Here is a 115343-nt window from a genome sequence, read left to right on the forward strand (position 1 = left end):
GTGAGCTGGGTTCAGAACGTCGCGAGACAGTTCGGTCCCTATCTGTTGTGGGCGTCGGAAGTTTGAGGGCACCTGACCCTAGTACGAGAGGACCGGGTTGGACATACCTCTAGTGTGCCTGTTGTGGCGCCAGCTGCATCGCAGGGTAGCTATGTATGGATGAGATAAGTGCTGAAAGCATCTAAGCACGAAACTTAGCCCAAGATGAGACTTCCTTTAAGGGTCGTTCTAGACCAGAACGTTGATAGGCTGCAGGTGTAAAGTCAGTAATGACAAAGCTGAGCAGTACTAATTACCCGTATGCTTCCTTCACACGATGACTAACAACATCCGCTTCAGCTGTGTTTTCTTCCTTTATGTCAAAATATAAACCCTGACCACGCCTCAGGGTAAAATCTTAATGGTGACTCTAGCGGTGGGGTCCACCTCTTCCCATTCCGAACAGAGAAGTTAAGCCCACCAGCGCAGATGGTACTGCAATTCCTGTGGGAGAGTATGTCGTCGCCTAAACCCCATGTCCCGGACTTGATCCGGGATCAAACCCCGGACTCGTTCCGGGGTTTTTTTATTTCTCCCCCCCTGCCCCGTTCTGTACCATAAACTTACCGTTATTTCGTTATCTTTGACCAACAATTTCAGGTGAATGTTATGCGTAAGGTAATATGCTTCAATGGCTTGCTGGTCTTTTACCTGCTGTCACTGCCAGCCTTTTCCCAGGTCCCCGATACCATCCCCCCTGTAACCGATTCAAGCTATGTAAGTTATTTCCTTCCTAAGGATTTTGCCTTCACTCCTCCATCCTACCAACCCATCGATACAACCCTTACCTATTTTCAGAAATACGATCCCGCCTGTTACACCGCTAACCTCTACGCTACCCTCGGAAATATCGGACTGGCCTCCCGCGACCTGTCCTTCTCCCCTGCCCCTTCCCTTCAGTTCCAACCCCTGCTCCCGGCATTCGACCTTTACCGCTTCCAGCATGAAAATACCCGGTTCTACTCATCCGTCAAACCCTACAGCGAACTGTTCTTTGTCATGGGGAAATACCGTGAACAATATTTTACGGGTGACATCAGCGAAAGAATAGCAAAACACTTCATCGTGGGAATGAAATTCCGTTTTCTGAATGCCTTCGGCGGATACCCACGTCAAAGATCAGATGATAAAAACGTGGTACTGAAAATAAATTACTTCACCAAAAACCAACGCTACGGAATCATCGCTGATTATATCCATAATAACCTTACCCTGCAGGAAAACGGTGGCATAGAATATGACTCGGTCTTTGAAGAAAAAATTGAGACCGACCCTAAAAGAATATCCGTCAACCTTACCTCATCACAAAATAAATGGAAAGAAAACAGCTTTCGCCTCTCTCACTATTTCAGCCTGACCAGGCCGGCTGATACCGTCACGGAAAATGTCAGAATCGCAAAAGTTTTCCAACCGGGAAGCATCGCGCACACCTTCAAGATTACAAAAACAATCCTGAATTACACCGATGATAAAGTTGATACACTTTTTTACCCCGCAGTTTACCTCGATAGTGCCAAAACTAATGATTCCCTTCAAATCAGTTCCATGGAAAACACATTCGCCTGGTCCAATTCACGAAACAGCTCCACCCCCGTCATCCTCACCCTCGGTGTCAGATACCAGTACAACAGGATCCGGTTTTTCTCCCACGACTCATCCCTTTTTTCCTCCGACCTGAACCACATTTTCTACAACGCCCATCTGACGCTCCGGCCCTTTAAAGGATTGGAAATGAACGGTGAGGCTGAACTATCACACGGCGACTATCATAAGGGAGATACACGGATAACAGCACAGGTGACGAAAACTTTCCGGCCCGGTGTGAAAGATTACCTGCTCAGCGGTACCATCTCATTCATCAACAGAACCCCCTCGTGGTACAACAGCTTTTTTGTGTCGAACTACTTCCGCTGGGATAACTCATTCGACAAGGAAAAGCTGCTGCATGCCGGTGTGACTGGCGTTCTTCCCTATGTTGACATTGCAGGAAATTACTACCATTATTCACGCTATGTCTATTTTGGATTGGATGCCCTTCCGGCCCAGACAGAAAAGAACCTGGATGTTATCCAGATAAAGGCCCACAGCCCCTTCCACCTTCGGAAAGTGACGCTGGATGCCTGGCTGACCTATCAATTCGTCTCGCAGAAGGAAATCATGCACCTGCCTGAACTCACAGCCGACCTGAGCGCCTATTTCAACCAAGACCTGTTCAAAGGAGCATTGAGCACACAGCTTGGATTTGACATGCATTACCGGAACAGCTACTATGGAAACGCTTACATGCCCTCCTCCCGGGTGTTTTATCTCCAGCAGGATAAAAAATTACCCCCGGTGCTCCTCCTGGATATCGTCTGGAAATTCAAGGTGAAGACAGCACGCTTCTTCCTGCTCTATCATCATCTGAACAGCCTCTTTGGCAAGCCTGATTATTATTTTACACCCCATTACCCGCTTCAGGACGCCCGGTTCAAATTCGGGGTAAGCTGGCGGTTCCAGGACTGAGGATATCTGATGAAACGATTAACCGATATTTGATTTGAGATTTGATTTGAGATTTGATTTGAGATTTGATTTGAGATTTGATTTGAGATTTGATTTGAGATTGAAATCAGAAATCAGATATCTGTTAATCGTTAATCATATATCACTTGAGTCCGCGTTGCTTCTTGATGTCCTGATAGGCCTGATTGAGTTTCTGGAACTTTTCCTTTGCCGCACGCTGAACATCCTCCCCCAGATGGCTGACTTTATCCGGATGATATTTAACGGCCAATCGCCGATAGGCCTTGTGAACCTCCTCATCACTTGCATCGGGCGAGATCTCAAGGATCTGGTAGGCACTGTCGGTTTCTTTGACGAACATGGCCTTGATCGACTGAAAATCCACTTCACTCACACCCAGGTAAGTGCAAATGGTCCGTATCACCTGAAGCTCCCGGGGGTGGCTCTGCCCATCGGCCAGTGCAATTCCAAAAAGATAGTGAACCAGCTGCAACCGGGAGGGATGATCCATATAATAGCGGATCTGGACCGACACTTCCTGAAGATTGATCGGGCTTTCTAAAAGGTCACGCAATAAAAGAACAAGCTGCTCGCCTTTTTCCGGGCCAAACTGTCGGTACAAAAAGGCCTTGACGTACTCCAGCTCCGATTTCAGTACCTTTTCATCAGCCTTCATGACTGCAGCTGAGAGCACCAGCAGGCTGACACCGAAATCACCTGGCTGAGTAGCATTCCCCGGGTATTCGTACTTCCCGGATTGCATGGCGTCGAACATCGAGCCCAGGACGAGTCCGAGGATAACACCAATGGGTCCCCCCAGAACCCACCCCAGCCCGCCCAGGATCCATTTACCGTATTTTGCCATAATAAAAAAGCTACACCCTGCATGTCACAAGCTTAGGGCTATCTATAATTTATCAAGTTGACAGTTTAACAATTTGACAGTACGCCACTACCCGTTCATTCGAATCCTCTCGGTGAGTGGCAATCCGTACTCTTCTTCCATCCTGATATTCATTTTTTCAAGACTATCTAAAATGGGCTTATAGATTTCAGGCACCACGGGTATATGAACACCTTTGGCTCTGATGCGCCCCTCCAGAATCATTTCCACACCACAGGCAGCAGGCAGGGCAACGGTTCTGGCCACAGAGGTAGCTGTGCGCAACGTACCAAAGTCCAGCATCCTGGATTTGATCACCTCCTGTTTACCATCCGGATAACTGGCCACAAAGGTATGCAACATCACGACCATGTCCCTTTCGTCCGGCTGGATCATCATCTTTGCGATCATCAGATCCGAAATGATTTCAAACGGGCTGTCCTCCCTGCGATTTACCGGCTCATCGGAGAATAATCCCAGCCATTCCAGCGCCCTGACCGGCAGGGAGTCCACAGCCGTATCTAACCGGGAGGCAATCTTGTTTCGAAGCTGGTCAAGGTCCGTTTCACCTGTTTGCCTGGCCAGGAATCCTGCATAGGTAAGCCCTTCGAGGTTCATCTTTTCATACGATAACAGGCCGAGCCGTTTCATGGCGTCGAGGATCCCGCACCAGCCCTGGTAACGGAACGTGCCGCGGAATATCGTTTTTACTTCAGGAATTCCATAAAGCTCGGCATAAGGTAAGGAATCCCTGTTGGGATAAACCTCCAGAAGACCAACTCCCGGGAAAGCTACTTGAAGTGGATTCTTGAAAAGGTCCTCGGTCGGAATGTACCTGACATTTCCGTTCAGCAGGTATTTCCCGTCATTGTTGCCCGCCATGACGACACCCTTGGGGGCCCAGGTAAATTTATACCTGAATGGATTCTCCTCCACCTCCGGAGCTACCAGTGCACCGCAGAAAGAATAAAATTCATCTACCTTCCCTTCCTTCGAGTGAATATGATCAATGATGCGCATCGCCGACATATGATCGATTCCCGGATCAAGTCCAAGTTCATTTAAAATGATGATCCCGGCTTTTCGGGCTTCCTCATCAAGAGCACGCATCTCCGGCTTTACGTAAGAGGTAGTCAGCATGTCACGCTTAAAATGTATGCACTTCCTGGCAACCATCAAGTGATGGATATAGGGAAGCAGGCTGACGGTGAGGTCGTGCTGCTGGATCAGGCGGTCCAGCTCCTGCTCACGATCCACTGTCCATTCAACTGAGTTTCCATTGGGATGCCCGGCGATGATCGCATCAGCCTTCGACTTTGTTCGTGTGGCAACCGTCACCATGTACCCTTTGTTCAACAGATGCGTCACGATGGGTTTGACAACCATTCCCGCCCCGAGTATCAATACCTTTTTCATAGAGTTCGTATTTGATGATTGTTAATTAGCTAAAAGCTTCAAGCTACAGGATTTAAAAGAAGCTTGCAGCTTGTAGCCCTGCCTTTCGGCGGGGTCTTCGCTTGGCTTCGACTTGCAGCTTGTAGCTTGCAAATTGCGGCTATTTAAGAAATTTCGAAATGTACGCATAATCCGGAGTCAGCTCCCCTTTGTGCAGGATCATTGCCCTCTTGATGGGCGCAGGCAGCTCAATGTCGTAAAAATCCAGGGAATAATCAGCCCGGGTGATCGCGTTCATGTACTTCCACAGTGCTTCGCTGAACATGATGGAAGACTCACGGGGCAGTTCGGTTGGCAGAATATCCACGGCCATCACCAGAAGGCCCTTCCCTTTGAATCCCATGGTGGGCTTCCTTTCGAACGGATCGTAAACAAAAACCGGATCTTCAACCTCTGTACCTTTATGCGTGCATTCAACCGATCCATTCACATCACAGGTAATATCACCGATGACTTTAAGCTTGGGTTCTTTTTCGGCATAAAGCTGTTCCAGGAAATCCCTGGTGACAATCCGGGGATACCGGTCATCCCAGTACATCCCGTTGACCAGGATGCTCAAATGGGGAATATAGCGTTCAAACTGGTTCCTGTACTTCTGTTTACCATGGATGTAATAATCCTGCAGCTCAAAATTGAAAACAGGGTCGATGGGCTCCACCAGATCCGATTCTTTAAAGACAACCTTGTACAGCACATTTTTGGGCAAGTTGGGTCTGTTGTGCAACTCAAGCAACTGTTCAGGAGTGATTTCTTTGATGGGTAACAGCGACGCAATTTCCTGGGCTCCTGCGGAAACGTTTCCGTATCCTGTAAACCCAATCACCAAAGGTTGCAATTCGTCAGGCAATCCCTGCTCAAGAATTTCCTGCCCCACCTCGGAAATGATCCACCGGGCTTCATCCAGCGAGTCGTAATGACGGGCCTGTTTGATCCTCATAAAAGGAGTTTTCAGCCCTGCTACGTTCAGCCTTTCCCCGAAAGACCATAATGAATTGATCATACCTGCCAGCCCAGCATAACGTCCGAAGAAAATCAACCTCTTGCCCATCTCATCCGTAATACGTTCATAATCAATAAGATTACAGTTCAGCTCCATCATACGTCGTAACATCGGCATATTATAGGGCTGTCCTTTGATCACATGGGCGAAAATCATATATGTTTTTCCGTGCTCAAATGCCTCCAATGGTATTTCCTTGATTCCCATGATGACTGGACACGCTTCCATGGTTTGAACGATGTGCGCACCGGCATGGGCAAATTCGTGATCCTTGAAGATCCGTTTCTCCGACGACTGTACCTGTATCTCCAGGTGATAATCCTGCATAAGTTGATGGATATGCAACGGTATCAGGGGAACCCGACGCTCATATTTGTATTTATCTTCGATCCGGATGCCAAGGATATCATTCATAATCAAACACTTTAGGTAAATGAAGACGATTTTTCAACAAGAGTACAAATTTACGAAATTTAAGGATAGAAATCCTGGTAGTGTTATTAATTTAACAATGCGTTGTTTTATTTGTATTTGCTCTTAGCAGTCGTCTTCAAAATTTTTATAACTTTGCACCTTTCTTTCTTTAAAACCTATAAATACTGTAAATCAATTATTTAAACATATATTTAACTTTATGAAAGAGCAAAAACAAAAACATGTGTACTTCTTCGGTAACAAACAAGCAGAAGGAAATGCCGGCATGAAAAGCCTTCTTGGCGGAAAAGGAGCCAACCTGGCGGAGATGAACCTGATCGGGATCCCGGTGCCCCCGGGATTTACAATTACGACGGAAGTATGCACCGCCTATAATGCACAGGGTGGACATAAAGTCACGGAACTCATTAAGGATGAGGTGACCGAAGCGGTGGGAAAGATCGAAAAAATCATGAAGAAAAAATTTGGCGACAATAAGAATCCGCTTCTTCTTTCCGTCCGCTCCGGTGCCAGGGCCTCCATGCCCGGCATGATGGATACGGTACTGAACCTGGGACTCAACGATGAAGCCATCGAAGGGTTGACGCTAAAAACAGGCAACGAACGGTTTGCGTGGGATTCCTACCGGAGGTTCGTGCAGATGTACGGAGATGTTGTCCTGGGAATGAAGCCTGTCTCCAAAGAAGATATCGATCCATTTGAAGAGATCATCGAAAAACTGAAGGAAGAAAAAAATATCATCACCGACATCGAGCTAACGACCAACGATCTGAAGGAATTGGTCAAACGGTTCAAAACAGCGGTTAAAAAAGTCACCGGAAAGGATTTTCCTGCCGATCCGTGGGAACAGCTCTGGGGGTCCATCCTGGCGGTTTTCAATAGCTGGATGAATGACAGAGCCATTGTCTACCGTAAGCTGAACAACATTCCCGACGATTGGGGAACAGCCGTCAACGTCCAGGCAATGGTTTTCGGAAATATGGGTGATAATTCGGCAACAGGGGTTGCCTTTACCCGTGATGCGGCCACCGGAGAAAATCTGTTTAACGGTGAGTACCTCATCAATGCCCAGGGAGAAGATGTTGTTGCCGGTACCAGGACGCCTCAGCAGATCACCAGGGAGGGCTCCAGAAGGTGGGCCAAATTGCAGAATGTTGCAGAGGAAGATCGTCATGCGCATTATCCTTCCCTGGAAGAAGCGATGCCAAAACTTTACAAGGAACTTTTCAAGATACAGAACGACCTGGAAAGGCATTATAAAGATATGCAGGATCTGGAGTTTACCATCCAGGATGGCAAGCTGTGGCTGCTGCAAACCCGCAACGGCAAGCGTACTGGCGCCGCCATGGTGAAAATCGCCATGGATATGCTCAAGGAGGGCCTGATCAACAAAAAAACAGCACTGTTGCGTATTGAACCCAATAGGCTGGATGAACTTCTTCACCCGGTCTTCGACGGGGAAGCGGAAAGCAAAGCCACTGTGATCTCCAGGGGCCTTCCCGCTTCACCGGGAGCTGCCTACGGCCGAATCGTTTTCAATGCCGATGACGCCGAAGCCTGGGTCAGGGAAGAACACGACGATAAGGAATTAAGCAAGGTGATCCTTGTCCGTATCGAAACCTCTCCCGAAGATCTGGCAGGCATGCACGTTGCACAGGGCATCCTTACAGCCAGGGGCGGAATGACCTCGCACGCGGCTGTGGTGGCACGCGGTATGGGAAAATGTTGCATATCAGGAGCCGGCTCGCTTAAGATCGATTATAAATCGAAAACGCTCACAGCAAATGGCAAGGTTTACCGCGAGGGAGACTGGATCTCACTGAACGGATCCAGGGGATTCGTGTACGAAGGAAAAATCAAGACCAAGCATCCCGAAATGCACGGAGATTTTGCACGCCTGATGGAACTTGCCGATAAATATACCCGCATGTATGTGCGCACCAATGCCGATACGCCCCATGACGCCCGCGTGGCCAGGAACTTTGGTGCCAGGGGAATCGGTCTGTGCCGTACCGAACATATGTTCTTTGAAGGCGAACGGATCAAGGCCATGCGCGAGATGATCCTCGCCAGTGACGAAAAGGGCCGCCGTGAGGCATTGGATAAATTACTGCCCATGCAGCGAAGCGACTTCGAAGGTATCTTCGAAGCCATGGATGGCTTGCCGGTAACGGTTCGGCTTCTGGATCCGCCCCTGCACGAATTCGTACCCAATGAGGAAGAAAACCAGCGGGAACTAGCCACGGAAATGGGCATCACCCTGGAGGAAATCAAAACAAAGGTCAATGATCTCCACGAAGTCAACCCGATGCTCGGCCACAGGGGATGCAGGCTGGGAAACACCTACCCCGAAATTTCGGAAATGCAGGCAAGGGCTGTCATCGAAGCTGCCCTGAATCTGAAGGCCAGGGGAATCAATGCCGTCCCGGAAATAATGATCCCGTTGACAGGTACCCTGACGGAAATGAAATTGCAGGAAGATATTGTACGTAAAACAGCCGAAACGATCTTTGCCGAGCGCAACGACCGGATCACTTACAAGGTGGGTACGATGATCGAAGTACCCAGGGCAGCCCTGGTCGCTGACAGAATTGCTGAATCAGCGGAGTTTTTCTCATTCGGAACCAACGACCTTACGCAGATGGGATTTGGTTATTCACGGGACGACAGCAATAAATTCCTGCCCGTGTACCTTGCTAAAGGCATCCTCAAAAACGATCCATTCCAGATCCTCGATCAGGAAGGAATCGGACAGCTGATGGAAATGGCCGTCAGAAAAGGCAGAAAAACACGACCTGATCTGAAAGTGGGTATCTGTGGTGAACATGGCGGTGAACCCAGTTCAGTGGAATTTTGCAATTCCGTAAAAATGAATTATGTCAGCTGCTCGCCTTTCCGGGTACCCATTGCCCGTATTGCCGCCGCCCAGGCTGAGCTGCACCGCAAAATGGCCAGGAAAGAAAAAAAATTGGCAAAAAAAACATCTGCGGGAATTTAATCATTTCATAACACCTATTAATCTTAATTTATTATCATGGTATTTCCAGAGGATCTGTTATTAGAATTACAAAAGGCTCTTGAGGCTCACCCGAACGTTCATTCCAATCCTGAAAGAAGCGAAATGATTCAGCACGCGGTGAACAACCGCGAAGCCGTCATCTCTGAAAACGGTGCACTCGCCACCTGGACACCGCGGGAATCCACCGGAAGAAGCCCCAAGGATACGGTCACGGTCAGACGGCCGGAAAGCGAAAAAAACATCGACTGGACCTCGGCAAATAACATTGCCATCACCCCCGAAACCTTTGATATGCTTTTTGAGGATGCCCTGTCTATCCTGGCACGAAAACCGCAAATCTATGTGACCGACAGGGTTGTGGGTGCCGACTCAACCTATGCACTGCCTGTCAGAGTGGCCACTTCTGACGCACTTCAAGCTCTTTTTTCCGATAATATGTTCCGGCCCGTACCTGCCGACATCAACCGGAGTATCTTTAAAGACAGGGGATTTTACCTGGTACAAATGCCATACGACAAGCTGGATTCAGCCCGGTACGAAGGAAGGCTACGCAAGATGCCCGATGGGAAGACCTCCGATATGGCAGTGGCCATGGATTTTGACCGCCATCTGGGTGTGATCATCGGTTCAGCTTACTGTGGCAGTTTGAAAAAATTGATCTTCACGGTCATGAACTACTACCTCCCCCTGGAAGGGATCCTTCCCCTGCATTGCTCAGCCAATGAAGGGAAAAATGGTGACTCGGCCTTGCTGCTGGGCCTCTCCGGAACGGGAAAAACATCCCTGTCGGCCGATCCTGAAAGGGCTCTGCTCGGTGATGATGAACACGGATGGGATGATCACGGAATTGCTAATTTTGAATATGGCTGTTATGCAAAAATGATCAATATCCATCCGGTAAAGGAAAAAGACATCTACGATGCTGTGATGCATAACGACCATTACCTGAACCACGGAGCGATCATCGAAAATGCCATGATCTATCCTGATGGCCGGCTGGACTATTTTGACGACCGGTTCACACCCAATTCCCGCGCCTCCTATCCGCTCCGCTATCTGCGAAACATCAAGGAATCTTCCACTGCGGGACATCCCCGGACCATCCTGTTCCTGACAGCGGATGCCTACGGAGTACTGCCGCCTGTAGCACGCCTGAACAAGGATCAGGCTATGCTCTGGTTCCTGATGGGCTACACCTCCAAACTGGCCGGTACCGAAACAGGGGTCACCGAACCACAGGCTACTTTTTCCCGTTTCTTTGGACAACCTTTCATGCCCCTCAATCCTGATATGTATGCTGATATGCTGGGAGAAAAAATGGAAAAATTCAATACCCAGGTCTATCTGATCAACACAGGCTGGAGTGGCGGGCCCTACGGAGTAGGACACCGGATCGACATCAACCTCACACGAAAAATGGTAGACGCCGCTCTTTCAGGAGATCTTGAAAATGTTATTTATGAGCAAGATAAGAACTTTCACTTGCAGGTTCCACTGAGCTGCCCTGGCGTGCCTTCAGCCATCCTCCTGCCCCGGAACACCTGGCAGGATAAAGACGCCTATGACAGTACAGCGAAAAAACTGGCCAGACAGTTCTGCGATCATTTCGACAAAGCCTATGGAGGCAAGGACATAAAAGAGTCCATCGTGAGGCAGTGTCCGGGGAAATAATGACAGTGCTTCTTGAGCATTGGACAGTATGGTCAATGCTGATTTCTTTCAGCTTATTTCTCCTTTCTCCTCTCTCCTCTCTCCTCTCTCCTCTCATCGTGGTGATACTTCTCGTTCCGAAGGATCGTCATCGCGCGGTAGAGCTGTTCGGTAAAGATCAGCCTCACCATCTGGTGGGTAAAGGTTAGCCTGGATAAGGAAAGCGAATCATTGGCCCGGTCGACTACAGCCTGATCGAAACCAAAAGGTCCCCCGGATACGAAAACACAATTCCTGATCCCTGAATTCATCAGCCTTTGCAGGTGAGAGGCCAGCTCAACGGAAGACAGCTGGGTTCCCGCTTCATCCAGAAGGATGACATGATCATCAGGCTGAAGATGACGCAGGATCAACCTGGCTTCATTTGACCTGACATCAGCGGATGCGCTGCTTTTAATCGTTCTCGGAACATCGAGGGTAATGGATTCAAACGAAATGTAATGCCGGAGTCTCTGCTCATAGAGACTCGTGCCTTCACTCAGGTACCTTTCACCTGTTTTTCCGACCATGATGAATGTTATTTTCATCGCTGAATGCTTAAGATTCCTTTTAATATATTCGCTTTAACGTTTAAATTTGTGGTTCACCCGGAGAAAAAGCATCTTTGGTTTAAAATTTGTTGCTTTTGGGGATTCATTTAAAATCTGGCCAGGTTATGAAAATCTATTCAATATTACTCATTATTTTCCTTTTCGGTATCCATTTGCATTCGCAACAGCCTGTGGAGGTGTCCGAACAGGTCGCACAGGCGGTCAGGCTGGGTAATGCTGAACTTCTTTCCACATTTTTCGGCGCCTCCGTCGATATCACGCTTATTAAGACAGAGGGCACCTACAGCAGAACCCAGGCCATGCTGATCATGAAAGATTTTTTCACCCGGTATCCCCCTTCCGGTTTTGAAATCAAGCATCAGGGCTCATCCGACAACGGATCGCAATACATGATCGGCAATTATACTTCAGGTAACGCTACCTACCGCACCTATATCCTGTTGAAAAAAGTTGCTGAGGCATTCATCATTCAGCAAATCCGGTTTGAAGAAGAATAAAGGGAATTTCCATGGAACTTGATACAACCATTAAGCTGGCGCTTCAGGAGGATATCGGGCCGGGTGATTACACCAGTTTGGCAACCGTTCCCGGAAAAGCCGACCGGAAGGTACACCTTTTAATTAAGGAATCCGGTATTCTGGCAGGCATTCCGATTGCCTTAAAGGTATTTGCCCAAGTCGATCCGGGCACCCGCGTGAATGTTTTCCTGGAAGATGGCACTCGGGTTCAAAAGGGTGACATTGCGTTCATTGCTGAAGGAAAAGCCATCTCCATGCTGACTTCTGAAAGGGTTGCGCTGAATTTCTTGCAGCGAATGAGCGGAATAGCAACCTACACACGCCAGATGGCCGATCGCATTGGTGATCTGCCAGCCCGGATCATGGACACCCGAAAAACGACCCCCCTCCTGCGTGAGATTGAAAAATATGCCGTCCGTGTGGGAGGAGGACTCAATCACCGCTTCGGACTGTACGACATGATCCTGATCAAGGACAACCACGTGGATTTTGCAGGAGGCATCGGAAAGGCCATCTCACTTGCAAGAAAATATCTGGAAACAAAACACCTTCAACTGAAGATCGAGATTGAAGTGAGGAATCAGTCTGAGCTCGCGGAAGTGCTGGAAGTGGGAGGCGTGAACCGCATTATGCTCGATAATTTCAGTCCTGCAGAACTGAGAAAGGCAGTTGAAAAGATAGGCAACCGATATGAGACCGAGGCCTCCGGAGGCATAACGCTGGAAAGTGTGCGTGATTATGCTGAAACCGGGGTGGACTTCATTTCGGTCGGCGCACTCACCCACCATATCCGCAGCCTGGATATGAGCCTGAAAGCGATAAAGGACTGAATCCCTGCAAACGATCACACCATGCCAACCGCCTCAAAAAAAACAATCGTAATCCTGGGTGCTGGTTCCATGGGGACAGCCCTGGGGCACATCCTGGCTGAAAAGGAAGAACTGAAGGTTATCCTGCTCACCATTGAGCCTGAAGTGGCCGACTCGATCAACAACTTGAATTCCAATCAGAAATACTTTCCCAATATCCGGCTGAGCAAGAATCTGAAGGCAACCCTTGGAGAGTATGTCTTCCGGGATGCAGATATCCTTTTCCTGGCCATTCCCTCCGTGGCCGTGATGGATTATATACTTCAAAATCGTAAATACCTGAACAACAGTACGATTCTTGTCAATCTAGCCAAAGGATTCGCCAACAATAACCAGGTGATCGCTGAAAACCTGATGGAACTGTTGCCCAATCCGGTCTGCTCAATGAAAGGTCCGGCCTTTGCCAGAGACATGATCGGAGGATCTCCCACCGGATTTACCCTGGCCAGCCACCATACGGAGCTCTGGCCGGTTTTCGGGGAACTGTTTTCAGAAACATCGGTTTATCTTGATTATACAAACGACCTCAGGGGTGTGGAAATACTGAGCATCCTGAAGAACATCTATGCGATCGTGCTCGGGATCGTGGATGCCCATTACAATTCGGCAAACCTTAGATTCTTGTTGCTTACGAGAGCATTCAACGAAATGCGTCATGTGCTGTTATTTTTCGGCGGGCAACAGGAAACACTCTTCAGGTATTGCGGTTACGGTGATTTCAGCCTGACCGCCCTGAATGACCTGAGCAGGAACCGCACCCTGGGATTGCTCATCGGAAAAGGATTCTTTACGGAAGACATTTCCAGCCGGGTGGTTCTGGAAGGACGTATGGCAGTGAATATTTTTTATGAAAAATTGCTGCGCGAAGGTGTCCCTGATGACAAAATACCTCTGATGAAACAATTGTACTACGTGCTGAACAATAACTTGCCCGTTCAGGAAATGATCCGGTCATTGCTGAGCAAGGATCTCAGTGATGCATATCCGGACGATTAAAGCCGGAGGTCTATCCCTGTAAATTTCTTCAGGTAGTAGACCACCCACTCGTTGATATCCTCCGATATTCTGCAGAAAATGATCAGCATCATAAATACGGTGCCGATGACCATGCTTCTGATCAGGATATCCACCATCAGGTTGGTCATGGAAGGTAAGAGCCGGCTGACCAGAAAGGCAATCCCACCGAAAAGAATGACCAGCAGGAATTTATGGTTGTACGGCATCATCCCGAACCTGTATCTTACAAAAACGATGATGGCGATGTTCACGATCACTTTGGTAAGGAGGAACGACAAGGCAGCGCCTGTGATTCCAAAAAGCGGAATGAATAAAAGGTTGAACCCGATGACCAGCACGGCCATCAACAGCAGGTAATACGTTCCGTATTTATAAAATCTGGAGTTGGAAACGATGACATAGCTGACACCGATGGCCATGTCGGTCAGAAAACCCGTACCAACCAGAAGGATGACCCATTTACCCGATATAAACTCAACCGGCAGGATACGGTAAATATTATCCAGATTTCCCTGGATGCCTGCAAGCAGGAGGAGACCGATGATCAATTGATTGAGACAACTTTTATACAACAGGCTGTTCAGGGCAGTCGTGTCATTGTTCTTCCACGCGTCAGCAACGATCGTGGAAGATATCTTTGTCAGGGAGCGGGATGGCATCGTGACAAGGATTCCGAAAAAATACGTGGTTGTATAGATCCCTGTTGCGCTTAAGCCCAACATACGGTCGATCATGATCCGATCAATGTTAAGCGTAAAAATGCCGCTGGCGCCGGCAATGACGCCAAACAGGCTTATGCCGGCCATTCCGGCAACCAATTTCCTGTTCAGGAAACCGGGTTCGGGTTTCAGGTGGAACTCCCCGGCTTTCAGAAGGTAAAAAAGGATGACCAGCATTGGGACAGCAAAGCAAAGAACGTACAGGTTCACAAACCGGTGAAAGCTGAACAGGGCATAGATGAAGAGGACCGTGAGAACAAGGATGAGCAACCGTTGCACAAATTCCTTGAGAACGATTCCAATGACCGCATTGTAAAGTACTTTGTAATAATGGTCCAGTGCATTGAAGAATACGGTGAAAAAGGTTAGTGGGATGATGTAGTCGATATAATCCACAAACAGGGCCGATTTGGCTGTACTGCTTTCAATCAGCATTCCCCGCACCGCAAGGTACAGGAGCAGTGAAATCAGAAAGCCAGCGGTTGTAACGGTAATCAACAGGAAAACGAATCCGTGATGATGGTTGTCCTTATCGCGGAAGTAAGTGAAATAGCGTGTAGTGGCACTGATAAAGCCAAGCGAGGAGAGCTGGGCAAAGATCATGGCATAAGAAAGAAGCAGTCCGAGTAACCCGATCTGGGCTGTAGTAAGAAACTTTGGGAACAGGACTGCGGTTGTGATGAATCCGAGCAGGACACCCAGATAAGTGAAAACAGTACCGATGATCGATTGTTTACGGATAATGCCCATGGGTCAAAGTTAAGACAAAATCAAAGATCAACTTATTCCATTGTCCCTTCTATAAGCCTGACCAGGGCCCGTTCACGGTCTGAAAGTGAGAAGTTCTCGATGATCCGCTGTCTGGCAGATGCTCCCAAAGCCTTTCGACGACCAGGGTCCATTGAAAGAATATTTTTGACTTTTTCCAGAATAGCCTGCTCATCCCGTTTGGGAACAACATAGCCAGAATCACCGATAATGGATGCAATTGCGCCAACATTGGATCCTATCGGGATGCATTCACATAACATGGCTTCACACAGCGCATTGGGAAATCCTTCCGATACAGATAGTTGTAAATAAAACTCACTCCCCGATAGCAACGCTTTGATACGGTCTGCCGATAGGAAATCATAGCACCGAACATTCTTCAGATCAGGAGGGATCTTTGTCTTCATATACGCAGAAATCCCTATAATGATGAATTCAGACTGCGGAAGATTTCCGGCAAGATGACAGACCAGATCCATACCCTTCAAAATAAACCTTGTTTCATTGGGTATGGTCCCAACCGTGATAAATGAATTTAGGTTACGGGACACGAAATGATCACGATTCCAGAATTCCGGATCAAAACCGTTATAAATGACCGTGTGCGGTGTGGTAAGTTTGGGGAAAAAATACCTGAATCCCTGTTTGGGGTAAGTCGTCTCGGTATCGTAAGAATAATCACTGAGAGCTAGCGAATGATCGACCGGCGCCAATCTTGTGCAAAGCTGATAGGACCATTTGATGAAAATTCTCAACAAAGGTTTGCGAAGGCTTCCGTAATTCAGTTCCGGAAAAGAAACACAATCTGTCCCGCCCGGTATGATATACACAGGCCGGTTGAAAAGCTTGCCGAAAAGGGAAGGGATCAGCGACCAGTATCCCCCGAACATGACGATGATGGCTTTGGCGGAATGCAGATAGCGAGTGATTTCCACTGCCTGCCGGAAAAATAGCAGAGGTATCCTGATTTTTGGTGACCAAGGATAAAGCAGCGGAATAACCGTATAGGATCTTAAAAGGAAATTGATATCCCGCTGAACAAAGGTCGGATTCCCCGGTGCAATGTAGATCAGTTTACCTTTGCTTTTCATTCAGCAATGCTATCTTATTGATAACCAATAAAATATTCTTAACAGGAATTTACGCCTGATGATATGGTTTTTTGCACAGGGAGAAATCCTTTCCAGTTCGTTCAGGCTGGTCAGGATGATTTCCACATAATCTGCTTCCCTGTTAAAAAGAGAATATGTTACATAGCTTTTGAGTATGAGCCCGTTCGTAAAGGCATTTCTTGTGATCAGATCCGCATGAACTTCCTGGTCGATGATCTGGAGCTTGTCGGGATGATATTTCCGAAAATACCTGACAATCAAAGGATGCGGGATATTGATAAAGATGACTGAATCGTCATGCATATGTCTTTTCAGTAGAGCAAACAGCTTCGGATGCTGTTCGACAGGGATGTGTTCCAGGACATCTGCGAGTACGACAAAATCAAATGTACCAGGATAAATGAAATCCTGCATGTCGCTTACCACAAATTCGACCTTGCTGGAATTCCCCAATCGTTTTCTGGCAATGGAAATGCTTTTCTCACTGATGTCGGCCGCAACAACCTTCCCTTGTTTCAAATAGCCGTGAACAAGGCCGGTAAGCGAGCCTATTCCACAGCCGACTTCCAGCAGGGTATGATTCCTTTTTAAGCCAGCCTTTATCAGCCTGCGGAAAAGATGATAATGCCTAAGGTTGGTCCCTTTATCTTCCTGACTGTCCGTATAACCATCATAAAAACCGGCAATCATTTCAGATGAAACAGGGATGCTGTTCGACGGCGGAAAATCACTTTCAATGTTCATTGTTCAATCTTTTAACCATTAGCCCGGTAAGGTATCGGCGTGTGTATTGTAATATTCTGGAATCATCGACCGATAATCCACCGCTAAGGAATTCACGGTAGAGCTGGTTAACGATCTTTTCCAGGGAAGGAATATCATGGGAATTGCAAATATGACCAGACTGGGCATCTTTGATGATCCCTGCTGCGTCTCCATCCTCCGGTCCAATGCACAGGATCGGACGCTTCGCCGCCAGGTATTCAAAAACCTTACCGGTGGCAATCAGTTTCGCATTCGGAGTGTCATTGATCACCAAAAGCAGCAGTTGCGACCGTTTCATCTCCTTCACCATGGCATCGTGGTTCAGGTATCCCATCCGGTTCAGGTTCTCCTCCAGCCCATACTCCCGGATGGAATCCATTACGTGAAAGTCCACCTGTCCCACCAGTTTGATCTCCAGGTCATTACCAAAAGGCTGGTTTTTGGTTTTTAACTCGGAGAGCGTTTTCCAGAGAGCAACCGGATCACGGCCTTTCCCAAGAGATCCGAAATGGGCAATACTGAATTTTGCGTCGGGCGTAACCTCCTCGGTTTTGAAATCATCCTCATCATAACCATTGGTGATCACAGTGTAGGGTCTGTTGACCAAACGCCTGAAGTCAATTTCCATCCCGGGGCTTATGACCGTGACCTGATCGGCTGTTTCAAGCACCTGTTTTTCCAAACGGTGATGTTTTTGATCAGCCCATCGCATCAACGGAAGTTCATGGTAAAAATCCACGCTGGTCCAGGGATCCCGGAAATCGGCCAGCCATGGTAAATGAACAGTCTTCTTTAATTTCAGTCCTATCAAATGAACCGACATGGGGGGACCGGTGGTCACCACCACATCCACCGGATGTTCTCTCAGATATCCGGTCAAAAACCTGACAGAAGGTTTGATCCAGAATTTCCGGGCATCCGGGATGAAAAAGTTGGCACGGATCCATAATAAAAATTTGTCCATCCGGCCTGCGGCCTTTTTTTCGCTCAGGAACCCTGCGCCCATGCGGTCTTCTTTCTTTCGGCCAGTCAGTTTCTTATAGATATCAAACGGTTCCCAGATTGGGCATCGAATGATATCCTGCCCTTCCGGAACATCTTTCTGCAGGGAAGCATCGTATTCAGGGTATTCCGGATTTTCAGGGACGAATACCACGGATTCCCAACCAAATGCACGCAGGTATTTGACAAACTTGAGCCATCGCTGTACCCCGCTACCTCCGCTGGGAGGCCAATAATACGTTATGATCAGCGCCTTTTTCAAACATTCCGGATTAAACAAATCCTCACCTGCTATTTCCCCTTCTTTGGCACATCCACCCGGATCATTCCTTTTCGGATTTCCAGGTAACCGACTGCAAGAAGCAAGAGAATGAGGACCAGTGAGCCGATCAGGGAAATTGTTTCACCCAGATAATAAGCTCTGGGTTCAAACATGAATTCAATGGTATGCTCTCCGGCCGGGACAATCATCCCCCGCAATACATAATCAGCACGGAAATAGGGGTATTCCGTGCCATTAATGTAAGCATTCCATCCTTTGGGATAATAAACTTCCGAAAAAACAGCCAGCTGGTCGGTCGTTGACTGGCTCTGATACGAGAGGTAATCAGGCTTGTGGGTTGTCAGCAGGATTGCTGCTGACGTGTCAGATCCGGGTGTGAAGCCATTCAGCCTTTCCGCATAGGTTCGGTTGACGATCACGGTTTGTGCCGGATCAAAATCTTCCATCCGTTGAATTTCTTCATCCGCATCATCCACCATTGTTACCTGCCGAACGAACCAGGCATTCCCCAGTGCGTTCGGATTCACCAGGGGTTCACTGTCCGGATTGTAAATGATATACCTGGTGTTGAGCATATTGATGGCTTTCATCTTATTCAGGGCAGTGTTCAGGGAGGTGAAGTCAGGTTGAGCAGAAAATACCTCTACCAGCTGTTCTCTTTCTTTTGCAATCCGGTAGTCGTATAATTCCTGGAACCTCCTGAGCTTGGCGGCGTGATAGCCTCCGATGTTCTTATGGAAAAACGATGTACGAGCCGACTTATCAAAATCCTCTGTCAGGTTCCATACACGGAATTGGCCGGACTGATCCTCAAGGATCTTCAGGTCGGCCGTTGTTGCCTGAAATGGTTTTTCAATGGCTGCTTTCCTGACAAAGTGGTCCGAATTGAAATAACGCTTATTGACTGTCCACATATCCACCAGGATCAGTAATCCGAGAGCCATGAGCAGGACAGGTTTTTTAATTTTCCCTGATAAGAAAAACCAGAGCAGGCCAAAAGTAAGGGCAATAAAAACCAGGGCACGGAGGACATCCATCCTCAGCATCCGCTGCCGGTCGTTGCGCAGGGCATCCATTAACCAGTCAGGTAATCCGTACTGGCTGTCACCCGGACCGGAAAAACTGAACAGCGAACCTGCGAACAACAGTAAAATCAATGAAAGTCCTGCCAGGCAAGCGAATGAAAAGTTCAGGATCTTTCTCAGCCTCACTTTATCCATCTGCCCGCTGATCATTCGCTGCAAGGCCAGGAAAGCCAGCAACGGGATGGTCAGTTCTGCGATCACCAGGGTCATCGAAACAGCGCGGAATTTATTATAAAGGGGCACGTGTTCAAGGAAAAAATCGGTCAGGGGCATGAAGTGGCGTCCCCAGGCCAGAAGGATGGAAAGCAGTGTAGCTGCTACGATCCACCATTTTACGGGTCCTTTGACGATAAAAAGACCGGTAATAAAAAGGAAAAGAACGATGGCCCCTGCATAGACAGGTCCGGAAGTGAAAGGTTGGTCACCCCAGTACAGGGGCAGCTGCCGGATGATCTGCTGGCTGTTGGGAATGTTGTTATCCGTAAGGATTCGATAGGTTTCCGAATTCTCCCCCAGGGAACCTGTGGAAGATCCTCCGTAAAGGTTTGGGAAAAGAAGAGTCAGGGTTTCGGTCCGGCCATAGCTCCAGGCGGTGACATAGCTTTTATCCAATCCGGATGTTTGATCGGCCTTATTGAACGAAAGCTCTGACTTGCTTCGTATGGAGTATTTGCTTTGTTCCATGGCTGTCCACAGGCGGGATGTGTTGACCCCAACTGCAAGGATAGCGGCCATGATCAGCACAGAGGAAGCTTTGACGAAATGGAGGTAGGTCTTTTCACGTACTGTTCTGACGATCTCAGCAAGAGCAAGAAATACGACAATAAGCATCAGATAATAGGTGATCTGTATGTGGTAGGCATAGATTTCCAGGCTGAGGAACAAGGCTGTCAGAACGCCTCCGAGAATGTATTTTCCTCGGAATGTCAAAATAATACCTGCCAGAACAGGAGCCATGTAACCAATGGCATGGGCTTTTGAATTGTGCCCTGCTCCCAGAATGATGAAAAAGTAGGACGAAAGGGCAAATGCGAGGGCACCCACGATACTCGTCCATTTATCCACCCGGAGGATCAGAAGAAGGATGAAAAAACCTAAAAAATAAAGAAAAACCAGACCGACAGGATGGGGCAATCCAAGCTGCAGGATCCGGTCGATGTGCGAAACCAGGATCGCTGGAAACTTTGTCGAAATCAAATAGGCCGGCATTCCGCCAAACATCGCATTCGTCCATAACGGCTCCTTGCCGGTGGCCTCCCGGTAGTCCACGATCTCCTTCGACATGCCGCGGAAATTGACCATATCGGTGGCCTGTATGGCCTTTCCTTCGAAGACGGGGAACATATAGGCAATCGTAAGGGCAGCAAAGATGCCAATAGCTATGAGGTACGGGTATACTTGCCGGAAGGTGATATTTTTCATAAGGTATTGGTGGTGAATGATGACGCGAATTTATAACATTTTTCGAGGTGGCTGATGTAAAAAAAAGAGGCTGTCCGGGATTGGGCAGCCTCTGAGATCATACTATCAACTGGAACTATAAAGTCATTAATCTATCTTTTATCGAGTCGTTCGTCTGATACCGTAAGTTTCTTCCTTCCTTTGGCCCTGCGCCTGGCCAGCACCTTGCGACCGTTATCGGTTGCCATTCGTTCCATGAAACCATGCTTGTTGCGTCTCTTGCGCTGCGATGGCTGAAATGTTCTCTTTGACATGATGCTTACTTTTTAAGGACTGCAAAATTAATATTTAATTCGATTGGAAACAATCTAAGGTAAAAAAATTAATTCGTGGTCATATACCCGGTGCTTCACACCTCGTGTTATTCATCGTTATTTCACTAAATAACAATCAATCACGCGAAGCACGAAGTGCTGAGCTAATGACCATTAATCACGCGAAGCACGAAGTGCTGAGCTAATGACCATTAATCACGCGAAGCACGCAGTGCTGAGCAAATGACTATGAATGACAACGTAGGCTTATTTCACCGGAACATTCTTCAACGTCTCGACCAAAAATTCCCAGAACTTCCCAACGGTTGCGATATTCACCTTTTCATCGGGCGAATGAGGATGGCGAATGGTGGGGCCAAAGGAAATCATGTCCCAGTGAGGATAGGCAGCTCCAAGGATGCCACACTCCAATCCGGCGTGGATCGCCATGATGGCCGGGACCTTTCCGAATTTTTTCTTATAGACGGCCAGCATTCCTTTTAAAATGGGAGAATCGGGATTGGGCTTCCAGCCCGGGTAACTGCCATCAAACCATACCTCAGCACCGGCCAGCTTGAACACGCTCTCAATGGCAAATCCCAGGTCTTCCTTGGCAGAATCGACCGAGCTCCGCATCAGGCATTGGATGTTGATCTGACCGTCAGAACATTTGATCGTTGCAAGGTTGCTGGAAGTCTCAACCACTCCGGGCATCGTATCGCTCATACGCACAACACCGTTCGGGCAGCCATAGACCGCACGGATGAATCGTTTCTGGGTTCTCCTGTCCATCACAAAAGCGGGAAGTTCCACCGGGATGGCTTCGATTTTCAGGGTCGGCTCGGTCACTGATAACTCATTCTTTACGGTCCGGAAAAACTCCTGGATACATTTTTCGAATTTCTTTTTGTTTCTTTCCGGAATGGTAAACACGGCGGAAGCATCACGGGGAATGGCATTGCGAAGGTTGCCTCCGTCAACGGATGTCAGCCTCATCTGATGTTTCTTCTCACAGTGCAGCAGGTACCGGAAAAGGATCTTGTTGGAGTTGCCCCTCCCCAGGTGAATGTCAATTCCGGAATGTCCCCCCTTCAATCCACCGATCAGCAGCTTATAGGCAATTCTGCCGGCAGGTACCTGTTCCTGCCTGAACTTCATGCGTATGTTGGCATTGGTCCCGCCTGCACACCCGACGTACAGCTCTCCTTCATCCTCCGAGTCCATGTTTAACAGGATATCACCCTTCAGAAGTCCAGGTTTCATTCCAAACGCCCCGGTCATACCCGTTTCTTCATCAATCGTGAAGAGGGCTTCCAGCGGTCCGTGATCAACGTCCTTTGACTCCAGGACTGCCATGGCAGCTGCTACGCCCATTCCGTTATCCGAACCAAGGGTGGTTCCCCGGGCTTTTACCCACTCCCCTTCAACATGCGGCTGAATGGGATCTGTCTCAAAATCAAACTCAAGATCGGTATTTTTCTGTGGCACCATATCCAGGTGACCCTGCAAAATCACACCCTTGCGGTTTTCCATTCCCGGGGTGGCCGGCTTCCTGATGATCACGTTGCCCACATCATCTACCCTGGTTTCCAATCCAAGACCCTTACCGAAATCCACCATGAACTGAATGACCTGATGCTCTTTCTTTGATGGGCGCGGAATCTGTGTCAGTGAATAAAAATGCTTCCAAACGTTCTTGGGTTCCAGATCCAAAATTTCTTTACTCATAAAATGATCTCCTTATAAAATTGTCATTTATTGTCATTTGCTCAGCACTTCGTGCTTCGCGTTATTCATTGCTAATGTTACTGCCAACCGCCAACTGGCTACCGGCTACTGGCTACCGGCTACTGGCTACTGATTCAGCATCACCGGCATGACCAGCATCAACAGATCCTCGACTTTGTTTTCATCATCAACCGGCAGGATAAGGCCAGCCCTGTTGGGGGCCGACATCTCAAGGCGAAGCTGCTCAGAGTCGACATTATTCACCATCTCCAGCAAAAACCGGGAGTTGAATCCGATTTCGATGGAATCCCCCTGGTAGCTGCAGCTCAGCCGTTCTTTTGCCTCATTCGAAAAGTCAATGTCCTCGGCAGACAGCACCAGTTCCTTACCGCTGATCTTGAGCCGGACCTGATGTGTGGATTGGTTTGCAAACAAAGCGATACGTTTGATGGAATTCAGGAAAGAAGACCGGTCGATGAGCAGTGTGTTGGGATTATCCCTGGGAATGACCGCCTCGTAATTGGGATACTTGCCTTCGATTAAGCGACAGACCAGGTTGACGTTTTCAAAACTGAAAAATGCATTGGTTTGGTTATACTCAATGGTGACCGGATATTCTTTATTGGCAAGAAGCGTCTTCAGCTGATTTAAAGGTTTTCTGGGCAGGATGAACGAAACGGTTTCCTCTGAGCGGGTATCCAGCCTCCTGTAACGTACCAGTTTATGTGCATCTGTGGCCACAAAGGTCAGATCATCGGGTGAAAGCTGGCAAAACACACCCGACATGACTGGACGCAACTCATCGCTGCCCGCAGCGAAAACTGTTTTGGTGATTGCCTTGGCGAGGGTGGAGCATTCAAGCGTAAGGGTAGTGGTGCTCTCTTTCACCGGGACTTTGGGAAACTCATCACTGTTGTGTCCCGTCAGTTTGTATTTACCCTCACCCGTTGAGATTTCCACACCAAAGGTCTCATCATTGATCGTGAACGTCAGAGGAAGATCGGAAAATGTTTTTAATATATCAATCAGGATCTTGGCCGGTATGGCAACCACACCGGGCTCTTCAGATTTCGTGGTCGGAATGGTCACGGTCATGGTCGTTTCCAGATCGGAAGCCGTGATCTCCAGCTGATCTTCTTTTAGCCTGAAAAGAAAATCATCCAGAATCGGAAGCGTATTGCTGGCATTCAGTACCCCGCTGATTGCCTGAAGATTTCTTAAAAGAGGAATACTCGATACGATGAACTTCATAATCTACACTGCTTTAATGATTAACTTTTGTAAAAATAGTATAAAATCTGAATCAAACATTTAAAAACGAAATATTTGCATATCAGCGATCAACTTGTCGATAAAATATTGATTTTTAACTTCTTAAGACTTCATAGGTTCCGTTTTCCCTGACCCTGATGATCATGGATGGTTTGAGTGTGTTGAGTTTGTCCCTGTTGAGGTTAACGACATGATCGACCTTATTGATCAGCTCTTTTGAAATATGACTGAACATCAGCGGAGTGGGTTCATCGGCAAAATTGGCCGAGGTTGATACGATCGGTTTGCCAAAAAAGCTGACCAGTTCCTTGCAGAAAGCATCTTTAACAATCCGGATAGCAACCGACTGATCGGCGGCAACGACATTTTTGGGCAGGTTCTTTGCCCCCGGATAAATGACGGTCAGCGGATAATCAATACTGGGCAGCAAATCCCAGATGATATCCGGTACTTTGTCGACATATTTTGCAAGCTTCTCCGGCTGATCAAGCAGGATGATGAAGCTTTTCTGAGCGGTTCTTTTTTTAAGCTGGCATATCTTCTCAACCGCCCGGTAGTTTGTCGCATCACACCCTATGCCCCATATCGTATCGGTAGGGTAAAGCATTGTACCGCCCGACCGGAGCACAGCGGTTGCTTTCAGGATCTCTTCCGTCATGAGCTGATTCTCTCCAGCAATTGGTTTATCTGTATCGTCATTGCGCATTTAAAATGTCTTTCAGGACAGGTTTGATGTCCGTGGATCCCGCAGGGTCTGCAGGTCAATCGCTCCCTGGTTTCGATCACGGAAGAATTTTCCGAAAGCGGCCCAAACCCGAAGGAGGGTACGGTCGAACAAAAAATGGCTGAAACCGGTGCATTTACCGCAGAGGCAAGGTGTTGCGGAGCTGAATCATTGACAAAATTCATCCTGGCCTCCTTCATCAAAACAGCTGTTTGTAGCAGGGTGAGTTTACCGGCAAGATTGATCACACGTGGATGGTGCGTCAGGCTGATGATCTGCCGGCACAGCTCCAGGTCCTGTGCAGATCCGATCAGATAGACGGTCAACCCGGCCGGAAGGGCATCGGTGAATTCAATCCACTTTTCAACCGGAAATTGTTTCGTATACCATAGGGAGGCTGGTGCTATACAAAGGTAATTCATATGGGCATACTGCTGAACGGCTGCCTGCTCTGTTGGGGCCGGGTAAAGGACCGGCCTTCGTAAAATGGGAATATTCAAATATTCAATCAAGGCAAGATTCCGGTCAACCTCGTGAATAAAATCACCATTCAGGGAAATCCTGTGCTTTGTACGATGGGCAAAGAAAAGTGAAAACGGATTCTTTGTAAAACCTGACGTATGATTGGCCCCTGATAAAGCAGTGATCAGGCCCGTTGATGCGAAACGCTGCACATTGATCACATGCCCGTATCTGTTTTGCCGGATGTTGTGGATCAGGCTCATCAGACGGTGGTATTTCCGGGTGGATTTGTCCCAAGGGATGATCCTGCGAAGGTAGGGATGTCCGGTAAACAGCTCTTCGTTGCCTTTCTTCAGCAGCAGGTCAATCCCGGCGCCGGGAAAAGAAGCATGAATGCTCTCCAAAACCGGGGTTACTAAAATGACATCCCCGATAGAAGCCGTCTGTATGACTAAAAATGACTCCACTCCTAATCAAAGATCAACAATGAATAACCAGCCACATCCACACCTACCCCTCTCCTATGCCTGCACCTTGAACTCCCTGAGAGCCTCGTTCAGGGAAATTTTCCGGTCGGTTGACTCTTTCCGTTTGCCAATGATCAGTGCACAGGAAACCTGGTATTCACCTGCCGGGAATTTTTTGGCATAGGATCCCGGTATGACTACAGACCGGGGAGGCACATAACCTTTCCATTCGGCAGGCTTTTCTCCGGTAACATCGATGATACGCGTTGACCGGGTTATGACCACATTGGCCCCAAGGACAGCTTCCCTCCCGATGCGTGCACCTTCGACGATAATGCACCGTGATCCGATGAAACAATCGTCTTCAATGACAACCGGTGCCTCCTGGATGGGCTCGAGAACCCCTCCGATGCCCACTCCCCCGCTCAGGTGCACATTACGGCCAATCTGTGCGCAGGATCCTACCGTGGCCCAGGTATCCACCATCGTCCCGCTGTCAATGTAAGCCCCGATATTGACATAGGAAGGCATCAGGATCACTCCGGGCGCGATGAAAGCTCCATACCGGGCAACAGCATGGGGAACCACCCTGACGCCAAGCGACGGGTATCCCTTCTTCAGACTGATCTTATCGTGAAACTCAAAAGGTCCGACTTCCGTGACCTCCATTTCCTGGATGGGGAAATAAAGGACCACTGCCTTTTTGATCCATTCATTGACCTTCCATACAGCCTCTCCGGTCGAATCACCCTCCGCGGGTTCTGCCACCCGGATCTCCCCACGGTCAAGTGACGCGATCACCTGGCGGATAGCCTGACGAACCCCCTCGTTCTGCAGTTCATCGCGGTGGACCCATACGCGTTCGATGATCGTTTTCAGTTCAGGTTCCATGCTTATTTTTTTCAAAAGTACTAAATTAATGAGGCTGCACCGCCGTTTGCCAAAAAATCGCTAACTTTGCATCCTGAAATCTCAATACGAACATGGCAAGAATTCTTGCGATCGATTATGGAAGGAAACGAACCGGCATCGCCGTGACCGACGAACTTCAGCTGATCGCCACGGGGCTGGCAACAGTGCCCTCCGCAGAGGTGACCTCTTTTCTTTCTGCCTATCTGCAAAAAGAAAAAGTGGAACGCCTGATCGTCGGGGAGCCCAGGCAAATGAACAATTTACCCTCTGAATCCGTTAAATATATTGAACCTTTTATCTGTTCTCTGAAAAAAAACTTCCCGGCAATACCGGTGGAGCGAATGGACGAAAGGTTTACCTCCAAACTTGCTTTCAGGGCAATGGCGGAGGCAGGTTTAAAAAAGAAGGACCGGCAGAATAAAGACCTGGTTGATAAGATCAGCGCGACGCTTATTCTTCAATCCTATCTTGAATCACGAAGTATGGTCAAACAAGATCCTTCAGCACCATGATGTTACCCATTGTTGCATACGGCCACCCGACATTGCGAAAGAAAGCGGTCGACATTGACCATTCCTATCCCGGGCTCGACGAACTTATTGAGTCGATGTTTCTGACCATGAAAGAGTCGAGCGGAGTGGGACTGGCCGCACCGCAGGTCAACCGTTCGATCCGCCTGTTCATTGTGGATGCCTCTCCGTATGCAAAGGATTACCCTGAAGTGGCAAATTTCAGGCAGATTTTCATCAATGCATTCATTCTGGAGGAAAACGGAAAGGAATGGTCATTCAATGAAGGATGCCTGAGCATTCCCGACATTCATGAAGATGTGACCCGCAAGTCAAGGATCAGGATTCGCTATGTTGATGAACAGTTCCGGGAACATGACGAAGTTTTTGATGGAGTGGCTGCCCGCATCATTCAACATGAATATGATCACCTGGAAGGAATTTTATTCGTTGACCGGATCAGTACACTCCGAAAAACACTTCTGCGACGAAAGCTGAATGACATTTCCAGGGGAGCGATCGAGGTTGATTACAAAATGATCTTTCCGCTTTTGAAAAAATCCTTGGCTGTCCGATAACAATGCATTGTCCTGATATACAGTAAAACCACACATTATGAATCGCCTTTGCGGCTTGAGTCTGATCCTGACTTTGCTGCTTCTGGGATCGGCCTGCTCCCAGAAGAATAAAATGGATAAACAAATTACTGCTCTTGAAAATGAAATCTTTTCGGATCAGGAGCAATCCGTTAACATGGAGAAGACAGCACAGCTTGTGGATGCCTATGTTGCCTTTGCGGATTCCTATCCCAGTGACACAGAAGCACCTGAGCACCTGTTCAACGCAGGGAACGTGGCCATGAACCTGCTGGATCCTGAAAAAGCCATCACACTCTTCGATCGGATCATGAAAAGTTATCCTGAGTTTGAAAAGATCCCCCATTGTCTGTTCCTGAAGGCCTTCATTTACGAAAACCAGCTCAATCAGCTGGGCAGCGCGGAAATGTTGTACCGGGAATTTTTACAGAAATATCCCGACCACGAGTTTACAGATGATGCTGAAATGTCGCTGAAAAATCTGGGAAAAACACCCGAGGAACTTCTTGAACAATTTCAGATGGCTGCCACAAAGGACGACACCCTGTGATCAGTTGAACTCCTCCTCCAAAAAGGTTTTCAACTGGGCCGGTGTAACCTTGGTAACGATCTCCCCGTTCACGCTGTAGGCGATCTCTCCTGTTTGCTCTGAAACGATCACGGCAACCGCGTCGGATATTTCGGTGATCCCGGCCGCAGCACGATGGCGCAGGCCATAATCCGGAGGAAAGTCCCTGTTTTTTGTAATGGGAAGGATGCACCGCGCCGCCTTAATGCGGTTTTTCGTAAGAATGACGGCTCCGTCGTGTAACGGGTTGTTCTTAAAAAAAATGTTCTGGATCAACGGTGCAGATAGGATGCCGTCGATAATGACACCATTTTCGGCAAAGGACTCCAGTTCGTTGAGCTTGGTACAGACAATCAATGCGCCTGTACTGGTAGTTCCCATCTCCATGCAGGCTTTGACGATCTTATCCACATCAAGGTTGTCACTCTTTTCATCGTGGAATAACCGCAGGAACATATTCCGGCGATCCTTCAGAAGGCGGGGTGAACCAATGATGATCAGGAACCTGCGTATCTCGGGCTGGAATACGACAATCAGCGCAATCACACCCACACTGATGAATGCACCCAGTATCTCCCCGAGTAAATCCATGTCCAGGGCTGCCACCAGCTTCCAGACCAGATAAATGGCAAGAAGGCCCAGGAAAATGTTAATGGCTGCACTCCCCTTGGCAATCCGATAAAATGCATAAAGCAACAGAGCCACCAGGATGACATCCATGACATCCAGCAAACGGATCTGGAAAAAACCGCTGAGAACTATGGGGAACAGGCATTCCATTTCGGGCGCAAAAGTACGGATTAATTCATTGTCGGCGGGAGGAAGAATGATTCCTATTAATGGTTATTAATGGTTATTAATTGATAATCAACGAATAAAAACGAATAACAATGAATAACCACGAATGACTACGAATGCCCCTCATTTGCCACATACTCCCGGCACAGCGCCACAACCTCGGCAGCCTCTTTGACATCGTGCACCCGGAGAATGTGGGCTCCCTTCAGGACAGCCATCGTGTTCAGGACGGTCGTACCGTTCAGGGCTTCGGAGGGCCTGGTACGCAATACTTTGTTGATCATGGATTTGCGCGACAGGCCAACCACGACCGGCCTGTTGAACGTCAGGAACCTATCAAGCCGGGCCAGCAGCTGGAAATTGTGTTCAACGGTCTTGCCAAATCCAAATCCGGGATCGACCATGATGTCACCCACTCCTTCACCTGTGGCTGCTGCGATGCGCTCCGTAAAAAACTGATAAACTTCCCTGACGACATCCTGGTACACCGGATTGTCCTGCATGGTAGCCGGATTACCCTGTATGTGCATCATCACATAGGGGACCCTCTCCCGGGAAACGAGCGGGATCATTCCCCTGTCGAACCTCCCTGCGGAAATGTCATTGATCATATCCGCACCCAGATCGATCGCCTTCCGGGCGACAACCGAGCGATAAGTATCCACCGACAAAAGGATCCCGGGGAACTTTTTCCTGATCTCGGCCAGTACGGGCATCAGGCGCCGCTCCTCCTCCGAAGCAGGGACTTCGGCTGCCCCGGGTCGCGTTGATACGGCACCCAGGTCAATGATTTCAGCTCCCTGCGTGATCATCTGCTCTACGCGGTCAAGGATCGCTGAGATGCCAGGATAGAACCCTCCATCATAAAACGAATCCGGGGTGATGTTAAGAATCCCCATGACCAGTGGATGATCAATTTTCAGAATCCCCCGCCGGCAATTTAGCTGATGTTTTGCGAAAAAAGCTGTACTTTTGCATCCCATTCTGTTTTCCATTGGCATTGCATTCGGATATGCTAAATTACAATAATGACCGATAAAACAGCCATACAATTTGACCAGGTCATCGGAAGCTGCCGAAATGTTTTCATCCAGAAGATGAAAGATTACGGCACTGCATGGAGAATATTGCGGACAACATCCCTCACCGACCAGATCTATATCAAAGCCGAACGGATCAGAAGCATCGACCGGAAAGGGTTGCAAAAAATCAAGGAAGGCATTGGATCCGAATTTACAGGGATCATCAATTATTCGTTGATGGCTCTGATGCAGCTGGAACTGGGTGAGGAGAAACATTTTGAGCTGGATGTGGATGATGCCGTTGCCCTTTATGACCTATATGCCCGGAAAGCCAAAAACCTGATGATGGACAAGAACCACGATTACGGAGAGGCCTGGCGAAACATGAGGATCAGTTCCCTGACGGATATCATCCTGATGAAGCTGATGAGAATCAAACAAATCGAGGACCACAGGGGGATGACCTTCGTGTCGGAAGGAGTCGATGCCAATTACTATGATATTATCAATTATGCGGCCTTCGCCTTGATCAAACTAAGGGAAGAAGAAGATAAGGTTGTTTAAAAAAATGAAGTGGATGGAATTCTTACGCCAGATCAGCCGGTTCCTCGTAGGAATCGTTTTTGTTTTCAGCGGATTTACAAAAGGAGTGGATCCCTGGGGTACTGTATTTCAATTTGAAGATTACATGATCGCCTATGGAACGGAATGGGCTGTACCGATGGCCTTGATCGGCACAGTGATCCTGTGTACGATAGAATTCACCATAGGTGTCGCGCTGCTGCTCAACTTTAAAATGAACATCACACGGTGGGCCCTGCTCATCATCATGGTATTCTTCACCATCGTTACCCTGATCGATGCACTCACAAACCTGGTCTCCGATTGCGGATGCTTTGGCGAAGCCATCATTCTGACCAACTGGCAGACCTTTTACAAAAATGTGGTGCTCATGGTCTTTACACTGATCATCTTTTTCACGCACCGTTATTCCCATTCTTCCTTTTACACTAAGGCACAGAGCACGATGGCTGTCATTACCCTCCTGGTTTTTAGCGGATTCACGGTCTATTCTTTTAACCGGTTGCCCCTGGTTGATTTCCTTGGCTGGGAAAAAGGCAAGGACCTGGTTCCGGATGATACCGGGAAACCTGTCGCCTACCTGATTTATAAAAATAAAACGACCGGAGAAGAAAAAAAGATGCTCTCGGGTGATCTGCCCTGGCAGGATTCGGTCTGGATGAGCCAGTGGGAATATGTGTCCACTGAAGTTGATGATACCGGAATTAAAAAAGCACACGGACTTCAGATTCTGGACTCAACCGGACTGGATGTGACGGAATTCTATTTAGAAAATCCTTCTTATCAGCTCATCCTGGTTTCCCATGATCTGGAAAAAGCAAACAAAAAAGCACTGGAAGGAATGGTCCGCTTCTGCGATGAAGCCACCCACGACAATTTATCCTTTATATTGCTGACAGGGAGCCTGCAGGAGGAGATCGAACGCTTCAGGGTACAGTCTGGCGCCCATTTTGAGATTTTCAATGCGGATGATATCATCTTGAAAATGATGATCCGGTCAAATCCCGGCTTGATCCTGTTAAAGGATGGGATCATCATTGATAAATGGCACTACCATAATTTTCCTGAGTACCGGGACATTAAAAATCTGTATTTGCAATAGGATGGTGTGCAGTAAGCGGTAAATGGAAATCAGAGCGGTATCCCTGCCAGGAAAATACCTAACCGATCAGTATGCTGAGGTTCATTTTAAGACGTTTATGGTATGGGTTTCTTGTCCTGCTCGGGGTGATAACCATCGTTTTCCTGTTGTTCAATGTACTTCCCGGTGATCCTGCACGGATGGTCCTGGGGCAGCGCTCCGATATTTCGACGGTTGAGGCGATCAGGAAGGACCTTGGGCTCGACAAACCCGTTTCGATACAGTACTTGAATTTTCTCAATGACCTGGCCCCTGTTTCAATTCATCATCAGGCTGATCCGTCCCATTACTGGTTTCTGGATGATGATAAATACGCTCCTTACATAAAATTAGTCAGCCTGGGAAGTGATTGGACCATGGTCGTGAAGCAACCCTACCTGCGGAGGTCATACCAGAGCAAACGGGAAGTTTCGGAAATGCTGGCGGAAGCATTCCCGAAAACCTTGCTCCTGGCCGTTGTCTCGATCACATTTGCCATGGTGGCAGGAATAGGGATCGGCATTTTTTGCGCCATCAAAAAAAACAGCCTGTTCGACAGGTCTGCTCTTATCCTGTCGGTTTTGGGTATGTCGCTGCCTTCTTTCTTTGCTGCGATCCTGATCGCGTGGGTCTTTGCCTTTGTACTTGCTGATTATACGGGTTTGAACATGTTCGGAAGCTTGTATTCTGTGGATGATTTCGGAGGAGGTGAATACCTGGATCTGAAAAACCTTATCCTTCCTGCCTTTACGCTGGGGATCAGGCCTCTGGCAGTGATCGTTGAACTGACACGCAGCTCGGTGCTGGAAGTACTTTCCCAGGATTATATCCGGACGGCACGAGCCAAGGGATTGTCCGGCACCCGTATCATCTGGCATCACGCACTGCGTAATGCGTTGAATCCGGTCGTTACTGCCGTAACCGGGTGGGTTGCTTCTTTGATGGCGGGTGCTGTGTTTGTGGAGTATGTATTTGACTGGAAAGGGATTGGAGTGATGATCGTTGATGCTTTGGAAAAATATGATTTCCCGGTTGTAATGGGTGCAGTCCTGTTTATTTCCGTCATTCTGGTTTTAATTAATATTTTTGCAGATATTTTATATGGATATCTGGATCCACGGGTCAAGTATCAATAAAAAAATCCATCAAAATGAGAGAAAGAATTGTTGCAGGAAACTGGAAAATGAACAAAACCTTCCAGGAAGCTGAAGAACTTTTATCCGAAATTTCTGACCTTCTCGCCGAACGTGAGGAACAGGATGTCAGAGTGATCATGTGCCCATCGCTGGTATTTCTGGAGCTGGCCATCGACGTCTCGTACGAAGGTCAGTTTGTGGTGGGAGCCCAGAATGTGAGCGAATATGAAAACGGGGCCTATACCGGAGAAATATCGTCCGAAATGCTGCGGTCCATGGATGTATCTTACTGCATCGTCGGACATTCAGAAAGACGGAAATATTTCAATGAATCCGACGAAATGATTAAAAACAAGGTGGACAGGCTGATCCAGAGCAACCTCTCCCCGATCTTCTGTTGCGGTGAACTCTTAGCGGAAAGAGAAGAAACCAAACATTTTGATGTGGTGAAGAACCAGTTGCAAAAATCCCTGTTTCACCTGTCAGCGGATGAATTCCGCAAAGTGATCATCGCCTATGAACCCGTTTGGGCAATAGGCACCGGGGTGAATGCCACACCTGCACAGGCGCAGGAAATGCATGCCCATATCCGCGAGTTGATTCAAAAACACTACAATAAAGAGATTGCTCAACGCACGGCCATAATCTATGGGGGAAGCTGCAATGCAGCAAATGCCAGGGAACTCTTTTCCAATCCCGACGTGGATGGAGGATTGATCGGCGGCGCATCCCTGAAAGCGAAAGAATTCGTTGCCATCGTAGCCTCCTTCGATTAAACAGTTCAGGATTCGTACCTGCTCATGGACATTTTTGCCATTTTTATATGGATTACATTGAAGTGACCTGCCATTTTCCTGTTTCACAGGAAACAACGGAAATTTTAACCTCCGTCCTGTCTGCCCTTGGTTTTGAAGGATTCCTGGAAGAAGAGGACCATCTGGTGGCTTACATCCCGAAACAGAACTTTACACCCGAATTGCTTGACCCCCTAAAGTTTCCGGGAGATCTTCCCTTTACTGTACGATTCTCCGTTCAGCACATTGCCGAACAAAACTGGAACCGGCAATGGGAATCCTCATACGAACCGGTTCTGATCATGAACACCTGCCAGGTCAGGGCACCGTTCCATCCATCCCTGCAGGGCACTACCTATGATATTGTCATTGAGCCCCGTATGTCATTTGGCACCGCTCATCACGATACAACAAAGCTGATGATCGAAGAACTGCTGCAGCTGGATCTCAAGGGGAAATGCGTACTTGACATGGGTTGCGGGACAGGCGTGCTGGCTATCCTGGCGGATAAAATGGGAGCTGCCCGGGTGATCGCCGTGGATAATGACGAATGGGCAATTTCAAATGCCACCGACAACCTGCGAAAAAATAATACCTCCTCCTGCAGCGTTTATCCCGGAGATGCTTCTGCTGCAGGTAAAGATGATTTTGATCTGATCCTCGCCAACATCAACAGGAATACGCTCCTGATGGATTTACCCCTTTATGCAAGGGGTTTGAGAAAAAATGGCCTGTTGATCCTGAGCGGATTTTACCCGGAGGATGCCACCCTCATCAACCAGGCAGCACAGGCCAGTGAACTGGAAATGAACCATATTCAGACAAAAGGAGACTGGGCACTGATTCAATACGTTAAAAAGTAATCCAATAGCCGTTACTGCCATGTTCTGGTTAAACTACACACGGATCCTTACCATTTCAATTCTTTTTCTGTTCGTATCGAAGGGATATTCACAGCCAGTCAAAGCGTTCACACCAGATTCTGCCCTGTTTCTGACCGAATTGAGCCAGTTTTTCGAGACCACTCCTTCATCGCATAAAAATGAAGTTAAGAAAATACTTGACAAACTAAAATTTGAATGGCAATTTGGATACTTCAGGGAACCCTACCGCACGAAAGTTTATTCAACGTCCAACCGGATGCTTCAGGAAAACATGAAACCTTATCCTGAATTTTATGAATTCCTGAGAACGATCCTGTATTTCTATGATTCAAGGCAATCCCCGGAGGCTTACGACTCTTTGCATGCCAGTTTTATTCCGTTGCTGGAGTTGACAAGTAAAAAGGCTTTTCAGGATTACCTTGTGAGCCTCAATAATTTCCTTTATCGGCAACATCTCTATTCATACCGGGGGATCCTGTGGAAATATGAAGGAGGGGATTTCGCTTTTCTTTATGATACGGTACCAAGGTTTTCCCTCCGGAATATCAAACTGACCTGTATTGCCAGCAGGGATAGCATTCAAATTGAAAACACAGGGGGATTGTATTATCCCCTGCAACAATACTGGATTGGAAGCCGGGGGAGCGTTTTCTGGGAACGGGCCGGATTCAGCAGGGATTCCATCTACGCAGAACTGGGGGATTATTCAATTGAGCTGAAAAATACGGGATACACGGCTGATTCAGTGTTTTTTATACATAAAGCTTATTTTAAACAACCGTTGCTGGGAAAATTTGAGGATAAAGTGTCTTCATTTGCCTCAAAAGACCGCGTAAACTTTCCTGTTTTTGAGTCCTATATACAACGTGTCCAGATCAATCATCTGTTCAGGGATATCAGTTTTGATGGTGCATTCCGGATGGAAGGGGCCAGCGTAATTGGTACGGGAACAGGGGAAGCGGATGCCACCATCTCGGTAAATTACCAGGCAAAGGAATTCATTGCCCTGAAATCCAAACGGTTCATAATCCACCGTGACAGGATCAACTCACAGCGTGCAGCCGCCTCGGTGTATTTCGAATCCGATTCAATCTATCATCCCGGTCTTCAGTTTAAGTACATCGACAATGAAAGGGAGCTTTCCCTTTTCCGGGGCACGGAAGGCCTTTCGCAAAGCCCATTCTATGACTCCTATCACGAAGTTGACATGTTCTTTGAAGCCCTGACCTGGAAGGTGGGGCAGCCCGTCATTGAGATGGAGAAAATGAAAGGGCTCAATCCAAAAAGCGAGGCCACATTCGAATCGAATAAATTTTTTACGGTAGAACGATTCGACAACATCATGGGTATTGATCTAAGACACCCGCTCATCCTGATCAAAAACTTCGTCAGAAATAATCCCGACAGATCCTTTTTTGTATCTGACCTGGCTGGCTACCTTCAAAAACCGGCTGATCAGGTAAGAGCCGTGGTCATTCAGCTGACAAACCAGGGATTCCTGAATTATGATGTTTTTACTGACCGTGCAACAGTCAAAGACAAATTGTATGATTACATCGATGCCAACCATGGCAAAACAGATTACGATGCCATCCAGTTCGAATCGATAGTCACGGATCAAAGCAATGCTACCCTGAACATCAAGACATTTGACCTTAAAATAAAAGGAGTGCCGCTTGTCAGTTTGAGCGACTCTCAGCAGGTTTACATCTATCCCGTAAACAACGAAATCCTGCTGCAGCAGAACCGTAATTTCGTCTTCACCGGGAGGGTCCATGCCGGATTGCTTGATTTCTATCCAAGAGAAAGCACCTTTGAATATGATTCGTTCAAATTGAATATGCCGGTGATCGATTCATTATGCCTGATGGTTCCGTCACATAAAAAAGACCCGGAGGGAAATTCCTCGCTGGTAAAAGTCAGATCGGTGATCAGGAACCTGAACGGTACCCTTTGGATCGACCATCCCACGAATAAATCCGGACTGAATGATTATCCTCACTACCCGTTCTTCACAAGTGAGGATGATTCCTATGTCTATTACAATGATCCGGATATACGGAATGGCAGTTACAGCGACAGCCTGTTCTATTATCAGGTATATCCCTTTACCTTCGACAGCCTGAACCAATTCACCACCGAAGGCATTCAGTTCAGAGGTAAATTGATCTCAGGAGACATACTTCCGGAAATTGAACACCCTATTTCCGTTCAGGAGGATTATTCACTGGGATTCGTCAACAAATCCCCTGACGAAGGGTATGCTGTCTATGAGGGCAAGGGTCTTTTTATGAACGACATCAAACTCAGCCACCTTGGACTGATGGGAAGTGGAACCTTAAAATACCTGACCTCGACAGCTACCTCCGACGATTTTACGTTCCTGCCCGACTCGGTGATCGGTCCTGTGAACGCATTCCGGATTGCAGAAACGAAAACGGGCGTGGAGTATCCCGACGTCGTGGCCGATAGCGGCTACTACCGGTGGCTGGCCAGCAAAGATTCATTGGTGGTGTCGTCGGTAAAAGATAAACCTTTCAGCGTTTATAACGAACAGGCAAAAATGAAAGGAACCCTGAAACTGACACCAGATCATTTATTCGGTGACGGAATTGTGGCTGTTAAGGACGGGGAGGTTGAATCCAGGAAGATCGTCTTCAACCACCACGTATTTTCTTCAGATACCACAAATTTTCGTTTACTCACTTTGGATAAAAACCAGATTGCCCTGTCAACCTACGTTTACAGTGCTCTTGTCGACATGAACGAACGTGTGGGGGAATTCAGTTCAACCGGTGGTACATCGCTCGTGGAATTACCTGCCAACAAATATATTTGTTACATGGATAAGTTCGAGTGGCTGATGGATGATGAGAAAATAACTCTTTACAATACGCTCTCAGTGGATACAGCGGAAATAGCCCAGCTCAGCTATTCCGAACTGATCGATGCTGACCTCAGGGGCTCTGAGTTCACCTCCATACACCCCAGGCAGGACTCCCTTGAATTCTTCTCATTGAAAGCACTTTACGATTTGAAAGAAAACATTCTGTATGCCCAGGATGTCAAATTAATAAAAGTTGCCGATGCAGCCATTTTCCCGGCCGACGGGAAAGTCACGATCCGTAAAAATGCAGAGATGGAACCCCTCGAAAATGCTGTGATCATTGCGGATACCATCAGGAGATCCCACGTGATCTACGATGCTACCGTATCGGTTCAATCCCGGAAGAATTACCGTGCATCCGGCAAATACGATTACATTGATGAACTGGGAAATGTTAACCAGATTCATTTCAACGACATCGCCACCGACAGCAATAACAGGACCTATGCGGTGGCCCAGATCCCCGATACGGTCAACTTCAGTCTGAGTCCCGCTTTCGACTTCAAAGGGAAAGCCAGGCTGGTCACTTCACGTGAACACCTGACATTTGACGGTGGATACAAAATAAAACAGGACTGTGATCCTTACCCGCCTTCCTGGGTCAGATTCTCCTCCGAGGTTGATCCAAACAACATCTCCCTGCCGGTGGAAGATACCCTTGAAGATGTCAACAACCGACGGATTTCATGTGCTCTTGTCTTATCGGCAGGCTATGATATCTATCCGGTGTTTTTCGGAAGGAAGGACAGAATGGATGAGACCGAAGTCCTGGCAGCCAGTGGCCTGATATCTTATGACAAACCATCCCAGGAATACAGGATTTTAAAAGGTGACAGCCTTGCAGGCCCGACAGGTAATGGAAATTACCTCAGCCTGAGCAACAAAACTTGTGTTCTTTATGGTGAAGGAGTCATTAACACAGGCTTGAACTATGAGGAAGTCAAGCTGACAACGTATGGTAGCGGAACTTACCTGATCATCCCCGATTCAGCCACATTCAACCTGTCGATGGCCCTGGATTTTTTCTTTTCTGAAGATTTACTGCGGCGCGTGATCGATAAATTGACCCTTTCAAACATGGCCGGGATCGACATTACAAAAGACACTTACAAAAAAGCCCTTACCTACATGGCAGGACAGGAAAAAGCAAATGAATTGCTGACAGAACTGTCGCTCTACGGTTCTCTCCGCAAGCTTCCTCCTGAATTACAACATACAATGGTGTTCGCCGACGTCCGGATGATTTGGAATCAGAGGACAAAATCCTATATTTCGAAAGGTCCCATCGGGGTGAGCAGCATCCTCGACCGCCCGATCAACAAGTACGCCGGTGGTGTGATCGAACTGGCCAAACGGCGCAATGGCGATGAACTGAATATTTACATTGAAACTGCTGAAAAGGAATGGTTCTTTTTCACTTATTCCAACCATATCCTGCAGTCCATTTCATCGGACGAATCGTACAATACGGCCCTGAGTGAGTTAAAGGAAGATAAAAGGATTCAAAACCTGGAAAATTCGAAAATCACGTATCAGTATATCATTTCAACCCGTCAAAAAATGATCGGGTTCATCAGCCGGATGCAGGCAGCAGAGAGTCAATGACCGGATGGTTAACTACGAACACAGCTGGCGGATAGATCGGATTTGATCGGATTATGGCGTATTTCAACATCATTGCCGCTCTTTCACTGGCCTACCTGATTGGCTCGATCCCAACTTCTGTTTGGGTTGGGAAGCTCTTTTACGGGATTGACATTCGTACGGTGGGCAGTGGAAATGCAGGGGCCACCAATGTGATCCGTGTTCTGGGCCTGAAAGCGGGCATCCCCGTATTGCTTTTTGATATTTTCAAAGGCTGGGCTGCAGTGCAGCTGATCCACCTCTTTCCTGTGGCTTTGCCTTCTGAGACCGGACTGGTTCTTTTCCAGATCTCTCTCGGGATCCTGGTTGTCCTGGGTCATGTATTTCCGGTTTTCGCCGGCTTCAGGGGAGGCAAGGGAGTGGCAACCCTGCTGGGGGTCGGAAGTGCACTGTTTCCGGCCGCTACAGGAATAGCCCTGGGTATTTTTATCCTGGTATTTCTATTGTTCCGTTATGTATCCCTTGCTTCCATCCTTGCCGCACTTCTCTTTCCCTTCATCCAGATCTTCCTGCTCAACCATCGGGAAGTCCTGCCCCTGACGATCCTGGCCATTGCTGTCGCTGTCTTCATTCCCATCACTCACCGAAAGAACATCCTTCGCCTTGTTCAGGGAAAGGAATCCAGGCTTCTGCTCAGAAAAGGAAAATGAACAAACGCTACGGGCAAACAAATTTATCCTACTTTTGTCAACTTCAAACTGAAAAAACAATGCATACAAAGGAACAGATAACGAATGCACTTCGTCATGTTCAGGATCCGGACCTGAAGAAAGACCTGGTCACGCTGAACATGATTGAAAATATTGAGATCCAGCAGGGTAAAGTAACCTTCACACTCGTTCTGACAACACCTGCCTGTCCGTTGAAAGGGAAAATGAAGCAGGATTGCATCGAGGCCATTCATCAGTATGTTGATCCTGAGCTTGAAGTCGTTGTAGAATTGACGTCACGGGTGACCAGCCGCCGCAAGGAAACGCAGGAGCTGCTCAAAGGGGTGAAAAATATCATCGCCATTGCTTCCGGGAAGGGAGGAGTCGGCAAGTCAACCATCGCGGCCAACCTGGCGGTTGCAATGGGTCAGACCGGTGCCCGGGTCGGGTTGCTGGATGCCGACATTTATGGTCCATCCATTCCGGTAATGTTTGGGTTACAGGCTGCACGGCCGGATGTTGTCCAGATCGGGGATAAACCCAAAATCATCCCCATTACCAGGCATGGCATCCAGGTGCTTTCCATCGGATTTTTCGTTGATGCTTCCCAGGCGCTGATCTGGCGGGGGCCTATGGCATCCAATGCTCTGATGCAATTATTCAAAGATGCCGAGTGGGGTGAACTGGATTATTTGATTGTGGATACGCCTCCCGGCACGGGTGACATCCATCTTACACTGGCCCAGCAGGTTCCCATGACCGGAGTTGCCATCGTGACCACACCCCAGGAGGTGGCTCTTGCGGATGCCCGCAAAGCAATCACCATGTTCCGGCAGGATCAGATCCGTGTGCCGGTGCTGGGACTGATCGAAAATATGTCGTGGTTCACCCCCGCTGAACTCCCCGGGAACAGATACTACCTCTTCGGTAAAGAAGGCGGTAAACGGCTGGCCGAAGAGTACGGCATCCCCTTGCTGGGTCAGGTACCGATCGTGCAGAGCATTTGCGAATCAGGCGACGAAGGCCTCCCGGTGGTTCTGGAAGATGATGCACCTGAATCATCCGCTTTCAGACAAATGACCGAAAACATTGCCCAGCAGATTGCCATCGGGAACGCGTAATTCCCCTCCCCCGTGAGGTTATGTACATTAATAATCCAACAATAAAGATCTCCGAATGGATATTTTTATACTTTTGCACCTCAAATCTTAAAAACATGGAAAAAAACCAGCCCAGTGAACTGGAAAAAAAGGTCAGGAATGTCATCGAGCAAATCCGTCCTTACCTGCAGGCCGATGGAGGTGATATTGAATTCATCAGCCTTTCGGAAGATAATGTCGTGAACGTAGAGCTCCACGGTGCCTGTGGTTCCTGTCCCTACAGCCGCCTGACACTGAAAAATGGCGTGGAAGAAGCTATGAAAAGAGCCGTCCCCGAAGTAAAATCCGTCGAATCCATCTGATTTCTCTCTCCTTTCTCCTTTCTCCTTTCTCCTCTCTCCTCTCTCCTTTCTCCTCTCTCCTCTCTCCTCTCTCCTCTCCCATTAGTCCAGGTACCTGGCCACAATAGGCATCCTCCTCCCCATGCCAAATGCTTTCGGAGAAATGCGCAGGACAGGAGGTGTCTGATGCCGTTTGTACTCACTCCTGTTCACAAGGCGAAGGACCTTTTTCACCACTCCTTCATCAAAACCCATGGCAATGATCTCCTGGGGTCCCTGGCGCATCTCGATGTACTGATAAAGGATCCTGTCGAGCACATCATAGTCAGGCAGGGAGTCTGAGTCCTTTTGGTCAGGCCTTAACTCAGCCGATGGTGGTTTGGTGATCGTGTGCCACGGAATGACCTCCTCTGAGCGGTTGATGTACCTGGCCAGTTCATACACTTGTGTTTTGTAGACATCCCCCAGAACGGAGATTCCCCCGCACATATCTCCATAGAGGGTACCATAGCCCACTGCCGCTTCGCTTTTATTGGACGTATTCAGCAAAATATAGCCGAATTTGTTGGCCAGGGCCATCAGAAGGACGGCCCGGATGCGCGCCTGGATGTTCTCTTCGGTGACATCCGCAGGAAGATTCTCAAAATCAGGGAGAAGCGTGGATTCAACACTCTTAAAGATCTCTTCGATGCTCAGGGTCTGGTACGGAACGCCTGTCTTTTTTGCCAGGTCAACTGCATCCCTGATGGAGTGCTCCGTCGAATAACGGGATGGCAGCAAGACAGCATGGACGTGCGCTTCACCCAGTGCCTCAGCGGCCAGCACCAGCGTAACGGCAGAGTCAATCCCCCCGGAAAGCCCGAGTATTGCATCCTGAAAGCCCTGCTTCCGGAAATAGGTCCGAATCCCCAGTACAAGCGCGTCGTTGATCAGCGCAACAGGGGTGGTATCCAGGTTCTGGGGGCCCAGGATCCCGCAATCAGCAGGATGAACGATCCTGTTGGACTTTTCAAAATGAAAGAACCTCAGGTCTTCCTGGAAATAGTTCAGCTCATCCACCACTTTTCCTTTGCCGTCCACCACCATGGATCCCCCGTCGAAGATCAGTTCCGTCTGGGCTCCGATGTGATTCACATGGAACACGGGAAGACCGAATGCGGAAGCATTCCGGATGAGCACCTCCCGGCGCAGGCTGGCCTGATGGTAATGAAATGGCGAAGCAGCAATGTTGACGATCAGGTCCGGTTTCTGCTGAATCAAAACCTCCATGGGGGAAGCCGTATACAAGGGAGTGTCGGTGATGTTCCACAGATCCTCACAGATGGTCAGGGCGATCCGGATACCCTTATACTCTATGACGTTGAAGTCCTTGTTCGGCTCAAAATAACGATACTCATCAAAAACGTCGTAGTTGGGAAGCAGGGATTTATGCGTCAAACTTAGTACCTTCCCGTCAGCCAGGAAGCATGCACTGTTGAACAGCCGTTTTCCTTTTGGATTAGGATTGACTGACGGGGCACCAACGATGGCAGCAATGCCCTGGCATTCCTGGGCAAGGGAATGTATGGCCAGGTCACATTCGTGTATGAAGTCGTCAAACTCCAGAAAATCCCTCGGAGGATATCCCGAAACAGCCAGTTCAGCAAAAAGGACCAGGTCAGCAGCCTCATTGCGCGACTGCCGGATAGCTTCCCTGATCTTTCGCACATTCGAGTCAAAATTCCCGATGTGATAGTCAAGCTGAGCTATCGAAATTTTCACCGGACTGAATTTATAAGTAGACCTAAAAGATCACCCCGAGATTCAACTGCAGGCCATTATAATGAGCCTTTTGATTCAGGGAGTTGTCAACAGCGTTAGTGCCCTTGAGAACGTTGGTGATGCCATATTTAAAAGACAACGAAACAAACAAGCATGTGGATTCATCAATGTAATATTCTCCACCTCCGCCAAAAAGAATGGATGTCCTGAATAGCTGGATATCATCAGTAATATCGTTATCAGTAGTTTCAACAGATTTGCCATTCTCAGGATCAAACAAATCATCGCTTTTTGCTCCCAGCCTGAATCCGGGTACCAGTCCCAGTTGACCAAAGAAAGCCCATTCGTCAAACTGATTGGTTTTCATTTTTATCGATAAGGGGATATCCAGATACTTAAGCTTATAATCCCTTGACATAGTTCCAATACTATCGTTTTGTTTATCATCATATTTCAAACCCCCGTAATTCCATTCCATATCAATACCCGTAGTGAAAAAATAATTCTCTGTCATCGTAATATCGCTAATAAAACCTACTCCAAAACCAAATTTTGATCCCAGACTCTCGTAACCTTTTGTATTAGGATTCAGCCATCCAAAACTTGGGGATAATTTAAGGCCCAGGCGAAAAGGTTTTGATTGGGCGAATGCACCTGTAATGAAAATTGAGCCCAAAAGCATCAAAATAACGGTAATTTTTTTCATGATGTTTATCATTTGATTCTGTATGCAAAAATACGAAAAGATAATGGTCATTGGTTATGTTGACAAAAAGAACAACAACTATAACATTTTATGGGATAAAATCGTTTGAATGACAGGATAATTCCTTCACAAATAACTATCTTTGTCAAACACGCTTAAGAATGCGGCCGATTAAAACAGCATTGATCATCCTTCTCGCTTTCCTAACCTTAGGATTATGTGGCCAGAACAGGGTGGATTTCGGTCTGAGGGCTGGCATTGCCACCTCAGAGATCTATACCGATCTGGATGATTATACCAGCGACAAGATCCTCGGTTACCAGGCCGGGGCTTTTTTCCGCATCTTCATTACAAAAAATATTCTGATCCAACCCGAAGCCTACTTCGTAAAAAAAGGTGGTGAACTCATTTATAACAACGACGATACCGAAGACAAGGTCAGTTTCGAAGTCAGCAGTCTCGATGTTCCCCTGCTCTTAGGGTTCAAGTTCCTCGATCTGGAGTTCACCAGGATCATCCTCTACGCAGGCCCGGTAATGTCGTTTGCGCAGGGTAAATCGCTTGAATTCATCGAAGATGGCAAACTGGATATTCAGAAAAGCACCGAATACCTCCTCCAAAATACAAACTGGGGATTCCAGGCGGGCGGATCCATTGACATATTAATCTTTACACTGGATCTTCGCTATGAATGGGGACTGAACGACATCTACCAGGGGGACGATCAGTTCCGGCAGAATGCATTTTTACTGGGAGTGGGAATCAGGTTGTTCTAAGTTGAATTTTTACATGGTTTCGATGGCACAAAGAACACTTTGGACAGGTATCCTTTATCTGATGATTTTCATTTCCTTTTCGTGTGGTTCTCAAAAAAATCCCTGGCAAAACACAGACATTGATCGAATTCCCGAACCCGCTGTGGCCATTTACCGCTATGAGGAAGCTCTTTTTTCAGCCGATACCACGCGGTTTGCCACGGAGATCGGTCATATGATGGATACCTATGCAGTTTTTCTGGGCAATGCTCCGCCCGATCCGGCGGGAATACATCAACTGCTCGAATACATCCGTGACCCTTTCATACAGGAACTGAACAGGATGATCCAATCGGCATATCCCGACTTGCAAGAGCAGGAAGTCCAGCTGAGCGAAGCCTTCAGGTATTACTCCTATTATTTTCCGGATCAGGCCGTACCAGAGGTTTACACCTATATCTCGGGGGTCGATTACCAGAATCCTGTCCTGTTCCAACCCCCTCATCTACTGATAGCCCTGGACATGTACCTCGGGGCAGATTATGAACCATACCGGCAGCTGGGGGTGCCGGCCTACCTGATCAGAAATTTTACCAGGGAATTCCTTGTCAGGGACTGTGTCAGTGAGCTGGCTGCCTTTCATATGAAAGACCATTACCCGGGTGATGATGTCCTTGCTAAGATGATCGTTGAAGGTAAAAAACTCTATTTTCTGGATGCAATCCTTCCTCTGGAAGAAGATTCCGTGAAGATCGGATATACGGATGAACAGCTCAAATGGTGTTTCGAAAATGAATCCAACCTCTGGAAATTTTTCATTGAGAACGCGGTTTTATACTCAACGGACATCCAGATCATCAACAAATTTTTCAGCGACGGCCCTTTTACAAGGGGCTTTCCAAACTCCCCTGCCCGTTTGGGTACCTGGCTGGGATGGCAAATCGTCCGCAGCTATATGGAAGGTCATCCCGGTTTGAAGCTTCAGGATCTGCTGGCTGAAAACGACGTCCGGAAGATCCTGACGGATTCAGGATACAAACCGGATAAAAATTAATTCAATATTTTCTCGAAAAAGGGTCACATTTCAGGGGATTTCCGGATTAACTGGTATCAAGGTTAATCCAAATGTTCAATGCTTGTTAAAACGTATGGAAGTGCCCTTTACGGGATTCATGCCATCACCATTACCATCGAAGTCAATATTGACCAGGGCATCAACTTTTTTATGGTGGGATTGCCCGACAGCGCAGTCAAGGAAAGCCACCAGCGCATCGAGGCAGCTCTGAAAAATATCGGCCGCAAGATCCCGGGCAAGAAAATCGTGATCAACATGGCCCCTGCCGACATCCGCAAGGAGGGGTCCTCCTATGATCTCACGATTGCCATCGGGATCCTGGCTGCCTCGGAACAGATCTGTCAGGAAAAAGTCGGGCAGTATGTCATCATGGGGGAATTGTCGCTTGATGGCAGCCTTCAACCCATCAAGGGAGCCCTGCCCATTGCCATTGAGGTACGGAAAAAGGGATTCAAAGGACTGATCATTCCAAAGATCAATGCCAGGGAAGCTGGCATTGTAAGCGATATCGAAGTTTACGGTGTGGAGAATATCCTGGAGGTCATTCAGTTCTTTAACGATGAAGTCCAGCTGACTCCCGTTAAAGTGAACACCAGGGAGGAATTTTATAAGAATCTGAACGATTATGAATTTGACTTTTCCGACGTCAAAGGGCAGGAGAACATCAAACGTGCGCTGGAGATCGCTGCGGCAGGAGGGCACAATATCATTCTGATCGGCCCTCCCGGTTCGGGCAAGACCATGCTGGCCAAACGGCTGCCCTCCATCCTGCCCCCGCTGAGCCTCAACGAAGCCCTTGAAACGACCAAGATCCACTCGGTGGCCGGAAAGCTCAGCAGTCATTCCTCTCTGATCACCACACGTCCCTACCGGTCGCCGCACCATTCCATCAGCGATGCCGGTCTGGTCGGTGGAGGCTCCTATCCCCAACCCGGGGAAATTTCACTGGCCCACAACGGCGTCCTGTTCCTGGATGAACTGCCCGAATTTAAACGATCCGCTCTGGAGGTGATGCGCCAGCCCATGGAAGAACGAGTGGTAACCATTTCAAGAGCCAGATTCACCGTGGAGTACCCCGCCAGCTTCATGCTGGTGGCCGCCATGAATCCATGCCCCTGCGGGTTCTATAACCACCCCGACAAAGAGTGTGTGTGTTCACCGGGAATGGTCCAGAAATACCTCAACAAGATCTCCGGTCCCCTGCTCGACCGGATTGACCTGCATGTGGAAGTCATTCCCGTTCCCTTCAAGGAACTGAACCAGGAACGTGTTTCGGAGATCAGTGAGACCATCCGGAACCGGGTCATCGCTGCCCGTGAGATGCAGGACAAAAGGTTCGAAAATGAAAAGGGAGTGTACTGCAACGCCCACATGTCGACCAAACTGACCCGAAAAATCTGCAGGGTGGGAGAAGCAGGCGAGGAACTGCTGAAAAACGCGATGCAGCGTCTCAACCTCTCGGCACGCGCTTACAACCGTATCCTGAAAGTGGCCCGCACCATCGCCGACCTGGAACAGAGCCAGGCCATTTCCACAGAACATTTGGCGGAAGCCATCCAGTACCGCAGCCTCGACAGGGAGAGCTGGGGGACGTGAGGGGAATCCATGACACTATTTGAAACGTCCTCCATATTAAATTGAATCCCAGTGACGTTTTTCATTTAAAATAGTATCTTTGAAATTCATTCCAAATTGTCCATCCCATGCAGGAAAAAGAGGAAGTTATCCGGCTGGATAACATAGTTCGGCATTTCAAAGTTGGAACGGAGATTGTGAAAGCGCTCCGGTCCATTACACTCACCATCTACCGTAACGAATTTGTGGCGCTGATGGGACCGTCAGGCTCAGGCAAATCCACCCTGATGAACCTCCTGGGTTGCCTGGATACCCCCACCAGCGGTCACTACTTCCTTAACGGGAATGATGTCAGTAAACTGAACGACAACGCACTTGCTGAGATACGAAACCGGGAGATCGGTTTCATCTTTCAAACATTCAATCTCCTGCCCCGCTCCACTGCACTCGAAAATGTGATGCTGCCGATGATCTATGCCGGCCTCAATAAATCAAAGCGGATGGAAAGGGCAAAGGAAGTCATTGAAGATGTTAAACTTACCGACAGGATGCTCCATAAGCCCAATGAACTTTCGGGCGGACAGCGGCAACGGGTTGCCATTGCCCGGGCCCTTGTCAACAATCCCTCCATCATTCTGGCCGACGAGCCCACAGGTAACCTCGACTCCAGGACATCCATCGAGATCATGGGAGTGCTCGAACACATCCATAGAGAAGGAAATACCATTATTGTCGTAACCCACGAGGAATCCATCGCCCGGCATGCCCACCGCATCATCCGGCTGATCGACGGACTGGTGGCCAGCGATGAGGTGAATAAGAACATCTTCACAATGGCTGACTATTCCAAGGAAGAGATGGCAGTTGAAGGATGAAAACGAACTGCTTACCCTAACCCAGATGTCAAAATGGCGGAGGAAATTAAAATTTATACAAAAACGGGTGATGCAGGGGAAACCTCCCTGATCGGAGGCAAAAGGGTGCCCAAGTTTGATCCCCGCATCGAAGCGTACGGTACCGTGGATGAACTGAACTCCTATCTGGGGCTTTTACGGGATCTCCATATCGACAAACATTCCAGGGAAATCCTCCTGGAAATCCAGGACAGGCTGTTCACCGCTGAATCGTTGCTGGCGGCCGAAGATCCGGCCGACTTCTCCCATGTGCCCCACCTTCATGAGGAGGATGTCGTACTGCTGGAAAAAGAAATGGATGCAATGAGCCGGGATCTGCCCCAACTGGTTTCTTTCATTCTTCCCGGCGGACATCCCGTTGTCTCGCACTGCCACATCGCACGGTGCATCTGCCGCCGCGCTGAACGCCTTGTAATCAAACTGGCTCAGGAAAAACCGGTCGATCAACTGGTCATAAAATACCTGAACCGCCTGTCGGATTATCTGTTCATCCTCAGCCGAAAATTCAGCAAAGACTTTAACGTAGTCGAAACTATCTGGAAAGCAAGGATTTAGGTGAATTATTTTTTTAAAATTAAGTTTATTTTGTTTTAAATACCATAAATAAAATAAAACTACTTTTGCAAAAAATTCTGAACCCTTAAATTCTCCGGAATATGTACTGGACCCTTGAACTCGCTTCAAAACTGGAAGATGCCCCCTGGCCAGCCACCAAGGATGAGCTGATCGACTGGTGCATCCGTTCAGGAGCTCCTCAGGAGGTAATCGAAAACCTGCAGGAACTCGAAGATGAAGGTGAGATTTATGAACGTATCGAGGATTTATGGCCCGATTATCCTACCAAAGAGGATTTCTTCTTCCATGAAGATGAATACTGAAAGGCTGATGGCGTAAAGGATCTGACCTCCTTTACGCCATCTCTTTTTGACCCGACCCTAAATTGTACTAACTTTGCAACCCATTTTCCAGTAGAATCCCTCTAAGAATGATCGTATGGTAAGTTTTCTGAACAAGATCCTCGGAAGTAAATCGCAACGGGATATCACCACCATTAATCCATTGCTTGCCCAGATCAAACCAGCCTATGAAAAAATCACCCTTCTTTCAAACGACGAATTAAGGGCCAAAACATACGAATTCAAGCAGAAGATCAAAAATGCCATCCAGGAAGAAGAAGACAAAATCGTACAGTTGAAAAATTCAATTGACGAAAATCCAGAGATGGATGTGGACGATAAGGAGAAAATTTATGAAAAAATCGATCTGCTGGAAAAATCAAGTTACGAAAAAACGCAGCAGGTCCTCGACCAAATCCTTCCTGAAGCATTTGCCGTAATGAAAGAGACGGCCAAACGGTTCAAAGACAATGCAACCGTGGAAGTCTCTGCCACGCAGATGGATCGTGACCTGGCCTCCAAAAAGGAAAACATCACCATCCACGGAGATACGGCCAGGTATCATAACAAATGGATGGCCGGAGGAAACATGATCACCTGGGATATGGTCCACTACGATGTGCAGCTGATCGGAGGGATCGTACTTCACCAGGGCAAGATTGCAGAAATGGCAACCGGGGAAGGGAAAACGCTCGTGGCCACCCTGCCCGTCTACTTGAATGCGTTGCCGGGAAAAGGAGTGCATATTGTCACCGTGAACGATTACCTGGCCAAACGCGACTCGGAATGGATGGGCTTGTTATATGAGTTCCACGGCCTGACAGTGGACTGCATCGACCGGCACGAGCCAAACTCCGTAGCGCGCCGCAACGCCTACCTGGCCGACATCACGTTCGGGACGAACAACGAATTTGGATTTGATTACCTCAGGGACAACATGACCGGAAATCCGGATGAACTGGTCCAGCGCCCGCATAATTATACCATTGTTGACGAGGTCGACTCTGTCCTGATCGATGATGCACGTACCCCTCTGATCATCTCCGGTCCGACACCCAAGGGGGATAAACAGGAATTTGATGAACTGAAACCGGATATTCTGAAACTTTATAACGCACAGCGTAACCTCGTTACAAAAATCCTGGCAGATGCCAAACAGCTGCTTCATTCCAATGCAACACCCGAAGACGAGAAGAAGGGCGGAGAGCTGATCTTCAGGGCCTTTCGGGGATTGCCCAAGAATAAAGCCCTGATCAAGTTCCTCAGCGAAGAAGGTATGCGCAGCCTCATGCAAAAAACTGAAAACTTCTACCTCCAGGAACAGGCAAAAAACATGCATATTATTGATGATGAACTGTATTTCGTCATCGACGAAAAGCATAATTCCATCGATCTTACCGAAAAGGGCATTGATCTTCTGACCGCTTACTATGACGATCCCACTTTTTTCATCATGCCTGATATTGGGGCCGAAATTGCCGAGCTGGAACGCTCCGACCTGTCGGATATGGAAAAAATGGAAAAAAAGAACACCCTCCTTCAGGATTTTACCATCAAGTCGGAGAGGATCCATACGGTCAATCAGCTTCTGAGAGCCTATGCCCTGTTCGAAATAGATGTGGAATACGTGATCATGGATAATAAGATCAAGATCGTTGATGAGCAAACCGGCCGTATCATGGAGGGCAGAAGATATTCCGACGGATTGCATCAGGCCATTGAAGCGAAGGAGAACGTCAAAGTGGAAGCTGCCACCCAGACCTATGCCACCATCACCCTGCAGAATTACTTCAGGATGTACAAAAAACTGGCCGGTATGACCGGAACCGCGGAAACCGAGGCAGGTGAGCTCTGGAGCATCTACAAACTGGATGTGGTGGTCATTCCCACCAATAAACCCGTGATCCGTGACGACAGAGAGGATCTGGTATACAAGACCAAGCGTGAAAAGTACAACGCGGTCATCGAAGAGATCATCAACCTGACCCAGCAGGGACGCCCGATCCTGGTGGGCACCACCTCCGTGGAGACCTCGGAGTTGCTTTCACGCATGCTCAACATGAAGCGTGTCCCGCACAATGTGTTGAATGCCAAACTGCATCAGAAGGAAGCCCAGATCGTTCTGGAAGCGGGTCAGGCGGGTACGGTGACCATTGCCACCAACATGGCAGGACGTGGAACCGACATCAAACTGGGTCCCGGTGTAAAAGACGCAGGCGGTCTGGCCATCATCGGCACCGAACGGCATGAATCACGGCGCGTTGACCGACAGCTCCGGGGACGCTCCGGCCGCCAGGGCGACCCGGGAAGCTCCCAGTTTTTCGTTTCCCTCGAAGATGACCTGATGCGAATGTTCGGCTCGGAACGGATCGCAAAAGTGATGGACAGGATCGGGATCAAGGAAGGAGAAGTCATCCAGCACTCCATGATCACCAAATCCATTGAACGCGCCCAGAAAAAAGTGGAGGAGAATAACTTTGGGATCAGAAAGCGATTGCTTGAATATGATGACGTGATGAACTCACAAAGGGAGGTGATCTACCGCAAACGCCGTCACGCGCTCTACGGGGAACGCCTGGCAGTGGATATCTCCAACATGATGTTTGACCTTAGTGAAAAGATCGTCAATGACTTTCAGGAACAGCGTGATTTTGATGGTTTTAAGATCGAACTGCTCAAAACACTCCAGGTTGACACTCCGGTCGATGAAAAAACATTCTATGCCCAGGATGGTAAATCCCTGACGGAAAAGATATTTGCACTGGTCTACAACCGATACAAATCCAAACGGGAATACATTGCGCAGCAGGCCTACCCGGTCATCAGGGAAGTATTCGAGACGAATTCCCAGTATGAAAATATCGCCATCCCCATTTCCGATGGGAGGAGGACGATGAACGTGATCGCCAACCTGAAGAAAGCCTACGAAAGCCAGGGCAAAGAAGTCGCCCTGTCCATCGACAAAGGCGTAACCCTGGCTACGATCGATGATGCGTGGAAAGAACACCTGCGCGAGATGGACGACCTCAAACAATCCGTCCAGGCAGCCACCTATGAGCAAAAGGATCCCTTGCTGATCTATAAATTTGAATCCTTCCAGCTTTTCAAGAACATGCTGGAAAAGATCAACCGCGACAGCATTGCCTTCATCATCAAAGCCAATTTGCCCGTCAGGGAATCCAGCCAGGTACGGGAAGCCCAGATACGGGGAAGAGGAAACCTGCGGAACCTGAAAGAAGAACGAACCGACCTGCTTTCACAATCTCACGCGGATACACAGCAAAAACAACGTCCCATGCCGGTCAAGGTGGAAAAAAAAGTCGGCCGCAATGATCCCTGCCCCTGTGGCAGCGGTAAAAAATACAAACATTGCCACGGAAGGTAGACGCTTATCTAATCCCATACAGCCATGAAATTGAACAGAATTTTGCTTAAACTCAGTGGTGAATCCCTCCAGGGGGATCATTCAGAGGCCATTGATACCGACCGGTTGAGTTTCTTTGCCAGGGAGATCAAATCATTGACCGAAAAGGGAGTTCAGGTAGCCATTGTCATTGGCGGAGGCAATATTTTCAGGGGTCTCAAAGGCACCAGCCAGGGTATTAACCGCGTACAGGGTGATACCATGGGTATGCTCGCAACGGTCATCAACAGCCTGGCGCTCCAGGAAGCGCTTGAGGATATCCATATCAGAACCTGCCTGCTGTCGGCCATTAAAATCGAGTCCATTGCGGAGAAGATCGCGAGCCGCCGTGCCATCCGTGCATTGGAAGACGGCCAGGTAGTGCTGCTGGCAGGGGGTACCGGCAATCCATTTTTCACGACCGACTCGGCTGCCGTTCTGCGGGCCCTGGAGATCAATGCGGATATCATCCTGAAAGGAACGCGGGTTGACGGCATCTACTCCGCTGATCCCGAGAAAGATCCGAACGCAGCAAAATATTCGGTCATCACCTTCGATGAAGCATTGGAGAAGGGACTGAAAATCATGGATCTCACCGCTTTTACCCTGTGCAGGGAGAATCACCTGCCCCTGATCGTTTTTAATTTCAATGTCCAGGGCAACCTGCTCCGGATCTGGATGGGCGAAAACATTGGCACCTTGGTTAAAATATAAAATTTTCCTATTTTTGCAATGAACCCCCTTAACCTTAAGCCATGAACGACGATTGCATCCTTTGCCTGGAAGAAGCCCGGGAAGCCATGCAGATGACGATCACACACCTGGAACGCGAACTGCACAAGATCAGAGCTGGCAAGGCTACACCGGATATGCTGGAAGGAGTGAAAATAGACTATTACGGTACCATCACACCATTAAATCAGGTTTCCAACATCACCACACCTGATCCAAAACAGATCATTGTGCAACCCTGGGATAAAAGCATATTGAATATCATCGAAAAAGCAATCCTTGCTGCAAACCTGGGATTCAATCCGGTCAACAATGGCGAGGTCCTCCGCATCATCGTCCCTGCCCTGACAGAAGAACGCCGCAGGGATCTGGCCAAACAGGTAAGGATCGAAGCTGAGAAAGCCAAGGTCTCTGCCCGGACTATCCGGCGGGAAGCCAACGAAGAAGCCAAAAAACTGAAAAATGAGGGTACCTCCGAAGACGACATCAATAAGCTGGAGGAAGAAGTTCAGGATATGACGAACAAGTTCATCCAAAAAATTGATAAGATCATCGAAATCAAAGAAAAAGAAATTATGACCGTGTAACGGTCCGCACGGATCAGATTCCTTTCGTTATGTTCTGAACCACCTCAAAATGACTGAGGAATTGTTTGGCCACAATCCGTAAGACAGTATATCCGGGAATGGCCAGGATCATCCCGATTACCCCCGCCAGACTGCCCGCCACCAGGATCACAATGAAAATCTCCAGCGGATGCGCCCGCACGCTCCGGGAATAGATCCAGGGCTGAAGCACCATATCATCAATGCCTTTGATGACCACAAACGTTCCGACCACCTTAAGCGCTATCGTGAACAACGCATTGTAATCACCCAGATTCACACTGGTCGAAACGGCAATCAGAACCCCAAGCAATCCTGCAATGAACGGACCCAGGTACGGAATGACATTCAGCAACCCTCCCAGGAAAGCAATCAAAAAAGCATTCCTGATCCCAAAAATCGTCAAAACCAGGCTTAACATGGAAATCATGAAGATCATCTCGATCATAAGCCCGATGAAATAACGCGAAAGCAATTCACGTATGGAAGTTAATGACTTGGAAGTCTTTTCCTTATACTTTGAGGGTGTCAGGAGCATGATACCATCAAAAAACAGGTGGTCGTCCTTCAAAAAGAAGAATGTCATGAAAATAATCGAAAAAACACCGATCAAAACCGTGCTGGTCAGACCCATGATGTCAGAAAATACATTGGTCATGGACTTAAAGCTGAAAACCGACTGAAACTGGCTGACCACCAGCGTTACAATGTTTTCATCGGGTGCGATGACCTTCAGCCGTACCAGCAGATCCTGAATTCTTGACAAAGGTTTTTCAAGGCTTACCTGCAGCTGTTCGTAATCAATGCTGGCAAGGACATCAAGCTGCTTAATGACAAGGGGTATGAAAAGATAGAAGAAAGTCACAATGACCAGGATGAGTGCGATCAATGTAAGGACGGTACTCAATACATGCGGCATCTTAAAATGCCCGATCGAAATTTTATCCAGCAGCCGAACCAGGGGATGCCCGATAAAGGAAAGAACGGCTGAGATCAGGATGAAGGTGAGCACATCTGAAAACCGCCAGAAAAGAAATACTACGATCCCTATCCCGAGCAGCGTGACAATCAGATTGAATACGCGGTTCATGCGGTAAAGGTAAAAAATAATTCCTTACCTGGAATTACCCAACAAAGGAAGGAGCATGGTGAATTTAAATGCAAAATTATCCAGTTCCTTGTCAAGGTGATAAGGTCCATACCTATAATGCACTCCAACGCCCAATGTAATCAAATTGCTGAAATTTAATAAGTTATTTACATTAAGACCCGACTCAAAAAATCCTTTTTCCATCGTCTGGACGTTGATGTGATGATGGTATTCCGGATCGCTTAACGATCCAAAACCAATGTTGGTAGTGAGTTCCAGTTCAGGTTCAAATCCTTTGGTTCTCAGCAGCAGCTTGCCAAAATTATGGGTAAAGTACAGAGCCACATAACGGTCGAGAACAAATTCACTCAGCCGCATGGTGGCAAAACTGTGGGGGGCGAATAATGTAAAGGTATGATAGCTTCCATTGCCGTTGTAAAGATCCGAGTAGGGAAGTGCAGTGTCAATATACCCTGCTTTAAGCATCAGGCCTGTCTCTCCCAGATAGCGTATGAAAAAGGATTTCTGAATTTTAAGATCATACCGGTTAAAGCCAAAATCACCTCCCAGCGTTCCTTCAAAGCCCCTGGCATAGGTAAACCACAGTACCGGCCAGCTGGTCCCCAGCGAGACCTTCGTCCTGGCATTCTTAAGAAACTTTTCCCTGTAGGCGTACCTGAAGCTGATCGCACCCTCGGTGAAGGTAAAGGAATCGGAAAACAGTGCCACATCACCATCCGGCTTGCCAAAATAATAGTCATATCCAGGTTCCTTATACGTTCTGCTAAAGGAAATAAAGGTTTTCAGATAGGAGAGCGACCTGAATCCAACGGAGCCTTCGAACCTTTCAAAACGGTCCATCCGCATGAGCAGGGGAGCCCTGTACTGATCATAGCTGAACTTCTGGAAGTCATCGAAATAGTGTGTGCCTCCCGCTTCGCTGACGTCATTCTGATAGCTGAACTTCAGTTCCACCTCGGCATTTCTGCAGGGGAATAGTGACAGATCGGTCCCATATTTTAAATGTTTATCCCTGAATCCGTACCCGATAAAGCCTCCTACGGAGAACGACCGGGATACTTTCTGATTGGTTTCAATGCCAACTCCGAGGTAAATGCTTTCATAATCGTTGTAGCGCATAAATCTTCGGATGTCAAAATCCATCCACTTCCACGGGATCTTTCCTGTCATAACGGTTTCCAACCCCTTTGCGATCTCATCAAAATGATATTCCCGGCCAATGCTGTCGATGAAAGAATAGGTATTGGATTCTCTTTGGCTGAGACTATCCGTACGGTAGACGGTAAGCAACTGGTCAGCCTTTGAATACGCATCCGGAAGTACTTCGATTTCGACGTTGCTGAATTCTTTTTTATCCAAGTCCGCATTGATCCTGATATCCTTAAGATAACTCTTGCCAACCCCGACAAGTGGATAGCCGGTAGAATCAGCAGAAACATTGACATTCCTGAGAACCAGGTCCGTGTTGAGCTGGACGGGAAACCAGTGCTGCCCTTCCTTGAGTTCGTATTTTTGCTGGATCCGGATGCTTATTCCGCGATCATCCCGGTGGGGTTCTGCAATCACGTTTTCAATGGCCCACTTATGCGTGTTGATATAAAGCAGGCCTTCAAGTCCATCAAAATTTGTATTCAAAAGAGGCCGGTAGTAGATGACGAAAGTTGTATCTATGCTGCTTGATTGAAAAAGTGTATCCTGAAGAACAAACAGGTAATTCCGCAGACTGCCCGGGCTGATGGGATTGATGTAGTTCTTGTCGGCAATCCTGATGACGTTATCGTAAAATGAGGTTGACTGCAGTTGCGAGAGAAGAAATACAACGATAGGATCCTTCAATCCGGATATCCTGGAGGCAATCACCCGCTCCTGATTATGATCCGGAAAAAGGTATTTACGCTCCGACACGGTTTCCATCAGAAAGAAATACTTATCCTGAAGAAATTTCCCGAGTTCACTGTCCGCTGTATCCAAAAGTGTTGTGTCTGCAAGATACAGTGAATCATTTTGAACCGTAAAATACATTTTATCATAGGATGTATACGAAAAAGAGGGGAGCTTTTCCGGGTCGTTCAAATCCCTGGCCTCGATCGCATTTGAAATGATCCGGTGAGCCGGGTTTATTCCGGGCTTGATTTCCACTTCACTGAGCTCGATAGAGGCAGGTTTCAGCCGGATCAGCAATCCTGCCGTTTTTTCTGTAACCTGGTACACCAGGGTCTCATAACCCATATAGCTGAGGGTCAGTGAGACAATGCGTTCAGGATAGGAGATGGAAAATTTACCGTCGATATCCGTTACCCCGCCATGTTTTCCCTCGTTTACGACCATATTGACAAAAGCCAGGGGATTCTTTGTTTCAGCATCAACCACTTTCCCGCTTACCCAATAAGTGTCTGCCTTTGAAACATAGGTAGCCAGGCAAAATGACAGCAATAAAAAAAGCCTACAATACCCCTTCAGACTGCTGGGGAGGATCTTCAGCTGGATTTGCGCCAGTGAATCCATAGGAATAAAAGACTTATCTCGACCAGGCACCTGGGGTGTTTTCATCAGAGCCGCTGCCATTCGTGCTTCCTTCACACTATTCCGTCTTGTTGTCCACCTGAAGCTTAAATCCGGTTCCGTGAACATTCTGGATCAGGATGGAGGGATCGTCTTTCAGGTATTTCCTTAACTTGGTGATGAAGACATCCATACTCCGGCCTATGAAATAATCATCATCGCCCCAGACACTTAAGAGGGCCTCTTCCCTTTTCAGGAGATTATTTTTGTGAAGACAGAGCATGCGGAGCAACAATGCCTCCTTACGGGTCAGAATCCTTTGGCTGTCACCGATTTGCAGGGTCATATTCCCGGGGTCGAATGTATAACGGCCTATTTGAAACAATTCCTCCTCCGGTTTTACGCCGCTTTCTTTTTGCAGGGCGCACCGTCTTAAAACTGCTTCGATACGCAAACTGAGCTCCTCACTGCTGAAAGGTTTCGTAATGTAATCATCACATCCGGTCTTAAACCCTTCAATCCTGTCATCCTTAAGCCCTTTGGCCGTAAGAAAAATGATCGGGACTGCCCTGTCCACCTGCCGGATATCCCTGGATAGTGCGAATCCATCCTTTTTTGGCATCATCACATCCAGGATGCAGAGATCCGGTTTCTTTTCAAGATAACTCCGGTATCCATCTTCCCCATCTATGGCAATGAAAACCTCATATCCAAGCATTTCAAGATAATCCTTTACAACCATCCGAAGGTTTGGATCATCTTCCACCAGTAAGATCCGCGTTATTTGCTTCCTGTTCTTCATCATCATCGGGATTAATGTGTTCACGATTGAATGGGAAAAAAAGATCGAACCGGCTCCCCCTGTTCAATTCACTTGTCACTCCAACTGCACCTCCGTGCGCCTCCACCATTGTCTTGACATAAAACAATCCTAACCCAAAGCCTTTGATGTCATGAATGTTTCCGGTAGGTACCCGGTAAAACCGGCGAAAAATATTGCGCTGGTTTTCAGGGCTGATCCCTGTGCCCTTATCGGCCACTGATATGACGATTCCCCTGTCCTTGTTGGCAGTCGTTATGGTCACATCCGGTGCTTCCGGAGAATATTTAATCGCATTATCCACCAGGTTATTGATGATGTTGATGAAGTGAACGCGATCAGCATAGACCATAGGTGCCCTGGCACTCAGGCAGGTTCGGAGTCTGCCTTGCCTTTCCTTTAAGATCAGGCTATAATTGGCCATCACCTCTTCCAGAACCTTATGGACATCCAATTTACGGTATTTCAACACATATTCCCCCTTATCGAGGGCAGCCACATTGAGTACCTGCTCTACCTGATGCTTCAAACGAAGATTTTCATCGAATATGATGGAAGCGTACCGCTTTGTTTTGTCAGGAGAATCGTGGACAGGTGGTTTTAATAACATCTCACTGGCCAGGGAGATCGTCGCGATGGGCGTCCTGAATTCATGGGTCATGTTGTTCACAAAATCCGTCTTCATCTGCGAAAGACGCCTCTGCTTAAAGATGGAGGCAATTGAAAAGAAAATGGCACCGGCCAGGATCAGAAGAAACAATACCGAAAGCACCAGCCAGATAAGGATCTGGCGAAGAATCATCGACTTTTTGCCTGGGAGAACCACCCCCAGCATGCAAGGATCCGTTTTGCAGAGGCATTCCAATGAAACAGCATTCGGCGACATCATGAGCTCCTCTTTGAATTCCTTGTGTGGTGAATATAACAAAACCTCTTTCTCCCGGTGGAACACCCCGTAAACATAATCCTCCGGTGTTTTCATCCATGATAATTCAGATTGGACGAGTGAATCCAGAATGGTCACATCCATAACCTCCATCAGTGTAACCGGCTCATTGAAGCAAAAAGTGCCATGCTGTAAAGCCTTGGCCATCATCAGATCATTCCGGCTGACCATGAGCTGTGTCACAACACTCCGAAGGGCTACATCCAGCCTGCCATCGAGCTGCTCTTCCTTCAGCCTGTATACATTTTTCATCCAGAACAATTGCGTAAGGATGATCCCTGCCAGGGAGAGGGATGCTAAAACAATGATAAGTTGTAAACCTTTCTTTTTCACGTAACAAATTTAGTCATATCCTCCTCCTGATGTTTCTTTTAACAATTCTTTAACAACTATGACCGGTCAACAGATACTTACCGATACTATTGTGCTTTATATTTGCCGTCGGAAATCTTAATATTCACAAACCATAAAACAAAATTCATTATGAAAAGATTAATTGTCGTGCTCACTCTGGTGGCTTTTGTAGGTGCTGCCGCATTTGGACAGACCAAATCTACTTCAAAAGTGGTCAGTAACGAGACTAAAATCGAAAAAGTTGCATTGGATCAGGATCCTGTCAAAGCAAAAGATGCAGATAAGACAAAAACTGAAAGCAAGACGACAGTGACAAATACCCAGAATGCCGCTGCTAAAACAGGTAATCCACAGAATAATCCTGCTAGCTACGGAACGAATAAAACGGCTGGGTGCGAACCCAGGCCCGGATGCCCGGCTACCCAGCAAGGCTGTTGCTCAAAAGCACAGGCCCCGCCTAAAAAGTAATGAAAAGAACCAGTAAAAACCCCGGCTTATCACCGGGGTTTTTTATTTTTGCACACTGGAGTTCTTGTTTGATTTTTAATGGTTACATTTCAAATACCGGCAGGCAGACTGGTGACCTGTGGCTGTACCCTGGTCGAAATCAAGGGTGCAAAGCTGACGTTCGCAGTCAGTGCTTCGGATGAGAAAGGAATGATCGGGAAAGGAATCCATACCAGGTATATCGTTGATCAGGAAGCCTTCTTAAAACAAGCGGGCCTCTGAGCCACCAAACAGATCCTCCATAATGAAGATCCCGAATCAACACAATGAACCATGCCGGAAGAACCTAAACTATCCCTTGTCGCCACGACCAGCTCCGGACTGGAAGAAGTCTTGGCCGAAGAACTCCGGTTGCTGGGAGCGGAAGAAGCCCAGGTTTTAAACCGGGCAGTAAGTTTTAAGGGACCGATGGAACTGGTTTATCGGGCAAATTACTGGTGCCGGACAGCCTTCCATATTCTCCGGTTCCTCGACTCCTTCCCGGTCAGAAAACAGCAGGATCTGTATGACCGGATACACGACCTGCACTGGGAGGAGTGGATGGATCCTGACAGGACACTTGCCGTGCACGCTGTGGCCAGCAACACCGTGTTTACCCATACACAATTTGCCGAACAACTTACAAAAGATGCGATTGTCGATAGATTTCGTTCACGCTGCGGCCGAAGACCCTCGGTGGATCTGGTTTCACCTTTTTTGCGCGTCCATATCCACCTTTCCGGAGAAAGTGGCCAGGTGCTCGTGGATAGCTCGGGCGACTCACTGCACAAAAGAGGATACCGGATGGCAACAGGTCCGGCACCCCTGAATGAGGTGCTGGCTGCCGGGATGATCTACCTTTCAGGATGGGACCGGACATCTCCTTTTTTTGACCCGATGTGCGGCTCGGGAACCCTTTTAATCGAAGCAGCGCTCCTGGCCAGGAACATTCCCGCAGGTCAGTTCAGGCAAAGTTACGCCTTCAGGAACTGGCCCGATCACAACGAAAAAGTCTGGGAACGGATTACCGCTGCTTCACCAGGGGATTCTGTGTCACCCCGAATCTCCATCCAGGGTGCTGACCTTTCAGCACACATGGTCCGGATCGCGGAACAAAACATCGCCCACGCGGGCCTTCAACAAGTGATCAGGGTATCCCGCCGGGATTTCCGCAAGTCAGATCCTCCTTCCGAAAAAGGAACAATGATCACGAATCCACCCTTCGGGCAACGGCTGGCGGTTGACAATCTGCAACTACAGTACAAACAGATCGGGGATATCCTGAAAAAGCGCTATGCAGGATGGTCAACCTGGCTTCTGGCTTCGGATAAACAGGCCCTTAAATTCCTGGGACTGAAACCATCCCGTAAGTTTACCATCTTTAACGGGCCACTTGAATGTAAATTTGTTAATTTTGAAGTGTTTGAGGGTAGCAGAAAAGATGCACTGAAAAAACAACCATAATTACAGACCATGGCACTCGCAAAATTGAACAAAATCGGAATCCTTACTTCCGGAGGCGACGCTCCGGGGATGAATGCCGCCATCAGGGCCGTTGTCAGAACGGGACTCTACAATGACCTCATAATCATAGGGATCATCAACGGGTATGAAGGACTGCTCAAAAAGCACTTCAAAGTGATGGACAGGAACTCGGTTTCCAACATTATCCAGAGGGGTGGAACCGTTTTGAAAACAGCACGCAGTGAGCAGTTCAAGACCGATGAAGGTATGGAACTCGCCTTTTCCAACCTGCAGGAAGAGCACATCGATGCACTGATCGTGATTGGGGGTGACGGTACCTTCACCGGAGCCCATATCTTTGGCCATAAATTTGACTTCCCGATCGTTGGATTGCCAGGCACCATTGATAACGACCTTTATGGCACCGATCTTACGATCGGGTACGACACAGCTGTGAATACGGTGGTACAGGCCGTTGATAAGATCAGGGACACCGCACAGTCCCACGACCGGTTATTTTTTGTCGAAGTTATGGGAAGGGATGCAGGATTTATAGCATTGAGAAGCGGGCTGGCTTCAGGCGCAGATAATATCCTGGTTCCTGAAACCAAAACAAACATCGATAACCTGATCCGGATGCTGAAATACGACTGGAAACGAAACAAAACATCCGGTATCATCATCGTAGCCGAAGGTGATGACCAGGGCGGAGCTTATGAAATTGCCAAAAAGGTGGAAGAAAAATTCAATGAGTTCGATACGCGCGTGACTATCCTCGGACATATCCAGCGGGGCGGATCTCCCACAGCTTATGACCGCGTGCTGGCCAGCCAGCTCGGTTATGAATCCGTCAATGCCTTGATCAACGGAGAGCGTGATATCATGATCGGTATGCAAAACAACCAGATCTCCTACACCCCCTTTGAAAAGGCCATCAAAAATGAGAAATCCATCAAGCATACCTACCTGGAAATAACCAGGATCCTTTCACTATAAGAACAGAAACCGCCGTATGCAAGCACAGGCTTCTGCTGAAATGAACACAGCCTCTCTGTTTGCAGAGGTCATTCTTCCTTTACCCGTTCCAGGTACCTTTACGTACAGAATACCTGACACACACCGTAATGAAGTTGATGTCGGACAACGTGTTGTGGTCCAGTTCGGCAGCAAAAAGATCTATTCGGCCATCATCAGTTCCCTTCATTCCATCACTCCGCCGTACGAAGCAAAGACCGTTCTGGATATCCTGGATACCGATCCTGTGGTGAATCTTTTCCAGCTTGACCTGTGGAACTGGATGGCCTCATACTATATGGCCTGCCTTGGGGATGTGATGAATGCCGCTCTGCCCGCCGGATTGAAACTTCAAAGTGAAACACGGGTCATCCTGCATCCGGAATTCCACCACCAGAAAATCCAGCTCAGCGATAAAGAAACCCTGATTGCTGAAGCATTGATGAACAGAACGGAACTGACTGTCACAGAGGTATCAAAGATCCTGGGACAGGTAAGGGTACTGCCGCTGATCAAGGACCTCATTGAAAAAAAAGTCCTGATCGTCAGGGAAGAACTGATCCAGCAGTATAAACCCAAAACTGAGACCTATGTGACACTTGCCGAGGATTATGCCTCGGATGAAAAACTGAATCAGCTTTTCGACGAACTCAACAAAAGAGCTTACAAACAACTGGAGATCCTGATCACCTATGTCAGGCTTTCAGCTTTTGGGAAAATACCCCGACAGGAGGTCAAACGGAACGACCTCCTCAAAGGAGCCAACGCATCGCTGGCCCAGTTCAATGCACTTGTTAAAAAAGGAGTGCTTAAAACCGATGAAAAAATCGTATCCCGTCTTCAAATAAATGACATTCAATTAAATACAGAGAGTGTCCACCTGACTGAACATCAGAACCAGGCTTTTATATCCCTCAAAAATCAGCTTTCAGAAAAAGACACTCTTCTGTTATTTGGGGTTACCTCCAGCGGGAAAACAGAGCTTTATGTCAAACTTATCCAGGAATATGTCGAGGCCGGCAAACAGGTTCTTTACCTTCTGCCTGAAATAGCCCTGACAACACAGATCATTCACCGCCTGAAGCGTTTCTTTGGCAATAAGGTCGGGGTGTATCACTCAAGGTATAATGATTTCGAACGGGTGGAGATCTGGAATAGTGTACTGGGAAACGGATTGTCACAGGCCGGATCCTACCAGATCATTCTCGGGGCACGGTCGGCATTGCTCCTTCCCTTTTCCAACCTGGGGCTGATCATCGTTGATGAAGAGCACGATACTTCCTTCAAACAACAGGATCCGGCGCCGCGATACAATGCCCGTGACTCCGCATTGTTCCTTGCGCGCCTTCATCATGCCAAAACCATCCTTGGATCGGCTACACCGGCCCTGGAAACCTACTTCCTCTGCTCAACAGGGAAATTTGGGCTGGTTACGCTGACTGAACGGTATGGAGGATTGCAACTTCCTGCCATTCAATTAGTCAATTTAAGAGAGGAAATGCGGATGAAGCGGATGAAATCCATCTTCGCCGAAACACTCCTGCAACAGATCAGGCTCGCGCTGAACAAGAAGGAACAAATCATCCTGTTCCAGAACCGCCGTGGATTCTCCCTCCGTATCGAATGCGACATCTGCAACTGGATGCCTGCCTGCAGGAATTGTGACGTTTCCCTGATCTACCATAAACAGGCCAACCAGCTTCGCTGCCATTATTGCGGCTATTCCATCCCCGTGCCCGAAAAGTGTCCGGAATGCCAATCAACCAAATTACTGATGAGGGGATTCGGAACAGAGAAGGTGGAAGAAGAACTGGCAGCCCTTCTTCCGGAGGCAACCATTGCCCGGATGGACCTGGATACCACCCGCTCAAGAAATGCGTACCACCAGATTATCCAGGATTTTGAGACGCGAAAGATCGATATCCTCGTTGGGACACAAATGGTTACGAAAGGGCTTGATTTTGAGAATGTCAGCCTGGTTGCAATCCTGAATGCTGATAACATGCTGAATTTTCCCGATTTCAGGTCCTTTGAACGGAGCTATCAGCTCATGTCGCAGGTTAGCGGCCGTGCAGGGAGAAAAAATAAACAGGGACTGGTGATCATTCAGACCCACAATCCCTCCCACCCGATCATTCGACAGGTGGTCAACAATGACTACACGGGAATGTATAACCTGCAGCTCATCGAACGAAAACGCTTTCACTATCCCCCCCACTTCAGGTTGATCCTGCTCCGGATCCGGCACCGGGATTTTCAGTTTTTAAATACGGTAGCAAGGGATTTTGCTGATATTCTTAAAAAAACCTATCCCGGCCAGGTACTTGGACCGGAATATCCCATGGTCGCAAGGATCAAGAATAAGTATATCAAGCAGGTCATGATCAAACTTGACAGGAATTCGGCCATAGCAGCCGATAAAAAGAAAATCGCCGGGGTTATCGGGAAATTTCTCTCACAGAATATGCACAAACAGGTCGATATCGTCGTGGATGTTGATCCCCTGTGACGGCTTGATCATCATTTGAGGGTGTCCCGCTGCATATCCGGCATCGTATCCGTCATTTTTTCCTCGAATATGTAAATATCTTCGTTGTCTTTTTTCATCAGGTACTTTTCCCGGGCGTACTTTTGGAGCTTATCGGTATCATTCATCAGTTCAAGGGTTGCTTTTTCATTGCTACGGATCTCCATCTCGTAGTATTCTTTCTGCTGTTGCAACTGTTTGAGCTTTCGGGAAAGTTTGAGCTGGGAAATGATGTTGTTCTGGTCAAAGAAAACCAGCCAGACCAGAAAAACCACACTTACGATGAAGTATTTATTTTTGAGAACATTCAGAATTTTTCTCCACATGGGGCTACGATTTTTACGATTTTGTGTCATCACAGACCCAGGCGATCACTGATATCGTTCATGGCTCCGATGGCCAGCGTGACGAACTCCTCCAGCGGGATACCTGCCTTTTCACATTCCAGGATGCTTTCCCGTCGGACGGAAGCAGCAAAGGCTTTTTCTTTCATACGTTTGATCACCGACCGGGGCTTCACGGCGGAGAGTTTCCGCTCAGGATAAACCAGCGTCGTGGCCACGATCAGTCCGGTTACCGTTTCGCCGGCAGCAAGCGCGTGTTCAAACTGCGTAGTCCGCTCCAGTCCGGTTGCTTCTTCATTATGCATCCGGATCACGTGTATGATTTCCGGGTCACAACCATGCGATTCAAGTATCCTGGCCGTTTCCAGGCCGTGCACTTTGGGATCGGCTTTGATGGCTTCCACATCCAGATCGTGAAGCAGGCCTGCCAGTCCCCATTTCTCCGCATCCTGATTTAAACGGGAAGCCAGGGCCCGCATAACGGCTTCCGAAGCATAACAATGGTTGAGTAACCTTTCATTTTTGATGTAGGAATGAAGTAAAGCAACAGCCTGATCCCGGTCCATAAGTCAAAGTGTTTTTAGTGAATGTCGAGTCCGTGCAGCATCCAAAGCGCATGCTGTAATGATTTCTGGATTTCTTCCATATATTCCGACACTGCTTTTACGCTGCCAGGCAGGGTATAGACCAGTGTACCACCCATGATCCCGGCCACTCCTCTCGACAGCAGCGCGCCCGGCTTGTCAGCTCCGTATTTTATCCGTATCAGCTCCATAATACCGGGTAAAACCTTGTCAAGCCTCGGAAGGATGACGTCCGGGGTAATATCTCTGGGTCCGATGCCCGTTCCTCCCGTGGTGATCAGGATGTCCACCCGCCCCCCCCGTGCTTCGGTAAGGATGTCCGCCAGGTCACCGGCATTGTCAGGGATGATCCGGTGCAGGATGTGGCAGGGTTTTTTATCGTGTTGAAAAAATCGTTCCATCCGTTCGATGATCGCAGGCCCGCTCCGGTCGGCATAGTCCCCCCGGCTTGCCCTGTCACTCAGGGTGACCACCCACACCTGATATTTGTGGGGCAGGTATTCGATCATCATTCCTGCACGTATCCTTCCTTCAGAGATTACACGTGTAAAGATCCCCTCTTTGGGCATCACGCAGTTTCCAACCTCCTGGAAGATGGCACAGCTCTTCCCGTGACATTCTTTTCCAATCTGGGTAATTTCAAGTTCTGCCTCCCCAATTTTGAAGCGATCCAGGGGCGACATTTCGTAAAGTATCTTACCGCGGGTAGTTATATTCTCGGCAAATTCACCTGGCCGGATATCGCGATCAATCATTTTCCGGAACTTATTGATGCTTTCTTCCCCCAGTAAACTTACCTGCCGGTTCCAGTCACCGGCGTGGGCATCATGTTCCACTCCCTTGAGACCAAGGGATATTTCATCCACAGGCACCTTGATGGTACCTTTCTTTTCTGAAATATTGACAGAAACCACTTCAAACAATTTTCTTTCCCTCATCTCCAGTTAAGCTTTAAGTGATTGTTAACGAATGTCTTCCTTTGTTTTTTCCATCAGTTGTACCTGAGTGATCACCATTTCCTTGTCCACTGCCTTACACATATCATAGATGGTCAGCAGGGCAATCTGAACCGCGTTGAGTGCCTCCATCTCCACGCCCGTCTTTCCGATGCACCTGACCTCGGATTCCACCCTTACGCCATTGTTTTCAAGTATTGCGTGGACATCGATTTTTGTCAATTGAAGGGGGTGGCACAGAGGAATCAATTCACTCGTCTTTTTAGCCCCCTGTATCCCGGCAACTTCTGCAACCGTCAGCACATCTCCCTTTTTAATGAGATTTTCCCGGATCAATCGGATGGTGGCATCCTGTAATTGAATGAAACCCCCGGCTCTGGCTGTCCGAAGCTGATCGGCTTTGCCTCCGACATCCACCATGTTGGCTTTGCCTTCCGAATCTGTATGCGATAATGCATTCATTGGCCTGATTCTCCTTTGGATAGAAATTTTTACATCGATGGTATTGATCCCCGGGCTTGCCCCGGGAATTTACCCACTTATCTCTCCCCTGCACGGGGGTGGGGTACATTGAACCATGTCAGCCTCCGATCGTATTAAACCGGCCGGAAAGGCTGTACGAACCCGATTCAGGTTTCCACTGAATGGCCATTTTCAGTGCTTGCTCCGGACCCAGTTCCCTGACATCGTATTCCAGATCACTGAACAGGCAGGGTCGTATCTTTCCGTTGGCCGTGAGCCGCAGGCGGTTGCACCGGCTGCAATGGCCACCCTCACCTCCCTCTACGACACTGAAATCTCCCGTGGCCAGGGTCATGCGCCGGATGAATCGCACCGTCAGGCCCATTTTCAGGCCATACTCCCTGACCGCCCTTGCATCCGGTTCATCCGACGAACGATCGACCACACAATTGATCTTGACAGGTGTCAGTCCTGCATTCATGGCAGCCTGGATACCGTCGAATACCCGTTGGATGTCACCACCTCTTGTCAAGTGCCTGTACCGGTCCGGATCCATCGTGTCGAGGCTGATATTGACCCGGTGTAATCCAGCATCTCTCAATGGAAGGGCAAATGCTTCCAGTAAAATTCCATTGGTCGTCAACGATAGATCAGTGATCTCTTTTAAGGCGGAAATCCAGCTGATGAGCGAAACAACACCCTTGCGCACCAGAGGCTCACCTCCCGTGATACGGATTTTATCGATTTCGTACTTCACGGCGACCTTGACAACCTCCATAATCTCCTCATAGGACAGAATATCCGTGTGCTTCAAAGGTATGATACCCTCCTCCGGCATGCAGTAAACGCACCGGAGATTGCACCTGTCCGTAACGGATATCCTTAAGTAGTTGATCTTCCTGTTAAATCTGTCGTACATGAACCACCTCCCCCTCTTTAATCCGGGTTGTTCCTATTTCAAGAGCCATGATCCCATCCGCATGAATGTAAGAATGGATATGTGCTGAGCCGTGATAATCCAAAAGGAACACTTTCCCTTCACGGATCATTACCGGTAGAAGCGATTTACGATCCGATCGCCTTCGTGAATAGGTTTCTCCCATGGTCATCTGGAACTCAGGGGATGGATAGGCATGCCCCATTGATTTGTACAGCAATGGTTTGACCAGAAGCTCAAAGATCACGAAGGATGAAACCGGATTTCCCGGCAAGCCAAAAACATAGCGGCCATCGGCCATTCCAAATACAGTGGGCCTGCCGGGCTGAATGGCTATAGACTTAAAGATCAAATTGAAATTCAGGTCCAGAAGAACATCCGGTACATGATCATATTCTCCCATGGAAACACCTCCGGTAAGCAAAACGATGTCCGAAGCATCTTTCGCATCCTGAAGGATCTTTTTTAATGCCTCCCGGTCATCCCGGGCAATGCCAAAATAGGTTCCCCGGATGCCCATTGCATTTAATTGCGCAAGCAACTGTGAGGCGTTGCTGTTGCGTATTTGTGACAATGCAGGAAGTTGGCCGGGTTCAACAAGCTCATCCCCTGTGGTGACGATTCCAACTCGGGGCTGCCTGTAAACAACCGGGTGAACATATCCCACCGACGCCATCACTGCAATCTCCTGTGGACGGATCAGTGAACCCGGCCGCAGAACGACATCGCCCCGATGAAGATCTTCTGCACGGAAACAGATATTCCCGGACGATTTTTCCCTGACGAACCGGATCTTACCGTGGGTTGTCACCTCAATATCTTCCACCATCATGACCATATCGGCTCCTTCCGGAACGATGGATCCTGTCATGATCTTTGAACATTGCCCCGGATGGATGGAAAATTTCGGAACTACCCCTGCCGGAATGGTCTCCATACACTCAAGCTCTCTACCAAGATCACTTCGCCGGCAGGCATAACCATCAACGGCAGATTTGTTGAAGGGAGGCATGTCGGTGTCGGATAACACTTCTTCAGCAAGGACCCGCCGAAGTGCATCCTGCAGCTGAATGCGTTCTGTGCCACACGCAAAGTGTGAACTCAGAACCAGATCATATGCTTCTTCAAACGATATCATGTTCAGGGTGTACTGTTGTTCTTGTCCAGGACCATTTTGTCAAAATACGCGTAGATCTCCACCTGTGCCCGGATCTTCTTCCGTGTGGCGTCCTTCCGGTAACGGTTGGGATGACGGGCGCTGATGATCCTTGCTTTGCAATTGTCCTTTAGCTGGATCCGGATCATGTTCATCAGCTCTTCCTGCAAATTTCCGTCAAACACCGGACAGGCAACCTCGATCCTGTGATCCAGGTTCCGCTGCATCCAGTCGGAAGAGGCAATGTAATACAGGGGCTTTCCGTCATTACAGAATATGTACACCCGGGAATGTTCAAGGAATTTATCCACAATGCTGAATGCCTCAATGTTGTCACTGATCCCGGGGATTCCGGGCACCAGCACACAGATACCCCTGACAATGATCTTTATGTTGACACCTGCCTTACTGGCAGCGTACAATCGCTCGATGAGTTTGTCATCCACAAGGCTGTTCAGCTTGAGGATGATCCAGGCGTCCTTGCCCAGGTTCTTATTTTTTATCTCATTGTTGATCAGTCGAATAAACTCTTTGCGCGTATCAAAGGGCGAAACAATGAGGTGCCTGAATTCAGGGGGTTTGTAACGGCTGTCCATCAACCGGAAAACGTTGTCCACGTCCTTTGCTATCTGCTGGTTGGAGGTTAAAAGGCTGTCATCTGCATAAACCCTGGCCGTTGATTCATTGTAGTTCCCCGTTGAGATATTGGCATATCCAATCTCTTTCTCCTCCTCGATCCGCTTGATCAGGATCAATTTGGCGTGCACCTTAAAGCCTGGAATGGTGGGGATCACACGGATCCCTTCTTCCTGAAGCCTGTTTGTCCAGTATATATTTGCCTCCTCATCGAAGCGCGCCTGCAATTCCATGAAGACGGTCACCGTCTTGTTGTTGCGGGCGGCATTGATCAACGCGTTCATGACATTGGAATTCTTGGCCACCCTGTAAAAAGTCATTTTGATCGCTACCACTTTGGGATCAATGGAGGCCTCCCGGAGCAGGTCAATGATGTACTGAAAGGACTGGTACGGAAAATGCAACATAAGATCCCTCTGGCGAAGTATGCCAAAAATACTATTGTTCAGGGGCAGGCCAGCGTGGGGCAGCGGAGGTGTGGCCGGATAGTACAGGTGAGGTGGGCCTATGTGCGGAAACGACATGAAGTCCTTGAAATTATGATACCTTCCTCCGCTCCTCAGGTTACCCTTTTCCGAGATCTTGAGCTTTTTGATCAGTTTCTTCAACAGGCGTTGCGGCAGGTTATCTTCATAGACAAAACGGACGGGAAATCCTTTCTTTCGCTGCTTGACACTTTCGCTTAAGAGCTCCAAAAAGCTTTTTGAAATGTCGTTGTCAATATCCAGCTCGGCATCCCGGGTGAATTTGATCGTATAGGCCTGGAAAGTATCATATCCGAAAAAGGAAAAAATATCGGAAAGGCAGTACCGGATGACATCATCCAGCAGAATGATGAATTCTCTTTTCCCTTCTTTAGGTAAGATGTGGAACCGGCCTAAAACATCTGTGGGAACCCGGATGATCGCCTGGTTTTCTTCCAGCGACTCATCCTTCCGCTTCATATCGGCCAGCAAGTACAATGAACTGTCCACCAGGGAGGTGCTGACGTTGATGTTGTTGATCATGATCGGAAGCAAAAGCGGGCGGATCTCCTCATTGAAATAATTCCTGACAGACCTGCCCTGCTCCGGAGTCAGCTGACTCTCATCGATCAGGTAAATGCCTTCCCCGGCCAGCTCCCTGACAAGTTCACTATAGACCCTGGTGAAGATCTTTTCCTGTTCATTGACAATTTCATCGATCTCCCTCAATAGTTCGGCAGGCTCGAAACTGATCTTTAAATTTTCGCTGCGGATGGTCAGCATCCTCCGCAATGTCCCCACGCGAACACGGAAGAATTCATCCCGGTTATTGGAAAAAATTCCCAGAAACTTAATTCTTTCAATCAGGGGTGTACTTGGATCAATCGCCTCCTGCAAGACTCGTTCGTTAAAATGCAGCCAGCTGATCTCCCTGTTGATCTTCAGGTCGTCGGCAGGATTCTTCATGGCAGCATTTTCGGGTAAATCACAAAATGCATAAATGGCTTCAACCCGGGGATGTCGTGCCATCGGTCGGTAAGGAATTCGATGCCGGCGACCGCCGAGGTGGGCAGCCAATCAAGTTGCTCCCCGAGCAGGAAGCTGGCAAACTGGGTCACTCCAGGATTGTGCCCTACGATCATGACCGCATTCACCTCATCGGGAAGGTCTTGAAGCCTTTGAAGGACCTGTTCCGTATCGATTGGATATAGTTCAGGCATTTTGGAGATCCTTTCCGCCGGGTAACCGATACCCTGCGCAATCAGCCGGGCCGTTTCACAGGCCCTGACCGCCGGGCTCGTCAGGATCAGGTCGACCTTTACCTTTCTTCCGTTCAGGTAGTTGATTACTTTGTATGTTTTCTGAACTCCTTTTTCAAGCAAGGGTCGATCCTCATCCGGAAGTTCCGGCTGATCCCACGATGACTTGGCATGCCTGACGATGTACAATGATTTTCCCATAGATTTTAATAGGCAAATAAAGGGAATCCCGACATCATCCTGTTCACCTTTTCCCGGATCGCATGGATCTTAGCTTCGTTTTCAGGATCAGAGATGACATCGTCGATATAGTCCACGATCACGGGCATATGTTCCTCTTTAAGGCCCCTGGTGGTAACGGCCGGGGTTCCGATCCGCAGTCCCGAAGTCTGGAAGGGCGATCGGTCATCAAATGGCACCATGTTCTTATTCACCGTAATATCGGCCTTGACCAGGGTGTTTTCAACCATCCGGCCCGTGACCTGGGGAAACTTTGTCCGGAGGTCGATCAGCATCAAATGGTTATCCGTCCCTCCTGAGATGACATGGTATCCCTTATCCGTAAAGGCCTTTGCCATGATCTGTGCATTTTTTCTCACCTTTTGGGCATATTCGCCAAAGGCAGGTGTCAGAGCTTCACCGAAGGCAACTGCCTTCGATGCAATGACATGCTCGAGCGGTCCTCCCTGCACACCCGGAAAAACAGCGGAATCAAGCAGTGATGACATTTTCCGGATCTCACCTTTTTTGGTCGTCTTACCCCACGGATTGTCGAAATCTTTCCCGATCATGATGATTCCGCCGCGGGGACCACGCAGGGTCTTGTGGGTGGTTGAGGTAACAATATGGCAGTATTGCAGGGGATCGTTCAACAGCTTCCTGGCAATCAGTCCGGCCGGGTGGGCAATGTCGGCCACCAGGATGGCTCCGACCTGGTCAGCAATCTCCCGCATCCGCTTGTAGTCCCAGTCGCGTGAATAGGCCGAAGCTCCGGCCATGATCAGCTTCGGCCTCTCGCGCAGAGCGGTTGTTTCCATCTGATCGTAGTCCACCGTACCCGTCTCGCGGCTTACTTCATACGCCACCGGCCTGTAAAGGATCCCGGATGAATTAACCGGGGAACCGTGCGACAGGTGTCCGCCGTGCGACAAGTCGAGCCCCATAAATGTATCGCCTGGGATAAGGCAGGCCAGAAAAACGGCCATGTTGGCCTGAGCGCCGGAATGGGGCTGCACATTGACCCACTCGGCCCCAAACAGCTCCTTTAGCCGGTCAATGGCAAGCTGTTCCGTTTCATCCACGTGCTGGCATCCCCCGTAATACCTGGCACGGGGATAACCTTCCGCATATTTGTTCGTCATCACCGATCCCATGGCTTCCAGCACCTGGTCGCTGACAAAATTCTCCGATGCGATCAGTTCGATGCCACTCAATTGCCGGTGCTTTTCATTCTCAATGATGGTAAATACTGCTGTGTCTCGTTCCATGATACCTGGTTTAAATCATCGGTTGCATTTATTCTTTATCAAGACACAAAATTAAGAATTAATCGCCATCTCCCTGTGAGTAGGCATGAAATATCCTCCTTGAATCCCAACCATTCAATAATCAGTCAATAATATCGTTAAGATTCCATGTATCTTTGCATGAATCAAGGTAAGAGGGCTTTTTCATGAACAAACCGTTCCGATCGATAGTGCCCATTCTTTTGCTGGTTCTCAGCTTCTCACAGGTGATTTCCCAACCTGTGCCAACCTTGCAATGTGTTTCGGTCATGGGCGAGTCCATCAGGATCACCTGGACGATCGACAACACTGCCTTTGAAAGCTATCGCCTGGAAAGATCTCTGGATGAAAATTTCATTAATCCAACGCTTTTTGCTCCGCATCACGATTCAACCTCTTTCTCTTACCAGGAAACATCTGCCATAACATCCACTATTTATTTTCGCCTGCAAACACAGGACAGCCAGGGTACATCCCCGTATTCAGATACGCTCAGAATTATGTTTCTTTCGGTTGATCCTCTAAATAATAACAACTCAGTTGCGGTGATCTCCTGGAATCCGGTGAAAAATGATGCTGCCGGACAGTACACTATCTATCGGCAGGCATCAGGTGAAAATATATGGCAGGCGATTGGTACTACCCTGGATACCAATTACCACGATGCGATTACATACCCTTATTGTTCAAAGACACTGACTCCTATACGTTATAAGATTGAATATGCGGATCCCGGTGCAAGCTGCAGTTCCTGGTCGTCAGCAGATAGCGCTGACCTTTATGATGGAATACCCCCTCCCATTGTTCAAATGGATTCAGTATCTGTCAGTTACAATGGTATTGTTGTCGTTTCCTGGCAACCTGCGGATATGCCGGACATCATGGCTTACATCATTTATCGTGACACGGTTCCCGGGGATTATGGTCCATACCATGCATGCGATACGATTTTAAAAGATACGATACACTTCGTGGATACTGCCCCCTATGCCCGGAACAAATCCATAGGTTACCGGATTACAGCCATAGACAGCTGCGGCAATGAGAGTCTCCTTGATAATTATAATCCATTGAACACAATTTACCTGGATACCATATCATGGAATTATTGCGATATCAGCATTGACCTTGAATGGAATTCGGCTGTATCTTCCCTGGTTCCTCCGGCAACGAATTACAAAGTTTATCAGATAGATACTACCACCTATGCATCGCAACCAGTAATGGAAACCCAGGAAACTCAAACAGTTTACGAGACGGGTTTCAAACCGGATACCACCTATTGCTTTTTTGTCAGGGCAGAAAATTCCAGCGGAAAATCCTCCACTTCCTGTATCCAGTGTTTTACGGCCAACCGTCCCGAGCAGCCCGATACACTGAACCTGCAGCTGGCCACGGTGGACACGCTTACCAACGACCAGATCGACGTTTCGGCATATGTGGACACCCTTCCGGATTCAACGACGTTTGTCCTGCTGAGAAGAACCGGCATCAATGATCCCTATGATACGATCAGGAAGGTTTTGGTGGACACGATTTCAATGAATCCGATCCACCTGACCGACACGACTGCACAGGTCGGTCAACATGCCTACTTCTATAAAACGGTCATACTGGATGGTTGCGGCAACGAGGCATGGTTTGACTCAAATGAAGACGATTTAATGGATACCATCGAGGTCCGGACGATCTACTTGCAGGGCACAACCGATGGCCAGGTGAACCATCTTTTCTGGAACCGCTACCAAGGCACATTGAGCGAGGTAACCACTTATCGGTTGATCAGGAAATTGGAGGGTGTGATCGATACCATCATCACTATTGGATCGGATACTCTTTATGACGACGCGGTTTACAGTCTGACAGCAGGCAGCGGCCGGTTCTCCTACCTGGTGGAAGCACGCATTATCCCGAAAGATGTTGAGCTTCCCGACACACTGTCGGGCTTTTCCAATGAAATTGGCCTGGCCCAGGTCACGGAAATCCGTATGCCCAATGCTTTCACTCCCAATAACGATGGTGAAAATGATTTCTTTACCCCTAAGAACAGTTTCCCTGACGAGCAGGCTTCCTTCCTTTTCCTGATCTATAACCGCTGGGGCCAAAAAGTCTATGAATCAATCTTAATCAGTGATGAAGGCTGGGATGGCAAGGTCAGCGGCATACCTGCCCCCGATGGCGTTTATGTCTATTTCATCCAGTACGTTTCCCCTGAAGGCGGGATCTTTCAAAAGAGAGGAACGGTCACGCTGCTCCGATGATAGATTGAACTCTTCCTGCAATGATATATTTACTGAAGTACAGCAAATAATCCCCTGTTTTTTTTAAATTTGCCAGAATTTTAAAAAGTTTCGTATGGCAATGTATCCTGATAAATTCACCGGGGAAGGCCTCACCTACGACGATGTACTTCTGGTACCACAATACTCTGAACTCATGCCCCGTGAGGTGGACGTTACTACACAGTTCACCCGAAAAATAAAAATCAATATCCCGATCGTTTCAGCTGCCATGGATACGGTCACCGGATCCAAACTGGCCATTGCCATGGCCCAGGAGGGAGGCATTGGTGTCCTTCATAAGAATATGACCATCGAGGAACAGGCGCTGGAAGTGAAAAAGGTGAAGCGGGCTGAAAGCGGCATGATCATCGATCCCATTACCCTGAATGATGACGCCCTGGTGGCTGATGCCATTTCCATCATGAAAGAACACCAGATCGGTGGCATTCCGGTAGTCAATAAAAGCAAACAACTGGTAGGGATCATAACCAACCGCGATCTTCGTTTTGAACGCAATATGTCAAGACCGGTCAGCGAGATCATGACCCAGCAGGATAAGCTGATCACCACCTCTGAAGTGGTCACCTTTGAGCAGGCAGCTGAAATCCTCCAGCAATACCGGATCGAAAAGCTGCCGGTGATCAATAAAGACCGAAAGCTGATCGGATTGATCACATACAAGGACATTTTAAAGATCAAGGCACGTCCCAATGCGTGCAAGGACAGCAAGGGACGGTTGCAGGTGGCTGCGGCTGTCGGCATCGCAACGGATACCCTCGAACGGGTCCGCGCTCTCTATGAACAGCACGTCGACGCCATCGTCATCGATACGGCCCATGCGCACTCAAAAGGGGTCATGGAAATGACCAGGAAGACCAAAAACCTCTTCCCCGACCTGGAGCTGATCGTTGGAAACATAGGCACTGCAGAAGCAGCCAGGGATCTGCAAAAACTTGGTGTTGGCGCCGTGAAAGTCGGCATAGGTCCGGGTTCCATCTGCACAACCCGTATCATTGCCGGTATCGGGATACCGCAGCTCACGGCTATCTGTGACGTTGCCAGGGCACTCAAAGGAAGCGGCATTCCCGTGATCGCCGACGGAGGGATCCGGTATACGGGCGATATCGTTAAAGCTATCGCTGCAGGAGCCCATTCCATCATGGCGGGTTCCATGTTTGCAGGAGTGGATGAATCACCCGGGGAGACCATCATCTTTGAGGGCAGAAAGTATAAAACCTACCGCGGCATGGGATCAATCGAAGCCATGCAGAAAGGTTCCAGGGACCGTTACTTCCAGGATATGGAGGACGATATCCAGAAACTGGTTCCTGAAGGTATTGTCGGCCGCGTTCCCTTTAAAGGGACCCTGTCAGAAGTGATCTACCAGATGGTCGGAGGCCTCCGGGCCGGCATGGGCTATACCGGTTCCAAAAATATAAAGGAATTACAACAGGCCAGGTTTATTAAGATCACAGCTTCAGGCATCGCCGAGAGTCATCCCCACGACATTACAATAACCCGGGAAGCTCCTAACTATAGCAGATAATCGTCACTGAATACTAACGATCATTACAATGAAAAGACAGCTCATGGAAAGTGTCAGGAAAATCACGCTGTTTGTGCTGCTTGCAGCCGCTACCGGCTCCCAGATCTGTGCACAGCCGCTGAACGATGATGTTCTGGTAACAATTGCGGAAGAACAGGTCACAAAAACTGAATTCCTCAATATTTACCTGAAAAACAATGTGAACAATGAAGTGATCGATAAAAAATCACTGGATGACTATCTCGGACTGTATATCAACTTCAAACTAAAAGTCAGGGAGGCCGAGGAACTGGGTATGGACACCGTCCGCTCCTTCCTTCAGGAACTGAACGGTTACCGGACCCAGCTTGCCCAACCCTACCTGACCGATGAATCCGCCACGGAGAAACTGATCCGGGAAGCTTATGACCGGATGCAATATGATATCCGTGCCAGCCACATCCTGGTCAGGATCAGCCAGGATGCCCTGCCCACGGATACACTTGCTGCTTACCAGAAGATCATGAATATCCGAAAAGAGCTTTTAAGTGGCAAGGATTTCGGTGAAATGGCAGTAAAAAACTCCGATGATCCTTCTTCCAAAGACCGGCCTGCTGCACCCAACCGGCCTCCAATGAAAGGAAATCATGGCGACCTTGGCTTTTTTACGGTATTTGATATGGTCTACCCTTTTGAAAGCGGAGCATATGCTATCGCCCCCGGAGAGATATCGGAACCGGTCAGAACCGATTTCGGATATCACCTGATCAAAGTTACCGACAAGCAGAAAGCCATGGGCAAGGTACTGGTCGCCCACATCCTGATCACCTTTCCGGCCAACCCGACTGCCGATGATTCACTGCGGCTGAAAAACAAAGCCTTCGAAGCCCATCGTGAGCTTATAGCGGGTAAAGACTTTGCAGAGGTCGCCAAAACTTACTCCGACGATAAAGGCACCTTTGACAAAGGAGGCATACTACCCTGGTTCGGGGTGAACCGGATGATCCCTGAATTTATTACTGAAGTATCCCGCCTTGAAAAAATGGACGATTTCACTGCCCCCTTCCTCACTTCCTATGGCTGGCACATCGTGAAACTGCTGGATAAAAAACCCATCGGTACGTTCGAGGAAAGAAATTCTGAGATCAAACAGAAAATAGCCAGGAACGACCGGGCCAGTAAAAGCAAGAAACAATTTGTCGCTAAAATGAAAAACCTGTATGGCTACCGCGAATATCCTGAGAACCTGACGGAATTCTATTCCGTTGTCACTGACTCACTGCTCCGGGGCTCCTGGGATCCTTCTCCTGCAAAAGGAATGAACAAGCCTTTGTTTGTCCTCGACGGAAATGAATACACACAGGAAGACTTTGCTTACTTTCTCGCAAAAAATCAAAAAGGTCTGTCGGCCGAACAATCTGTCATTCATTCAGTTAATAAAATCTTTCGCCAATATTCAGACGATATGATCATCCACTATGAGGATAGCCGCCTGGAAGAAAAATATCCTGAATTCAAAATGCTGATGAAAGAATACCGTGATGGCATCCTGCTGTTCGAACTTACCGATAAAAAAATATGGTCGAAAGCAATCCAGGACTCCCTTGGGCTGCAAAAATTCTATGAGTTGAACAAAGAGAACTATCGCTGGGATCAGCGTATTGATGCCACCATCTATACACTGACCTCACCCGACCAGGTCAAAACGGTCAGAAAACTTGCTAAAAAGAATACACCCAAAAATGATATCCTGAGCCAGATCAATCAGGATTCACTGATGATCCTGACCATTTTCAGCGATAAATACGAACGTGGGGACAATGAAGTTGCTGACAGGATTGAATGGAAGAAAGGTGTATCGGAGAATATCGTCACCAACGACACGACCAGTTTTGTTGTCATTCACGAGGTCCTCCCGCCCGGGTATAAACTTCTCAGTGAAGCCCGCGGGATCATTACGGCCGACTATCAGAGCTACCTTGAACAGGAATGGATTAAAGAATTACGTGCTAAATATCCCGTTGTAATCAACCATGCGGTACTGGAATCCATTAAATAATGAATCCTTCCTGAACTATCTTTCATTACTGCTGATCCTGCTTCTCCAGGGTTGCGGTTCGGGATTTTTCCGGACAAGCGAAGATGAAATGATAGCCAGGGTTTACAATACGTACCTGTATCGTTCTGATTTAGAGGGTATTGTCCCAAATGAGACCAGCCCCGGGGATAGTGCCATGATCGTTAAAAATTTCATCAACAAGTGGATCGAAGAGCAGTTGCTGATCCAGGCAGCAGAGGAATCCCTCAGCTCAGATCAGAAAAACTTCAAGGGCCAGCTGCAAAACTATCGCAATTCATTGCTTATTTACACCTATGAATCCTTCCTCATAAAACAATATATGGATACTGTGGTGAGTGACGAGGAAATATCCCGATATTACCAGGATAATAAACAAAACTTCGAATTGAAGGAAAATATCGTAAGGGTTCACTTTGTGATCCTGCAGGAAGTACCGCGAAAAAACAACCCAATTAAACGATTGCTGCTTTCGAATGATCCTGCCGACCTGAACGATCTGGCTTCTTTCTGTGATAAAAACGACTGTGATTATTACATACAGGACGAATGGATCCCGTTTTCTGAACTTGTTAAGAGCATTCCCCTTGAGACCTACAACCAGACGACCTATCTTCAGAACAATAAGTATGTTGAATTTAGCAATGGTTCCAGTTATTATTTCATCCGGTTTCTTGATTTCAAAATACAGGAAGGTGTTTCGCCCCTGAGCTTTGAAAAGGAAAATATTCGAAACATCATTATTAACAAAAGGAAGGCGGAGCTCATTGAAAAAACGCGAAGGAAAATGCTTCAGGAGGCTATGAATACCAACGGTTTTGAGATCTTTTAATCCATCCGCTGGTGATTCGAATACCCTTTATAAGAACAATATTTACCGGATGAATCAGTTATACAATCACAACACACCACGCTCCATGTTCAAGTTACCTGGCAGGATCATCCTGCTGATCCTGTTAATGACACCTTTTCTGCTGCCTGCCCAGGAAAAACTTATCGATGAAGTCGTGGGTGTGGTCGGGTCAAACGTGATCCTGCATTCCGACATTGAAACCCAGTACCTCCAGCTGAAAGCACAGGGAAGTATTCTGGGCGGTTCACAGGCCCGATGCCAAATCCTTGAAAGCCTTCTCTATCAGAAACTTCTTCTGAACCAGGCGGAACTTGACAGTGTGGAAATTTCCGACAGCAGAGTGGAATCAGCAATGGACCAGCGCTTGAGGTACTTCATCAATCAATTTGGTTCGCAGGAGAAACTGGAAGAATTTTATCAGAAATCAGTGCTGGAAATCAAGGAAGAAATGAGGGAACTGGTCAGAAACGAGATGAAAATCTCAGAAGTCCAGAGCAAAATAACTGAAAACCTCCAGGTCACCCCGTCTGATGTGAAGGAATTCTTGCGTTCAATCCCTGAAGACAGCATTCCACTGATCGGTGTGGAATATGAAATCGGCCAGATTGTGAAAAATCCCCCCATCACTGTCGAGGAACTCTCCAGAAGCTATGATAAGATCAAGGCACTGAGAGACAGGATCATGAAAGGTGAAAATTTTTTGACACTGGCCATTCTCTACTCTGAAGATCCTGGCTCCGCCAGCAAAGGCGGTGAATTGGGGATGTTCAACAGAGGTACAATGTATCCGGAATTCGAGGCTGCCGCCTTTAATCTCAATAATCCCGGAGACGTTTCGGAGGTCATCAAAACAGAAGCCGGCTATCATATCATCCAGCTGATTGAACGAAAAGGAGAATATATCAACGCGCGCCATATCCTGATCCAGCCGAAGGTATCACCGGAATCCATGGAAATGGCCCGCTCCAGACTTGACAGCATTGCCGGACTCATCCTCAGTGATTCCCTTAGCTTCGATGAAGCCGTTGTCAAATTCTCCGATGATCCAAACCGCATCAGCGGAGGACTCATCCTTAATCCGGAGACGAATAGCTCCCGTTTTGAGGCTGACCAGCTCGATCCAAGCCTGTTTTTTATTGTCGACCAACTGGAGGTGGGTGAGATCTCACAACCAGCCAGATTCCTTACCAATGAAAATAAAGAAGCATACCGGATCCTCTACCTGAAGGTTCGGACCGAACCTCATCGCGCTAACCTCACTGAGGATTACAATAAACTGCAGACCTGGGCGCTCGCCGACAAGCAGGACGGTCTGATCAGTGACTGGATCGATGAAAAAATCCAGGACACCTATATCAAGGTCAATGAAAAATACAGGGATTGTGTTTTCCTGAACAATTGGATCAAGTGATCCCTTGCACCTTAATTCCTTAACTTAATGATAAAAACAGAATCCATGCACTTTAAAAATGATGTTGAAGCCCTCGATGCTTTTGTGGAGAAATACCAGCAGCTGCGAAAAGAGATTGGCAAAGTGATCATTGGGCAGGAACAGGTGATCGATAACCTGATCATCTCCATTTTCAGTAAAGGACATGGCCTGCTTGTTGGCGTTCCTGGTTTAGCAAAAACACTGATGGTCAATACGATAGCAAAAGTTCTCGGCCTTTCTTACAGCAGGATACAATTTACACCCGACCTGATGCCTTCCGATATTATCGGGACTGAGATACTTGATGAAAATCGAAAATTCCGGTTCGTAAAGGGGCCTGTCTTTGCAAATATCATCCTTGCTGATGAAATCAACCGTACGCCGCCGAAAACGCAGTCAGCCCTGCTGGAGGCCATGCAGGAGAAAGCGGTCACCGTTGCAGGAACCTCGTATGCACTGCAGGAACCTTTCTTTGTGCTGGCCACCCAGAACCCGATCGAGCAGGAAGGCACCTATCCCTTGCCAGAGGCTCAGCTTGACCGGTTTATGTTCAATATCTGGCTGGATTATCCTTCATTCGATGAAGAAATTACCATTGTAAAAAATACGACTACCGAACAGACATCGATTCCTGAAGTCATCCTTGAACGGGAAGAAATCCTTTTCTTTCAGAACCTGATCCGTAAAATCCCTGTTCCGGATAATGTGTACCATTATGCTGTCAACCTGGCGTCAAGGACCCGGCCGAATACCAGGGATGCCCACCCCTGGGCCGACAGCTACCTCACCTGGGGGGCGGGACCAAGAGCCTCACAATACCTCATCATCGGGGCAAAATGTCACGCTGCGATCCATGGAAAATACTCCCCTGACATTGAAGACATTCAGGCGGTTGCCGCTGCAATCCTTCGCCATCGTATTGTCCCTAACTACAAAGCTGAAGCTGAAAGCATCAAGGTGAGCGACATTATCGCTGAATTCCTCAAGTAACCGTTTTTTACTTTCTGCCATGAAACGCTACCTCTATATTGGATTCGCTGTAATCGTACTGGTCATTTTTGCCCTATTGATGTTCACCCGTTCCAGCGACTCCTCCACGATGAAAATTACCGCCCCTGTAAAAACAGGTACCTTTGAAATCAACGTGACAACTACCGGTGAACTCGAGGCCAAAAGTTCGGAAAAGATATACGGACCCTCCGGATTGAGATCCCTGCGCATCTGGAATGTTGAAATTGAAGACATCATACCCGACGGCAGCCTTGTTGACAGCGGACAATATGTGGCAACCCTGAACAGGACGGAAATCAGCAACAATATCAAAGACCTGGAGAGTGAAGTGGAAAAACTTCAGTCGCAATACATCCAGACACGCCTTGATACCTCAATGGATCTGAGAAGTTCACGCAACGCGCTGATCAACCTGAAATATGACCTGGAGGCCAAACGCTTAAAGCTGGAACAGTCAAAATACGAGCCCCCGGCAACCATCCGGCAGTATGAAATCGATGTGGAAAAAGCCGAAAGGGATTACCAGGAAGCGATCAAAGGATACCAGCTTCAACTCGAAAAGTCCAGGGCGACCATGCAGGAGGTTGAAGTTTCACTTTCGCAGGAAAGACGTAATCTTGAACAGCTTACAGCTATCCGGGACGAATTTGTCATTAAAGCCCCCCAATCGGGAATGGTGATCTACCGACGCAACTTCGACGGCTCCAAGCAGGGAGTCGGCTCTACACTTAGTACCTGGGATAACATCGTGGCCACCCTTCCCGATCTTAGCCGCATGATATCCAAAACATATGTAAATGAAATAGATATAAGCAGGGTGAAAACCGGCCAAAGCGTGATCATCGGCATCGATGCTTTTCCGGAGAAAAAATATACGGGAGTGGTCACCGAAGTGGCCAATATCGGTGAGCAGCTCAGTAATTCAAATGCAAAGGTCTTCGAGGTGATCATCGAGGTCAATGAATCGGATTCGATCCTGCGGCCTGCCATGACGACAAAAAATACCATCATCACAGCCGTCATCGACAGTGTGCTTTTCATACCCCTTGAAGCACTTCAATCCAACGACAGCATCAGCTACGTTTTCACCACAAAGAACTACCGCCAGCAGGTGATAACGGGTGAGAGCAATGAGAACGAGATCATTATCCGGGCTGGTCTTGACAGCAATGCGGAAGTATTGCTGCTGGCACCTGAAAATCCGGACAGTTATAAATGGGCGATGCTGGATACTTCCATCGTGAGCCGGCTCCTGAAAGAGGATGAAACGAAAAAACTCAGCCGGGTGCGGAAAGGACCGGTGAGTGACTCCCTGCCTCCCGGATTCAACATTCCACAGGGCAGCAATCCCTCGCCCGGATTACAGCCCCGGCCGGGAGGCGGCGCCCCGCCCACCAGACCCCGGGGGCAACGTTAGTACTATATGCGTACTGAACGATATATCCATATCCTCAACATCGCTTTTGAGGCGATGGTTGCCAACCGGTTCCGGTCGATACTCACGGCACTGGGGATCATCTTTGGCGTGGCGGCGGTCATTTCAATGCTGGCCATCGGCTCCGGCGCCAAACAGGAGATCCTGGAACAGATCAAACTTGTCGGTGTCAACAACATCGTCATTACACCCGCATCTGCACTGGAAAGTACCAGTGCAGGCGAAGAAGATCAGGGTGACAAGGTCAAACAGAAATTTTCACCCGGCCTCACTCTCAAGGATGCTCTGAGCATTCAAACCATCGTCCCAACTGTAAGCCGTATCAGCCCGGAAGTTGTCTATGAAACATACATACTGAAAGATGGAAAACAAAAACAGGCCAGGCTGACCGGTGTCACACCCGACTTTTTTGAGATCTATAACCTCAACCTCAGCAAAGGGACCCTTTTTAATGAAAACCACCTGACCGGGGCTGCTCCGGTTTGCATCATAGGGCCTTCCATAAAAGCCAGATTCTTCGCCAAGGAAGATCCGGTCAATAAATACATCAAATGCGGTAATATATGGCTAAAAGTGATTGGCATCCTCGAAAACAGGATCGTCAGTGAGGGTTCTTCGGAAAACCTGGGCATCACGGATTATAACAATTCCATCTATGCTCCCATTCAAACCGTTCTGCTGAGATACCGGGACCGCTCTGTGGTATCTTCCAGTTCCCTGAGGTCAGGGACGTACTTCATGGGCGACGCAGTGGTGTCAGTTTCAAGTGGCGGAACCACCGGCGGAGAAGATAACCAACTCGATAAAATCGTGGTGCAGGTAAAAGAAAGCGATCAACTGATACCGACAACCAAAATACTGGAAAAGATGCTCTTTCGCCGCCACGCCAGTGTCAGTGATTTTGAGATACGTGTGCCCGAATTACTGTTAAAACAACAGCAACGCACCAAAGATATCTTTAACATCGTTTTGGGAGCCATTGCCAGCATCTCGCTGATCGTCGGAGGAATCGGCATCATGAACATCATGCTGGCCTCGGTGATGGAACGCACCAAGGAAATCGGCATCCGGATGGCAACCGGTGCAACACGAAGAGACATCATCATCCAGTTCCTGGCTGAAGCCATCATGATCAGCGTCACCGGTGGCCTGATCGGTATCATCCTGGGAATTGTACTTTCCAAAATCATCATGGAACTGACCGACATTCTGACGATCATCTCACCTGCTTCCATTTTTATCTCTTTCGGGGTCTCGGCAGCCGTCGGAATTCTCTTTGGCTATATGCCAGCCAGAAAAGCTGCCCGGCAAAATCCGGTGGAATCCTTACGATATGAATAGTGAACGTAATATAATCCTGGCATGATCAAAAGAATGCACATAAAGAGGACAGGATTCCTTGTTCTCTTTGGTTTATGGGGTTTGATGGCCTGGCCTCAGGAAAAAAAAATAAACCTCACCCTGGGGGAGGTCATTCGGATCGCACAGGTGCAATCACCCGATGCTCTCATCGCAAAACACAGGTTCAGAGGTAGCTACTGGGAGTTCAAAACGTATCAGGCAGGATATAAACCTTCTCTTCGTCTCAATGGAGTTCTGCCCGATTTCAGCCGGTCAATTGATGTGATCACCCAGTCCGATGGAAGTGAGGTGTTCCTGGAACGTCAAATAGCAAGAACATCGCTGAATATGTCCATCTCACAGAATATCCCGTTCACAGGCGGGCAGATCTATATGAGTTCAAGCCTTCAGCGAATCGATAACATAAGCGACTCCATTGAAACTTCCTATCTGACCTCTCCCCTGAACATAGGACTGCGTCAGCCCATTTTTGAGTTCAACCAGTTCCGGTGGGACAGAAAGATCGAACCAATCAAGTACGACGAAGCAAAACGAACCTATATTGAAGATCTGGAAGGAATTTCTGTTAAAGCGACCAACCTTTTCTTTCAATTGCTGCTTGCACAAATTAATCTGGATATTCAGCTGATCAACCAGGCCAACTACGATACCCTGTTCCAGATTGCCCGCGGTAGATTTAACATGGGTACCATTGCTGAAAATGAACTCCTTCAAATGGAACTGAACCTGCTGAATTCCAGTTCCAGCGTCGAGCAGGCACGTCTGGATCTGGAAATGCAGCTATTTGAGCTGAAATCATTTCTGCGCATCAAAGACGATGTTGCCATCGAACTGGTCCCGCCTTCGAATGTATCCGATTTCAAGATCGACTATGAATATGCCATCCGGGAAGCACGCTCCAACCGGTCGGACGCACTTGCCTTCAACCGGCGGCTGCTGGAAGCCGAATCCAGTGTCAACCAGGCCAGGATGGAAAACAGACTCAGTGCCGATCTGAATCTTGTCTTCGGTCTGACACAGACCGGAATCGATCTGTATGATGCTTACCATGATCCTCTGGACGAGCAGCAGATTTATCTGGGATTACAGATCCCCATACTCGACTGGGGCCTCGCCAAAGGAAAGATCAGGCTTGCGGAATCCAACCAGGAGCTGATCAAAACTTCCATCGAGCAGGAACAAATTGACTTCGAACAGGAAATTTTCCTGAAAGTGATGCAGTTCAATATGCAGAACCGCCAGCTGGCAATTGCAGCAAAAAGCGATACAGTCGCACGGAAAAGGTACGAAGTGACCAAACAGCGTTACCTCATTGGCACCATCGAAATCACTGAACTGAATATCGCCCAGACCGATACGGATACAAACCGGAAAGCCTATATCGCAGCTCTCCATTCCTACTGGAGCAATTATTATCAGATCCGCCTGCTGACCTTATTTGACTTCCATCAAAACAAACGCATCACCCTCGATATTAATCAGATACTATGATTTGATACCTTCTGTGTGCGCAAAGATGAAAATTCACTATTTTTACACAAGAATCGAAGTTTAGTTGTCCAACCAATAATTTTACAACTATGGCAGTCCTGGTGGGCAAAAAGGCCCCTTTATTTGAAGCAGATGCCGTGATCAACGGTGGTGAATTTGTCGAAAAATTTTCCCTTGACCAGTTTATCGGGAAAAAGTATGTTGTCTTTTTCTTTTACCCCCTGGATTTTACCTTTGTTTGTCCGACAGAACTTTTGGCTTTCCAGGAAAAACTGGAAGAATTTGAGGCAAGGAATGTGGCCGTTGTCGGCTGCTCAGTGGATTCAAAATATGCGCACTGGGCCTGGCTCAACACCGAACCAAGCCACGGGGGAATCAAGGGAGTCACCTTTCCGCTGGTTTCTGATCTGGCAAAAACCATCTCCCAGAACTTCGATGTTCTGGCTGGTGAATATGAATACAACACAGAAGATGATGAAATCGATTTCGAAGGGGATCCTGTTGCTTATCGGGGTCTGTTTCTGATCGACAAGCAGGGGGTTATCCGGCATCAGCTGGTCAATGACCTGCCCCTTGGCAGGAGCATCGGCGAAGCCCTTCGGATGGTGGATGCTTTGCAGTGCTATGAAGAACACGGTGAAGTCTGCCCCGCCAACTGGCACAAAGGGCAGGATACCCTTCAGGAATCTGCAGAAGGAGTCGCTGATTATTTAAGCAAACACTGATCCCGTTTGCCATTGGCCGTTGGTCGTTCGCTATTCACCGTTCACCATTTGCTTCGCCTTTTCCCAGAATACATCCATTTCTGCCAGTGTCATCTCGGCAAGATTCCTCCCCTCCTTCCGAATTTCCTCCTCAAGGTACTGAAACCGTCTGATGAACTTTTTATTGCTTTTCTCCAGGGCATCCTCCGGGTTGATGCGGAGAAAACGGGCATAATTTACCAGGGCGAACAAAAGATCTCCAAATTCGTCCTCAAGAAAATCTTTGCTGGAGCCACGCTCCATTTCTGCTTTCAGTTCCTCTTTTTCCTCGAGAACTTTTTCCCATACCTGATCGATCTGATCCCAATCGAACCCCACCCCTTTTGCCTTCTCCTGGATACGGTATGCCTTCACCAGGGCAGGAAGGGATCCCGGAACTCCCTCAAGCACTGACTTCCTGCCTTCGTTCAGTTTGATCTTCTCCCAGTTATTCTTAACGTCACCGGCATCCCTGACCTGGACATCACCGTAAATGTGCGGGTGCCGGATGATCAATTTTTGCGCGATATGCTCCAGAACATCTTTCATTGTGAAAGAACCGCTTTCGGATCCTAGCCTGGAATAAAATACGATGTGTAGCATCAAATCTCCAAGTTCATCCCGGATCTCATCCATGTTTTTATCCAAAATGGCATCCGAGAGCTCGTACGTTTCTTCGATGGTAAGGTGTCGTAAACTTTCAAAGGTCTGCTCCCTGTCCCACGGACAACCCTTCCGGAGGTCATTCATGATCTCCAGTAACCGTCCAAACGCCTTCAATGTTTTCTCCATGTTCATTTTTTTACAAAAGTAATCATTTAGGTGGTCAACGATCTTCGTAAATTTGTAATGGAATATTCACTCCTGTACTTGGATTTTGAATTTCCCTTATCGTGAACATATTATTAAATAAGGGTTTACGTTCGCGGTCCATTATCTTCATGCTGATCCTGATACTGGCCTTCATTGTTCTATCCCCGAATGTGTACGGTCAGTACAGCAAAACCGGAAACCGCTCAAAGCATGCCGCACATAAACTCTTTAGAAGCAACCTTTTGCTGTCAGGAAATGTTTACTATGGCTTTATCATAAATCACCACGTAGGGATGGAAATCTACAACAGCCATTTCCCCTCCCTTGAGCTTAGCCTGATCAAGGCAACCTATGGAAAAAAATACTGGGAACAACTCTACGGATATCCCTGGATAGGGATCGCTTACTGGTACTCAAACCTGGGAAGTTCTTCCTACCTGGGATCGGCACATGCCATTTTCCCCCATATAAACTTTGAGCTGTATTCCACCAAAAAACTCAATCTTGGATTTCGGTTAGGAGCCGGATTGGGCTACCTAACCAAAACATTCGACCGGCTGACGAACTATAAACACCTGGCCATAGGCACACACCTGAACTTTGCCGGAAATGTCATGTTCGATGTCCGGTACCAGGCCAATCCCCGTCTTTATTTAACCGGTGGCATCTCACTCACCCATTTTAGCAACGGATCCTTCAAATTGCCCAACTATGGATTAAACATTCCTTCCATCCATGCAGGGGTTGCCTATCAGCTCAACAAACCGAACAGGTACATTGAACGCCGGCTGTATGATCCAACAAAGCCCCTGGAGTTTGATTTACATCGGACACTCGAACTCGACTTCGTCGGAGTAATAGGATTTAAAAACCTGGATGCCATCTTCGGACAGAAATTTTTTGTCTATTCATTGTCTGGCAATGCAAGAAAAGAAATAAGCCTCAAAAGCAAACTCGGAATGGGATGGGATATCTCCTATGATGATTCCGATTATAAGATGCTTGAAAAAAAACAAATCCACATCAACAAGAAGTTCAGCCTGATCAAGACCGGAGTCAGTGCCTCCTATGGCCTTGCCGTGGGGAAACTGGCATTCGATTTTAATTTTGGAATGTACATTTACATGAACGATCTGGATAAGTCTGATGGGGCTTTTTATCATAAGATCGGCATTAAATATGATCTTACTGATAAGCTATTTGCCAATATTACGTTAAAAACACACTGGGGTAAAGCGGATTATATTGGATGGGGCATGGGTTACCGGTTTAAGCTGAAGTATTGAAACCTTGATTACCTGGAAGAAAATAGGCTGGTTGTTACCGCTGAGCTGGATGCTCATCGGTTGCGAAAAGTTCCCCGGGGAGGATTGTTTCAAGTCGACGGGTGAAAAGACCGTTGAACACCGTACCATTCAACCTTTTGAGCATATCAACCTTGAAGATAACATAAACCTCATCCTTACGCAGGGGGATGAGTTTTCCGCAATGGTCAAGGCTGGCGAAAACCTTATCGGATCCATCATCACAGTGGTAAACGACAATGTGCTTACGGTAAAAAATGAAAATAAATGTAACTGGATGAGGGATTTCAATGAAGAAATTGATGTTTACCTGACCGTCAACCATCTTTGCAGCATCACCTACCGTTCCTCCGGGCTGATCCTGAGCACCAATACCATTGTATCTGATTCCCTCAACATTGCCGTTTGGGATGGAACCGGAACCATTGACCTGGATATACAAACCCGGGTCAGTGCACTGAGCATCCATTACGGATCGGTGGACTACCGTATCAGAGGCAAATCCAACGTCTGCTATATCTATGCCGGAAGCTATGGTCCCTTCTTCTGTGAGGACCTGGAAACCACGTTCATGTTCATGAACAACTGCGGATCGAACGATTGTTATGTTTACTGCATTGGGGAGCTGGAAATCCAGATCTTGTATACGGGAAGCATTTATTATACCGGTAAAGACTATGCCCCGTTACCGGTTCTCTCTAAATCGGAAATCACAGGAAGCGGCAAACTGGTCAACCTTGATGACTGACAAAGAACACTGACTTCAACTTACCTGAACCAATGAAAATCAGACCAGGTTACTTGCTGAACAAATTTGCCCTTCTGATCATTGCAGCCATCCTGGTCATCGTTTCACTGAACATCAACAGTGGGAAAGATTACAGTTCAGGGATGATCATGTCGGATGGCAAAGGGTACTATGCCTGGCTCCCTGCAATTTTCATCTATCATGATCTGCATTTTCATTTTTTCGATCAGATCGAGAAAGAAAAATACTTTAGTCAGAACCATTATTATGATTACCGCATGACCATTGATGACAAGGTGATCAACAAGTATTATGCAGGGACAGCCCTGGCCATGCTGCCATTTTTCGGTATCGGCCATCTGATGTCTGCCATTACGGGTGAACCTCTGGATGGATATTCATCCCCCTACACCTCTGTTATCAATCTGGCAGCTATCTGTTATCTGACGTTCGGATTGTTGTTTTTGAGCAAACTCCTGAAAACGTATCAGATCCGCCAAAATTACAGAACACTCATTCTTTTTGCGATCGTTTTCGGTACGAATGTGTTTTATTACACGGTGGTGGAATTCGCCATGTCGCATGTTTATTCATTCGCTTTTGCCACCACATTCCTTTATTTCTCACGACAATACTTTCTAAGGCACACTGCCTCCGACCTTTTGATAGCTGGCTTTATGCTGGGGATGATCACCCTGATCAGACCTGTCAACGTCATCATCCTGCTGGTGGTTCCTTTTCTGGCAGGCTCGTGGAACATTTTCCAAAATGGAGTGAAAGAAGTCCGGCATCATTGGGCCGGCTTCTGCTTTTCCGTTCTCCTCTTCGTTACTGTGCTCTCTGTTCAGGCGATCATCTACCGGATACAGACTGGTCATCCGTGGATATATTCCTACGGGCAGGAAAAATTTTATTTCAACCATCCGCACATCCTGGCCATATTGTTCAGTTATAAAAAGGGCTTATTTCTGTACACCCCGCTGCTGTTCATCTCGCTGGCAGGATTATCTTTCCTCTGGAAACAGAATCGGTTCAGTGCCCTGTGGTTGTTTGGATTTCTTTTCCTGCTGACGTATGTCTTGTCATCCTGGTGGATGTGGTATTACGGCGGCAGTTTCTCCTCAAGGGTCTTTATTGAATATTTCGGTCTGTTTGCGGTTATGCTGGGTGTGACCCTGGAACGATTGACAAAAAAAACACCCCGCAAGATCTACATCACGCTCATTGTATTGTTGACCATTTTCTGCCAGATTCAAACCTACCAGTACCGGTACTACTTCATTCACTGGTCGGAGATGTCGAAGGAGAAATACTGGGAGGTATTCATGCGTGTCGACCTGCTGATCGACAAAGGTCAGTAAGCCCTGGCAAAAATGACCCTTTGGGTGGAAGGTTTTCCAGAATAGATGCACTTACCGTTCTCCGCCGGTGCATCGAATGGTATTGTCCGTATCGTTGCCTTGGTTTGCTCCTTGATGGCCAGTTCCGTTTCAGGAGTCCCGTCCCAGTGGGCAAGTATGAATCCGCCTTCGGAGTCGAGTCGTTCATTGAATTCTCCCCAGGTATCGATCCTGACGGTATTGTTCACTCTGAATGACAAAGCTTTCTGATAGAGATTGAGCTGTATTTGCTCCAGCAAATGTTCAATTTTGGTTTCGATGTCGGTCAGGCTGTACGTTTCTTTTTCCAGCGTGTCTCTTCTGGCCACTTCAACGGTATTGTTTTCCATGTCTCTGGGTCCGATGACCAGTCGGACAGGTACACCCTTGAATTCATATTCGGTAAATTTCCAGCCAGGTTTGAACGTATCCCGGTCGTCATATTTGACAGAAATGCCCTTTTTACGAAGCGTTTCCCTGATCTCATTTGCCCGTCTGGAGATGGCCTCAAGCTCTTCTGTTTTCCTGTATATGGGCACAATGACCACCTGTACCGGTGCAAGTCGCGGAGGGATGACAAGGCCGTGGTCATCCGAATGTGCCATGATCAGGGCTCCCATCAGGCGCGTCGAAACCCCCCAGGAGGTGGCCCAGACATACTCTTGCTTGTTTTCTTTGGTCAGGAATTTCACGTCGAATGCCTTGGCAAAATTCTGACCGAGGAAATGGGAAGTTCCGGTCTGCAAAGCTTTGCCATCCTGCATCAGGGCTTCGATGCAATAAGTATCCACCGCCCCGGCAAATCGTTCACTGGGTGACTTCCTCCCTTTTAGGACCGGTAAGGCCATCCATTTCTCCGCAAAATCAGCATAAATATCCAGGATCGTCCTTGCTTCAGCAATGGCTTCCTGTTCGGTGGCGTGGGCCGTGTGACCCTCCTGCCATAAAAACTCAGCGGTACGCAGAAACAGACGTGTCCGCATCTCCCAACGCACGACATTCGCCCACTGATTGATCAGGAGGGGCAGGTCCCTGTACGATTGAATCCAGTTGCGGTATGTATCCCAGATGATGGTCTCGGATGTCGGGCGGATGATCAGTTCTTCCTCCAGCTTTGCATCCTCGTCAACAATAATGCCACTGCCGTCCGGAGCATTCTTCAGCCGGTAATGGGTCACCACGGCACATTCCTTGGCAAATCCCTCCACGTGACTGGCTTCTTTGCTGAAAAATGACTTGGGAATAAATAATGGGAAATAGGCATTGACGTGCCCCGATTCCTTGAACATCGCATCCAGTGCGGCCTGCATCTTTTCCCAGATGGAGTAGCCATAAGGTTTGATGACCATGCAGCCTCGTACGGCAGAGTTCTCAGCAAGGCCTGCTTTGAGAACAAGATCATTGTACCATTGTGCATAATTATCTTCCCGCGTCGAAAAATCTTTGGCCATTGTTTAATTTGTGGTATAAATTTTGCTGATTTTCGAATTCAATTGTTAAAGCGTAAAATTACGAATTAATCATGAAAGCCCTGAAGACCATAAAAAATATCAACCAACTCAAGGAGGATCGAAAAATGAGAACCCTCACCAGTTTATTCATCGCAGCATTGGCTCTGTTTATAACGTCATGCTCCACAAGTTTTTACTCATCCGCACCCGTTTATGATGATGCTTACTACACTGCAAGAAGTGTACCTGTAGCAACAGAAACTGTCGTAGTTACTGACTATACGGATAATCCATCCTACACCGAGGAGGTGTACGGTGAAGGAGAATTCATCAATGAGGAGGATGTGTACGATCTGTACGAGCCTGCCTATGATGAAAGCTATTCATATACCGGTCCGGACGGGCAAAACTACATCACCAACAATTACTACGGTGATTATTATGATTATTCATACGCCTCCCGGATCCGCAGATTCAGTTATCCGTATTATGACAGTTATTATTCCAGCTATTATACATCACCCTGGTATTATGATCCCTGGTACTGGAACAGCGGATTGAGTTTCTCCATCGGATTTGGCTGGGGATGGGGCTCAATGGGATTTGGCTGGGGCTACCCCAGCTACTCCTGGGGCTATCCCTATCACGGATACGGATGGTATGATCCCTGGTACGGATATCCTTACTGGGGATACAACAGTTACTGGAATGGCTATTACGATGGTTACTGGAACGGTTACTATGATGGCAGTGGTTATTATTACGGTGGCGGCGGATATTATCCTGAATACGCTTCCGTTTATTATGGTCCGAGAAATTCACGCGAAGGATCGAACCTTCCGGGTGATGGCAGAAGAAGCGACGCTGAACTCAATGATCATCAGTCCGGTGACACCTATAAGAGAACAGGCACTGAAGCAAATCCGACCTTGTCGGGACGCGAAGGGGCCAACAGCCAGGCAAGAGGCAGTGAAGTTAAAACCAGCACCGTGAGTCCCAGGACAGGGGTTGATGTCAATAACGCTGCAAACCGGACAGGAAATGCAGTCAGCACAGATCCCAAAACCACGACCACAACAACCCGTCAGGCTCAGGATAAAAATACAGTCGATCTGACCAGGCCTTCCGGAACGCAAAGAAGTGCCGTAAATACGAACACTGATCCTGCTAAAAGGAGCAGCCAGCAAAACCCGGTGAATGCCAAACCAGCAGATACCAGAACCAATATGAATCCCGGTTCGGCACGGGGAACCACCACACAACCCAAGACCTACAGTTCTCCTGTCTATACCCGGCCCAAATCAAGCCAGGAGTATAAAGCCCCTGCATCAGGTACGGTAAGGCCATCCAACCAGCAAGGCACAAGACAAAGTACCTATAACAGGCCTGCTACCGTCACACCGCGCACTGGTTCGCCATCACAGGAAAGGTCCGTCCAGCAGGCGCCGGCACCCTCACGGTCTTCATCGACACGGACGTATTCTACTCCATCCAGAACGAGAAGTTATTCAACACCTTCACGGTCAGGATCACCCAGCTATTCGGCTCCGTCCCGGTCCAGTTCTCCCAGCTATTCGGCTCCGTCGAGATCAGGTTCGTCAGGCGGTTCCTCTTCATCCCATTCAGGGGGAAGTTCATCGTCGGGTTCATCCAGATCCGGAGGTTCTTCAAGCGGATCAAGCGGCCGCAGATAGCACTATAAATTCATTGACACTTTTAATATTGAACCGAAGATGAAAAAAATAATTCTCATCCAGGGATTTCTTGTCCTTGCCTGCTACTTATCACTCGCACAAAACCAGGTGGATGCCCTGCGATACTCCTTTACAACACCAGGCGGAACGGCACGGTTTACAGGTATGGCAGGAGCTTTTAATGCCGTTGGAGCTGACATCTCTACACTGAACACCAACCCGGCCGGAATCGGTTTCTTCAAGTCTTCTGAATTTACCCTGTCGGCCTCCGTCTTTTCATCGAAGACGAGCTCAACCTACCTGAACGAAACCAGATCCGACGACAACAGCAATTTTAACATCCCCAACGTCGGATTCGTTTACAGCATACCCATCAACGAAAACCAGGAAGGTTCCGGCTGGCGCAATGTACAATTTGGATTCAGCATGGTCCGCACCAGCAATTTCCATAACCGGATAACCTTCGGAGGCACGAATCCCGAAAATTCGCTACTGGACGCCTATGTGGACTGGTCAAATGGTCTGGATACTGATGAGCTGGGTCCCTTTGACACCGACCTGGCCTATCAGACCTACCTGATCGATCCGATTGCAGGAACCCTGGACTATACGAACAGGGCGCCTCTTTACCCGGATGGAAGCATTGCACCGGTCAATCAGCATAAAACGATTTTCACGGAGGGCTACATGAACGAAATTGACTTCTCCGTCGGCACAAATTACGACGACAAGCTTTATCTTGGAGTTTCCGTCGGTCTGCCCTATTTGCGGTATTACGAAGAAGCCTCGTATGAAGAAACAAATACGGTAGCCCCGGACGACACCAACACCTTTGACAGATTCACCAAATATGACTGGCTCGATACGCAGGGTAACGGTTATAATTTCAAGTTCGGACTGATCTACCGTCCCATCGATCTGATACGCATTGGTGTGGCTTATCACACACCAACCTGGTTCAATACGATGAATGATGAGTACAATTCATCCATGAATTCTTACCTGAATAACGGCGAAGATCACCATTACTCATCACCGCTGGGTGTGTACGATTATAAACTGGAAACTTCCTGGAGGGCAATCGGAAGCCTGGCATTGGTGTTTGGGCAACGTGGCCTGATCAACGTTGATTACGAGTATATGGACTATTCTGCCGCCAGACTCAGAGGCAAGAGCTATGATTATTACGACGAAAACCAGCAGATCAGTGCTGTTTATCGGCCTGTTTCCAACATCCGTGTGGGTGGTGAGCTGAGATTGCTCAGTCATCTGGCACTCAGGGGCGGCTATGGATTCTATGCAAGCCCCTATGATGATGACCTAAATGATGGCAAGCGGCAGATCATTGCCGCAGGAATTGGCTACAGATCGAACAGTTTCTTCATTGATTTCGGATACAACCATATCCGGTCAGCAGAAGATTATTACCTGTATGCATCCGAAACCACGCAGGCACCCCCTGCTGACATAGAGACCAGTCAGAACAATTACATTCTTACCATCGGAATGAAATACTAGGGACCGGATGAACTATTTGTTCAGTGCCTCAGCAATGCTGGAATCGACCAGGATCCTGCCGCAGTATTCACAGACAATGATCTTTTTATGCATGCGGATATCCAGTTGCCGCTGGGGCGGGATTTTACTGAAGCATCCTCCGCAGGCGTCACGTTCAATCTGAACTACTGCAAGTCCATTGCGGGCGTTTTTGCGGATTCTCTTATAAGCCCTTACCAACCTCTCCTCGATAAATTTCTGGTTATCGTTGGATTTTTCAACCAGGGTCTTTTCTTCTTTATCTGTCTCCGTTACAATATCTTCAAGTTCTTTCTGTTTTAACCGGAGATCACTCTGACGCTCATTGAAATTTTCCTGGGCTTCAGCTATTTCAGTCTGTTTTTGCTCTAGGCTAAGTCGGAATTCCTTGATACGCTTTTCGGCAAGCTGTATTTCCAGTGTCTGGTATTCAATCTCCTTGGAAAGAGAATCATACTCGCGGTTGTTTCGGACGTTTTGCTGTTGCTCCTCATACCGTTTGATCAGATTCTGACTTTCTTTTATCGTCAGTTGCTTATCTTTTATTGATTTCTCAAGGGAAGCCACCTCCTCGTTATAGTTTTCAATGCGGGTTTCCAACCCAATGATTTCATCTTCCAGGTCCTGCACCTCGAGTGGGAGTTCCCCGCGGATGATCCTGATCCGGTCGATTTGGGAATCAATCTGCTGCAGTGAATACAGGGCAATGAGTTTTTGTTCTACGCTGATTTCCGCCCCCTCAATGAGTGGCTGGCTGACACTGATGTTCATCTCTTCCTGATGAGGTGATTCATTCATCTCACTGATCGGTCCGGCTCCTTCTGCTGAAGGAAGTGGAGAGGTATCTTTCTTAGCCATAGGTATTCCTTTAGTGATAGTAAACCGCGTTTGTATTATTCTCGGTCATAAGGACTGCAAAAGTAGGGATTTTTTTTACAAGAATTGCAGCGATCAGTTCTTTTGCAAATTGTTCGCTTTCATAATGTCCAATATCTGCAAGTAAGATTTTCCGGCCCGCCTCAAAGAAATCGTGGTATTTGAGATCGGCCGTTATGAACACATCTGCTTTCCTTGCGATGGCCTCCCTGATCAGGAAGCTTCCCGAACCCCCACATATGGCCACCTTACTTACGTGCCTGCCCAACAGAGCAGAATGCCTTAGAACGACCGATCCTGAAATGGATTTCAGTAAATCGAGAAATTCTGCTTCGTCCAGGGGACTTTCCAAATCACCAATGACACCGGATCCCACTTTGGCATATTCATTTTCAAGAGGATACAGATCATAGGCAACCTCTTCATAAGGATGGGCGTTCAGTAAGGCCCTTACGATTTCATGCTCCAGATGAAGGGGATAGACCGTTTCAATCCGAAGTTCATTTTCAAAATGTGTTTTCCCTGTCTCCCCGACAAAAGGATGGCTTCCCTCACCGGCCCTGAAAGAACCTGTACCTTCCAGATTGTAACTGCAGGAATCGTAATTCCCGATGCAACCTGCTCCCGCATCAAACAGGGCCTGTCGGACCTGCTCCGCATGGTCAACCGGGCAGAAGGTCACAAGCTTACGAAGCAATCCTTTCCTTGGAACAAGAACCTGACTCGTTTTCAATCCGATCTTTTGACCAAGTGCCCAGCTGACTCCCTTGTCCATATTATCCAGGTTGGTATGAAGGGCATAAACGGCAATATCCTTCTTAATGGCCTGGATCACCAGACTCTCTGTACGACTGCCGGGAGTAAGCCTTTTGAGTCCTTTGAACACGAGCGGGTGATGAGCGATGATCAGGTCACAGTTTCTGCGAACTGCTTCATCGAAGACAGACTGCGTGACGTCGACACAGACCAGGGCTTTGGAAACATCCATTTGAGGATCGCCGACAATGAGTCCGGAGTTATCGTAATCCTCCTGCCACAAAGCCGGGACGGTTTCTTCCAGAATGCTGACAATTTGTGCTAATTTCATTTGCCGTATCCTTTTTTTTCAAATTTAGCGTTAATTTTCAATAACTTCTCATAAATTGCAATCCTGCATAAATTAATACGTACATTTATCAGGTGGGTTTTCTCAGAATCATACTCTATCCATTCGCGGTTGTATTCGGATTCATTTCCCGATTAAGAAACAGGTTGTTTGATCTTGGAATTCTACCTTCTGAATCATTTGACATACCTGTTATATCGGTTGGCAATCTCTGTATGGGGGGAACCGGAAAGACGCCGCATGTTGAATACCTGATTTGCCTGCTGAAGGATAAATACCATTTAGCAACCTTAAGCAGGGGGTACGGACGGAAAACCAGGGGATTCCGCCTGGCAGCAACCGGGAGCAGTGTCAAAGACATCGGTGATGAGCCAGTGCTTCTCAAGGGAAAATTCCCTGAGGTCATGGTAGCTGTTGACGAAAGCCGGCGACGTGGCGTGAGAAAGTTGATGGAGCTGGATCCGGTCCCGGACGTGATCCTGCTGGATGATGCCTACCAGCACAGGTATATTCAACCAGGTTTGAACATTTTGCTGACAGATTATTTTAACCTTTACACAAAAGATTACCTGATTCCTGCCGGTCGCCTGAGAGAGCCCAAATCCGGTGCGAAACGTGCTGATATAATTGTTGTTACAAAAACAGATCCCGTCTGGTCTCCCATAACCGAACGCTATTTACGGGAAGAACTCTGTCCGGAACCTGATCAAACAGTCTGTTACTCCTATCTTAAATATGGGGATCCCGTCGCGTTATCGGGTGAAAAGACGGATCTTTGCCTGCAGAAGAAAGGAAGTGTCCTGATGGTATCAGGGATTGCGAATCCATATCCCCTGGAAGTATACCTGAAGAGTCATTTCAATGAGTTTGAGCGATTGACCTTCAGGGATCATCACCAATTCACAGCAGGGGATGTAAAGAAGATCCGTTCTGTTTTTGTCAGCATGATGGGAAGGGAAAAGATCATCCTTACCACGGAAAAAGATGCGATACGGATGCGGGAAGCCAATATTGCAGATCTGCTGATGGATCTCCCGGTATACTATCTGCCAGTTCGGATTGAGTTTCATTCCGCTTCCTCACAAACCTTTGATTCACGTGTGTTGAACTATGTGGAAGAAAGTAAATAAAATTGCTGACGATATTAGGTTAAAGATCCCTTATGTACCGAAAGCAGGGATTATACTGGGTACAGGATTGAGCAGGATGGCGGATGAAATCCAGCAATCAACAGCATTATCCTATGGTGGTATTGAGGGATTCCCATTAACGAGCGTAGCAGGTCACACGGGCAGGCTGATTTTCGGGGAGCTGGGCAATAAAAAGGTTATGGTCATGCAAGGCCGTGTGCACTCCTATGAAGGGATTTCCATGCAGGACATGGTACTGCCCATCCGGGTGATGCACCGCCTGGGCATTGAACTGCTCATCCTGACCAATGCTTCGGGCGGAATAAATCCTTCACTGGAGATTGGTGACCTGATGGTTGTCAAGGACCAGATCAACCTTATGAACAGCAATCCCCTGATCGGGAAGCACGATCAACGTTTTGGCGACCGGTTCCCCGATATGAGCCAGGTGTTCGACCGAAACATCATCAGCAAGGTACAACGGATCGCCCTGAAGAACCATATACCCTTAAAATCAGGGATCCTGGCTGCAGTAACCGGTCCGACCTTTGAAACCAGGGCTGAATATGCCTATATACGTTACCTTGGTGCAGATGCAGTCGGGATGTCGATCATTCCTGAAGCGATTGCAGCCAGGCAGCTTAATTTGCCCTGTTGTGCGGTGACCATCATTTCGGACCTTGGTGTTCCGGATAAAATGACAAAGGTAAGTCACGAAGAAGTGCAGCAGGCGTCAGGAAAGTCAGCACCCTATTTGACGCTGCTGATCAAAAAATTACTGGAGGAATGGTAAGTGATCGGATTTACATTGAAAAAAATTACCAGAAATTTTGAATCATAAACATACGTTGCAGTGAACTCTCTGACCACAGATCAGTCAAAAGGGAAGATCTACTTTGTGTCTGACTTTCATTTTGGCATACCCGACTCAAGGAGCAGCCTTGAACGGGAAAGGAAATTAATACGCTGGCTGGATGAGATCAGGAAAGATGCAGTTGAAATCTACCTGATGGGAGATCTGTTTGATTTCTGGTATGAGTATAAAACGGTCATTCCAAAGGGTTTTACCCGGTTTCTGGGTAAGCTTGCAGAAATCACCGATGCCGGCATCCCGGTGCATTTGTTCAAGGGGAATCATGATATCTGGGCGTTTGATTACCTGAACAAGGAACTGCACATCACCCTTCACCGTAATCCGGAGATCAGGGTATTGAACGGAAAACGATTTTACCTGGCGCACGGCGATGGTCTCGGTCCTGGTGACCGTGGATACAAATTTCTGAAGAGAACGTTTGAGTGCCCCTTGAATCAGTGGCTGTACAGATGGCTGCATCCGGATATCGGTACGAGGCTGGGACTATTTTTTTCGAAAAGAAGCAAATATGCACAAATTGCCCGTGAAAAGAAAAAGGCAGAGGTGGTCAACATTCCAACGCAACGGCTCTATCAGCACAGTCAGCGGATCCTGGAATCGGAGCCCGGGATCGATTATTTCATTTTCGGGCATCATCACCTGCCCGTTCATTTAACCATCAATGACACGACTCATTTTTTCCTGATTGGTGACTGGATCACGAATTTCTCGTATGTCGTCTTCGACGGCCAGGAAGTGGAGCTTAAATACTTCAGCTGAGCATCAGAGGGAGAACCATTTTTCTACCAGATCGACGAGCCGGGCAGCATAACCGGCTTCATTATCATACCATGCCACGACTTTGACAAGGTCTCTTCTTTTCCCCAGGACAGCGGTCAGGTTTGCATCGAAAATGGCAGAATGCGTATTGCCGATGACATCCGCCGACACGATGGGATCAAATGTATATTGGAGGATTTTGCGCATTGGGCCCCGGGCTGCTTTTTTGAAGGCAGCATTGATATCCTGAACGCTGGCTGGCAGTTGAACGGTACAAGTCAGGTCGGTCAGGGAGCCGTTCACCACCGGAACCCTGATGCCGGCTCCACCCAGGTTTTCTTCCAGATGAGGAAAAATCCGGGATGAAGCTTTCGCTGCGCCTGTCGTCGTAGGGATGATGGAACAGGCCGCTGCCCTTCCACGACGGAAATCTTTATGCGGTCCGTCAATCAGATTCTGGTCGCGCGTATAAGAATGGATGGTAGTAATAAAAGCTTCGTCAATTCCCCAGTTGTCGTCAAGGATTTTGATCAGGGGGGCCACGCAGTTGGTCGTACAGGAGGAGTTGGAAATGATCGTGTCGTGAGGGCTCAAAATGTCGTCATTAATTCCCATTACGATGAATTTGACGTTGTCTTCGGGCCCTATCGAAGGTGCCGAAATGATCACCCTCCGGGCCCCTGCCTGGATATGCAGTTCTGCCAGCTGCTTTGTAGTGAACTCGCCCGTAGCTTCAATCACGACATCAATATCCAGCTCCTTCCACGGCAGGTTGTCGGGCTGAGGGAGTGAAAATGCGTGGATTTTTTTTCCATTTACAAGGAGACCATCTTTTTCTCCCCGGACCCGGCCCCGGAATTCACCCTGGATGGAATCGTATTTCACAAGGTGAGCAAGGTTTACTGCATCTGCCAGATCATTGACCGCAATCAGGTCAATTCGTTTACTTTTAAGCAATTCCCGGAATGTAATCCTGCCAATCCGCCCAAAACCATTGATAGCCAGCCTTATACGATCCATGATGCGCTTTTTGGAAATTTCAAAGGTACGCATTTCGGCTATTTGCTTTTAAATGTCGTCCGAATTTCTTAATTTTGACTGAAATCTGAAGTCACCGGATTTCATTCTGAAAAGTCAATAAACTATTCATCATCATTCATTTAATCACCATGACAAAACCAATGATCAAGGATTACATCCAGGTTAACAGAGACCGGTTTCTTGAAGAGTTGTTTGGGTTGATACGCATTCCGTCGATCAGCACCATTGCTTCGCATGCACCGGATATGCAAAAAGCAGCTGAATACTGGAAAGAAATCATTCTCAATGCCGGCGCCGATAAAGCCGAAATATTTCCCACGAGCGGAAATCCGATCGTTTATGCTGAAAAAATCATTGATCCGGCGTTACCAACCATTCTGGTCTATGCCCATATGGATGTGATGCCGGTTGATCCGTTGGAATTATGGAAAACAGATCCCTTTGAGCCGGTCATCAAGGATGGCAGGATCTATGCCAGGGGAGCGGATGACGACAAAGGCCAGTCGTTCATGCATGCCAAGGCCTTCGAGTACCTGAACAAAACCGGTCAATTACCGTGTAATGTGAAATTCATGATCGAGGGAGAAGAAGAAATCGGTTCGGTAAACATGGGCAATTTTTGTGATGACAACAGGGAAATGCTTAAGGCCGACATCATCCTGGTTTCCGATACCAGCATGATCGCGGAGGATATACCCTCCATTACGGTTGGATTGCGTGGACTGAGCTATATGGAGATCGAAGTGACCGGTCCGGACAGGGATCTGCACTCCGGGATTTTTGGTGGTGCGGTGGCCAATCCCGCGAACATACTAGCACAAATCATTGCTTCACTGCATGATTCGGATAACCGGATCACGATTCCCGGATTTTACGACGATGTGCTGGAGATCAGCCAGGCTGAGCGGCTGGAGATGGCAAAAGCACCCTTTGATCTGAAGGCTTACAAAGAGTCGCTGAAGATTGGGGAAATATGGGGGGAGAAAGGTTATTCCACGATGGAGCGCACGGGTATCAGGCCAACGCTGGATGTGAACGGCATGTGGAGCGGCTATACCGGTGAAGGAGCCAAGACTGTCCTGCCGGCCAAGGCCTGGGCAAAAATCTCCATGCGGCTGGTGCCCAATCAGGACCACCTGAAAATAAGCCGGTTGTTCGAACAACATATCAAAACAATCGCCCCGCCCTATGTCAATGTCAGCGTCAAAACGTTGCACGGGGGACAGGGTTATGTATCCCCCACCGACATGATCGCCTATCAGGCAGCTGAGAGGGCATATGCGGAAGCTTATGAAAAGAAACCTGTCCCGGTAAGAAGCGGGGGAAGCATACCGATCATTTCAACCTTTGAGCAAAAGCTTGGCCTGAAAAGCATTCTGATGGGATTTGGCCTTGAATCCGACGCCATACACTCCCCCAATGAGAATTATTCATTGCACCAGTTCTTCAAAGGCATCGAAACGATCACCTACTTTTATCAGCATTTTGCCGCGCTGGCAAAAAAAGCAGGGATGTCCCCGACAGCTTAGTGCTGAGAACGGTTTTTGAATTCCTCGATCCCTTTATCGAGAAAGTCGATAAATTCATCCACATCGAGGTCATAAGCTCTCGGGGGAACCAGTTTTTCCCCGTGATGATCCAGCAGGACATAAAACGGCTGAGCATTCACATTGAATTGGGTGATCTGAAAATCCGCAAATTTTTTACCTACGGTCTTTTTAATCTTACCATCGTAGGTGGAGGTTATCCATTCGTTCTCCGCTAATGGAGTCTTATCATCGACGTAAAGGGCAATGATGATAAATTGTTCTCTCAGTCGCTGAAGAACTTTGGGATTCGACCAGACATTGGCCTCCATCTCCCGGCAGTTGACACAACCGTGACCTGTGAAGTCGATGAATACAGGCTTATTGAGCTTCCTGGCACAGGCCATTCCCTGCTCATAGTCGAAATAGCCTTCGAGTCCGTGCGGAAGATGCAGAAAATCGCTGTACTTGGGCTTGTCACAGATCTCGGCCGGTTGCCGGATGCCTCCCGATGCATTCGTTCCGGAGCCAACGACCAGCTTGACATTTTCCCGAATGATGTTATTCAGGTCGAAATCATGGGTTGACTGCGGCGGAATATATCCTGACAGAGCTTTAAGAGGAGCACCAAACATCCCGGGTGTCATATAGACCACAAACGTGAAAGTAATGATTGCCAATATGATGCGTGTTACACTGATATACGGGAGGTCCGAATCGTGAGCAAATTTCAGTTTCCCCAGCAGGTAAAATCCCATCAGTGTAAAAATCACGATCCAGAAAGCCAGGTACACTTCCCTGTCAAGTATACCCCAATGATAGGTTTGATCGGCAATACTGAGAAACTTCAATCCCAGCGCCAGTTCAATGAAGCCAAGCACCACCTTGACTGCATTCAGCCATCCGCCTGATTTTGGCAGGTTGGCCAGCCAGGATGGGAAAAAAGCGAAAAGTGTGAAAGGGAGTGCAAATGCCAGGGCAAAACCAAACATACCCACGATCGGTTTGAGGATCTGTCCACCTGCTGACTCAACCAGGATTGCACCGACAAGTGGCCCGGTGCAGGAAAAAGAGACCAGCACCAGCGTGAGGGCCATGAAGAAAGCCCCGGAAATGCCACCTTTGTCGGCCCTTTGATCGGAACGGGTAACCAGCCGGCTGGGCAGGGTCAATTCAAAGGCTCCCAGGAAGGAGGCTGCGAAGACCAGGAAGACCAGGAAGAACAAGACGTTGGGGAGCCAGTGGGTGCTCAGGAAATTAGCAAAATTGGGTCCCAGTGTGATGGCCACGACGGTTCCAATCACTGTATAGATGGCGATGATGGAGAAACCATAAACGATCGCCTGGAATCTGGCCTTGCGTTTGCTTTCATTGTCGTGCATGAAAAACGTGACCGTCATCGGGATCATCGGGAATACACAGGGGGTAAGAATGGCGGCAAATCCCGCAAGCACGGAGATGAGAAAAAAATAGAACAGCGACCTCTTTTCCTTTGTACCTGCAGCAGAGTCTTCCAGGGTGCTTTGTGCCAGAGGTTGATCCGTCGAATCGGTTTCCGTAAGGGAAGCAAGGGTATCACCTGAAAGATCAAGGGTCGTCACAGGTGCAACCGGGACGCCCGATACCTTTTCACCACTGGGTGTGGAATCAACGGTGGATCCAACTGTTTTAGCCTCTTTGTTAAAAGTAAACTCAAATTCTTCATCGGCAGGCGGTAAACATTTTTCGTCATCACACGACATGAAGTTCACATAACCTTTCACGGTGACGGGATCCTTGGTCAGCAAACGGATTTTTTGACTGAAGGTCACCTCATCAGCAAAATACTTGAGGACCATTTCAAAGTTTGGGTCATACTCCTCAAGAGCGGCGGGCTCGGTAACCTTTCCCACCAGCTCATATCCTTTCACATCCTCAAAGGTAAAGGTGGTGGCCGGCGGGCTCATCGGAATATCCTGGGAGTAAAGGTGCCATTTGTTTTCAATTTCAGCCTTAAAAAGAAGCTCTGCCTCAGCAGGGCTGATCAACCGGCTGCTAAAACTCCAGCTGACAGGCTCATAGATCTGGGCCTGCAATTTTAAAAAACCGACCAAAAAAAACATGAACAGCAAGAGTCTGCCCATACGTATATCCTTGCTTAATAGTCTCATATATCCATATTTTGGGTGCAAAGGTAATGAAATGGTAATCATGGGCCCACAGAAAAAAGTTAGCCTGGATAAATTCTCCTGGCTGGAGGAGTCCTTACCGCTGCAATTCAATCCTTAAAGCCTGCTTTGTGCCGGAAGTGATGCGGAACCGGTGATCGATCCTGTGACCGACAAGCCAGATGATCTTTCCATCCGATTCAAGGATCCAGGCATTTTGCTTGTCGAACAGAGTGAATTTTTCGTCGATGAAGAAATCGCTCAATTTTTTCGGATGGTTCATCCCAAAAGGATGAAAATGATCTCCCTTTTTCCATTTTCTCAATAAAAGCGGAAACCTGATCAAGGCAAGATCAAGGTGGGCTACCCCGGGACGCTTATCAGGCTGAAAATCCTCTTTGACCTCTATTCTTTCAAAGCTCATGGATAAAGGAGCGTTCACACGGGAAACATCACTATCAATGTAAAATTCAACGGCAGATACGGGGGTGGAAACATCCAGGGGTTTAACGATCAGTTGGGTCCTGTCTTTAAGAAGGCAGTGGGTTGGTGACAGAAAGAACTTTCCTGACATTCCGGTCAGGGAGCTTCCGATTTTTTTAATGGTTGGATAATTGAATCCCAGAGGAGCCAAAAATTCAGTCAGGTAGGCCGTCACCGGGGATAACTTCAGAAGCCCGGCAATATTGATGAAAAGGTCATTCTCCTTACCGGAACATACCCCTTTCCCTTTTTGATGGATCTCATCCTTTACGATCATTCCCGCGTCCCTCAACCTTTCAATGGTCTGAGTCATTCCATTGCGAAAGTCCGGATTGATTGAATTCAGCACCGGGATTATTTCATGACGGATCTTGTTTCGCGTGTACTTGTCGGACAGGTTGGATGAATCCAGGCAAAACGGGATGGCACGAGCTTGCTGGAATCGTTCAATTTCCTGACGGGTCGCAAACATCAGCGGCCGGATGATCCGTCCCTGTTTTGAGCGGATACCCTGGAGCCCATTCAGCCCGGTTCCTCTTACAAGATTCAACAGCAGGGTTTCGATTTGGTCATCCAGGTGATGGGCGGTTGCCACATAATCGAAATTCTGCGTGTTCAGCAGTTCGTTGAACCACCGGTATCGGAGTTCCCTGGCAGCCATCTGAACCGAAACATAATTCTGCCTGGCAAAGAGTCCGGTCTGAAAACTTCTGGAGAAGAACTGTACGTCAAGTTTTGCTGCCAGTTCTTTCACAAACGATTCTTCCTTGTCTGATTCCTCTCCTCTCAGGCAAAAATTACAATGTGCGATGCCGAACTGGAATCCGGCCTGCCGGAATAACTCCACCATCACCACTGAGTCCATTCCCCCGCTGACCGTAAGCAGCACAGCCTGATGAGGTAAAAACAGGGATTCCCTTTCAATATAGTGTAGGAATGCAGCAAGCATAGTTGGCACAAAGATAAGGAAAGAAAGCCCCGGAGGGTAAAAGGCCACACGATCAGATCTGCCAGACGTTGCCGGCGTTGATCAATTCTTCCAGTGTTTTGATTTTGGATTCTTCCATACTTCGGATCACCTGCCGTTCCAGAGCCTGATCGTAGGGTTCGGAGGGGAACGACCGGATAACGCCAGTAGCTACGGGGAACTCAGGATAGGCCATCCTGGTCAGCATATAATGCAATGCGATGTCGGGTGTATAGGCATCGTGAACCAAAAGATCATTTTCCGTCATGCCATCTTCTCCCAGACGGACAACCTTCAGTCCCGATCCGTGCAGCACCAGACCCTTATCGCGGTTAACACCGAAGATCATCGGTTTGCCATGTTCCAGGTAGATTGTGCGGTCGTCCTTAACATCCTTTCCCGTAATTTCCTGATGGATCTTATTGTTAAAGATGACGCAGTTTTGCAGTATTTCAACCACGGAGGTCCCATCATGCCGGGCCGCTTTGATAAAGATATCGGTCATCTGTTTGGGTTCTGTATCAATAGCCCTGGCAAAAAAGGTACCCTGGGCTCCCATGGCCAGTTCACCGGGAATGAAGGGGGGCTCGATGGTCCCGTCAGGAGATGTTTTGGTTTTCAATCCCTTGGGAGATGTGGGAGAATATTGTCCTTTTGTTAGTCCGTAGATTTTATTATTAAAAATAAGGATATTGACGTCAATGTTGCGTCGCAGGATATGTATAAAATGGTTACCGCCGATCGCCATACTGTCTCCATCGCCGGTAACCATCCAGACACTCAGTTCCGGATTGGCAATTTTAATTCCCGTTGCGACCGCTGCAGCTCTGCCGTGAAGGCCGTGAAAGCCATAAGTGTTTATATAATAAGGGAAACGGGAAGAGCATCCGATGCCAGATACAAATACGATGTTTTCCTTTTTCATCCCGATTTCCGGCAGGGCATTTTGCACCGCAGACAGGATAGCGTAGTCGCCGCATCCTGCGCACCATTTAACCGGTTGGTCAAGTTTAAAATCGCTTCTGGTCAGTGCAGGCTGATCGGATTTGGTTTCAATACGCTGGTCCATTATTCTTTACCCTCCAGAATTTGATTGAATTTCTGTTTCAGCTCCTCGATCATAAATGGAAGACCCTGAATTTTATTATGTTTCAAATATTTAAACTGTGGAAAAAGTGCACTGAGGTACATTGCAAACTGACCCAGGTTCAGTTCACAGATGATGATTTTCTTGAATCCCGCAAATACGGTTTCGGTATTTCTTGGCAGGGGTTTGATGTAGTTAAACTGTGCGAGGCTGATACGTTTTCCCTGTTGCTGAAGTTCCTGGACCGCGCTGATCATGGCTCCATAGGTTCCTCCCCATCCCACGGCGAGCAGGTCGCCGGTAGGTTCACCCCATACTTTCAGTTCGGGGATGTAATTGGCCACTCTTTGAACTTTCTCTTCCCTGAGCCTGACCATTTTTTCATGGTTAAGTGGATCCTGGGATACAAAGCCGGTGACATCTTCCTTTTCAAGGCTGCCGATCCGGTGGCGAAGTCCTTCCTGTCCGGGGATGGCCCAGTAGCGGCTCAATTTATCAGGATTTCTCCGGTAGGGTTTATAATCCGGATCATTGTCAGCAACCAATGGGGGTACAATTGGAGGTAAACTGGCTATTTTGGGTATGCTCCAGAGTTCAGATCCGTTGGCCAGGTATCCGTCGGTGAGGAGGATCACCGGGGTCATGTGTTCGATGGCTATTTTACAGGCCATATACGCATAATCAAAGCAATCAGAAGGAGAGGAAGCTGCGACGACCACTGCAGGGCTTTCTCCGCACCTGCCGTACAATGCCTGTAAAAGGTCTCCCTGCTCTGTTTTGGTGGGTAAACCCGTAGCAGGTCCTCCCCGCTGAACATCGACCACTACCAGTGGCAGTTCGGTAATGACAGCCAATCCAAGAGCTTCACTCTTCAATGCAAGCCCGGGGCCGGAAGTGGTCGTAACGCCAAGATGACCTGTGAAGCTGGCTCCGATGGCCGAGTTGATCCCTGCAATTTCATCTTCTGCCTGAAAGACCTTGACGCCCAATTGTTTTCTTTTCGCAAGCTCCTGAAGGATCTCCGAAGCAGGGGTGATCGGGTAGGATCCCAGGAACAAATGCCTGCCTGAACGTTCAGAGGCGGCTATGAAACCCCAGGCTACCGCAGTATTGCCGGTTATATTCCGGAATTTGCCTTTCCTTTCCCGGTCGTGAATGATCTGAAAACGGGAATCGAGTGTTTCAAGGGTTTCAGCAAAATGATAGCCTGCCCTCAAAACTTTCTTGTTGGCGTCAGCCAGGATGGTTTTGCTCTTAAACCGTTCTTCCAGAAACTTCTCACCATACTCCAGGCTGCGGTCAAAAAGCCAGTAAAGTATTCCAACAGCAAACTGGTTCTTTGTTTTTTCGGCTGTCTTGCTATCCAGACCCAGTTCTTTCACCGTGGCAAAATTCAAATACGTTATGGGGGCCTTTACGACGTTATAGCCGTCGAGTGTTCCGTCTTCCAGCGGATCGGATGTAAATCCTGCTTTCTGGTAGTTCTTTTCATCGAAATTGTCGCTGTCAATGATAATCGTTGCACCTGGTTTCACCCACTTCAGGTTGGTTTTAAGGGCTGCAGGATTCATGGCCACCAGTACATCGGCCAGGTCACCGGGGGTTTTGATGTCTTTGCTTCCGATGCGCACCTGAAATCCTGAAACACCGGCGACGGTTCCCTGGGGCGCCCTGATCTCGGAAGGATAATCAGGAAATGTTGAAATATCATTCCCAACAAATGCAGAGGTGTCAGAAAACTGAGTTCCACTCATTTGCATACCGTCACCGGAATCACCGGCAAACTTGACCACTGCATCTTCCAACTCAATGATTTTACGCTTTTTAATGCCCATCTTGTTATTTTTATAACAGCTGCAAAGGTAAAGACAATATTCCATCCAACTTAACTTTCAGCATTTTTTTAATCCTTACAATGGCTTGAACCACCCTGGTCACCATCAGAACTTGCCGTAACATTGAATTATTATTGATTGTTTAGACCAAAACTAAATTTTCGAAACCTGTATCCTGTAACAGAAAAAAAAATACTTTTGTACCATCAATTTCAATTGATGCACTTTAATTATTAACCAAAACCTCTTTAACCATGGCTTATAAGATCTCTGATGATTGTACAGCTTGCGGCACTTGCATTGATGAATGTCCGGTTGAAGCCATTTCCGCAGGTGATATTTATGTGATTGATCCTGACGTATGCACCGACTGTGGCACCTGTGCTGATGTTTGTCCTGTAGAAGCAATCCATCCTGAATAATCATCGAAAGAGTATAGATTGAAATCTGAACTTTCTGGTTCAACAGGAAAGTCCACATCCTAAGGATGTGGACTTTTTTTTTATATCAGCCATCCCCGACCATCCCGGGGCGGCACAGTAAATACTTCGTCATAAATTCATACATTTGCTGCACAACATCATTACACCTCTGACTAAATGGATACCTATTCCTATTTATCCAACAGTGATCTGGCACAGCTCGAAGAATTGTATTTAACCTATAAGGCCAATCCTGATTCCGTTGATTTCGGATGGAGAAAATTCTTTGAAGGATATGAATTTGCAGGCGGCTCTTTTTTGACAAATCAGGATAAAATTATTTCCTCCAAAGAGTTCAGTGTAATCACCCTCATTAACGAATACCGTAAAAGGGGGCATTTGTTCACCCAAACCAATCCTGTAAGATCACGCCGCACCTATTCCCCTACCCTTTCCTTTGAAAATTTTGGACTTAGCACTGAGGATCTTGAGCAGACATTTGAAGCCGGCGTTGAGATCGGGATCGGAAAAGCCAGGTTACAAGATATCATTTCCTTCCTGGAGCAGACCTACTGCCAGTCAATTGGCGCTGAATATTTTTACATCAGGAATAGTGAAATGATGAACTGGCTCAAAACGAAAATGGAATCAAGCCGCAACACACCCCACTTTTCCAGAGAACAAAAAATTCAGATCCTCCAGAAACTGACCGAGGCGGTAAGCTTCGAAAAATTTGTTCATAAAAAATTTCCCGGTCAGAAACGTTTTTCCCTGGAAGGAGGAGAGTCCCTTATTCCGGCATTGGATATTTTGATTGAAAAGGGAGCCAGTCTTGGCGTTGAGGAATTAGTGATCGGAATGCCTCACCGTGGCAGGTTGAATGTTCTTACCAATATCCTTGGAAAATCCCATCAGGTAGTTTTCAGTGAATTTGAGGGGATTGCCTATGAGGATGAGGCCTTGCTGGGGGATGTCAAATATCACCTGGGATTCACAGCTCATCGAAGCACAAGGGGTGGGCAAAAAGTCAGGCTGACCCTGACACCCAACCCTTCTCACCTGGAAGCCGTGAATCCGGTGGTGGAAGGAATTGTCAGGTCGAAAATTGATCATCAGTTTCACGGGGATGAAACGAAAATTGTTCCTGTCCTGATCCACGGAGATGCCTCCATTGCCGGTCAGGGTGTGGTCTACGAGGTCATTCAGATGTCGGGACTGGAAGCGTACAAAACCGGTGGGACGATTCATTTGATTGTAAACAATCAGCTTGGTTTTACAACAAACTACCTGGATGCAAGAACCAGCATCTACTGCACAGATGTAGCCAAAACCATTCAGTCTCCCATTTTTCACGTAAATGGAGATGATGCGGAGGCCGTGGCGTTCACTGTTGAGCTCGCAATGGAATTCAGGAACAGATTTCAGAAGGATGTTTTCATCGATCTTTTGGGATACCGTAAATATGGACATAATGAGGGAGACGAGCCAAGGTTCACGCAGCCCATCCTTTACAGGATCATTGAAAAACATCCGGATCCACGTCAGATCTATATGAAAAAATTGCTGGAACAGGGAATGATCGATCTGCAAAAGGCTGAACGGATGGAGAGCGATTTTAATGACCAGCTGGAAGTATCCCTTGCAAGGTCAAAAGAGATTGAGCGGGCCCATATTACATCTTTTCTTGAAGATGACTGGGCTGCATTCAGGAAGGCCACAGCGGATGATTTCAACCACTCCCCTGAAACATCTGTTCAACAGGACCTGATCCACTCTGTTACGCGAAAGATCACCTCTTTACCACCGGAAAAGCAATTTTTCAGAAAAACGGTCAAAATGCAGGAGGACAGGCGCGAGATGGTGCTGACCCACGGCAGGTTCGACTGGGCGATGGCGGAACTGCTGGCTTATGGAACCCTGTTATCAGAAGGGATCCACATCCGGTTTTCAGGACAGGACTCCCAGCGGGGGACTTTTTCACATCGCCACGCGGTCCTGACCATTGAGGACTCCGAGGAAAAGTATACGCCTCTTTGCCATCTGGACAAAGACCAGGGAAGATTCGAAATCTACAACTCTCATTTGTCGGAATACGGGGTTCTCGGTTTCGAGTACGGCTATGCACTGGCTTCCCCGAATGCCCTTATCCTTTGGGAGGCTCAGTTTGGTGATTTCAGCAACGGAGCCCAGATCATTTTTGATCAGTACCTGAGCAGTGCGGAAGATAAATGGAATGTGATGAATCATCTGGTGATGCTGTTACCCCACGGATACGAGGGGCAGGGCCCTGAGCATTCATCGGGGCGTCTGGAGCGCTTCCTGAACCTGTGTGCCGAACAAAACATGCAGATTGCCAACTGTTCAACACCCGCCAATTTTTTCCATATCCTTCGCAGGCAGCTTAAAAGGCCGTTTCGGAAACCGCTGGTCGTTTTTACGCCAAAAAGCCTGCTGAGGCATCCACGTTGTGTTTCCTCCCTTTCAGATCTTACGACAGGTGGCTTTCAGGAGGTAATCGATGATGATTCGGCTGTGGCAGATGATATTGATAAGATTGCCTTCTGCAGTGGCAAGGTGTATTATGACCTGCTGGAAGAGAAGGAAAAGATTGACGCCAGGAATATAGCCCTGGTCCGCATTGAGCAACTTTATCCCCTGCCACTTGACCTGATCCGGCAGGCGATTCAAAAATACTCCAAAGCCCGGCGGTTGATCTGGGTACAGGAAGAACCGGTGAACATGGGGGCCTGGAATTACATCCATGAGCGCCTGCTTCAGGAAGGCATCACCCTGAAAGTGATTGCCCGGCCGGCCAGCGGCAGCCCGGCAACAGGCTCATCCAGGTTTCACCAGGTCCAGCAACGTAAAATTGTCACCAAGACCTTTGACCAGTGTGACTGTCACCGGTTAAAGGAAGAATGCCGGATGGTCTGCATCGGAAATAAATGGCGGCAGTTTGAGCAAGAATGGATGGAGGTCAATCAGAAAAAATAAAAAAATAATCCACTACGCCAAGATGACCATTGAAATCAAAGTTCCCTCTCCGGGCGAATCCATTGTCCAGGTTCAGCTAGCCAGCTGGCTGAAGAGCGATGGGGATCATGTACAAAAAGACACTGAACTTGCCGAGATTGACTCTGATAAGGCAACATTGAGCATTACTGCGGAGCAGGAAGGCGTTCTCCATATCCTGGCCCCTGAAGGGGCAACCGTTGACATCGGAACCGTCATCGGAACCATTACGACAACGGCCTCGGCCGGGAGCGGAGGAGATTCCGGCGGATCAGAAAAGATCCCTGAACCGCCTTCGCATGAAGAAAAGGCAGAACAACCTCCCGTCCGTGTATCGCCTCTGGCCAGGAAAGTCATGGAAGAGAACCAGATCACTCCGCAGGAAATGGTCGGTCGCTATGGCAGCTACCGTATTAGCCGTAAGGAAGTAGAAAAGTTTGAACAGACTCGCGCATCTGTAGCCACCAAGCCGGAGGAGGCCGCTGATACGCCTTCCGGGCGTTCAGAAAGGGAAATTGAGCGACAAAAAATGTCCACACTCCGGCTCAAGCTCTCCCAGAGGCTGGTTGCCGTAAAGAACCAGACAGCCATGCTGACCACCTTCAATGAGGTTGACATGAGCATGATCATGAAAATCCGAAATCAATACAAAGACGCATTCAAGCAGAAATTCGGCGTTTCACTGGGATTCATGTCGTTTTTCACAAAGGCAGTAACAGAAGCACTTCGCCTCTACCCGGCTGTCAATGCCCAGATTGATGACGAATATATTGTCTATCATCACTTTATCGACATTGGAATTGCGGTGAGCGCTCCAAAAGGTCTGGTTGTGCCTGTACTTCGAAATACGGAAAGCATGACGCTTGCGGATATCGAAATTCGCATCAAAGAACTGGCCGAAAGAGCCCGGACAAATAAAATCACACTGGAGGAGATGACAGGAGGTACGTTCACCATCACCAATGGAGGTGTTTTTGGATCGCTTATGTCCACTCCCATTCTGAATCCTCCTCAAAGTGCCATTCTGGGCATGCATAAAATAATGGACCGGCCGGTGGCCATTGAAGGTAAAGTCGAAATCCGCCCCATGATGTTCATTGCCCTTTCCTATGACCATCGCATCATTGATGGACGTGAATCCGTCGGTTTTTTGGTGAAGGTCAGGGAAATGCTGGAGGATCCCATCAAACTCCTGTACGCCGGGGGTGATCCGTTCAAAGTATTATTGAATCTTTAAGTCCGATGAGAAAAAAAATTGATTTTCTGGTCATAGGCTCAGGCATTGCCGGACTGAGTTATGCACTCAAAGTGGCCGATCACGGCAGTGTATGCCTTGTCACGAAGA

96 protein-coding genes and 2 rRNA genes (1 of these 98 running past the window's edge) are annotated in these 115343 nt (G+C 48.0%); 57 read left to right on the forward strand and 41 right to left on the reverse strand.

Annotated features, from left to right (window positions below; all coding sequences use genetic code 11):
* From PKI34_01220 to PKI34_01230, 3 genes are all read left to right on the forward strand, one after another.
* A 23S ribosomal RNA gene (locus tag PKI34_01220) occupies positions 1-313 on the forward strand; the annotation flags it as partial.
* A gap of 86 nt (positions 314-399) precedes the next feature.
* Positions 400-510 (forward strand): 5S ribosomal RNA (gene rrf / locus PKI34_01225).
* A gap of 138 nt (positions 511-648) precedes the next feature.
* Entirely contained in the window at positions 649-2544 is a 1896-nt protein-coding gene (locus PKI34_01230) for a hypothetical protein (protein ID HNS16425.1), read from the forward strand.
* A gap of 142 nt (positions 2545-2686) precedes the next feature.
* Here PKI34_01230 and PKI34_01235 read toward each other — a convergent pair whose 3' ends face one another.
* The 3 genes from PKI34_01235 to PKI34_01245 all read right to left on the reverse strand — a co-directional run bounded on the left by PKI34_01235 (position 2687) and on the right by PKI34_01245 (position 6296).
* Positions 2687-3409: a TerB family tellurite resistance protein gene (locus PKI34_01235; protein ID HNS16426.1), complete on the reverse strand. Its 723-nt coding sequence runs from the start codon at positions 3407-3409 to the stop codon at positions 2687-2689.
* An 87-nt stretch (positions 3410-3496) separates the two neighbouring features.
* A complete protein-coding gene (locus tag PKI34_01240; GenBank protein HNS16427.1) occupies positions 3497-4843 on the reverse strand; it encodes a saccharopine dehydrogenase C-terminal domain-containing protein in 1347 nt (448 codons plus the stop codon).
* A gap of 139 nt (positions 4844-4982) precedes the next feature.
* Positions 4983-6296 carry a bifunctional lysine ketoglutarate reductase /saccharopine dehydrogenase family protein gene (locus tag PKI34_01245; protein HNS16428.1) on the reverse strand — a complete coding sequence of 438 codons (1314 nt, stop codon included), beginning with the start codon at positions 6294-6296 and terminating at the stop codon, positions 4983-4985.
* Between the two features lie 220 nt (positions 6297-6516).
* On the opposite strand from PKI34_01245, the gene ppdK reads away from it, so the two are divergent.
* Positions 6517-9315 (forward strand): pyruvate, phosphate dikinase, encoded by a 2799-nt coding sequence (gene ppdK / locus PKI34_01250; GenBank protein ID HNS16429.1) that lies wholly within the window; start codon positions 6517-6519, stop codon positions 9313-9315.
* A 36-nt stretch (positions 9316-9351) separates the two neighbouring features.
* Positions 9352-11007: a phosphoenolpyruvate carboxykinase (ATP) gene (locus PKI34_01255; protein ID HNS16430.1), complete on the forward strand. Its 1656-nt coding sequence runs from the start codon at positions 9352-9354 to the stop codon at positions 11005-11007.
* 53 nt (positions 11008-11060) lie between these two features.
* Here the strand turns inward: PKI34_01255 and PKI34_01260 are convergent, their stop codons facing one another.
* A complete protein-coding gene (locus PKI34_01260; protein HNS16431.1) occupies positions 11061-11573 on the reverse strand; it encodes a 23S rRNA (pseudouridine(1915)-N(3))-methyltransferase RlmH in 513 nt (170 codons plus the stop codon).
* A 128-nt stretch (positions 11574-11701) separates the two neighbouring features.
* Here PKI34_01260 and PKI34_01265 point away from each other — a divergent pair, with 128 nt between their 5' ends.
* From PKI34_01265 to PKI34_01275, 3 genes are read left to right on the forward strand one after another with little or no spacing between them, the layout of a single operon-like run.
* Positions 11702-12094 (forward strand): DUF4783 domain-containing protein, encoded by a 393-nt coding sequence (locus PKI34_01265; protein HNS16432.1) that lies wholly within the window; start codon positions 11702-11704, stop codon positions 12092-12094.
* 11 nt (positions 12095-12105) lie between these two features.
* Positions 12106-12945, forward strand: a complete 840-nt coding sequence (gene nadC, locus PKI34_01270) for a carboxylating nicotinate-nucleotide diphosphorylase (GenBank protein ID HNS16433.1) — start codon at positions 12106-12108, stop codon at positions 12943-12945.
* Positions 12946-12966: 21 nt separating this feature from the next.
* Positions 12967-13980, forward strand: coding sequence for a 2-dehydropantoate 2-reductase N-terminal domain-containing protein (locus tag PKI34_01275; GenBank protein HNS16434.1), 1014 nt, complete (start codon positions 12967-12969; stop codon positions 13978-13980).
* Here PKI34_01275 and PKI34_01280 read toward each other — a convergent pair.
* The 11 genes from PKI34_01280 to PKI34_01330 form a co-directional block, all read right to left on the reverse strand.
* Positions 13977-15470 (reverse strand): oligosaccharide flippase family protein, encoded by a 1494-nt coding sequence (locus PKI34_01280; protein HNS16435.1) that lies wholly within the window; start codon positions 15468-15470, stop codon positions 13977-13979. The two genes, PKI34_01275 and PKI34_01280, sit on opposite strands and share 4 nt — an antisense overlap.
* 32 nt (positions 15471-15502) lie before the next feature.
* Positions 15503-16582: a glycosyltransferase family 4 protein gene (locus tag PKI34_01285; GenBank protein HNS16436.1), complete on the reverse strand. Its 1080-nt coding sequence runs from the start codon at positions 16580-16582 to the stop codon at positions 15503-15505.
* Positions 16583-16591: 9 nt separating this feature from the next.
* On the reverse strand, positions 16592-17347 hold the full coding sequence (locus PKI34_01290; protein HNS16437.1) for a class I SAM-dependent methyltransferase: 756 nt from the start codon (positions 17345-17347) through the stop codon (positions 16592-16594).
* The gene (locus tag PKI34_01295) at positions 17337-18632 is read right to left on the reverse strand and encodes a glycosyltransferase family 4 protein (protein ID HNS16438.1); all 1296 of its coding nucleotides are present in this window, start codon (positions 18630-18632) and stop codon (positions 17337-17339) included. The genes PKI34_01290 and PKI34_01295 overlap by 11 nt, the downstream gene beginning before the upstream one ends.
* 29 nt (positions 18633-18661) lie before the next feature.
* Complete coding sequence (locus PKI34_01300) at positions 18662-21160, reverse strand: hypothetical protein (GenBank protein ID HNS16439.1); 2499 nt, start codon at positions 21158-21160, stop codon at positions 18662-18664.
* A gap of 131 nt (positions 21161-21291) precedes the next feature.
* Positions 21292-21453: a 50S ribosomal protein L34 gene (gene rpmH, locus PKI34_01305; GenBank protein HNS16440.1), complete on the reverse strand. Its 162-nt coding sequence runs from the start codon at positions 21451-21453 to the stop codon at positions 21292-21294.
* A gap of 267 nt (positions 21454-21720) precedes the next feature.
* A complete protein-coding gene (locus PKI34_01310; protein ID HNS16441.1) occupies positions 21721-23181 on the reverse strand; it encodes an aminoacyl-histidine dipeptidase in 1461 nt (486 codons plus the stop codon).
* Between the two features lie 126 nt (positions 23182-23307).
* Positions 23308-24432 carry a DNA polymerase III subunit beta gene (dnaN, locus tag PKI34_01315; GenBank protein HNS16442.1) on the reverse strand — a complete coding sequence of 375 codons (1125 nt, stop codon included), beginning with the start codon at positions 24430-24432 and terminating at the stop codon, positions 23308-23310.
* Positions 24433-24547: 115 nt separating this feature from the next.
* Complete coding sequence (locus tag PKI34_01320) at positions 24548-25159, reverse strand: L-threonylcarbamoyladenylate synthase (GenBank protein ID HNS16443.1); 612 nt, start codon at positions 25157-25159, stop codon at positions 24548-24550.
* The gene (locus PKI34_01325; GenBank protein HNS16444.1) at positions 25108-26106 is read right to left on the reverse strand and encodes a glycosyltransferase family 9 protein; all 999 of its coding nucleotides are present in this window, start codon (positions 26104-26106) and stop codon (positions 25108-25110) included. The genes PKI34_01320 and PKI34_01325 overlap by 52 nt, the downstream gene beginning before the upstream one ends.
* A 54-nt stretch (positions 26107-26160) precedes the next feature.
* Positions 26161-26997: a 2,3,4,5-tetrahydropyridine-2,6-dicarboxylate N-succinyltransferase gene (locus PKI34_01330; GenBank protein ID HNS16445.1), complete on the reverse strand. Its 837-nt coding sequence runs from the start codon at positions 26995-26997 to the stop codon at positions 26161-26163.
* Between the two features lie 92 nt (positions 26998-27089).
* On the opposite strand from PKI34_01330, the gene ruvX reads away from it, so the two are divergent.
* From ruvX to PKI34_01345, 3 genes are read left to right on the forward strand one after another with little or no spacing between them, the layout of a single operon-like run.
* Positions 27090-27530, forward strand: a complete 441-nt coding sequence (gene ruvX, locus PKI34_01335) for a Holliday junction resolvase RuvX (protein ID HNS16446.1) — start codon at positions 27090-27092, stop codon at positions 27528-27530.
* Positions 27527-28105: a peptide deformylase gene (gene def, locus PKI34_01340; protein ID HNS16447.1), complete on the forward strand. Its 579-nt coding sequence runs from the start codon at positions 27527-27529 to the stop codon at positions 28103-28105. Before ruvX ends, def begins: the two co-directional genes overlap by 4 nt.
* 37 nt (positions 28106-28142) lie before the next feature.
* The gene (locus tag PKI34_01345; protein ID HNS16448.1) at positions 28143-28673 is read left to right on the forward strand and encodes a tetratricopeptide repeat protein; all 531 of its coding nucleotides are present in this window, start codon (positions 28143-28145) and stop codon (positions 28671-28673) included.
* On the opposite strand, the gene cdaA is transcribed toward PKI34_01345, so the two are convergent.
* Positions 28674-29471: a diadenylate cyclase CdaA gene (gene cdaA, locus PKI34_01350; protein HNS16449.1), complete on the reverse strand. Its 798-nt coding sequence runs from the start codon at positions 29469-29471 to the stop codon at positions 28674-28676. It abuts the gene before it with no gap.
* Between the two features lie 128 nt (positions 29472-29599).
* Complete coding sequence (gene folP / locus PKI34_01355; protein ID HNS16450.1) at positions 29600-30388, reverse strand: dihydropteroate synthase; 789 nt, start codon at positions 30386-30388, stop codon at positions 29600-29602.
* A gap of 129 nt (positions 30389-30517) precedes the next feature.
* Between folP and PKI34_01360 the strand changes: the two genes are divergently transcribed.
* The 9 genes from PKI34_01360 (at position 30518) to PKI34_01400 (ending at position 41670) form a co-directional block, all read left to right on the forward strand.
* The gene (locus PKI34_01360) at positions 30518-31075 is read left to right on the forward strand and encodes a DUF1599 domain-containing protein (protein HNS16451.1); all 558 of its coding nucleotides are present in this window, start codon (positions 30518-30520) and stop codon (positions 31073-31075) included.
* Between the two features lie 13 nt (positions 31076-31088).
* The gene (locus tag PKI34_01365; protein ID HNS16452.1) at positions 31089-32195 is read left to right on the forward strand and encodes a DoxX family protein; all 1107 of its coding nucleotides are present in this window, start codon (positions 31089-31091) and stop codon (positions 32193-32195) included.
* A gap of 71 nt (positions 32196-32266) precedes the next feature.
* A complete protein-coding gene (locus tag PKI34_01370) occupies positions 32267-33349 on the forward strand; it encodes an ABC transporter permease (protein HNS16453.1) in 1083 nt (360 codons plus the stop codon).
* 14 nt (positions 33350-33363) lie between these two features.
* Positions 33364-34125 carry a triose-phosphate isomerase gene (gene tpiA, locus PKI34_01375; GenBank protein HNS16454.1) on the forward strand — a complete coding sequence of 254 codons (762 nt, stop codon included), beginning with the start codon at positions 33364-33366 and terminating at the stop codon, positions 34123-34125.
* A 47-nt stretch (positions 34126-34172) separates the two neighbouring features.
* A complete protein-coding gene (gene prmA, locus PKI34_01380; GenBank protein ID HNS16455.1) occupies positions 34173-35006 on the forward strand; it encodes a 50S ribosomal protein L11 methyltransferase in 834 nt (277 codons plus the stop codon).
* Positions 35007-35025: 19 nt separating this feature from the next.
* On the forward strand, positions 35026-39519 hold the full coding sequence (locus PKI34_01385) for a hypothetical protein (protein HNS16456.1): 4494 nt from the start codon (positions 35026-35028) through the stop codon (positions 39517-39519).
* Positions 39520-39572: 53 nt separating this feature from the next.
* Positions 39573-40208: a glycerol-3-phosphate 1-O-acyltransferase PlsY gene (plsY, locus tag PKI34_01390; protein HNS16457.1), complete on the forward strand. Its 636-nt coding sequence runs from the start codon at positions 39573-39575 to the stop codon at positions 40206-40208.
* A 59-nt stretch (positions 40209-40267) separates the two neighbouring features.
* On the forward strand, positions 40268-41329 hold the full coding sequence (locus tag PKI34_01395; protein HNS16458.1) for an Mrp/NBP35 family ATP-binding protein: 1062 nt from the start codon (positions 40268-40270) through the stop codon (positions 41327-41329).
* Positions 41330-41424: 95 nt separating this feature from the next.
* Complete coding sequence (locus PKI34_01400) at positions 41425-41670, forward strand: NifU family protein (GenBank protein HNS16459.1); 246 nt, start codon at positions 41425-41427, stop codon at positions 41668-41670.
* A gap of 81 nt (positions 41671-41751) precedes the next feature.
* Here PKI34_01400 and PKI34_01405 read toward each other — a convergent pair whose 3' ends face one another.
* Complete coding sequence (locus PKI34_01405) at positions 41752-43410, reverse strand: NAD+ synthase (protein ID HNS16460.1); 1659 nt, start codon at positions 43408-43410, stop codon at positions 41752-41754.
* Between the two features lie 22 nt (positions 43411-43432).
* Positions 43433-44116, reverse strand: a complete 684-nt coding sequence (locus tag PKI34_01410) for a porin family protein (GenBank protein HNS16461.1) — start codon at positions 44114-44116, stop codon at positions 43433-43435.
* Between the two features lie 161 nt (positions 44117-44277).
* On the opposite strand from PKI34_01410, the gene PKI34_01415 reads away from it, so the two are divergent.
* The 9 genes from PKI34_01415 to frr all read left to right on the forward strand — a co-directional run bounded on the left by PKI34_01415 (position 44278) and on the right by frr (position 54053).
* On the forward strand, positions 44278-44892 hold the full coding sequence (locus PKI34_01415) for a porin family protein (GenBank protein ID HNS16462.1): 615 nt from the start codon (positions 44278-44280) through the stop codon (positions 44890-44892).
* Between the two features lie 22 nt (positions 44893-44914).
* Complete coding sequence (locus PKI34_01420; GenBank protein ID HNS16463.1) at positions 44915-45925, forward strand: hypothetical protein; 1011 nt, start codon at positions 44915-44917, stop codon at positions 45923-45925.
* A 78-nt stretch (positions 45926-46003) separates the two neighbouring features.
* Positions 46004-47542, forward strand: coding sequence for a YifB family Mg chelatase-like AAA ATPase (locus tag PKI34_01425; protein HNS16464.1), 1539 nt, complete (start codon positions 46004-46006; stop codon positions 47540-47542).
* 107 nt (positions 47543-47649) lie between these two features.
* Positions 47650-48396: an ABC transporter ATP-binding protein gene (locus PKI34_01430; protein HNS16465.1), complete on the forward strand. Its 747-nt coding sequence runs from the start codon at positions 47650-47652 to the stop codon at positions 48394-48396.
* Positions 48397-48429: 33 nt separating this feature from the next.
* Positions 48430-48990: a cob(I)yrinic acid a,c-diamide adenosyltransferase gene (locus PKI34_01435; protein HNS16466.1), complete on the forward strand. Its 561-nt coding sequence runs from the start codon at positions 48430-48432 to the stop codon at positions 48988-48990.
* A 101-nt stretch (positions 48991-49091) separates the two neighbouring features.
* A complete protein-coding gene (locus tag PKI34_01440; GenBank protein ID HNS16467.1) occupies positions 49092-49313 on the forward strand; it encodes a DUF2795 domain-containing protein in 222 nt (73 codons plus the stop codon).
* 115 nt (positions 49314-49428) lie between these two features.
* Positions 49429-52716, forward strand: coding sequence for a preprotein translocase subunit SecA (gene secA / locus PKI34_01445; GenBank protein ID HNS16468.1), 3288 nt, complete (start codon positions 49429-49431; stop codon positions 52714-52716).
* Positions 52717-52740: 24 nt separating this feature from the next.
* A complete protein-coding gene (gene pyrH / locus PKI34_01450; GenBank protein ID HNS16469.1) occupies positions 52741-53448 on the forward strand; it encodes a UMP kinase in 708 nt (235 codons plus the stop codon).
* 41 nt (positions 53449-53489) lie between these two features.
* Complete coding sequence (gene frr, locus PKI34_01455; protein ID HNS16470.1) at positions 53490-54053, forward strand: ribosome recycling factor; 564 nt, start codon at positions 53490-53492, stop codon at positions 54051-54053.
* A gap of 13 nt (positions 54054-54066) precedes the next feature.
* On the opposite strand, the gene PKI34_01460 is transcribed toward frr, so the two are convergent.
* The 4 genes from PKI34_01460 to PKI34_01475 all read right to left on the reverse strand — a co-directional run bounded on the left by PKI34_01460 (position 54067) and on the right by PKI34_01475 (position 59783).
* Positions 54067-55161 carry an AI-2E family transporter gene (locus tag PKI34_01460; protein ID HNS16471.1) on the reverse strand — a complete coding sequence of 365 codons (1095 nt, stop codon included), beginning with the start codon at positions 55159-55161 and terminating at the stop codon, positions 54067-54069.
* Positions 55162-55185: 24 nt separating this feature from the next.
* Positions 55186-57687, reverse strand: coding sequence for a DUF5686 family protein (locus PKI34_01465; GenBank protein HNS16472.1), 2502 nt, complete (start codon positions 57685-57687; stop codon positions 55186-55188).
* A gap of 76 nt (positions 57688-57763) precedes the next feature.
* Complete coding sequence (locus PKI34_01470) at positions 57764-58486, reverse strand: response regulator transcription factor (protein HNS16473.1); 723 nt, start codon at positions 58484-58486, stop codon at positions 57764-57766.
* Positions 58440-59783 carry a HAMP domain-containing sensor histidine kinase gene (locus PKI34_01475; GenBank protein ID HNS16474.1) on the reverse strand — a complete coding sequence of 448 codons (1344 nt, stop codon included), beginning with the start codon at positions 59781-59783 and terminating at the stop codon, positions 58440-58442. Before PKI34_01475 ends, PKI34_01470 begins: the two co-directional genes overlap by 47 nt.
* Before the next feature lie 150 nt (positions 59784-59933).
* Here PKI34_01475 and PKI34_01480 point away from each other — a divergent pair, with 150 nt between their 5' ends.
* The 5 genes from PKI34_01480 to priA all read left to right on the forward strand — a co-directional run bounded on the left by PKI34_01480 (position 59934) and on the right by priA (position 65277).
* The gene (locus tag PKI34_01480; protein ID HNS16475.1) at positions 59934-60272 is read left to right on the forward strand and encodes a hypothetical protein; all 339 of its coding nucleotides are present in this window, start codon (positions 59934-59936) and stop codon (positions 60270-60272) included.
* A 78-nt stretch (positions 60273-60350) separates the two neighbouring features.
* Positions 60351-60533, forward strand: coding sequence for a hypothetical protein (locus PKI34_01485; protein HNS16476.1), 183 nt, complete (start codon positions 60351-60353; stop codon positions 60531-60533).
* Positions 60534-60584: 51 nt separating this feature from the next.
* On the forward strand, positions 60585-61754 hold the full coding sequence (locus PKI34_01490) for a THUMP domain-containing protein (GenBank protein HNS16477.1): 1170 nt from the start codon (positions 60585-60587) through the stop codon (positions 61752-61754).
* A gap of 9 nt (positions 61755-61763) precedes the next feature.
* On the forward strand, positions 61764-62750 hold the full coding sequence (gene pfkA, locus PKI34_01495) for a 6-phosphofructokinase (GenBank protein ID HNS16478.1): 987 nt from the start codon (positions 61764-61766) through the stop codon (positions 62748-62750).
* A 16-nt stretch (positions 62751-62766) separates the two neighbouring features.
* Complete coding sequence (gene priA, locus PKI34_01500; GenBank protein HNS16479.1) at positions 62767-65277, forward strand: primosomal protein N'; 2511 nt, start codon at positions 62767-62769, stop codon at positions 65275-65277.
* Between the two features lie 11 nt (positions 65278-65288).
* Here the strand turns inward: priA and PKI34_01505 are convergent, their stop codons facing one another.
* From PKI34_01505 to glyA, 9 genes are all read right to left on the reverse strand, one after another.
* On the reverse strand, positions 65289-65621 hold the full coding sequence (locus tag PKI34_01505; protein HNS16480.1) for a septum formation initiator family protein: 333 nt from the start codon (positions 65619-65621) through the stop codon (positions 65289-65291).
* Between the two features lie 29 nt (positions 65622-65650).
* Positions 65651-66205: an HDIG domain-containing protein gene (locus PKI34_01510; protein HNS16481.1), complete on the reverse strand. Its 555-nt coding sequence runs from the start codon at positions 66203-66205 to the stop codon at positions 65651-65653.
* Between the two features lie 14 nt (positions 66206-66219).
* The gene (locus PKI34_01515; protein ID HNS16482.1) at positions 66220-67161 is read right to left on the reverse strand and encodes a molybdopterin-binding protein; all 942 of its coding nucleotides are present in this window, start codon (positions 67159-67161) and stop codon (positions 66220-66222) included.
* Between the two features lie 24 nt (positions 67162-67185).
* Positions 67186-67641: a cyclic pyranopterin monophosphate synthase MoaC gene (gene moaC / locus PKI34_01520; GenBank protein HNS16483.1), complete on the reverse strand. Its 456-nt coding sequence runs from the start codon at positions 67639-67641 to the stop codon at positions 67186-67188.
* A 118-nt stretch (positions 67642-67759) separates the two neighbouring features.
* Positions 67760-68560, reverse strand: a complete 801-nt coding sequence (locus PKI34_01525) for a radical SAM protein (protein ID HNS16484.1) — start codon at positions 68558-68560, stop codon at positions 67760-67762.
* Positions 68544-69716, reverse strand: coding sequence for a molybdopterin molybdotransferase MoeA (locus PKI34_01530; protein HNS16485.1), 1173 nt, complete (start codon positions 69714-69716; stop codon positions 68544-68546). The genes PKI34_01525 and PKI34_01530 overlap by 17 nt, the downstream gene beginning before the upstream one ends.
* A 2-nt stretch (positions 69717-69718) precedes the next feature.
* Entirely contained in the window at positions 69719-71863 is a 2145-nt protein-coding gene (ppk1, locus tag PKI34_01535; GenBank protein HNS16486.1) for a polyphosphate kinase 1, read from the reverse strand.
* Entirely contained in the window at positions 71797-72294 is a 498-nt protein-coding gene (gene sixA / locus PKI34_01540) for a phosphohistidine phosphatase SixA (GenBank protein ID HNS16487.1), read from the reverse strand. Before sixA ends, ppk1 begins: the two co-directional genes overlap by 67 nt.
* 5 nt (positions 72295-72299) lie before the next feature.
* A complete protein-coding gene (glyA, locus tag PKI34_01545; GenBank protein HNS16488.1) occupies positions 72300-73580 on the reverse strand; it encodes a serine hydroxymethyltransferase in 1281 nt (426 codons plus the stop codon).
* Positions 73581-73765: 185 nt separating this feature from the next.
* Here glyA and PKI34_01550 point away from each other — a divergent pair, with 185 nt between their 5' ends.
* The 10 genes from PKI34_01550 to PKI34_01595 all read left to right on the forward strand — a co-directional run bounded on the left by PKI34_01550 (position 73766) and on the right by PKI34_01595 (position 87791).
* Positions 73766-75859: a gliding motility-associated C-terminal domain-containing protein gene (locus PKI34_01550; GenBank protein HNS16489.1), complete on the forward strand. Its 2094-nt coding sequence runs from the start codon at positions 73766-73768 to the stop codon at positions 75857-75859.
* 94 nt (positions 75860-75953) lie between these two features.
* Positions 75954-77426 (forward strand): IMP dehydrogenase, encoded by a 1473-nt coding sequence (guaB, locus tag PKI34_01555; GenBank protein HNS16490.1) that lies wholly within the window; start codon positions 75954-75956, stop codon positions 77424-77426.
* Between the two features lie 28 nt (positions 77427-77454).
* On the forward strand, positions 77455-79464 hold the full coding sequence (locus PKI34_01560; protein HNS16491.1) for a peptidylprolyl isomerase: 2010 nt from the start codon (positions 77455-77457) through the stop codon (positions 79462-79464).
* Positions 79439-80314 carry a hypothetical protein gene (locus tag PKI34_01565; GenBank protein HNS16492.1) on the forward strand — a complete coding sequence of 292 codons (876 nt, stop codon included), beginning with the start codon at positions 79439-79441 and terminating at the stop codon, positions 80312-80314. The genes PKI34_01560 and PKI34_01565 overlap by 26 nt, the downstream gene beginning before the upstream one ends.
* 49 nt (positions 80315-80363) lie before the next feature.
* Entirely contained in the window at positions 80364-81746 is a 1383-nt protein-coding gene (locus PKI34_01570; GenBank protein ID HNS16493.1) for a peptidylprolyl isomerase, read from the forward strand.
* Between the two features lie 27 nt (positions 81747-81773).
* Positions 81774-82757 carry a MoxR family ATPase gene (locus PKI34_01575; protein HNS16494.1) on the forward strand — a complete coding sequence of 328 codons (984 nt, stop codon included), beginning with the start codon at positions 81774-81776 and terminating at the stop codon, positions 82755-82757.
* Positions 82758-82776: 19 nt separating this feature from the next.
* Positions 82777-84195, forward strand: coding sequence for an efflux RND transporter periplasmic adaptor subunit (locus PKI34_01580; protein HNS16495.1), 1419 nt, complete (start codon positions 82777-82779; stop codon positions 84193-84195).
* 6 nt (positions 84196-84201) lie between these two features.
* Positions 84202-85554, forward strand: a complete 1353-nt coding sequence (locus PKI34_01585) for an ABC transporter permease (GenBank protein HNS16496.1) — start codon at positions 84202-84204, stop codon at positions 85552-85554.
* 33 nt (positions 85555-85587) lie between these two features.
* On the forward strand, positions 85588-87066 hold the full coding sequence (locus tag PKI34_01590; protein HNS16497.1) for a TolC family protein: 1479 nt from the start codon (positions 85588-85590) through the stop codon (positions 87064-87066).
* Between the two features lie 89 nt (positions 87067-87155).
* Positions 87156-87791: a peroxiredoxin gene (locus tag PKI34_01595; GenBank protein ID HNS16498.1), complete on the forward strand. Its 636-nt coding sequence runs from the start codon at positions 87156-87158 to the stop codon at positions 87789-87791.
* 30 nt (positions 87792-87821) lie between these two features.
* On the opposite strand, the gene mazG is transcribed toward PKI34_01595, so the two are convergent.
* Positions 87822-88607 (reverse strand): nucleoside triphosphate pyrophosphohydrolase, encoded by a 786-nt coding sequence (gene mazG / locus PKI34_01600; protein HNS16499.1) that lies wholly within the window; start codon positions 88605-88607, stop codon positions 87822-87824.
* 95 nt (positions 88608-88702) lie between these two features.
* On the opposite strand from mazG, the gene PKI34_01605 reads away from it, so the two are divergent.
* The 3 genes from PKI34_01605 to PKI34_01615 are packed head-to-tail and all read left to right on the forward strand — an operon-like array spanning position 88703 to position 92035.
* A complete protein-coding gene (locus PKI34_01605) occupies positions 88703-89908 on the forward strand; it encodes an acyloxyacyl hydrolase (protein ID HNS16500.1) in 1206 nt (401 codons plus the stop codon).
* Between the two features lie 4 nt (positions 89909-89912).
* Positions 89913-90674 (forward strand): DUF2807 domain-containing protein, encoded by a 762-nt coding sequence (locus PKI34_01610; protein ID HNS16501.1) that lies wholly within the window; start codon positions 89913-89915, stop codon positions 90672-90674.
* Positions 90675-90706: 32 nt separating this feature from the next.
* A complete protein-coding gene (locus PKI34_01615) occupies positions 90707-92035 on the forward strand; it encodes a hypothetical protein (protein HNS16502.1) in 1329 nt (442 codons plus the stop codon).
* Here the strand turns inward: PKI34_01615 and proS are convergent.
* The gene (gene proS, locus PKI34_01620) at positions 92029-93504 is read right to left on the reverse strand and encodes a proline--tRNA ligase (protein ID HNS16503.1); all 1476 of its coding nucleotides are present in this window, start codon (positions 93502-93504) and stop codon (positions 92029-92031) included. The genes PKI34_01615 and proS overlap by 7 nt on opposite strands.
* A 71-nt stretch (positions 93505-93575) precedes the next feature.
* On the opposite strand from proS, the gene PKI34_01625 reads away from it, so the two are divergent.
* Both PKI34_01625 and PKI34_01630 read left to right on the forward strand, forming a co-directional pair.
* Positions 93576-95198, forward strand: a complete 1623-nt coding sequence (locus PKI34_01625) for a hypothetical protein (protein HNS16504.1) — start codon at positions 93576-93578, stop codon at positions 95196-95198.
* A 39-nt stretch (positions 95199-95237) separates the two neighbouring features.
* The gene (locus PKI34_01630; GenBank protein HNS16505.1) at positions 95238-96716 is read left to right on the forward strand and encodes an outer membrane protein transport protein; all 1479 of its coding nucleotides are present in this window, start codon (positions 95238-95240) and stop codon (positions 96714-96716) included.
* A 12-nt stretch (positions 96717-96728) separates the two neighbouring features.
* Here the strand turns inward: PKI34_01630 and PKI34_01635 are convergent, their stop codons facing one another.
* Positions 96729-97505, reverse strand: a complete 777-nt coding sequence (locus PKI34_01635) for a C4-type zinc ribbon domain-containing protein (GenBank protein HNS16506.1) — start codon at positions 97503-97505, stop codon at positions 96729-96731.
* Positions 97506-97602: 97 nt separating this feature from the next.
* Entirely contained in the window at positions 97603-98697 is a 1095-nt protein-coding gene (locus tag PKI34_01640; GenBank protein ID HNS16507.1) for a Nif3-like dinuclear metal center hexameric protein, read from the reverse strand.
* 92 nt (positions 98698-98789) lie between these two features.
* Here PKI34_01640 and lpxK point away from each other — a divergent pair, with 92 nt between their 5' ends.
* From lpxK to PKI34_01655, 3 genes are read left to right on the forward strand one after another with little or no spacing between them, the layout of a single operon-like run.
* A complete protein-coding gene (gene lpxK / locus PKI34_01645) occupies positions 98790-99845 on the forward strand; it encodes a tetraacyldisaccharide 4'-kinase (protein HNS16508.1) in 1056 nt (351 codons plus the stop codon).
* Positions 99826-100638 (forward strand): purine-nucleoside phosphorylase, encoded by an 813-nt coding sequence (locus tag PKI34_01650; GenBank protein HNS16509.1) that lies wholly within the window; start codon positions 99826-99828, stop codon positions 100636-100638. Before lpxK ends, PKI34_01650 begins: the two co-directional genes overlap by 20 nt.
* A 60-nt stretch (positions 100639-100698) precedes the next feature.
* Complete coding sequence (locus PKI34_01655) at positions 100699-101478, forward strand: UDP-2,3-diacylglucosamine diphosphatase (protein ID HNS16510.1); 780 nt, start codon at positions 100699-100701, stop codon at positions 101476-101478.
* Between the two features lie 3 nt (positions 101479-101481).
* Here the strand turns inward: PKI34_01655 and gap are convergent, their stop codons facing one another.
* Positions 101482-102498: a type I glyceraldehyde-3-phosphate dehydrogenase gene (gene gap / locus PKI34_01660; protein ID HNS16511.1), complete on the reverse strand. Its 1017-nt coding sequence runs from the start codon at positions 102496-102498 to the stop codon at positions 101482-101484.
* 149 nt (positions 102499-102647) lie between these two features.
* Here gap and PKI34_01665 point away from each other — a divergent pair, with 149 nt between their 5' ends.
* Positions 102648-104048, forward strand: coding sequence for a dipeptidase (locus tag PKI34_01665; protein ID HNS16512.1), 1401 nt, complete (start codon positions 102648-102650; stop codon positions 104046-104048).
* Here PKI34_01665 and PKI34_01670 read toward each other — a convergent pair.
* The 4 genes from PKI34_01670 to PKI34_01685 form a co-directional block, all read right to left on the reverse strand.
* Positions 104045-106195 (reverse strand): cytochrome c biogenesis protein CcdA, encoded by a 2151-nt coding sequence (locus PKI34_01670; GenBank protein ID HNS16513.1) that lies wholly within the window; start codon positions 106193-106195, stop codon positions 104045-104047. The genes PKI34_01665 and PKI34_01670 overlap by 4 nt on opposite strands.
* A gap of 94 nt (positions 106196-106289) precedes the next feature.
* Complete coding sequence (gene tilS / locus PKI34_01675; protein ID HNS16514.1) at positions 106290-107624, reverse strand: tRNA lysidine(34) synthetase TilS; 1335 nt, start codon at positions 107622-107624, stop codon at positions 106290-106292.
* 52 nt (positions 107625-107676) lie between these two features.
* Complete coding sequence (locus tag PKI34_01680) at positions 107677-108711, reverse strand: 2-oxoacid:ferredoxin oxidoreductase subunit beta (protein HNS16515.1); 1035 nt, start codon at positions 108709-108711, stop codon at positions 107677-107679.
* Positions 108711-110564 (reverse strand): 2-oxoacid:acceptor oxidoreductase subunit alpha, encoded by a 1854-nt coding sequence (locus PKI34_01685; protein ID HNS16516.1) that lies wholly within the window; start codon positions 110562-110564, stop codon positions 108711-108713. Before PKI34_01685 ends, PKI34_01680 begins: the two co-directional genes overlap by 1 nt.
* Before the next feature lie 254 nt (positions 110565-110818).
* On the opposite strand from PKI34_01685, the gene PKI34_01690 reads away from it, so the two are divergent.
* From PKI34_01690 to nadB, 4 genes are all read left to right on the forward strand, one after another.
* A complete protein-coding gene (locus PKI34_01690) occupies positions 110819-110986 on the forward strand; it encodes a 4Fe-4S binding protein (protein HNS16517.1) in 168 nt (55 codons plus the stop codon).
* Between the two features lie 177 nt (positions 110987-111163).
* Positions 111164-113980: a 2-oxoglutarate dehydrogenase E1 component gene (locus PKI34_01695; protein ID HNS16518.1), complete on the forward strand. Its 2817-nt coding sequence runs from the start codon at positions 111164-111166 to the stop codon at positions 113978-113980.
* Between the two features lie 22 nt (positions 113981-114002).
* Complete coding sequence (gene odhB, locus PKI34_01700) at positions 114003-115235, forward strand: 2-oxoglutarate dehydrogenase complex dihydrolipoyllysine-residue succinyltransferase (protein ID HNS16519.1); 1233 nt, start codon at positions 114003-114005, stop codon at positions 115233-115235.
* A 5-nt stretch (positions 115236-115240) separates the two neighbouring features.
* A protein-coding gene (gene nadB / locus PKI34_01705) for an L-aspartate oxidase (protein HNS16520.1) crosses the window boundary here: on the forward strand, positions 115241-115343 show its start. Its footprint extends 1496 nt past the window's final position; the window shows 103 of its 1599 coding nt (coding positions 1-103); the start codon lies at positions 115241-115243; its stop codon lies off the right edge, out of view.

The sequence above is a fragment of the Bacteroidales bacterium genome (genome assembly GCA_035342335.1).
Lineage (GTDB): Bacteria > Bacteroidota > Bacteroidia > Bacteroidales > JAGONC01 > JAGONC01.

Bases quoted from the DNA above. Each gene is read 5' to 3' on its own strand.
- PKI34_01230 (HNS16425.1), top strand. From the start codon at position 649: ATGCGTAAGGTAATATGCTTCAATGGCTTGCTGGTCTTTTACCTGCTG.
- PKI34_01235 (HNS16426.1), bottom strand. From the start codon at position 3,409: ATGGCAAAATACGGTAAATGGATCCTGGGCGGGCTGGGGTGGGTTCTG.
- PKI34_01240 (HNS16427.1), bottom strand. From the start codon at position 4,843: ATGAAAAAGGTATTGATACTCGGGGCGGGAATGGTTGTCAAACCCATC.
- PKI34_01245 (HNS16428.1), bottom strand. From the start codon at position 6,296: ATGAATGATATCCTTGGCATCCGGATCGAAGATAAATACAAATATGAG.
- ppdK (HNS16429.1), top strand. From the start codon at position 6,517: ATGAAAGAGCAAAAACAAAAACATGTGTACTTCTTCGGTAACAAACAA.
- PKI34_01255 (HNS16430.1), top strand. From the start codon at position 9,352: ATGGTATTTCCAGAGGATCTGTTATTAGAATTACAAAAGGCTCTTGAG.
- PKI34_01260 (HNS16431.1), bottom strand. From the start codon at position 11,573: ATGAAAATAACATTCATCATGGTCGGAAAAACAGGTGAAAGGTACCTG.
- PKI34_01265 (HNS16432.1), top strand. From the start codon at position 11,702: ATGAAAATCTATTCAATATTACTCATTATTTTCCTTTTCGGTATCCAT.
- nadC (HNS16433.1), top strand. From the start codon at position 12,106: ATGGAACTTGATACAACCATTAAGCTGGCGCTTCAGGAGGATATCGGG.
- PKI34_01275 (HNS16434.1), top strand. From the start codon at position 12,967: ATGCCAACCGCCTCAAAAAAAACAATCGTAATCCTGGGTGCTGGTTCC.
- PKI34_01280 (HNS16435.1), bottom strand. From the start codon at position 15,470: ATGGGCATTATCCGTAAACAATCGATCATCGGTACTGTTTTCACTTAT.
- PKI34_01285 (HNS16436.1), bottom strand. From the start codon at position 16,582: ATGAAAAGCAAAGGTAAACTGATCTACATTGCACCGGGGAATCCGACC.
- PKI34_01290 (HNS16437.1), bottom strand. From the start codon at position 17,347: ATGAACATTGAAAGTGATTTTCCGCCGTCGAACAGCATCCCTGTTTCA.
- PKI34_01300 (HNS16439.1), bottom strand. From the start codon at position 21,160: ATGAAAAATATCACCTTCCGGCAAGTATACCCGTACCTCATAGCTATT.
- rpmH (HNS16440.1), bottom strand. From the start codon at position 21,453: ATGTCAAAGAGAACATTTCAGCCATCGCAGCGCAAGAGACGCAACAAG.
- PKI34_01310 (HNS16441.1), bottom strand. From the start codon at position 23,181: ATGAGTAAAGAAATTTTGGATCTGGAACCCAAGAACGTTTGGAAGCAT.
- dnaN (HNS16442.1), bottom strand. From the start codon at position 24,432: ATGAAGTTCATCGTATCGAGTATTCCTCTTTTAAGAAATCTTCAGGCA.
- PKI34_01320 (HNS16443.1), bottom strand. From the start codon at position 25,159: ATGCGCAATGACGATACAGATAAACCAATTGCTGGAGAGAATCAGCTC.
- PKI34_01330 (HNS16445.1), bottom strand. From the start codon at position 26,997: ATGGAACCTGAACTGAAAACGATCATCGAACGCGTATGGGTCCACCGC.
- ruvX (HNS16446.1), top strand. From the start codon at position 27,090: ATGGCAAGAATTCTTGCGATCGATTATGGAAGGAAACGAACCGGCATC.
- def (HNS16447.1), top strand. From the start codon at position 27,527: ATGATGTTACCCATTGTTGCATACGGCCACCCGACATTGCGAAAGAAA.
- PKI34_01345 (HNS16448.1), top strand. From the start codon at position 28,143: ATGAATCGCCTTTGCGGCTTGAGTCTGATCCTGACTTTGCTGCTTCTG.
- cdaA (HNS16449.1), bottom strand. From the start codon at position 29,471: ATGGAATGCCTGTTCCCCATAGTTCTCAGCGGTTTTTTCCAGATCCGT.
- folP (HNS16450.1), bottom strand. From the start codon at position 30,388: ATGGGGATTCTTAACATCACCCCGGATTCGTTTTATGATGGAGGGTTC.
- PKI34_01360 (HNS16451.1), top strand. From the start codon at position 30,518: ATGACCGATAAAACAGCCATACAATTTGACCAGGTCATCGGAAGCTGC.
- PKI34_01365 (HNS16452.1), top strand. From the start codon at position 31,089: ATGGAATTCTTACGCCAGATCAGCCGGTTCCTCGTAGGAATCGTTTTT.
- PKI34_01370 (HNS16453.1), top strand. From the start codon at position 32,267: ATGCTGAGGTTCATTTTAAGACGTTTATGGTATGGGTTTCTTGTCCTG.
- tpiA (HNS16454.1), top strand. From the start codon at position 33,364: ATGAGAGAAAGAATTGTTGCAGGAAACTGGAAAATGAACAAAACCTTC.
- prmA (HNS16455.1), top strand. From the start codon at position 34,173: ATGGATTACATTGAAGTGACCTGCCATTTTCCTGTTTCACAGGAAACA.
- PKI34_01385 (HNS16456.1), top strand. From the start codon at position 35,026: ATGTTCTGGTTAAACTACACACGGATCCTTACCATTTCAATTCTTTTT.
- plsY (HNS16457.1), top strand. From the start codon at position 39,573: ATGGCGTATTTCAACATCATTGCCGCTCTTTCACTGGCCTACCTGATT.
- PKI34_01395 (HNS16458.1), top strand. From the start codon at position 40,268: ATGCATACAAAGGAACAGATAACGAATGCACTTCGTCATGTTCAGGAT.
- PKI34_01400 (HNS16459.1), top strand. From the start codon at position 41,425: ATGGAAAAAAACCAGCCCAGTGAACTGGAAAAAAAGGTCAGGAATGTC.
- PKI34_01410 (HNS16461.1), bottom strand. From the start codon at position 44,116: ATGAAAAAAATTACCGTTATTTTGATGCTTTTGGGCTCAATTTTCATT.
- PKI34_01415 (HNS16462.1), top strand. From the start codon at position 44,278: ATGCGGCCGATTAAAACAGCATTGATCATCCTTCTCGCTTTCCTAACC.
- PKI34_01420 (HNS16463.1), top strand. From the start codon at position 44,915: ATGGCACAAAGAACACTTTGGACAGGTATCCTTTATCTGATGATTTTC.
- PKI34_01425 (HNS16464.1), top strand. From the start codon at position 46,004: ATGCTTGTTAAAACGTATGGAAGTGCCCTTTACGGGATTCATGCCATC.
- PKI34_01430 (HNS16465.1), top strand. From the start codon at position 47,650: ATGCAGGAAAAAGAGGAAGTTATCCGGCTGGATAACATAGTTCGGCAT.
- PKI34_01435 (HNS16466.1), top strand. From the start codon at position 48,430: ATGGCGGAGGAAATTAAAATTTATACAAAAACGGGTGATGCAGGGGAA.
- PKI34_01440 (HNS16467.1), top strand. From the start codon at position 49,092: ATGTACTGGACCCTTGAACTCGCTTCAAAACTGGAAGATGCCCCCTGG.
- secA (HNS16468.1), top strand. From the start codon at position 49,429: ATGGTAAGTTTTCTGAACAAGATCCTCGGAAGTAAATCGCAACGGGAT.
- pyrH (HNS16469.1), top strand. From the start codon at position 52,741: ATGAAATTGAACAGAATTTTGCTTAAACTCAGTGGTGAATCCCTCCAG.
- frr (HNS16470.1), top strand. From the start codon at position 53,490: ATGAACGACGATTGCATCCTTTGCCTGGAAGAAGCCCGGGAAGCCATG.
- PKI34_01460 (HNS16471.1), bottom strand. From the start codon at position 55,161: ATGAACCGCGTATTCAATCTGATTGTCACGCTGCTCGGGATAGGGATC.
- PKI34_01465 (HNS16472.1), bottom strand. From the start codon at position 57,687: ATGGATTCACTGGCGCAAATCCAGCTGAAGATCCTCCCCAGCAGTCTG.
- PKI34_01470 (HNS16473.1), bottom strand. From the start codon at position 58,486: ATGAAGAACAGGAAGCAAATAACGCGGATCTTACTGGTGGAAGATGAT.
- PKI34_01480 (HNS16475.1), top strand. From the start codon at position 59,934: ATGAAAAGATTAATTGTCGTGCTCACTCTGGTGGCTTTTGTAGGTGCT.
- PKI34_01485 (HNS16476.1), top strand. From the start codon at position 60,351: ATGGTTACATTTCAAATACCGGCAGGCAGACTGGTGACCTGTGGCTGT.
- PKI34_01490 (HNS16477.1), top strand. From the start codon at position 60,585: ATGCCGGAAGAACCTAAACTATCCCTTGTCGCCACGACCAGCTCCGGA.
- pfkA (HNS16478.1), top strand. From the start codon at position 61,764: ATGGCACTCGCAAAATTGAACAAAATCGGAATCCTTACTTCCGGAGGC.
- priA (HNS16479.1), top strand. From the start codon at position 62,767: ATGCAAGCACAGGCTTCTGCTGAAATGAACACAGCCTCTCTGTTTGCA.
- PKI34_01505 (HNS16480.1), bottom strand. From the start codon at position 65,621: ATGTGGAGAAAAATTCTGAATGTTCTCAAAAATAAATACTTCATCGTA.
- PKI34_01510 (HNS16481.1), bottom strand. From the start codon at position 66,205: ATGGACCGGGATCAGGCTGTTGCTTTACTTCATTCCTACATCAAAAAT.
- PKI34_01515 (HNS16482.1), bottom strand. From the start codon at position 67,161: ATGAGGGAAAGAAAATTGTTTGAAGTGGTTTCTGTCAATATTTCAGAA.
- moaC (HNS16483.1), bottom strand. From the start codon at position 67,641: ATGAATGCATTATCGCATACAGATTCGGAAGGCAAAGCCAACATGGTG.
- PKI34_01525 (HNS16484.1), bottom strand. From the start codon at position 68,560: ATGTACGACAGATTTAACAGGAAGATCAACTACTTAAGGATATCCGTT.
- PKI34_01530 (HNS16485.1), bottom strand. From the start codon at position 69,716: ATGATATCGTTTGAAGAAGCATATGATCTGGTTCTGAGTTCACACTTT.
- ppk1 (HNS16486.1), bottom strand. From the start codon at position 71,863: ATGGCACGACATCCCCGGGTTGAAGCCATTTATGCATTTTGTGATTTA.
- sixA (HNS16487.1), bottom strand. From the start codon at position 72,294: ATGGGAAAATCATTGTACATCGTCAGGCATGCCAAGTCATCGTGGGAT.
- glyA (HNS16488.1), bottom strand. From the start codon at position 73,580: ATGGAACGAGACACAGCAGTATTTACCATCATTGAGAATGAAAAGCAC.
- PKI34_01550 (HNS16489.1), top strand. From the start codon at position 73,766: ATGAACAAACCGTTCCGATCGATAGTGCCCATTCTTTTGCTGGTTCTC.
- guaB (HNS16490.1), top strand. From the start codon at position 75,954: ATGGCAATGTATCCTGATAAATTCACCGGGGAAGGCCTCACCTACGAC.
- PKI34_01560 (HNS16491.1), top strand. From the start codon at position 77,455: ATGAAAAGACAGCTCATGGAAAGTGTCAGGAAAATCACGCTGTTTGTG.
- PKI34_01565 (HNS16492.1), top strand. From the start codon at position 79,439: ATGCGGTACTGGAATCCATTAAATAATGAATCCTTCCTGAACTATCTT.
- PKI34_01570 (HNS16493.1), top strand. From the start codon at position 80,364: ATGAATCAGTTATACAATCACAACACACCACGCTCCATGTTCAAGTTA.
- PKI34_01575 (HNS16494.1), top strand. From the start codon at position 81,774: ATGATAAAAACAGAATCCATGCACTTTAAAAATGATGTTGAAGCCCTC.
- PKI34_01580 (HNS16495.1), top strand. From the start codon at position 82,777: ATGAAACGCTACCTCTATATTGGATTCGCTGTAATCGTACTGGTCATT.
- PKI34_01585 (HNS16496.1), top strand. From the start codon at position 84,202: ATGCGTACTGAACGATATATCCATATCCTCAACATCGCTTTTGAGGCG.
- PKI34_01590 (HNS16497.1), top strand. From the start codon at position 85,588: ATGCACATAAAGAGGACAGGATTCCTTGTTCTCTTTGGTTTATGGGGT.
- PKI34_01595 (HNS16498.1), top strand. From the start codon at position 87,156: ATGGCAGTCCTGGTGGGCAAAAAGGCCCCTTTATTTGAAGCAGATGCC.
- mazG (HNS16499.1), bottom strand. From the start codon at position 88,607: ATGAACATGGAGAAAACATTGAAGGCGTTTGGACGGTTACTGGAGATC.
- PKI34_01615 (HNS16502.1), top strand. From the start codon at position 90,707: ATGAAAATCAGACCAGGTTACTTGCTGAACAAATTTGCCCTTCTGATC.
- proS (HNS16503.1), bottom strand. From the start codon at position 93,504: ATGGCCAAAGATTTTTCGACGCGGGAAGATAATTATGCACAATGGTAC.
- PKI34_01625 (HNS16504.1), top strand. From the start codon at position 93,576: ATGAAAGCCCTGAAGACCATAAAAAATATCAACCAACTCAAGGAGGAT.
- PKI34_01630 (HNS16505.1), top strand. From the start codon at position 95,238: ATGAAAAAAATAATTCTCATCCAGGGATTTCTTGTCCTTGCCTGCTAC.
- PKI34_01635 (HNS16506.1), bottom strand. From the start codon at position 97,505: ATGAACATCAGTGTCAGCCAGCCACTCATTGAGGGGGCGGAAATCAGC.
- PKI34_01640 (HNS16507.1), bottom strand. From the start codon at position 98,697: ATGAAATTAGCACAAATTGTCAGCATTCTGGAAGAAACCGTCCCGGCT.
- PKI34_01650 (HNS16509.1), top strand. From the start codon at position 99,826: ATGTGGAAGAAAGTAAATAAAATTGCTGACGATATTAGGTTAAAGATC.
- gap (HNS16511.1), bottom strand. From the start codon at position 102,498: ATGGATCGTATAAGGCTGGCTATCAATGGTTTTGGGCGGATTGGCAGG.
- PKI34_01665 (HNS16512.1), top strand. From the start codon at position 102,648: ATGACAAAACCAATGATCAAGGATTACATCCAGGTTAACAGAGACCGG.
- PKI34_01670 (HNS16513.1), bottom strand. From the start codon at position 106,195: ATGAGACTATTAAGCAAGGATATACGTATGGGCAGACTCTTGCTGTTC.
- tilS (HNS16514.1), bottom strand. From the start codon at position 107,624: ATGCTTGCTGCATTCCTACACTATATTGAAAGGGAATCCCTGTTTTTA.
- PKI34_01680 (HNS16515.1), bottom strand. From the start codon at position 108,711: ATGGACCAGCGTATTGAAACCAAATCCGATCAGCCTGCACTGACCAGA.
- PKI34_01685 (HNS16516.1), bottom strand. From the start codon at position 110,564: ATGGGCATTAAAAAGCGTAAAATCATTGAGTTGGAAGATGCAGTGGTC.
- PKI34_01690 (HNS16517.1), top strand. From the start codon at position 110,819: ATGGCTTATAAGATCTCTGATGATTGTACAGCTTGCGGCACTTGCATT.
- PKI34_01695 (HNS16518.1), top strand. From the start codon at position 111,164: ATGGATACCTATTCCTATTTATCCAACAGTGATCTGGCACAGCTCGAA.
- odhB (HNS16519.1), top strand. From the start codon at position 114,003: ATGACCATTGAAATCAAAGTTCCCTCTCCGGGCGAATCCATTGTCCAG.